Source organism: Paraburkholderia kirstenboschensis (assembly GCF_904848585.1).
GTDB classification, from domain to species: Bacteria; Pseudomonadota; Gammaproteobacteria; order Burkholderiales; family Burkholderiaceae; genus Paraburkholderia; species Paraburkholderia kirstenboschensis.
Window position 1 is genome coordinate 344,862 of sequence record NZ_CAJHCR010000002.1, and the last position, 115,343, is coordinate 460,204.

Sequence of the window (115,343 nt, forward strand, 5' to 3'; positions counted from 1 at the left end):
GTCGATGAACGATCTGCAACTGATCGCACGCCTTGCCTCGCTGATGGTCGCCGCGCTGAAGGCGCCGCTGCCTGACGCGTCGCAACTCGCGATGTTCGCCGCCGTGCTGGGCGATGCCGACGATACAGGCGCGGACAGCGCTATAGACGGCAGCAAGCAGAGTGCTGGCGATGCAGCAAGTGAAGCGCATGGCGACGGCTCGGGCTTGTTGGAGTCGGCGGCGGGTTCAGCGTCATCGTCGGCTTCATCCGCTTCTTCGGGACCTGCGGACTCCGACGACAAGCATCGCGGCGGCACGGTCGAAGCGTGCTCGTTCCAGCAGGCGTTGCATGGCGCGACGTAAAAGGAGCGCCCGCAACGGCCGTTTTACCGATGCGGGCGTTACGCACAAAGACGCAGAGCCGCTCACACAACATCGATAACAACGTGAACCGTCCACGCAACGTGGATGCGTTTGCACGCATCATGGAAACACGGAGGAAACGTCATGTCGTGGTTCATCCTGCTGCTGATTGTCGGCGCTCTTGCGCTCGTCTACGTTCAGGCGCGCGCGCTATGGTGGCTTGCCTTCATGATTGTCTGGGTTGCGGCCGCACGATTGAGCGGAGCCGCGGGCGCGGCCGGAACCACGCTTTTCGCGATCGTTCTGGTGCTCCCTGCCCTCGTGTTCGCCGTCAAACCGTTGCGCCGCGCGTGGCTCACGAAGCCGGTGCTCGACGTGTTTCGCAAGATCCTGCCGGAGATGTCGCCGACCGAGCGCGACGCGATCGAAGCCGGCACCGTCTGGTGGGACGCCGAACTCTTCTCCGGACGGCCTCATTGGGACAAGCTGCTCGGCTACGGTCCCGCGACATTGTCGGCGGAGGAGCAGGCGTTCCTCGATAACGAATGCGAGCAGTTGTGCGATCTCGCGAACGACTGGGAAACCACCATGGTGTGGCAGGACCTGTCGCCGCAAGCATGGCAATTCGTCAAGGAGCGTGGTTTTCTCGGCATGATCATTCCGAAGCGGTACGGCGGCAAACAGTTCTCCGCGTACGCGCATTCGCAGGTCATCATGAAGCTGGCCACGCGCTGCTCGGCCGCAGCCGTTTCGGTGATGGTGCCGAACTCGCTCGGCCCCGCCGAACTGTTGATGCACTACGGCACCGACGAGCAGAAGAACCACTACCTGCCGCGTCTCGCGCGTGGCGAGGAAATCCCATGCTTTGCGCTGACGAGCCCGTACGCCGGCTCGGACGCCGCTGCGATTCCGGATGTCGGCATCGTTTGCAAGGGCATGTTCGACGGACGCGAGACGCTCGGCTTTCGCGTCACATGGGACAAGCGCTACATCACGCTCGGGCCGATCGCGACCGTGCTCGGCCTTGCGTTCCGGGCGCTCGATCCCGAGCATCTCCTCGGCTCGGCCGACGAACCCGGCATTACCTGTGCATTGATTCCGACCGATCATCCGGGCGTGAACATCGGTCGTCGTCATTGGCCGCTGAACGCCGTGTTCCAGAACGGCCCGAACTCCGGCAAGGACGTCTTCATTCCGCTCGACTGGGTGATCGGCGGACGCGCTCAGGTCGGCAACGGCTGGCGCATGCTGATGGAATGCCTCGCAGCGGGCCGCGCGATCTCGCTGCCGTCGTCGAATGTCGGCATGGCGAAGCTCGCCGTGCGCGGCACGGGCGCATACGCCGCGGTTCGTCGCCAGTTCCGCACGGCTGTCGGCAAATTCGAGGGCGTGCAGGAAGCGCTCGGACGCATGGGCGGCAATCTCTATGTGATGGATGCCGCGCGCCGCCTGTCCGCGCATGCGGTCGATCTCGGCGAAAAACCCTCGGTGATTTCGGCAATCGCCAAGTATCACATCACCGAACGTGCCCGCATGGTGATCAACGACGCCATGGACGTGGCCGCCGGCAAGGGAATCTGCATGGGGCCGTCTAACTTTCTGGCGCGCGCGTATCAGCAGGTGCCGATTGCGATCACCGTGGAAGGCGCGAACATTCTCACGCGCTGCCTGATCATCTTCGGCCAGGGCGCGATTCGCTGCCATCCGTATGTGTTGAAGGAGATGAGCGCGACGCGCGAGACGGACCGCGCCAAAGCGCTGCGCGATTTCGACGACGCATTCTTCGGCCATGTCGCCTTCACGCTTTCGAACGTTGTACGCAGCTTCGTCTACGGCATCACGGGCGGTGCATTCATTGCGAAGCCGCGCGGCGCGCATGCGCCGCTTCACGCGTACTACCGCGCGGCCACGCGGCTTGCCACCGTTTTCGCGCTGCTCGCGGATGTCTCCATGTTCGTGCTCGGCGGCGATTTGAAGCGCCGCGAACGCATCTCGGCGCGCCTTGGCGATGTGCTCTCGCAGCTTTATCTGATCTCCGCGACGCTCAAGCGTTTCGAGGACGAAGGCCGTCAGGAAGACGATCTGCCGCTCGTGCGCTGGGGCGTCGAAGATTCGCTCTATCGCGCGCAACAGGCGCTCGACGGCGTGCTCGCGAACTATCCGAAGCGCTTCGCCGCCGGCCTCGTGCGTGTGCTGGCGTTCCCGTTCGGGCTGCCGCATCGCGAACCGTCCGACCGCCTGGGCAGCGAGATCGCCGAATTGATGCAGACGCCAGGCGCCGCGCGCGACCGGCTGGTGTCGGACTCGTACGTGCCGCACCCGGATGTCGACGCGCTCGGCTACGGCGAACTCGTGTTCGAACTGAACCCGCGCTTCACGCAGATTGAGCAGAAGCTGCGCGAAGCGGTAAAGGAGCGGCGCCTCGAGCCAATGCCGCAGAGCGTCGTGCAACTCGCCGCATGGGCCGACGCCGCGCTGCAACAAGGCCTGATCGACGCGGACGAGCGGCGTGTGCTCGGCGACTACGCGCGCTACGCCGCACAAGTCGTGAAAGTCGACGATTTCCCCGCCGATTTCGACATTCTCGCCAGTCTGCAACAACGCAAGGAGGCGCTCGAAAAGGTCATGGAAGCGGCGCTGTGATTCCCATGGATGCTTGCGCAAACGCATGAAAAAACCTCGCTGGGTGGCACGCCGATGCGCCAAACTCAGTGCACACTGACAGACGTGCGGGCGTGTCCAGCGGAGCAACGAACAATATGAACGACTCTTACCTGAACTTCGTCAATTCGCCGTTCGGCGCACGCGTTGCGCGTTCTCTGGGCCTTCCGAAGCCCGAGGTGCTGCGCCGCTATCGCGCCGACGAGCCCGAGTTCGGCGGCCTGGTCGCGATTGGCGCAGGGCGCGAGCCGCATCTGCTCGATTCGCTGGCGGACCTGGTGGCGAGCATCGGCGTGACGAGCGTAGCGCATGAAAGCGCCGGATTGTGGATGCCCCTGGCGCACCGTCACGGTCTGCTGACGGGGCGCTTTGAACCCGCGGAGTCGGGCTCGGCCGCGCGTGTTGGCGCATTGATCTTCGACGCGAGCGGTATCGACGAAAGCGGCCAGATGGAACCGCTGCACGCGTTCTTTCACGACACGCTCCGCTCCCTTGGGAAATGCGGGCGCATCGTCGTGTTGGGACGGCCGCCCGAAGCGTGCACGAGTCCGCGTAAATGGACCGCGCAACGCGCGCTGGAAGGACTCACGCGTTCGCTCGGCAAGGAAGCTCGGCGCGGCATCACGGCGAATCTGGTCTATGTCGCCGAAGGCGCCGAGCGCGAAATGGAAGCCACGCTGCGCTTCTTTCTGTCACCGCGTTCGGCGTATGTGTCGGGCCAGGTGGTGCGAATCGCCGCAGACGGTTTGCATCGTGTTGCGAATCGCGTGGCCGTTACCGATGCCATCGGTAACAACGCTGCATCGCCCTTCGACTGGAACCAGTCGCTCGCGAACCGGCGCGCGGTCGTGACAGGCGCCGCACGCGGCATCGGCGCGGCGATTGCGAGCGTGCTCGCGGCGCAAGGCGCGCACGTGATCGGCATCGACATTCCGCCCGCGCGCGACGCGCTCGAAGCCACCATGCGCCAGTTGAACGGCACCGCCCTCACCTTCGACATCGCCGCGCCCGAAGCGCCCGCGCATATCGCCGCCGCGCTCGACGATCACGGCGTGGACATCGTCGTGCACAACGCCGGCATCACGAAAGACAAAACCATCGCGAAGATGACAGGCAGCGCGTGGCAAAGCGTGATCGACATCAACCTGTGCGCGCAGGAGCGTATCGACGACGCGCTGCTCGCGGCGGGCATTCTGCGCGACGGCGGGCGCATCGTCGGCGTGTCGTCGATCAGCGGGATCGCGGGCAATCCCGGCCAGACCAATTACGCGACGTCGAAAGCCGGCGTGATCGGCCGCGTGCAAAGCATGGCGCCGCTGCTGCGCCCGCGCGGCATTACGATCAACGCGGTCGCGCCGGGTTTCATCGAAACGCAGATGACCGCGAAGATGCCGCTGACCCTTCGCGAGGCAGGCCGCCGGATGAATTCGCTCGCGCAGGGCGGCCTGCCTGTCGACGTCGCCCAGACTATCGCGTGGCTCGCGCATCCAGGGTCGGCCGGCATCAGCGGCCAGGTCGTGCGCGTGTGCGGACAAAGCCTGATCGGAGCATGAGCATGGATGAACCCGGCGATCCGTTTGGCGGGAATCATGCAACGAAGCTCGCGCCGCACGCGGTGCGGCCCAAGACTGTCGTCGTCGAAACCCTGCCGACGCCGGCGAAGCTCTATGCGCGCGCTTTGTCGGGCATCGTCAAACGCGGACGCCCCACGCAGTTGCCCGCGTTGCGCCTCGTGCGCCCCGCCGTCGCGCTCGATCCGGGGCCGGCGTGGCGTTACGCGCGCGTGTGCGGCTTCATCCCGGAGCATGGCGTGCCTCTCACGTATCCGCATCTGCTCGCGTTCCCCTTGCATCTGCTGATGCTGACCGATCCGGCGTTCCCGTGGCCCGCGGTCGGCCTGCTGCATCTGGCCAATCATGTGCGTCTGCGCCGGCCGCTCGCGTACAAGGACCTGCTGCGGGTCGAGGTGGAATTCGGCGCGCTGCTGCGCCACGACAAGGGCCAGGCGTTCCTGCTGCATACCCGCATTTACCGGCGCGGCGAAGCGGTGTGGGACGGCGACAGCGTTTATCTGAAACGCGGCGTGCCGGCGAGCGGCGCGCAGCTCGAACCACTTCAGGTCGATACCGCGGCGTTGCAACGCATCGCGCGCTGGCAGCTTGCGCCGCAGCTCGGCCGCGATTACTCGAGCGTGTCGGGCGACTACAACCCGATCCACATGAGCGCGCTCTCCGCCAAAGCGTTCGGTTTTCCGCGCGCGATCGCGCACGGCATGTGGACGCTCGCGCGCGCGGCATCGTCCTTGCATCCGCCTAAACCGCTTGCCGAAGCCACGCTCAGTGCCGAATTCAAGCTGCCGATGCTGCTGCCAGGCGAAGCGTCGTTGTGGAGCGCGTCGTCTTCGCTGATCGAACGCGATATCGAGGTGCGCGACATCGCCGGAGAAAAGCCGCATTTGCGCGGCCGCATGCAATGGAGATTGCAATGAAGCGCGCGCCGTTTGCCCGATAGCGGCGCTCGCACTCGAACCCCAACCCTCACCCCACGCAACTAGCTGAAGGAGCCAGGCATGTCCCACCCGCTGCCACCCGTGCGCCGCGTCGCGATTATCGGCGGCAACCGGATTCCGTTCGCCCGCTCGAACACCGCGTACGCGACCGCGTCGAATCAGGACATGCTGACCTTCACGCTGCAAGGACTGATCGACCGCTATGGCCTGCACGGCGAACGTCTCGGCGAAGTTGCGGCGGGCGCCGTCATCAAGCATTCGCGCGACTTCAATCTGACGCGCGAATCCGTGCTGTCCACCACACTCGCGAAGGAAACGCCCGCGTACGATGTTCAACAGGCCTGCGGTACGGGGCTCGAAGCCGCCATACTCGTCGCCAACAAGATCGCGTTGGGACAGATCGAAGCGGGTATCGCGGGCGGCGTCGATACGACATCGGATGCGCCTATCGGCGTCAACGAAAACATGCGCAAGATTCTGCTCGAAGCGAATCGCGGCAGGAGTACGGGCCAGCGCGTGGGCGCGCTCGCGAAGCTGCGGCCCGGCATGTTCTTCAAGCCGCTCCTGCCGCGCAACGGCGAGCCGCGTACCGGCCTTTCGATGGGCGAGCATTGCGAACTGATGGCCAAGCGCTGGAACATCTCGCGCGAAGCACAGGACGTGCTGGCTTACGAGAGTCACCGCAAACTGGCCGAAGCTTACGCACGCGGCTTCGTCAACGATCTGATGACGCCGTATCGCGGCCTCGCGCGCGACAACAATCTGCGCTCGGACCTCACGCTGGAAAAGCTCGCCGCGCTCGCGCCCGCCTTCGATCGCGACGCGGGCACGCTGACCGCGGGCAATTCCACGCCGCTTACCGACGGCGCCTCCGCCGTACTGCTTGCAAGCGAGGAGTGGGCCGCGCGCCACGGGTTGCCGGTGCTCGCGTATCTGAGCTGGTCGGAAACCGCGGCAGTCGACTTCTTCGACAAGAAAGAAGGCCTGCTGATGGCGCCCGCCTACGCAGTGCCGCGCATGCTTGCGCGAGCCGGACTGACGTTGCAGGACTTCGATTTCTACGAGATTCACGAAGCGTTCGCGGCGCAGGTGCTGTGCACGCTCGCGGCGTGGCAGGATGACGAATACTGCCGCACGCAGCTTGGCCTCGACGCGCCGCTCGGTTCGATCGACAGCGCGAAGCTCAACGTGAACGGCGGCTCGCTCGCGACCGGGCATCCGTTCGCGGCGACGGGCGGCCGCATCGTTGCGGGTCTGGCGAAGATGCTCGCTCAACTCGACAAGCCGGCGGGCACCGCGCGCGGACTGATTTCGATCTGCGCGGCGGGCGGCCAGGGCGTGGTGGCGATACTCGAGCGTTGAGCGCCGCGGCGGCGTTATGCAGATGGAAAGCGGGACCTGACAACAGGCGAGTAACTGGAGAGCTACCGGCAAGCTACTGGCAAGCAAGCGCCAGGCAAAAGCGAAGCAAAACGGAAGCAAAAGCAGCAACATGCTGGACCGCTTCAACCAGCGCATAAACAATTGAAGCCAAGGCTTCAGGAGACGACCGATGACCCAGCCCACTCAAGCCTCGCTCTCGCCCGCCGCTGCGAATCAGGCGACCGGGGCCGCTCATGCAGACGCGGCGGCAACTCCTCACGCAATGCACGACGCAACGGGGCGCCCGAACCAGTCGCCCAACACCGACGGCATCTGGTACGCGTCGTATCCCGCCGACGTGCCGCATGAGATCGACGTAGGCAAATACGACTCCCTCGTGCACTTCTTCGACGAATGCATCGCGCAATTCCGTGAGCGCGTTGCGTACGTGAGCGTCGGCGAGAGCATGACCTATGGCGAACTCGGCCACAAGGCGACGGCCTTCGCCGCATACCTGCAAAGCATCGGCGTGAAGCCGGGCGAGCGCGTCGCGATCATGCTGCCCAATACGTTTCAATATCCGGTGTCGCTGTTCGGCATACTGAAAGCCGGCGCGGTGGTGGTCAACGTGAATCCGCTCTATACCGTGCGCGAACTCGCGCATCAGTTGAAGGACAGCGGCGCGCAGACCATCATCGTTTTCGAGAACTTTGCGAAGACGGTGCAGGACGCGCTGCCGGGCACCAAGGTGCAGAACGTGATCGTGACGGGACTCGGCGATCTGCTCGCCGACGGTCTGAATCTGAAGGGACGTCTGCTCAATTTCATGCTGCGCCACGTGAAGAAAATGGTGCCCGCGTACACGCTGCCGAACGCCGTTGCGTTGCTGGAGGCGCTTGCCATCGGTTATACGCGGCCGCTCACGCCTGTTCGGCCGACGCATCACGATATCGCGTTTCTTCAGTACACCGGCGGAACGACCGGCGTCGCGAAGGGCGCGATGCTCACGCACCGGAACATCATCGCCAATCTGCTGCAGGCAAAGGCGTGGGCCGAAGGTCAATTGAGCGGCGAAGTCGAAACCGTGCTCACGCCGCTGCCGCTCTATCACATCTATTCGCTGACGGTGAACGCGCTGATCTTCATGGGTCTCGGCGGGCGCAACATTCTGATCGCGAATCCGCGCGACATGAAGCGCGTGATGATGATCATCCGTCACGAGAAATTCACCGGCATGACGGCGGTCAACACGCTCTACAACGCGTTTCTCGAGAACGAGGAATTCTGCAAGCGCGATTTCTCCGACCTGAAACTGGCAATGGCGGGCGGCATGGCAACGCAGCGGTCGGTGGCCGAGCGCTTCAAGGCCGTCACGGGCAAGCCGATTATCGAAGGCTACGGCTTGACCGAATGCTCGCCCATCGTGTCGATGAATCCCGTCGACATCTCGAACCTGCGCGACTTCGAAGGCTCGATCGGCCTGCCCGCGCCCTCCACGCAAGTCCGCTTCAAGAAGGACGACGGCAGTTGGGCCAACATCGGCGAAGCGGGCGAATTGTGCGTGAAGGGGCCGCAGGTCATGAAAGGCTACTGGAACCGGCCAGAAGAAACGGCGAAGGTGATCGACGACGAAGGTTGGCTTGCGACCGGCGACATCGGCGTGATGGATTCGCGCGGCTTTATCCGGCTGATCGACCGCAAGAAAGACATGATTCTGGTCTCGGGCTTCAACGTCTATCCGAACGAGATTGAGGACGTAATCGCGGCGCACCCCGATGTGCGCGAGGTGGCTGCAATCGGTGTGCCCGACGACGCCCAGGGCGAACGCGTGAAGGTGTTCATCGTGAAGCGCAATCCGTCGCTGACCGCCGAGCAGGTCATCGCTCATTGCCGCAAAAACCTGACGGGCTACAAGGTGCCGAAGGTGGTCGAGTTTCGTGACGATCTGCCGCAAACTAACGTCGGCAAGATTCTGCGCCGCGCGCTGCGAGACGAGGAACTCGCGAAGCAAAAGACTGCCTGAGAGGCAAGGCGCTTGCATGATCTCTTGCGCCACCCTTTCGGAGAGTTCGATGACGCACCGCCTGTTCGCACGTCTGCGCATTGCCCGTTTCGTGCGGCCCGACGCTCACGTTAGCGCGAGCGGCACCGCGCCGGCGCTCGCAGCGTCTGGTAGTGCATCGCACCGGTGCGGTCTTGGCACGCTGCTGCTGGGCGCGTGCATGGCCGGCGCGGCGAGCATCGCGACAGTGCCCGCGTTTGCGCAAAACGACGACAAGCCGCCGCCGCTCGAAGCCGCGAGCGCTGTCAAGGCGCCTTCCACGCCGGCGTCGCAGGTTGGCAAGCTGACGCTGGATCACCAGGTCAAATGGCTGCGCGCAGCGCAACAAAGCGGCGCGCTCCAAACGCTCGGCGACGCGCAACTTGTCGCGCTCTTCAAGTCGCTCGATCCGCTCGCGTTGCCGCGCTATATCAAGGAAGGGCCGAACGGCTACGCGTCGTATGAAATGACGATGTCGCGTTCGGAACGCATTCGCGGCCAGTGGCCCGACAAGCCGGACCATATGCTGGTGCGGGTCGCGCACGACCCGCTTCGCATCTACGCGAAGTGGCTGCCCGACGGCGCGCACGCAGGCCAGGAGATCCTCTACGACGAGTCCAAGCGCGCGGACGAAATGTACGGACATCTGGGCGGCATCATGAATGTGATGCCGTTATGGACGTCGTTGAACGGCGCCCTCGCCCGCTCGCAATCGAACCATGACGTGCGCGATCTCGGAACCGAATACGTCGCTCAGCAATACCTCGCCGAGGGCAAAAAATTTATCGAGGCCGGCTTGCCGCGCTCGACGCAGATCGAAGTGAAGACGATCGACGGCGTGCGCGTAGTCGCGTTCACGTTCGAGACACCGAACGGCCAGCCGCAGTTCTACGCAAAGAGAGAAACGCTTGGGCTCGATTTGCGGCATCCGTATTTCCGCACTGTCGAGTCTTACGACAATGACGGCCGCATCTTCGAGAAGATCGTGTTCGAAACGATCACGCCGGAAACTTTCGACGATTCGACTTTCGATCCGAAGAACAAGGCTTATAAGTTCTAGCGAGGCGCGAATACAAAGCTTACGTGAGCGGACTGCGTGCTTTGTTCATGGCTCTGTTCATGGCCGTGCTCGATGCGATGCGTTGCACTCGTGGCGAGTTCTTTGAGCACGAAATAGTCGGACGCGCGTGTCACGCCTATTAGCCACGGCACCGGTTTCCCGTTAGTCGATATCCGGAGCATCGGCGCAAGGGCCGTGTGCCACAGCAAGCCGATGTCGTCGCCGGTTTCGAATATCGGCAACTTCATCGCCGCCGCGTAGCGGGCGAATGCGGCGCTGAACGCGAGCGTGGAATCGGCAATCGCGAACGTGTCGCGACGCGCCGCGGCATGCGTGAGCCATGGCCACGCAGAACCTGCTGTGGTGGAAAGCCATGCACTCGTCATCATGAAGGTGCGCCGGTCCATGCGTTGGTTCGCCTGTTGGTTTGCCTGTTGGTTTGTCTGTTCGTTCGCCTGTTCGTTTGCCTGTTCGTTTGCCTGTTCGTTTGCCTGTTGAGTCGCTCAGCGAGCGCAATGCTCGCCTAACAGTTGCGCAACGCCCGCCTAATGGTCATCTGACGTTCATGTATAGCCGCGCCGCTCGCGCCACGCCGCAGGCCAGATGCCCTGCTTGCCCGGCGCGAGGACGCCGTTCGGGTCGAGCGCGTCCTTGATCCTTTCCGACAGCCGCAGCAATGCGCCGTCGTTGAAACTGTACTGCGCGGCGGCGAAATCCATATACGCGAGATGCGCGCGATATTGGCCATAACCGGCCGCGCGCGCATCGCTCATCAACGAGCGCAGTAAGGCGCCCGCCTGCTCGACCTGGTTCGCATCGTCGCGATCGAAAATGGCCGCGAAGATGTGATGCAGATGACGCACGCCCGCTGTAAAGCCGCCGTAGTAGTCGAAGCCGTACTCGGCCGCTCGGGCCTTCACCATCGAGTATTGGCGCAGCGCATCGCGTCCGGTCGCGGGACATACAGGCGCGAAGTCCACGTGCGCGCCCGCGCCGCCGCGCCAGTCGAGCATGCGAAAGGCGCTCATTGCGGGAATGCCGGCGAGATTGCGGTCGCCGCCCGCGGTGGGCTGTGCATCGCCCGCATAACGCTTTGCCACGAGCCGCGCGTGAGGCACACGCGCGAACGCGCGCTGCACGATTGCATAGCGTGCGTCGATCACCTCGGGCGTGCCGTACAGCGCAAAATGCAGGTTCCAGCGGCCGACGTCCAGTTTGTCGAGCATCGCGGTGACCGCGCTTTCGGGCATCGCGCCGGGGCCGTCGTACCATTGAGCGCGCGCCGACAATCCGGCGGCGCGTCGCAAGCCGCCCTCGATCACCGCGTGATTGCGGATCGTCTCATCGAGCCGCAACGGCCGCAATATGTCGACGATGGCCTCCAGATCAGCTTCATTGCGGAACTGGATTTCGCCGAGCAGATACGCGGGCGGCGCGGGCATCAGCCAGACGCCGAGCTTGGTGACGATGCCGTAGTTCGACTGCATGAACATTGCGTCGAATGAAGGTCCGTAACCGGGCTGGTAAAGCTGCCATGCGGTGCTGGTGTCGATTGCGCCCATGCCGGTTCGCAACACGTCGCCGTTGGCCCGCACCACTTCCATCCCGCATTGCGTGGCCGCGTGATCGCCGTATGGCGTGTAGCCGAAGCCGCGTTCGAGCGTGTTGCCGACCACGCTGCCCCAGCCGGCCGCCGGCGGATCGACCCACAGCCTGTAGCCCTTATCGTGCAGGTGCGCGTGGAGATCGAAGTAGCTCACGCCCGGCTCGACGAGCGCATAGGCGAGCGTCTCGTTCACTTCGACGATGCGGTTCATCCGTTGCAAATCGAGCACGACCGAACCGGTAAGACGCGGCGCTGCGCCGCCGTACGCGAAATTGCGCCCCGTGGAGACGGTCCACAACGGAATGCGATATTGATTCGCCACGCGCAGCACCGCGCGAATTTCATCGACGGATGCGGGCAGCAGCGCAGCGCTCGCCGCGAACGCCTCACGTTCTCCGGGGGCGAACGGATCGAGATAAGTGGAGAGTCCGGCCGCCGAATCCACGACATGCGGCTCGCCGACAATCGAGCGCCAGGCGGCGAGCGCCCGGTCGAACTGCGCGGCGGATACTCTCGGCGGCAAGTGGCGGATCAAGGGTTCTCCTTTAGCGGGGGACGGGTTCGGTGGTGTTGGCGGGTATTTTTGTAGTCGCGCGCTCGGGGTGCGAGGGGCAGTCGCGGTGCTCGGGCACTCGGGCGCTCTGGCACTCGGGCACTCTGGCGCTCTGGCGCTCTGGCGCTCTGGCGCTCTGGCGCTCTGGCGCTCTGGCGCTCTGGCGCTCTGGCACTCTGGCACTCTGGCACTCTGGCACTCGGCACTCGGCACTCGGCACTCGGCACTCGGCACTCGGCACTCGGCACTCGGCACTCGGCACTCGGGCTCTCCGCACTCGGTGCACTCGGTGCACTCGCGGCGCTCGGGACACACGCGACACACGCGGCACTTGCTGCTCTCCGGCACCTGGGGCATCCGATCATTCACGCCGTCGCGCCTGATGCACTAGCGCAGCGCGCCTGACATGCATCTCCGGACGCGCGGCCCGAAACTCCGCCGTCGAACTACAGGAAGCGCCTCGCACAGCAATAGCCCCGCTTTTGTCACGCTACTGCCACGCTTCGGGCTTGCCACCGAGCGCACTGCAGACGTCGACGGCAATCGAGCGTAGCTTGCCTTCCGCGATCGGCCCTGACAACGCGTAACCCATGCCGTCGCTGATCCAGTAGAAGGTGCGCCGGTTGCCGTCGCGTAGCAGGCGGAACGCGGTCTCATCGCGCGCGGTGCCGGTCACATACAGCGTGAGCCGCGCGCCGCTGCGGTTCTCGTACATGAATTGCGCGGCCGGCCCCGCTTCGCCCGGCAACAGCCGGCCGCCCACGAGCGAATAGCCGTATTCCTGCAGCGACGGCACGGAAAGGTTCCGGTTCAGACGTTTGGAAAGCCAGGAGATCAGATGCTCTTCTTCGCTCGCCGCGACTTCCACCGGATGACGCCGCTCCGGCGTATAAACAGCATACGCGACGTCGGCGCGTTCAGCGAAGCTCGGCGGCTGCGCACCGAGACCGTTCCACGCGCCGCCGGTCAAACGCGGCGCGAGCGGCCCGAGCGCGAGCGCGAGCCCGGCGCCCGCCGCGAGCCAGCACGCGGCCATCCCCACACGCCGCCACCATGGCGTGCGCGGACGCAGGACGATGACCGCGGGCTCATCGGCATCATCGGCTCTGCGCGTGGTCTCTCCAGCCTGGTTGCCCGGCGCGCGACGCGCGTCGTCCTGCGGCGCGCCGCACAATACCTGTAGCGCTGCTTTTTGCGCGCGCCACGCGGCGACGCGCGCAGCGGCTTGCGGATGCCCGTCGAGCAGCATCGCGATGCGTTCGCGTTCCGCATCCGACAGTTCGCCGTCGACAAACGCCGATAGCGCTTGCAGGTCTACCCCGTCGGGCAAGCTGAAATCGTGGTCGTCATTCATCGCGGGTTTCTCACTACTTTCAGCGGCGGCGGCTTTCGCGCCGGCCCCTGAGCGGGTCCTTCCAGCAACCCGCGCAGATGTTCGCGCGCGCGCGACAGACGCGACATCACTGTGCCGACCGGCACGCCGAGCGCCTTCGACGTCTCCTGATAACTGAGCTCTTCGACGCAGACGAGCAACAGCACCTCGCGCTGCTCGATCGGCAGGCAATACAGCGCGCGCTGCAGATCGCGCAGCACGAGACCGTCGATCTCGCGTTGCGGCGCTTCGAGGTTGCGCCAGGGCGCGCTTTCTTCATCGACGGCAATCTCGCGGCGGCCGCGCAACTGATCGATATAAAGATGCCGCAGGATGGTGAGCAGCCACGCGCGCAGATTGCTGTTCGGCCGGAACGCCGCCCAGCGCGCAAGCGCGCGCTCCGCCGTGTCCTGAACCAGGTCGTCGGCCCATGCGCGGTCCCCCGTTAGCGCGCGCGCGTAGCGGCGCAGCTGCGGGAGCCACGAGATCACTTCTGCTTCGAAGCTCACGCGGCGCGTGGCTCTCAGTAGCCGCCGCCGCTACTATTGCCGCCGTTGGTGCCCGATGCGCTATTGTCGGCGGTGGAGGTGCAGGCGCTGGTCCCGAGCGACGCCACTGCGAGCGTGAATAACATAACCACAATGCTGAGAGCTGCTTTCATACGAGTCTCCTGTCGATCAAAGTTAGCGCTTTAGCGCTTACTCTGATCCATGTAAAGCTGTCGATCCAGAGTTAGCGCTTTGGCGCTTACTCTGGTCCCATGCAAAGCTGTCGATCCGGAGTTAGCGCTTTAGCGCTTACTCTGATCCCATGCAAAGCTGTCGATCCAGAGTTGGCGCTTTAGCGCTTACTCAGAACCCATGCAAAGCTGTCGATCAGAGTTAGCCCTTCGGCGCTTACTCGGGTCCAATGCAAAACGGTCGACGGGAGTTAGCGCGTTAGCCCTTAGTCCCGTCCCATGCAAAGCTGTCGGACGGAGTTAGCGATTAGCGCTTGCTCCGTTCCCATGCAAAGCCATCGACCAGAGTCAGTGCTGCAGCACCCGCTCCTCAGCGCCCAACCCTGTCCCTGACTAAACGCGTTGGCCTCGGGTTTTATTCCACCGACGCGCCGCGTGCCGGCTTTTTCCGCCATCGACGCGGTCAAACGCGGGCCGTGGCCGAAGAAGCCGGCCAATGGTCGGCTGATTTCGTAACTCAACGTTACAGCCAATAGTTATCAGGTGCTTATGTCAGCGCAAGCCGTTATAGTGGACGCAGTTCGCCCGTCGACGCGTTCTGCCCCCACACAGGGTAGAATCGCGGCGAACAACCGTCTTTCTAACCTGAATTGTCCATGGCTTCCGCAGAATCGCATCCGCAAAACGACTTCATGAACGCTGCGCGCAAAGAACGAAAGCGCGTTGAGATTTACCTTGTCAACGGCATCCGCCTGACAGGGTGCATCGAGTCGTTCGATCAGTACCTGGTGATGCTGCGCACGCCCGTCGGCCTGCAAGGCATTTACAAGCGCGCCATCTCGACGATCCAGCTCGATACCGGAACCCGTCCGGCTCCGCGCGCGGGCCGTCCGTCGCATGGCGAGCACACCACGCGCGGGCCGCACGGCTCGCGGGAGCCGCGCGAGCATCGGGAACCGCGTGAACCGCGCGAATCGTACGGGGCGCCGTCATCCGACAGGCCTGCGCCAGAGCGCGGCAGCGCGTCAGACGCTCCGGTAGTGGTGACGCGCCGCCGGCGCCTGTTCGGCACGGGCGGCACGGGCGGCGACGGTGGCAACCACGGCAATCATGGCGGCGGCGGTCACGCGTAAGCGTCAACCGGTCCGCGGTGCGGCGCCGGTCACTTCGCGAGAGGACCGAGCCGCTTTAGAATTTTCTCCACCCTCGCCACCTGCTGGTCCGTCAGTTCGAACTTGCATTTGACCGCCAACACGCGACGCCGCCAGTAGCCGGCGTCCAACATCCGTTGCGCCGGCTGTCTCGTTGCCCAATCCAGATGTTCCAACTCTGCCTCCACCACGTGTGAAGCGTTGAAACGCTTGGCGCGCGCGGGTTTCTTGTCCATGGTGTTTGCCGCCTTGTCGTTCGCCGATCGTGTTTGCGCTCCTCCCGAGCTGAACAGTGCAGGCTTCGCGCAGGCGGTCTGATGGGCCGGCCCACGCGACCGTCATTGTTTTATTTTGCGCACTGCATTCCTGCGACACTCGGAAAACGAGCGGGCAGGCTCACGTTTGAAGCCTTTCTTTATGTAGATTGGCGCTCGCCCGCCGCGTGTCGATCCGCGCGTCCTCGCGCGTGTACGGACGCGCGTCCCATGCTTTTCGGTCGATGTCGCCGACGCTCCCTTTGCGTTATGCTCAACCGTCGACTACGTTCATAGGGAGTCTGTTATGACGAGCAAGAAGCACACTGCGTCGCCCGCCGCCGGAAAGCAGGCGGAACCGGCGATGGACTCGACCGATAGCCGCCTCGACGAGGCGTTGGAAGAAAGCTTCCCCGCGAGCGACCCGATCGCCGTCCACGAGCACGAGCCGCGTCGCGCATCGGAGAACGAGCAGCCGGAGGGAGAAAAGAAGCGGCGCTAGCGCGCGGCAAGAAGGAAAGCGCATGCTTGGCAAGACCAGCGCGCAGTCCGCGCGAATGGGAATGCTGTCGTCTGGCAATGCGTCGTTTCGGCGGGCCGGGCTGCGGTGAAGCACCGCTGCGCCCGGCCTTGGGATGGGCCGTTCAACCCGTTCCGGTCAGTGCGCTGGCAAGCCGCTTTCGAGTTGGCGCTGCAGGTCGCGCACCTGGCGCTGCGCGACACGCAGTTGCTCCTGCGCGGCAGTCTTCTGCTGCGCGAGCGCCACCGCTTCGGCGCGCGTTTGCTGCTGCTGGTTCGCAACAATCGTCTGCTGCTGGCGGGCAACGTCGAGGTCGGCTTGCAGACGGTTTGCGCGGCTCTGTGACAACGCGATCATGCGTTCGGTGAACGCCTTCTGCGCTTCGAGTTGCGTGCGGCGAATCTCTACGCTCGACAATTGCACGGTCTGGCGCACGAAATCCCGATAGATCATCTCTGCACGCGCCGCATCCTGCGTCTTGATCACGCGCCAAAAGTTCTTCTGCTGGAAAAGCGCCACGTAGTACGTCATCTCCTTGCCGTGGAACAGTAAGCTCGTTCCATAGCTGCCGTTGTACGCGGTGCGCAACTCGCTGAGTTCCGAGCCCTTGATCAACTGCTGCAGTTCCGCGACGTTCCCCGTGGCGGATTGCTTCGCCTCGTCGGGCGTGAGCGCGGATGTCTGAACTTGCGCCTGCGCCGGCAGCAAAGCGGACGGCAGTGCGGTTGTGGTACCCGGTTCGGCAACCAGCCCGGGTGTTCCATTGCTATCGGCCTCAGGCTGAGCCTGTGCGCACGCGCCTTGTGCTACCCCCAACGCCATGATCGCGGCGACGGCGATCTGTCGTAGTTTCGACTTTTGGTCCATGTAATTCCTGCTTCGACAGTTTTTGTTTTAGTTCCCAATCGTCTCATTATTACTCACTTTTGTAATTTTCGGGCTCTTCGTCGAAAATTTGGTACTTACCTGTTTTTCTGTGTCGGAAGTTCGCGGCGGAGGCGCTGAACGCGAGTCGGCGGAGGTGTCGACTTCGCGCAGCAGCGCCTGCATGCGATCGGAGGCGGCAAGCATTGCATCCGACTCGGGCTTCATCGGACAGTGCGCGCGCATTTTCAGCGCACGCTCCCTCGCCGCGCCGCGCAGCTCCTCGCAGGCCGAGTCGAGCGTTTGGTCCGGTGAGCGCCCTGCTCTTGTTCTTGTAACTGACGAGCACTCCGAGTTTGGTGGTGGCCGACTCAGCCAGTTTCAGCGGTTCAAGAGGCTCTTAACCAACTTGACGAGCGGGCTCATGACATCGCCCTCCGGCTTCGCGCTGCTAATTCATCAGTACCCCGCATTAACGGCATAGGCACGGCGCGTTTCTCACGCGGAGTTATCAACCGGGCCACGCATCGAGCCATTCGAGCCATTCGGGCCGGAGCTGGTGTTGGAGACCAGCCCTGCGTGCACACAGGCTTCACATAGTTGCGCGCACTGTCACGCCGTATATTCGTTCGATATGACGCACGTCCATCAGCATGCGGGCGCTCACCCGCCGTCGAGGCTTCCGTCGCTCGCCTTAGGCTTCTGGACTATCGACGCGAAGCACGACAACCTGGACCTCTCGTTGCCAACGAGGTCGGCAACGCACCCGTGGAAAGCGTCTCACGCAGGCCGCGTATCAAAGCCATGCTCCAGTATCAGTTCAATTGAGCCGGAAAGTGCCGCAGTCTGATTAGAGGTTCCACTATCAAACGGTGTCCGCACTTTGACGCACACTTAACGTATTCTGCGCTGACGACACGAAGCGGCCGCACGAGAGCCGTTAATCCGGCCTCGCGCCGCGAGCGTCAGGAGAACCCGGAAGCATCACGCGAGATCGCGAGTCTAACGTCTCGCAATATGACTCCACGCGATGCCAATAACGCTGCGCGACCACGATCGCGCTGTCTCTTATCAAGGAGGAAGACAATGATGCAGTTCACTCAACGCGCTCGCGCGGTCGCGCTTCGCACAGCGAAACATGCGGCGCTTGCCGGTGCACTTCTCGCCGGCGCCGTCACGGCGATGGCGCAAACAGACACTCCGGTAGGCACCTGGCAGACTATCGACGATCACACCGGACAGCCGAAGGCACTAGTGCAGATCTCGCAGGATGGCAATGGCACGCTGAGCGGCAAGGTGATCAAGGGTCTTGGTCCGAACGACCAGCCGGATCGCCGCTGCACCGCTTGCACCGATGAGCGCAAGGACCAGCCGATTCTCGGCATGACCATCATTAGCGAGATGAAAAAGGACGGGGAAGCCTGGGATCACGGACAGATTCTCGACCCGGAAAACGGCAAGCTATACAAGTGCAAGATGCATCTGGAAGATGGCGGCAACAAGCTCGTAGTGCGCGGCTACATCGGCGTGTCGCTGCTTGGCCGATCGCAAACGTGGGTTCGTCAGCAATAGTGGATACACGCTAGCCGCGCTGACCAACCCAAAAAAGACAAACGGCCGACGATGTTATCGTGCGGCCGTTTTTCCAAGTGATGTCGCGTGATTTGAGTCGTCATGCAGCGTGTTTGAAGGGCGACGTGAAAGCAAACGGAGAAGACGGCAAGGGTTTGGCTGGTGCTGGGGTGTGCGCCGTGGGCGTTGCCAGTGCCGGCGCCTTTTCTGCTGCGACGACGTTTTTCTGGTCGGCGCTCACGTGCGTGCGCATGCGCGCCTCCATCATCGCGCACAGTTCTTCACTCGCTGCGCCGAACAGCTGCTCCATGACGCGCTTCAATACGCCGGATTCGTACCAGGCCTTGAAGCGGCGATGACAGGTTTGATAAGACGGGTATTTGCGTGGCATGGCCGACCAGGTGGCGCCGCTGTACATCACCCACAACACGCCGTTCAGAACAGAACGTGTATTGGCAAGCGGGCGTCCGCGTAGTTCCGAGCGCGGGCGCAGTTCGGGCAGCAACGGCGCGATGCGTTGCCACTCTTCGTCGTTGATGTCGCGGTAGGGGTTCATGGTTTCTCCTTTGTCAGATACTCGACAAAGATAGCCAGTCGCCCAAACACGGAACATCAGAGCAATCCGAATCCTGAAAATACGCCTTTCGACCTAGTCCGCTAGGCCGAAGCGGCGTGAGCTATCGCAAAAGGACCGCCCGCGGGTTGCAGGAACTCGCCCGGGCACTGCTCAGGTCAGCGACGTATCGACAATCCGGCGCGGCGCATCGAGATACTCTTTGCTCCGCATTTCGACGATCCGGGACACCGTGCGCGTGAATTCGTTGGCCATGGGGCCATCGACGTAAAGTTGCTCGGGCGGCACCGCAGCCGACATCAGCAGCTTCACCTTGTGGTCGTAGAACACGTCGATCAACCACGTGAAGCGGCGTGCCTCCGACGCCATGCGCGCGGACATCTGCGGCACGGCTGACAAAATCACCGCGTGGAAACGGCTCGCGAGTTCGAGGTAGTCGTTCTGCGAGCGCGGACCGCCGCACAACGTCGCGAAATCGAACCAGACAACGCCGTCTGCCTTGCGCAGCGCCTTTAACTCGCGTTTTTCGATATGCAGGATCGGACTTTCGTCAGGGACCGCGGCGAGGCGCGCGAACGCGTCGCGCAACGCCTTGTCGGCGGCCGCGCCAAGCGGCGTGTGATACACCTCCACCTGAGCGAGGGTGCGTTGCCGGTAGTCGATGCCCGCATCGACATTGATCACGTCGAGCTTCTCCTTGATAAGCTCGATGGCCGGCAGCATGCGGTCGCGGTGCAGGCCGTCCGGATACAGCGTGTCGGGATCGTAGTTGGACGTCATCACGAATTGCACGCCGTTTTCAAACAGCTTGTCGAGCAGGCGGTAGAGGATCATCGCATCGGCAATGTCCGACACGTGAAATTCATCGAAACAGATCAGCCGGTAGCGCTTCGCAATGCGTCGCGCGAGTTCGTCGAGCGGGTCGGCCTGGCCTTTGAGTTCTTCCAGTTCGCGATGCACCTCGCGCATGAATTCGTGGAAATGCAGCCGTGTTTTGCGCTGCACCGGCACGATCATGTAGAAGCTGTCCATCAGGAAGCTTTTGCCCCGCCCTACGCCTCCCCACATGTACACGCCGCGCGGCGGATCCGGGCGATTGATGAGCTTCTTCAACGCGTTCGAGCGGCGCGACTTGTACTCGACCCACTCTTCGTAGCACCGCTGCAAACGGTCCACCGCCGCGCGCTGCGCCGGGTCGGATTGATAGCCCCGCGTCTGCAGTTCTTTTTCGTAGTATTCGGTGACGTTCATCGTGTTGCTGCGAAAAGAAAGGCGGGAGGGAGTGAACCCGCCCGCCTTTGTGGTGATGCCAGAGTACGTTCAGTCAGGCGTGCGCGCGATTACATGTTCAATGCGCGCTTGTCCACGGCCAGCGCCGCTTCGCGCATGACTTCCGACAACGACGGGTGCGGATGGCAAATGCGGCCGATGTCTTCCGACGCCGCCTTGAATTCCATCGCCACCACGGCTTCCGCGATCAGGTCCGATGCGTTCGCCGAGATGATGTGCACGCCGAGCAGTTCGTCGGTCTTCGCGTCGGCGATCATCTTGACGAAACCATCCGCCTTGTTGATGCCGAGTGCGCGGCCGTTTGCCATGAACGGGAACTGGCCCGTCTTGACCTCGCGGCCTTCCGACTTCAGTTGCTGCTCGGTCTTGCCGACCCACGCGATTTCCGGCTCGGTGTAGATCACCCACGGAATGCAGTTGTAGTCGATATGCGGCTTCTGACCGTCGATGATTTCCGCGACCAGCACGCCTTCGTCTTCGGCCTTGTGCGCGAGCATCGGGCCACGCACCACGTCACCGATCGCGTAGACGTTCGGCACGGCTGTCGCGCAGTGATCGTCGACGTCGATAAAGCCGCGCTCGTTGGCCTTCAGGCCAATCGCTTCGAGGCCGAGGTTATCCGTGTTCGGCACGCGGCCGATCGACACGATCAGGCGGTCGGCTTCGAGCTTCTGCGCGTTGCCGTCCTTGTCCGTGTAATTGATCGTGACGCTGTTCTCGGTGGTCGTCACTTCGCCGACCTTCACGCCGACGTGGATGTCGAGACCCTGCTTCTTGAACTGCTTGGCCGCTTCTTTCGCGAGCGCCTGGTCAGCCGCGCCGAGGAATTCCGGCAGCGCTTCGAGCACGGTCACTTCCGCGCCGAGACGGCGCCACACCGAGCCCAATTCCAGGCCGATCACGCCCGCGCCGATCACGGCCAGCTTCTTCGGTGCCGTGTCGAAAGCGAGTGCGCCTTCGTTGTCGGCGACGATCTTGTTGTCGACCGGAATGTTCGGTAGATGGCGCGCCTTCGAACCCGTGGCGATGATCACGTTCTTCGCCGTGACCACTTCGGTTTCGCCCTCGCCGCTCACTTCGATCTGCACGCCGGCGTCCGTCTTGCCGGTGAACTTGCCGTGACCCTTGAGCCACGTGATCTTGTTCTTGCGGAACAGGAATTCGATGCCCTTCGTCATCTTTTCGACGATGCCGTCTTTGCGGGACATCATCTTCGAGATGTCGACCTTTACGTTTTCCACCGAAATGCCGTGGTCAGCGAGGTGATGCGATGCGTTTTCAAACTCTTCCGACGACGCGAGCAGCGCCTTCGACGGAATGCAACCCACGTTCAGACACGTGCCGCCGAGCTTCAGCGTGCCGGCCGGGTTCTTCCATTTCTCGATACATGCGACGGTCTTGCCGAGCTGCGCTGCGCGGATGGCGGCGATATAACCGCCAGGGCCTGCGCCAATCACGACGACGTCAAATTCTTTGGACATGACAATCCTTTTGATGGCGGAACGGCGCGCAGCCACACTTCGTGGCGCGCGTCGTTCCTGTACTGCGGAATGCGAAAGACGTGATGCTTGCCTGATGCCTTATATGGCGCCGGCTCGCGCGATCGCAAGCCGGCACCGGCAGAAGCGGCACTTACAGGTCGAGCAGCAGGCGCGCCGGGTCTTCCAGCGCATCCTTCATGGCGACGAGCGACAGCACGGCTTCACGGCCGTCGATGATCCGGTGGTCGTAGGAGAGCGCGAGGTAGTTCATCGGGCGGATCACGATCTGGCCGTTCTCGACCACGGCGCGTTCCTTCGTGGCGTGCACACCGAGGATCGCGGACTGCGGCGGGTTGATGATCGGCGTCGACAGCATCGAACCGAACACACCGCCGTTCGAGATCGAGAACGTACCGCCGGTCATTTCCTCGATCGACAGCTTGCCGTCTTTGGCCTTCTGGCCGAACTCGGCAATCTTCTTCTCGATTTCGGCGAGGCTCAGCTGATCTGCATTGCGCAGGATCGGCACCACCAGACCGCGCGGCGAACCGACAGCGATACCAATGTCGAAATAGCCGTGATAGACGATATCGTTGCCGTCGATCGACGCGTTCACCAGCGGGAACTTCTTCAGCGCGTGAACCGCCGCCTTCACGAAGAACGACATGAAGCCGAGCTTCACGCCATGTTCCTTTTCGAACTTGTCTTTGTACTTGTTGCGCAAGTCCATCACCGGCGCCATGTTCACTTCGTTGAACGTGGTCAGGATGGCGTTGGTTTGCTGCGACTCGAGCAGACGCTCGGCGATACGCGCACGCAGACGCGACATCGGCACGCGTTGCTCCGGGCGGTCCTTCAGCCACTGGTCGGCCGATGCCGGGCCCTTGACGTCCGGCAGCGACGGCCTGGCGGCCTTCGGTGCGGCAGCCGGTGCGGGCGCGGCAGCTTTCGCAGCCGCCGGAGCAGTCTGGCCTGCCGTCAGCACGTCGCCCTTGGTGATGCGGCCGTCGCGGCCCGTGCCGGCGACGTCGCCCGACGACAAGCCCTTCTCCGCCATCAGCTTGCCGGCAGCGGGCGAAGCAGCGGTGTTCGCACCCGTTGCGGATGCGGCTTGAGCAGCCGGCGCCGGTGCGGCGGCCGGGGCGGGCGTGGCGGCCGGAGCCGGCTTCACTTCCGCTTCGACAGCGGCGGCGCCTGCCTTGCCTTCCGTGTCGATCTTGGCGATGACCTGATCGGCCGTGACGGTGTCGCCGTCGTTCGCGATGACTTGCGCGAGCACGCCGGCCGAGGGTGCCGGCACTTCGAGCACGACCTTGTCGGTCTCGATTTCGATGAGAATTTCGTCCTGGGCAACAGCCTCGCCGGGCTTCTTCTTCCACTGCAGCATCGTGGCTTCCGAGACCGACTCGGACAGCTGGGGAACCTTGACTTCAACAATAGCCATTATGAATATCCTGAATACGTATCGGGTGACGGCGCGGTGAACGACGACCGCCTGCGAACCATGTCTGCCGCGCCTGGACCTTTATCGGTCGCTGAACGCGGCACGGGAAAGCGCACTGCGCTTTCCCGGTTCGTCTGTTCTCTTTATTTAGCGATCGACGCGCTCTTGAGGCGGCCGAAAGCGCCTTCGACCAGTGCCTTCTGCTGCTCGTAGTGCTTCGCGTAGTAACCGACTGCCGGCGAAGCCGAAGCCGGACGGCCGCTGTACGCCAGCTTCTGTCCTTCCTTCATGCCTTCCTTCAGATGGTGCTCGATGTAGAACCACGGTCCCTGATTCTGCGGCTCGTCCTGCACCCAGACCACTTCCGTCGCGTTGTCGTACTTCTTGATTTCCGCTTCGAACTGCTTGTGCGCGAACGGATACAGCTGTTCGATACGGACGATCGCGACGTCGTTCGCCTTCGCTTCGCGGCGATGCGCGACGAGGTCGTAGTACACGCGGCCCGAACACACCACCACGCGCTTGACCTTCTTCGCCTCGATGGTTTCGTCGACTTCGCCGATCACCGGCTGGAACGAACCCTTTGCCAGTTCCGACAGATCGGAGACGGCTTCCTTGTGACGCAGCAGCGACTTCGGCGTAGCAACGATCAGCGGCTTGCGGAACAGTCGGATCATCTGACGACGCAGCAGGTGGAAAATCTGCGCCGGCGTGGTCGGCTGAACCACTTGCATGTTGTGGTCTGCGCACAGTTGCAGGAAACGTTCGATACGCGCCGACGAGTGCTCCGGACCCTGGCCTTCATAGCCGTGCGGCAGCAGCATGGTCAGGCCCGAGACGCGGCCCCACTTTACTTCGCCCGACGAAATGAACTGGTCGATCACGACTTGCGCGCCGTTCACGAAGTCGCCGAACTGCGCTTCCCATGCGACGAACGTATTCGGTTCAGCCGTCGAGTAACCGTATTCGAAGCCGAGCACCGCTTCTTCGGACAACACCGAGTCGATCACCGTGAACTTCGCCTGACCTTCGGCGATGTTCTGAAGCGGCACGTAAGTGCCGTCGTTCCAGCGCTCGCGGTTCTGATCGTGCAGCACCGCGTGACGGTGCGTGAACGTGCCGCGGCCCGAGTCCTGGCCGGTCAGGCGCACCGCATAGCCGGAGGCGACCAGCGACGCGAACGCGAGGTGCTCGCCCATGCCCCAGTCGAGCTTCGCTTCGCCACGGCCCATTGCGCGACGGTCGTTGAGAACGCGCTCGACGAGCGGGTGAACCTTGAAGTTTTCCGGGACCGTGGTGATGCGCTCAGCGAGGCGCTTCAGTTCCGCGAGCGGCACAGCCGTGTCGGCCGCGTCGGTCCACTTGCGGTTCAGGAACGGCACCCAGTCCACCGCGTACTTGCTCTTGTAGTTCGAGAGCACCGGGTCGACCGTATGATGGCCTTCGTCCATCGCCTTGCGGTAGGCCTTGACGAATTCCTCGCCTTCTTCGGCCGTGATCACGCCTTGTTGCACCAGCTTTTCCGCGTACAGCGCGCGCGTGCCCGGATGCTTCGCGATGGTCTTGTACATCAGCGGCTGCGTGACAGCCGGCGTGTCCTGCTCGTTGTGACCCAGCTTACGGAAGCAGACGATGTCGACCACGACGTCTTTGTGGAACTGCATCCGGAAGTCGATAGCCAGTTGCGTGGCGAGAACGACTGCTTCGGGATCGTCGCCGTTCACGTGCAGCACCGGCGCCTCGATCATCTTGACGACGTCCGAGCAGTACAACGTGGAACGCGAGTCGCGCGGGTCCGACGTCGTGAAACCGATCTGGTTGTTGATGACGATGTGCAGCGTGCCGTGCGTGCCGTAACCGCGCGTTTGCGCAAGGTTCAGCGTTTCCATCACGACACCTTGACCGGCAAAAGCCGCGTCGCCGTGGATCTGCACCGGCAGCACTTGCAGGCCGCTGTCGTCGCCGCGACGGTCCATACGCGCCTTCGCGGAACCTTCGACCACCGGGTTGACGATTTCGAGGTGCGACGGGTTGAACGCGAGCGACAGGTGAACCGGGCCGCCTTCGGTCGAGACGTCCGACGAGAAACCCTTGTGGTACTTCACGTCGCCTGCCGGCAGGTCGTCGACGTGCTTGCCTTCGAATTCGGCGAACAGGTCAGCCGGCATCTTGCCGAGCGTATTGACCAGCACGTTCAGACGGCCACGGTGAGCCATGCCGATGACGATTTCCTGCACGCCGCGTGCACCGCCGTGACGCACGACTTCGTCCATCGACGCGATGAAGCTTTCGCCGCCTTCCAGCGAGAAGCGCTTCTGGCCGACGTACTTGGTATGGAGGAAGCGCTCGAGGCCTTCAGCGGCCGTCAGGCGATTCAGGATGTGCTTTTTCTTCTCGTTCGAGAAATTCGGCGTGGAGCGGATCGACTCCAGCTTTTCCTTCCACCAGCGCTTCTGTTCCGGATCGCTGATGTACATGTACTCGGCACCGATCGTGCCGCAGTACGTGTCGCGCAGTGCCTTGACGATCTCACGCAGCGACGCACGCTCGAATCCGAAATACAGATTCGTGGCGCTGAACTCCTCGTCCATATCGGCTTCGGTGAAGTCGTAGAACGCGGGTTCGAGTTCGGGGATTGCGGGACGTTCGCGGCGCTTCAGGGGATCGAGATTGGCCCATTGCGAGCCGAGGAAGCGATATGCGCCGATGAGGGACTGCACATAGACTTGCTTTCGCGCGGTAGCGAGGTCTTCGCCGCCGGTTGCCGTGCGCGGGATGAAGGCGTTGGCCTTGGCCCGTTGTGCAAACGATTCGACGATCGGGCCATGGGCCACGTCGTTGGCATTGGTGCCATCCGATGCAGGAACATTCTGCAACGCGTCGAAATAGCTGCGCCAGTTCTCGGGCACTGACGCCGGGTTGTCGAGATACGCTTCGTACATTTCTTCTACGTACGGAGCATTGCCGCCGAACAGATAAGAGTTCGACTGGAATTGCTTCATCATTTTTACGCTCACCTTTCTTCGAGTTTCTCGAGAAATAGCGGGTTACAGAACCTTCCGCGACACGGCCTGACCGTTTAGCGGATTGCGCGAATCAAGTCTTGCTTGGAAGGACCTAAAACTGGCACCCGGGGAGCATATCACATAACGGATACCGCAGATAGCAGACGGATCGCCGCTCGGGCCTTCAGCGACGGGCTTCAGCGGCAATTTCCAATAACGCGAATGCGCTCCGGAAATGTAAAAAGCCACCCGAAGGTGGCTTTTACTAACAGCTCAAGCGAAGGCCAGAGGCCGTTGCGCGCTGCTTAATCCACCGCGCCCTTACGGCTCGCGCTGCGGCGCTCGTGTTCCTTCAGGTAGCGCTTGCGCAGACGGATGGATTGCGGCGTGACTTCAACCAGTTCGTCGTCGTCGATGAATTCGACCGCGTATTCCAGCGACATCTGGATCGGCGGCACGAGGCGCACCGCTTCGTCGGTACCCGACGAACGCACGTTGGTAAGCTGCTTGCCCTTGATCGGGTTCACGACCAGGTCGTTGTCACGGCTATGAATGCCGATGATCATGCCTTCATACAGCGGCTCGCCCGGCGACACGAACATACGGCCGCGGTCCTGCAGCTTCCACAGCGCGTAAGCGACTGCCGCGCCGTCGTCCTGCGAAATCAGCACGCCGTTGCGACGCTCGCCGACCGAGCCTTCCTTGACCGGCTGATACGAGTCGAACGTGTGGCTCATCAGGCCCGTACCGCGCGTGAGCGTGAGGAATTCCGACTGGAAGCCGATCAGGCCACGCGCCGAAATACGATACTCGAGACGCGTGCGACCGCGGCCGTCCGACGCCATGTCGAGCATTTCGCCCTTGCGGCGGCCCAGTTCTTCCATTACGCCGCCCTGGTGCGCGTCTTCCATGTCGACGGTCAGGTTCTCGTACGGCTCGTGCTTCACGCCGTCGATTTCCTGCATCACCACGCGCGGACGCGACACGGCCAGCTCGTAGCCTTCACGGCGCATGTTTTCCACGAGAATGGTCAGGTGCAGTTCGCCGCGGCCCGCCACTTCGAACGTGGTTTCGTCGCCGGTTTCTTTAACGCGCAGCGCGACGTTGTGATTCAGTTCCTTCATCAGGCGGTCACGAATCTGACGGCTCGTGACGAACTTGCCTTCGCGGCCGGCGAGCGGCGACGAGTTGACGAGGAAGTTCATGGTCAGCGTCGGTTCGTCGACGGTGATCATGGGCAGCGCTTCCGGCTGTTCCGGCGAGCAGATGGTCACGCCAATGCCGATTTCCTCGATACCGTTGATCAGCACGATGTCGCCCGCTTCAGCCGACTCCACCTGCACGCGCTCGAGACCCTTGAACGACAGCACCTGGTTGATCTTGCGGTTCAGAATCGCGCCGTCCGGACCCGAACGCACCGCGACTGCCATGCCCGGCTTGATGCGGCCGCGCGTGATACGGCCCACGCCGATACGGCCGACATACGACGAGTAGTCGAGCGAGGTAATTTGCAGTTGCAGCGGCCCTTCGGGATCGGCTGCGCGAACCGGCACGTGCTCGAGCACGGCTTCGAACAGCGGACGCATATCGCCTTCGCGCACGTCCGGGGTCAGGCCGGCATAGCCGTTCAGGCCCGACGCATAGACGATCGGGAAGTCGAGCTGTTCGTCGGTCGCGCCCAGCTTGTCGAACAGGTCGAACGTCTGGTTGATCACCCAGTCGATGCGCGCGCCCGGACGGTCCACCTTGTTGATCACGACGATCGGCTTCAGACCGAGCGCCAGCGCCTTCTTGGTCACGAAGCGCGTTTGCGGCATCGGGCCTTCGACGGCGTCCACCAGCAGCAGCACCGAATCGACCATGGACAGCACGCGCTCCACTTCACCGCCGAAGTCGGCGTGGCCCGGGGTGTCGACGATGTTGATGTGCGTGCCCTCGTACTCGACCGCGCAGTTCTTCGAAAGAATCGTGATGCCACGTTCCTTTTCGATGTCGTTCGAGTCCATCACACGCTCGGCAACCTGCTGGTTGTCACGGAACGTGGCGGTCTGGCGGAGGAGCTGGTCGACGAGCGTGGTCTTGCCGTGGTCGACGTGGGCAATAATGGCGATGTTGCGTAGGGCGCGGGTCATAGGAAACCTGGAGACAGTTGAGTGCGCCGCTTGCTCATGCCGCTTCGCTCTTCGTATAAGAGCAATGTGAGGATAAAACCACGACAAGCCCAATGCGCACTTTTGGGAACCCAACATTATAGCACGCACTGGTGACGCTTTCTGGTATTCCCTGATAGGGAGCGCACCGGCGGCGCATCCGCATGAGCAAATCTTACGTTCAAACCGCCTCATCCCTACGTGAAAACGCGCCGATTCTTGCTTGAGCGCGGAAAATTCCTTGCCTAAGCTGTAATAACGCTTGCCGCGTCAATCATCCGACTCTTATAATTGTGCCTAGTCAACCATTGCATTCGCACGAGAATCATGACGGAGCCGTCCTCAACCCCAGCGCCTGAAATCAGCGAATACCAGCTAGGCGAAAGTGTCGGCTATCTGCTTTCACGCGTGAAATCGACCATGTCGAACCTCGTTACCCAGCGCAGCATGGCGGAGCTTGGTATCACGAGTCAGCAGGGCAGCATCCTGTTCATGGTGGCGAGCGGGAAATGTCTGCTGGCGGCCGAACTCGCACGCGAATATGGCATTGACGCAAGCGCCGTCACGCGTCTGATCGACCGTCTCGAAAAGCGCGGCCTCCTCACGCGCGTGCGCAGCAACGAAGACCGGCGCGTCGTGCGTCTTGCACTCACGCCGGAAGGGCACGCAATCGCGGCAAAAATGCCCAAGATCTTCAACGGTGTGCTGGATGACCTGCTCTCCGGTTTCACCCCGGAAGAAGTGGGCTTTCTGAAGAGCATGCTGCGCCGCGTGCTGCTCAATTCTGGCGAACACACGGGACTGACCCGTGATGCAGCAAGCAATTTAGATAACAAATCGTAAGAAATTGCTTGCAGCGTCCATCATTACATTCCACTCAAAGAGTCGAGCGATGAAATCCCTTTCCCTGTCCGCGCCCGCGCTGTCGAGCCGGGTCGCTGTCGCCGCCGCGGTGGCAGCGCTCGCCCTCACTGGGTGCGCGAACTACTTCGGTGTCAAAAGCGACAAGCAGATTTCGTCGCCGGCGCAGTATGAGTCCACTGAGAGTCTCGGGGGCCAAAGCGGCCAGTGGCCGTCGCTCGACTGGGCGAACCAGTTCGGCGATCCGCAGTTGCCCAAGCTGATTTCCGAAGCGCTGGAAGGCAGCCCGTCGATCGCGCAGGCGCAGGCGCGTCTCGCCAAGGCGTCGTCGTACATCGAAACCTCGCGCTCGGCGCTCTATCCGAAAGTCAACGGCAGCTATTCGTGGACACGCGAATTGTTCTCCGCCAACGCGCTCTACCCGCCTCCGTACGGCGGCACCTGGTATAGCGAGAACAACGTGCTCGCGAGCGCTTCGTGGGATCTCGACCTGTGGGGCAAGAACCGTCAGCGCCTGGGCCAGGCCGTGTCGCAGGAAAAGGCGGCCGAGGCCGACATGCAGCAGGCGCGCGTGACGCTCGCGGCGTCCGTGGCGAGCACGTACAACCAGCTCGCCCAGCTTTACGCGCTGCGCGATATCGCTGCACGGGAAATCGCCAACCGACAGGATATTGGCCGCATTACGAACGGTCGCGTTGCGGCCGGTCTCGACACGAACGTCGAGCGTCAGACCGCAACGGGCAATATCGCGTCGAGCCAGGCGAGCTTGAGCGATCTGGACGGTCAGATCACCGTGGTGCGTTATCAATTGGGCGCGCTGCTCGGCAAGGGTCCGGATCGTGGCCTGCAAATTGCGCAGCCTGCCCTCGGCGTCGGCAACACGGTCTCGCTGCCGAACAATCTGCCGGCCGATCTCGTCGCGCGTCGGGCCGATATTGTCGCCGCGCGCTGGCAAGTCGAAGCGGCGATGCATGACGTCAAGGAGGCGAAGGCGGAGTTCTTCCCGGACGTGAACCTCGCAGCCGGCTTCGGCTTCGACGCGTTCGGCTGGGGCCGATTCCTGACAGCCGGCAGCCGCCAGATCCAGTTCGGTCCGGCGATTCACCTGCCGATCTTCGACGCGGGCGCGCTGCGCTCGCAATTGAAGGGCCGGTATGCGGATTTCGAGCTGAACGTGGCGAACTACAACCAGACGCTGATCAACGCGTTGTCGGATGTGGCGACGCAAGTGTCGTCGATCCGCTCGATCGACCAGCAATCGGGCGACGCTCAGCGCGCGCTCGACGCGTCGACGAAGGCATATGAACTGGCCGTAATCCGCTACAAGGCAGGCCTGTCTCCGCAACTGCAGGTGTTGACCGCCGACCAGAACCGCCTTTCCGCCGAACAGACGGTTACCACGCTCAAGATGCGCCGCCGCGACATGCAGATCGGGCTCGTCAAGGCTCTGGGCGGCGGTTTCGACGCGACGCAGACAGGCCTGGTGGTGCCGACGGATGCGCCGGCACCGGCCGCCGCGGCATCGGCCGCCGCAGCATCGGCATCTGCGCCGCCGGCGGGCGTGTCATCCGCCCCGGCCGCGACCGCCGCTGCGAACTGATCGCGCCGGCACGCAACTGTATCGACCGCAACAGACCACACACGAACATCCGAATAAACGACGACGTTTGAGAGAACCCGGAGCACATCGATGAGCACCCCCCAACAGCCCGCGGCTAACAACCAGCCCAACAAACCGGCACAACCGGCGAACAGCGGCAAACGCAAGCGCATGATGACGCTGCTCGTCATCGTGATCCTGATCGCCGCGATCGCCTACGGTCTCTACTATTTCCTCGTGGCGCGCTTCCACGAGGAAACCGACGACGCGTACGTGAACGGCAATGTCGTGCAGATCACGCCGCAAGTCACGGGCACGGTGGTCGCGGTGAACGCGGACGACACGCAAACAGTGAAGACCGGCGACCCGCTCGTCGTACTGGACCCGGCCGACGCCCGCGTCGCGCTCGAACAGGCAGAAGCCAATCTTGCGCAGACGGTGCGCCAGGTGCGCGGTCTCTTCGCCGACGACAACCAGTACCAGGCTCAAGTGGCTCAGCGCCAGTCCGACCTCTCGCGCGCTCAGGACGACTTGAAACGCCGTCTGACGGTTGCGCAAACCGGCGCCGTGTCGCAGGAAGAAATTTCGCACGCACGTGACGCCGTGAAGAGCGCGCAAGCCGGCGTCGAAGCCGCTCAGCAGCAACTGGCATCCAACCGCGCGCTGACCGCCAACACCACGATCGCGAATCACCCGAACGTGCAGGCCTCTGCCGCGAAAGTCCGCGACGCGTATCTGAACAATGCGCGCAACACGTTGCCGGCACCGGTCACCGGTTACGTCGCGAAACGCTCGGTGCAGGTCGGACAGCGCGTCTCGCCGGGCACGCCGCTCATGGCCATCGTGCCGCTCGGCGCCGTCTGGGTCGACGCCAACTTCAAGGAAGTGCAGCTCAAGCACATGCGCATCGGCCAGCCGGTCGAACTGACGGCCGACGTCTACGGTTCGTCGGTCGTCTATCACGGCAAGGTGGTCGGTTTCTCGGCGGGCACGGGTTCGGCGTTCTCGCTGCTGCCCGCGCAGAACGCCACCGGCAACTGGATCAAGGTGGTGCAGCGCCTGCCGGTGCGTATCGCACTCGATCCGCAGGAACTCGAAAAGCATCCGCTGCGTATCGGCCTGTCCATGCAAGCCGACGTGAGCATCAAGGACGAGAACGGCGGCCAGTTGGGCAACGCACAGAACACCGTCTATCAGACAGACGTGTTCGCTAAATATGGCGACGAAGCCGACGCGGAAATTGCTCGCATCATCGCGGAAAACGCCGGTCCGAACGCAGGCACGCATAAAGCCGCGCAGTCCGGGTCCAGCAAGCCCGCAGCTGCAAAACTGATGTAAGCCGCGCAGCGACTCATACAAGGCTTTCTGAATGGCTCAGGCTCAGGCGCAAGCCCCTCATCCGCCGCTCGAGGGCGCGCAACTGGTGATCGGCACCATCGCGGTGTCGCTCGCCGTTTTTATGAACGTGCTCGACACGTCGATCGCGAACGTTTCAATTCCGTCCATATCAGGCGACCTCGGCGTGTCGGCCGACCAGGGCACGTGGGTGATCACGTCGTTCGCGGTCGCCAACGCGATTTCCGTGCCGCTCACCGGCTGGCTCACCGACCGCATCGGCCAGGTGCGCCTTTTCATGGCGTCGATCATACTGTTCGTGATCTCGTCATGGATGTGCGGCCTCGCGCCGACTCTGCCCTTCCTGCTCGCCTCGCGCGTGCTGCAAGGCGCGGTGGCCGGCCCGATGATTCCGCTGTCGCAAACGCTGCTGCTCGCGAGTTATCCGCGCGCCAAGGCGCCGATGGCGTTATCGATGTGGGCGATGACCACGCTGATCGCGCCGGTCGCCGGACCAATCCTGGGCGGCTGGATTTCGGACAACATCTCGTGGCCGTGGATCTTCTACGTCAATATTCCGGTCGGCGCGATCGCCGCTCTCGCGACGTGGATGATCTTTCGCAATCGCGATTCGGTCGTCAGGAAGGCGCCGATCGACGGCGTCGGTCTCGGCCTGTTGATCGTCTGGGTCGGCTCGTTGCAGGTCATGCTCGACAAGGGCAAGGACCTGGACTGGTTTTCGTCGACCACCATCGTGGTGTTGACGCTGGTCGCGGTGATCGCCCTTGCGTTCTTCATTGTGTGGGAATTGACGGCCGAGCATCCGGTGGTCGACCTGTCGCTCTTCAGCAAACGAAACTTCACGGGCGGCACGATCGCGCTGTCGGTCGGCTACGGGCTCTACTTCGGCAATCTCGTTCTGCTGCCGCTGTGGCTGCAAACCGATATCGGCTACACGGCCACCGAGGCCGGTCTCGTCATGGCGCCGGTTGGCCTCTTCGCCGTGCTGCTTTCGCCGATCACAGGCAAGGTCCTGCCGCGCACCGATCCGCGTTATATCGCGACTTTGTCGTTTCTCGTATTTGCGCTGTGCTTCTGGATGCGCTCGCGTTATACGACCGGCGTGGATACCTACTCGCTGCTATTGCCCACGTTGATTCAAGGCATCGGCATGGCCGGGTTCTTTATTCCGCTGGTTTCTATCACGCTGTCCGGTTTGCCGGGTAATCGGATACCGGCGGCGTCGGGTTTGTCCAACTTCGTGCGGATTATGTGCGGCGGGATTGGCACGTCGATCTTCCAGACCGCGTGGGACCATCGGACGATCATGCATCACGCGCATTTGACCGAGCACGCCAACGCCTACAACCCGGTCTTCGACCAGTCGATCCGGCAGATGGGCGCCGCAGGTTTCAGTCAGCCGCAAGCGTACGGACTATTCAATTCGATGGCCACGCAACAGGCCGCGCAACTCGGGGTGAACGACATTTTCTTCGTTTCCGCCGGTATCTTCGTGGCGCTGATCGCGCTGATCTGGGTCACAAAGCCGGAGAAGGCCGGCGGCGACGCCGGTGCCGCAGCCGCGGCGGCGCACTGATCTAGCGTTTCATTCCTTGATCGACGAGATGCAAAAAAGGCGGGACCGCTCTATAGCGGTTCCGCCTTTTTCATTGCAGCGGCTCAATCAGCTCAGTTGCGTTGGGCTGCGTTGCCTGCCGGCGCGCGTGTCTGACGCGCTGTCGGGCCGCGTGACCGGACTAGTTCGCCGTCGTCACGACCAGGCGTTCGGGCGCGAGAACGCCTTCACCCTGTTTTGCGACTCCCAGCAGACGCCCTTGCGCCGCGTAGACCCTCACGCGCGGCGCATTCGCCGCTTCACCGCTCAGACTGAGTTCGGAAAGCTTCAACCGCTGACCATGCAGAAAGCGGCGCGTCGCATCTTCGTCCAGATGCACGGACGGGAACGTCGACAGCAAGGCGTCGACCGGTTGCAACCACGCGTCTCGCTCGCTTTCCGTTGCATCCGATAGCGCGTCGAGCGTCACCGAATGCTCCAGCGTCAGCGCGCCGACACCGGTGCGCCGCAGGGCAACCAGATGAGCCCCACAACCCAACGCCTCGCCAATGTCCTCCGCCAGCGTGCGCACATACGTGCCCTTGCTGCAGGTGACGCGAAACGTCACATCGGGCAGCGCGCAAGCGAGCAAGTCGAGCGCGTGGATCGTCACCTGTCGCCCCTCCCGCTCGACTGTCTGCCCGGCGCGCGCGTATTCGTAGAGCGGCTTGCCGTCGCGCTTGAGCGCCGAATACATCGGCGGCACCTGAACGATTTCGCCGAGAAACGCCGGCAGGGCCGCAAGGACGGCCGCCTCGTCGCACGTCACCGCGCGCGTGTCGACCGGCTCGCCTTCGGCGTCGCCAGTGGTGGTGCGAATACCGAGGCGCATGGTGGCCTCGTAGGTTTTGTCGGCCTCGAGCAGATCCTGCGAGAACTTGGTGGCTTCGCCAAAACACAGCGGCAGCAGGCCGGTCGCGAGCGGATCCAGCGTGCCGGTATGTCCGGCCTTTTTAGCCAGATAGAGACGCTTCGCGCGAATCAGAGCGTCGTTGCTCGACAGGCCGAGCGGCTTGTCGAGCAGCAGCACGCCGTCGAGTGCGCGGCGCGGCACGCGGGGGCGTTGAGGTGCGGTCATGTGGGAAGACGGGTTTTCTATGGAATCCGGAGCAGCAAATTGCGCCTGAACGACCCGGGCGTTGCCGCACGCAGCGTGGCGCGGCTCGGGACGCGTGCGCCGACTGCACTTAATCGTCTTTCGCGCGATTGGCGTTCGCCTCGTCAATCAGACGCGACATTTCAACGGCGCGCTCGATCGTCTGGTCGTAATGGAAATGCAGCGTCGGCACCGTGTGAATATGCAGGCGCTTGAACAACTGGTTATGCAGATGGCCGGCCGCATGCGTGAGCGCCGCGAGCGTCTGCTGCGGGTCGCCGGTCAACGTCGTGAAATAGACCTTCGCGTGTGCGTAGTCCGGCGTCAGCTCGACGCTCTGAATCGTGACGATGCCGATGCGCGGATCCTTGACCTCGCGCAGCAGTTCCGACAGATCGCGCTGGATCTGATCGGCGATCTGCACGTTGCGATTGGGTGAAGAACGTTTTTTAGGCATGGTGTTGTGTGATCCGTTGTGGCGGATGCAAAAAATGGTTCGCGGCCGCGAGGGTCGAAAAATCGCGGCATTCGCGCGGCGCAACGGCCGCAGACAGGCGAAACGGCGGCCCCAAAAACAACGGGCGGAGCGGGCGTTGATGCCCGCTCCGCCCCTTGGAACCGTGCCGCGTGACTTACAGCGTACGCGCGACTTCGGTGACCTCGAAGACTTCGAACTGGTCGCCTTCGACGATGTCGTTGAAGTTCTTGATCGACATACCGCACTCGAAGCCCTGGCGGACTTCCTTCACGTCGTCCTTGAAGCGCTTGAGCGAATCCAGCTCGCCCGTGAAGATGACGACGTTGTTGCGCAGTACGCGCACCGACGACGAGCGCTTGACGAAACCGTCCGTGACCATACAGCCTGCCACCGCGCCGATCTTCGGCACCTTGAAGACCTGACGCACTTCGACCGTACCCGTGACGACTTCGCGCTTCTCCGGAGCCAGCATGCCCGACATCGCGGCCTTCACCTCATCCACTGCGTCGTAAATGATGTTGTAGTAGCGAATGTCGACACCGTTGGCTTCCGCCAGCTTGCGAGCCTGTGCGTCCGCACGGGTGTTGAAGCCGATGATGACCGCCTTCGAAGCCGTTGCCAGGTTGACGTCGGACTCGCTGATGCCGCCCACGGCGCCGTGCACGATCTGCACGCGCACTTCGTCGGTGGAAAGCTTGAGCAGCGACTGCACCAACGCTTCCTGCGAACCTTGCACGTCGGCCTTGACGATGAGCGGCATGTACGCCACTTCGCCTTCGCCCATCTGCTCCAGCATGTTCTCGAGCTTCGCGGCCTGCTGCTTGGCCAGCTTGACGTCGCGGAACTTGCCTTGACGGAACAGCGCGACTTCACGCGCCTTGCGGTCGTCCGGCATGACGATGACTTCTTCGCCTGCTTGCGGGACTTCCGACAGACCCTGGATTTCGACCGGGATCGACGGTCCAGCGGACTTGGTCGGCTTGCCGGTTTCATCCAGCATGGCTCGCACACGACCGTAGGCGCTACCTGCCAGCACCACGTCACCGCGGTTCAACGTACCCGACTGGACCAGGATGGTTGCAACCGGACCCTTACCCTTGTCGAGCTTCGCTTCGATAACCAGACCCTTGGCCGGGGCTTCGACCGGTGCCTTCAGTTCCAGCACTTCGGCTTGCAGCAACACGTTTTCCAGCAGATCGTCGATGCCCGCGCCGGTCTTTGCCGACACCGAGACGAACGGCGAATCGCCACCGTATTCTTCCGGCACGACGCCTTCCGCGACGAGTTCCTGCTTCACGCGGTCCGGATTCGCATCCGGCTTGTCGATCTTGTTGATCGCGACGACGAGCGGCACGCCGCCAGCCTTCGCGTGGGCGATCGCTTCCTTCGTTTGCGGCATCACGCCGTCGTCGGCTGCGACCACCAGAATGACGATGTCCGTTGCCTTCGCACCGCGAGCACGCATGGCCGTGAAGGCCTCGTGACCCGGCGTGTCGAGGAACGTGATGACGCCACGCGGCGTTTCGACGTGGTAAGCGCCGATGTGCTGCGTAATGCCGCCCGCTTCGCCCGCTGCAACCTTCGCGCGGCGAATGTAGTCGAGCAGCGAGGTCTTGCCGTGGTCGACGTGACCCATGACCGTGACGACCGGCGGACGCGGCAATGCTTCCGCATCCGACACTTCGCCTTCGACCAGCATTGCTTCCGGATCGTCCAGCTTGGCCGCAACCGCGTGATGGCCCAGTTCTTCGACGATGATCATCGCCGTTTCCTGGTCCAGCATCTGGTTGATCGTGACCATCTGGCCGAGCTTCATCATCGACTTGATGACTTCGGACGCCTTCACTGCCATCTTGTGCGCCAGATCGGCGACGGTGATGGTTTCAGGCACGTGCACTTCACGCACGATCGGTTCGGTCGGCGCCTGGAACGTGGTGTTCTGGTCCTGATGCTTGCCGCGACCCTTCGGGCCGCCGCGCCAGCCGCGGTCGACGCCGCCGCTCGTATCGCCGCGCGTCTTGATACCGCGGCGTTTGGCTGCGTCGTCCTGCCAGCCGCCCTTGCCGCCCGGCTTCTTCTTGTCGCCAACGGACGGCGTGGTGGTTGCGGCCGGAGCCGCGGCAGCCGGCTTCCTGGCAGCCGGACGCGCCGGAGCTTCGCCAGCCGGACGCGCCGGCTTATGCAGCGTGCCCTTGGCTTCGGCTGCCTTGGCCGGCTCAGCGGGCTTCGGTGCCGGTTCCGGCGCCTTCACCTGCGCCTTGCGCGGCGTGTTCATCATTTCGCGGATCGCGCGCGCTTCGGCTTCGGCCGCCGCGCGGCGCTTGGCGATTTCTTCCTGTTCGGCACGCGCTTTTTCCGCAGCTTGACGTGCTGCATCTTCCGCCTTCTTAGCGGCTTCGCGTTGAGCCGCGCGCTCGGCTGCGGCGCGCTCGTCGTCCTGCTCGGTGTCTTTCGCGACGACCGGCTCTGCCGGTTTGGCAGGCGCCGCTTCGGCCTTCGCGACTTGCGGTGCCGGCTGCGCTTTCTCGCGGGCTGCCGCCTCGGCCGCAGCCGCTGCGCGCTTCTTCGCCGCGTCTTCTTCGGCACGACGGCGCTCGGCTTCCGCAGCCTGCTCGCGTGCCTGGCGCTCGGCCTCTTCGCGTTCGAGCTGCTCCTGACGCGCCTTCAGTTCCTGAGCCTGCTGCTCGAGCAACTCGGCTGCGTGACGAGCTTCCTCTTCACGGCGCTGAAGTTCGAGATCGTCGACTTCGGCTGCCTCGGCCACATGATTCGATGCATCTCCGCCATCAGCGGAGGTTTCGTCGCGGCGGACGAAAGTGCGCTTCTTGCGCACCTCGACCTGAATGGTGCGAGCTTTGCCCGTCGCATCGGACTGCTTGATCTCCGACGTATGCCGTTTCGTCAGCGTGATCTTGCGCTTGTCTGCATCAGTCGAGCCGTGAGACTTGCGCAAGTGGTCGAGCAGACGCGCCTTGTCCGTTTCGGACAAGGAGTCGGCTTCGCTCGCTTTTGTGACGCCTGCCGCCTGCAGCTGCTCGAGCAGCACGCCTGCAGGCATTTTCAGTTCCGCGGCAAATTGGGCTACGTTGTTACTCGCCATTCATTCCTCTTAATGCAAGGACCGATTCCTTGCGGTTAGCATCGGGTCATGCGGCCTGACGGCCGCGTTCAATTTAGTGCGCCATGGTCATTTCTCACTGGAACCAATGTTCACGTGCTTTCATGATCAACGCCTTAGCGGCATCCTCTTCCATTCCGGTCATCTCGACCAGTTCATCCACAGCCAGCTCGGCGAGTTCGTCGCGCGTCTGGATCTGATGTTCGGCCAGCTTCGCGAGCAGGTCGGCGTCCATGCCGTCCAGGCTCTTCAGGTCGAGCGCTACATTTTCGACCTTTTCTTCATTCGCGATTGCCATCGTCAACAACGCGTCGCGCGAACGGTTACGCAGCTCGTGGACGGTGTCTTCGTCGAACGCTTCGATTTCGAGCATTTCGTTGAGCGGCACATAGGCAATCTCTTCGAGGCTCGTGAAGCCTTCGTCGATCAGGATGTCGGCAACTTCCTCGTCGACATCGAGACGCGCCATGAACAGGTCACGCAAAACGCCACGTTCCTGATTCTGCTTTTGCGCAGATTCGTCCGGCGTCATGATGTTGATCTGCCAGCCGGTGAGTTCGCTGGCAAGACGCACGTTCTGGCCGCTGCGGCCGATCGCGACCGCCAGTTCGTTTTCGTCCACGACGACGTCCATCGAATGCTTCTCTTCGTCGACGACGATCGATTGGACGGCTGCCGGCGCGAGCGCGCCGATCACGAACTGAGCGGGATCCTCCGACCATAGCACGATGTCGACGTTTTCGCCACCGAGCTCGTTACGTACGGCCTGGACTCGCGAACCGCGAATACCGACGCAGGTGCCGATCGGATCGATGCGCTTATCATAAGCAACCACGCCGATCTTCGCGCGCACGCCTGGATCGCGCGCCGCCGCCTTGATTTCGAGAAGGCCCTGTTCGATTTCCGGCACTTCCATTTCGAACAGCTTCATCAGGAATTCGGGCGCCGTACGCGACAGTTCGATCTGCGGACCACGGGCGGTGCGATCGACCTTTGCAATATAGGCACGCACGCGGTCGCCCACGCGCAGGTTTTCCTTCGGGATCAGCTGGTCGCGGCGCAGCAGCGCTTCGACACGTCCGGTTTCGACAATGAAGTTGCCCTTGTCGAGACGCTTTACCGAGCCGGTCATGATGTGCTCGCCGCGCTCGAGGAAGTCGTTCAGAATCTGTTCACGCTCTGCGTCGCGCACCTTCTGCAGGATTACCTGCTTGGCGGCCTGCGCGCCGATACGGCCGAATTCGATCGACGGCACCGGTTCTTCGATGTATTCGTCGAGCTGGATTTCGGGCTTCTGCTCACGTGCTTCGAACAGCAGGATTTCCTGATCGGGTTCCTGCAGGCCGGCCTCGTCCGGCACCACTTTCCAACGGCGAAACGTTTCGTGCTCGCCGCTTTCACGGTCGATATGGACGCGAATATCCGCGTCTTCTTCGAAGAGTTTCTTGGAGGCCGAAGCGAGAGCCGCTTCGAGCGCGGCAAATACCACGTCTTTATCGACGTTCTTCTCGCGTGCCAGCGCATCCACCAGCATCAACACTTCGCGACTCATTGTTTGCGGCTCCTAAAGTCAACTTTCGGAACGAGGCGTGCTTTGTCCATGTCCGCGAGCGTGAAATCGAGCATCGCGGCGCCTTCCTTCCCTTCAAATTCCAGACCGATGGTCTCGCCTTGCGGAGCATGCAAAATACCCCGGTACGATTTCCGTCCGTCCAATGGCTTTTTCAATGTGATTACCACTTCGCTGCCTGCGAAGCGTTCAAAATCCGCCAGTTTTTTCAGCGGACGGTCGAGCCCCGGCGACGATACTTCGAGCCGCTCATAATCGATATTTTCGACCGTCAGTACGTGCTGGAGCTGACGCGTGACTTTCTCGCAGTCTTCGATCGCGATGCCGGCCGGCTGGTCGATATAAATACACAGCATGCCGCGCCCGGTGCGCTCGAGATCGACGAGCTCGTAGCCGAGTCCCACGACCGTGGTTTCAATCAGTTCCGTCAGTTGCACAGTGCCCTCTTAGATGTTCGCGCAGCGAGCCTGCCGCTTGTTCTGCAAACAACCAATGCGGGCCGCGCGCCTGGCCGGCGCACGTTCGTGCTACCCGAGATGACGAACCACGATGAACTGAGCGGCAAAAAAAAATGGGCTAAACGCCCATCATCTTATTACCGGTGGTCGCACCTGAGCCGCACATGAAAAGCCGCACGCCCAGCGACTTCGCGATTGTAGCCATTTTTCAGGACAAACGCAAACCGCAGAACGCCGTGCCAAGCGCATTTCCGCCTGATTTCATGGGGATCTTTGGACGATATGGCGGCGCTTGGCGACTTTTGCAAGCCGGGGCGAGACAACCTGCCCCTACTTCCGCCTGCGCAGCCTTCGTATGTCAGCTGCCACAGCAACGGAAGTCGCACACCGAGTCACGACGGCGAGCATTAGGGCTGGTTCAAACGCGTCCGCAACGCCAGCCCATGCGTGGCGATTATCGCCCGCGCGAACGACCGCGAGGCGCGCCGCCACCGCGGTTCGCGCCGCCGGGGTTGGCGTTGCCGCCACCCGTGCGATTGCCGCCGCCTGAATTCGGGCGATTGCCGCCCGGCGCACGATTGCCGCCACCGGGATTCGGGCCGTTGCCGCCAGCGCGCTTGCCGCCGCCAGCCGCGCGATTGCCGCCGCCGGAAGGCGCGCGATTACCGTCGACCTCACGACCGCCGCGCGGACCGCCCGCGCCGCCACCCGCACCGCCGAAGCCGCCAGCGCCGCGGCCAGCACCGCGATTGCCATAGCCGCCGCCGAAACCAGCCCCCGCGCCGCCGCCAAGGCCGCCGCCTGCCGCACCGCGCCGGCCCTGACCGCGCGGCTGCTGTTCGAAGCGGCTATGCGACATCAGCACCGGTTCGCGGCTGATGAAGCCCATCGACGTCTGCATCGGATCGGGCTGCTTGCGCTCCGGCGCGGAGCCGCGGCTACCGCGCTCCTCGCTCGGCGCCTTGAGTCCCACCGACGCCATCAGCGCACGCACCTGGTTGTCTTCGAGTTCTTCCCAACGGCCGCGCTTCAAGCCCTTCGGCAGCGAAATCGGGCCGTGACGCGTACGGATCAGGCGGCTGACCATCAGGCCCGCGGCTTCGAACATACGACGCACTTCGCGATTGCGCCCTTCGGCGAGCGCGACGTGATACCAGTGATTCGTGCCTTCGCCGCCGCCATCGCGGATACGCAGGAAGTTCGCCGGACCGTCTTCGAGTTCGACGCCGTGCAGCAGCTTTTGACGCATGCCTTCGGCCAGCTCGCCGACCACGCGCACCGCATATTCACGCTCGACGCTGTAGCGCGGATGCATGAAGCGGTTCGCCAGATCGCCGGAAGTGGTCAGCATCAGCAGACCTTCCGTATTGAAGTCGAGGCGGCCAACCGCGAGCCACTTGGCGGTCTTCATGGGCGGCAGCTTGTCGAACACCGACGGACGGCCTTCCGGGTCGGCATGACTTACGATTTCGCCGGTCGGCTTGTGGTACAGCAGCACGCGCGGCGGCTTGTTGGCGAGCTTGCGCTTGACCGGCTTGCCGTTGATGCGGACCTGATCGGTCGGCATGATGCGCTGGCCGATGTGAGCCGGCTCGCCGTTGACCGACACGCGGCCCGCGACGATCAACTCTTCCATATCGCGGCGCGAACCCATGCCGGCCTCGGCCAGGACTTTGTGGAGCTTCGGCGCGTCGTCGTCGGCAGCGAGCACGCGCTTGGGGGCGGCCGGCTTGCCGCTGCGCAGCATTGGCGCACGCACGCCGCCCGTCGTGCTGTTGTCGGCGTCGAAGGCCGGCGACGTGACATACGAGAACAGGTCGTCCTGAGTCGCGTCGGCCGCTGCCGCCGGCGCTTCGCCGCCTCGCCGGTTCTGGCGCTGACCGCCTGCACGCGGCTGACGTTCGCGTTGACCTTCGCGCTGGCCTTCGCGAGCACCGGTCTCGCGGGGGGCGCCCTCGCGAGGCGCGCCTTCGCGCTGACCTTCGCGTTTCTGACCGCCCGCATTGCGTCGCGGCCCTTGGCCTTTCGCACCCGCATCCTTGCGCGGCATGCGCACCTTCGCCACCACTTCGCCGTCCGGCGGAGCTTCGGCGACGACCGGCGCGGCCTGCGCAGGCGCGCCTTCCGCCGCCTTCGTCTTGGCTCCAGCGCGGCGCCGGGCAATCAGGCTGCGCGGTCCGCGACGCAGGCCGCGGCGCGGACGGTCCTCGCCGTCTGCTTCCGTGGTCTGCGCCGGGCGCTCGCCCTCGCCTGCCGACGCTTGCGTGGTGCGCGTTTCGTCAGCGCGCGCCGACGGCACGGCGCGCTCGGATTCGGACGAATCGGTGTCGTGGGTATGTGTCAAAACAACCTCAAAATGTCAGGTCGCGCGCGCCCATTGCGGGCGCGGCAAAAAAAGTTCGGTTACGTCAGGCGCTGCGCGACTCGGGTTCGTCGTCGGTCAGAATGCCTGCGTCCTGTGCAGCATCGCGACGATCTTCCTGATCGCCGCGCGCCGCCGTGGTCGAGTTCGGTTCGGCGGCGTGCTCCGTATCGCGGAGTACGCCCGAACCGTGCGCGGGTGTTGCCGGATCGGCCTGGGAGACCGGATCTTGATTCACTTCAGACTCTGCGGTGTCCGATAGCGGCGCAACGTTTGCCGCTTCGGCGGGCGTTGGCACAGCCGCCTCGCCCGGCTCGCCCGCCGCTTCAGGCGCTGCCTCTAACTCGGGCGTGACTTGTTCGGCAGTCTCGGGACTGTCGAAGCTCTCATGGTTACCGACGCTCTCAGCCGCCGCTTCCAGCCGTTCACCGGGCTCCGGCTGCGCGCGCTCGACATGCTGCGCCTCGTGCGCTTCACCCTGCTCCGCAGCGATTTCCGTTCCTGCCGCCAGCTCCGCGCCGCTTGTTGCTTCTGCGCCGGTCGCCTCCCGCAGTTCAGGCGCGCCAGGCTCGCTCGTTTCGTTCGACGCCGTTGCCTCAGCGGATTCGACGTCGGAAAACTCGATCGCGTGCTGGCCGAGCAGATCCGCATTCAGTTGCGCCGACGGGTCGGCGAGCGGCGGCAATTCGTCCAGCGCGCGCAGACCGAGGTCGTCGAGAAACTGCCGCGTGGTCGCGTACAGCGCGGGACGCCCCGGCACGTCGCGATGCCCGATCACCTCGATCCAGCCGCGGTCTTCGAGCTGCTTCACGACCTGCGTGTTCACCGTGACGCCGCGAATCTCTTCGATGTCGCCGCGCGTAACCGGTTGCCTATATGCAATGATCGCGAGCGTTTCGAGCACCGCGCGCGAGTATTTCGGCGGTTTCTCGGGATGCAAACGATCCAGATACGAACGCATCGCGGGCTTGCTTTGAAACCGCCAGCCCGACGCCAGCCCGACCAACTCCACACCGCGCCCCGACCAATCCTGTTTCAGGTCTTCGAGCAAAGTCCTAACGGTGTCTGCCGACACGCCGTCGGCAAAGAGCTTGCGCAAATCGCCGAGTTTTAACGGCTCCTGCGCGCAGATCAAGGCTGTCTCGAGGACGATCTTCGCCTCTTGGGTATTCATGCAGCTAGGTCAGACCCTGTGGTCAAAGAACCGGATCAAACAGACGATGTGGAACTGAAGACGCGCTCGCCCGATTCTGATCGGTCATATTGATGGGAGCACGCACCGGGGGGAGGCGAAACAGACTATCGAGCCAAACCCAGCCGGACGGAGCAGCGATATTCCGGACAGGAATCGCGTGACTGAGCGCCATATTACGCAAAAACAATCGGTGCGTAAAGCTGAACCCCGGGACAAAATGCCCGCCGCATTAGCGCGTAGCGCTTGAGCGGAAGATTACCTGCGCAAATGCGCGTACATCTGTCAGAGCGCTCGTTGTCGCCGAGGTTCCCCCGCGCTCACGCGCAGACTATGACGTCCGATGCAATGCCAGAAACCGCTTCAGGCGCTCGACACCGGCGTCGAGCCGCGCCACGTCGCACGCGTAGCACCAGCGCAGGAAGCCTTCGCCCTGCGGACCGAATGCGCTGCCCGGCGCGAGTCCCAGGCCCACTTCCCGCACCATCGCTTTGCAGAGCTCCAGGCTGCGCGAGGCGCCCGTCATCGAGAAAAAGAGATACATGGCGCCGGCGGGCGCCTTGACGTCGATGCCGGGCACGGCCGACAACGCCCGCACGAGGTGGTCGCGCGACGCCTTCAGCTCGCGCACCAGTTCCTGCGTGAAGCGCTCGCCTTGCTGGACGGCAGCGATCCCCGCCTGCTGTACGAAAGCCGGCGCGCACGACGTGTTGTACTCCACCAGCTTGCCCAGATCGTCCATCAAGCTCGCGGGCGCGACGATCCAGCCGAGCCGCCAGCCGGTCATCAGCCACGCCTTCGAAAACGAGTTCACGCAGATCACGCGCTCGTCGCGCGTGGCGAGATCGAGAAACGACGGTGCGGTGCGGGCCCCCGCTGCGCTTTCGCCGTCGTCGGAATGGTCCGGATAATAGAGACGCTCGTAGACCTCGTCCGCGACGACCCAGATACCGTGCTCCCGGCAATGTGCGAGCACCGCGTGCTGCTGCTCGCGGGTCATCACCCAGCCGGTCGGGTTGTTCGGCGAGTTGACGAGCAGCATGCGGGTGTCGGGCGTGAGCGCTGCCAGCAATCGCTCCACGTCGAGCTGCCAGCCATGTTCGCCGTAGTCGAGCGAGACGGTTTCCACATGCGCGCCGAGAATTTTCGGAATCTCGACGAGATTCGGCCACAGCGGCGTGACAGCAACCACCCGGTCGCCCGCGCCCACCACAAGTTGCGCCGCGAGCATCAGCGCGTTCACGCCCGCGCTCGTCACGGCGATATGGTCCGCCGTCGTCTCGCCGTGAAGTTCGCTGACGTAATCCGCAAGCGCCGCACGCAGCGGCGCAATGCCGAGGTTGTGCGTATAGAACGTCGCGCCCGCCGACAGCGCGGCGCTCGCGGCGTCGCGGATGAAGGCCGGCGTCACGCGGTCGGATTCTCCGAACCAGAAAGGCAGCACGTCGGCGACGCCAAAGCCGGCGTTGGCCACTTCACGGATCTGCGAGGGACGCAGCGCGCGCACCGCATCGCGCGCGTTAGGGACGGATGGCACGGAGAATTCCGGTTCGCTCATCGAGGCTTCCAGGTGATGTCGAGATAGTAACGGGCTGAGAGTCAACAGGAATGTCTGCTAAAGCGCTCCCGGCCGGCACAGCTGCCAGCGAGCGCAGACGAGAGTTTAGCCCAGGGTCCGACGCTCGAACGCCGAGCCACGCACACGGCGCGCGCATCGAGCCGCGAGGGTGTCGGTCGGGAGCAACCGACACCCGTGCACCGCAAGCCCCCAAAACGTGCTGTCCGCTGATCGGATCAGGTCAGATCCTCGGCCCGCGCCGGCAATTCACGGATCAAATCCCACACTGCCTCAGCCGCCGGCGACAGCGAGCGATCGCGACGCCGCACCAGTTCGACCGTGCGCTCGGCCCGCGGCACCAGCGGCCGCGCGGCCAGCGCGGCGCCAGCCGGCAACGGCAACGCGAGCCACGGCAATACGCTCACGCCGATGCCCGCCTCGACGAGCCCGAACACCGTCGCGGAATGCCCCAGTTCCTGCACCACGTTGGCGTTCACACCGTGCTCGTGCATGACGGCGTCGATGAGCGGCCGGCTGCCGGACGCGTAATCGAGCATCACCAGTTGCTGGCCCTCGAGATCGCCCCAGCCTATCTGCTTCTGCCGGGCGAGCGGATGATCGTCGCGACACACGAGGCAGAAAGAATCGGTCATTAGCGATTCGCTCAACAGATCGTCGGCGGCAAACGGGCCGATGATCACGCCGAAATCCACCTCGCCGGATTTGACCTTGCGCACGACATCGCTTTGCACGTCGTCGCGTAAGCCGAGCGCAATGTGGGGAAAGCGTTCACCGCATGATGCCAACACGCCGGGCATCAGCCGGCACGCGACAGTGGGACTCGCGGCCACGACAACGCGCCCGCGGCGCTGCTCGCCGATTTCGCGAATCTCGCGCAACGCGTCGTCGAGATCGATCAGAAGACGCGACACGCTCGCGACCAGATTGCCGCCCACGTCGGTGAGCTGCACCTCGCGCGTCGTCCGGTCGATCAGTTTCAGGCCGATTTCCCCTTCCAGTTCACGCACACAACGGCTCACCGCCGACTGCGTCAAGCCTATCTCCTCGCCCGCACGACTGAAGCTCTGCAGGCGCGCGACCTCAATGAAAACCCTTAGCTGGCGCAGCGTTACATTCATTTGGTCGGCTCATCAATGGCATGTTTTGATGCGCATTGTAACCGGCCTCATGCGTCGACCACGGGAATGCGCGCAGTCGCTGCAATGCAGCAATAAGGCGCAAACGCACGCGGTGCGGGCCTGGTTGCACAAGATTGGTGATTGTCCCGATTTGCGAGATGGGTTTTTTGGATTCTTATACGGCCCTAGCTAGCGCCCGCGCTGGCCCGCTGTCACGGGGCTTTCAGGCGGTTGGACTCAACTTGGCACACATCCTGCATTTACATGCTCACAGGGTCGGCGCCATGACTTCTGACTGCATAGCAGACCGTGGCAAACCCGACCCCCTTGGCACTCGCCTATCGAGTGCGTGGAGAGTGCGCGGCGCGGGGCAGCGCACCGGAGTTAGCTTCGCTGAGGTGAAACATGATGCTGTTCGACGATTTGAGAGACAACGAGTGGGCGCTGGTCGAGGCGTTGTTCTGTGCGGAGCCTGCACGGAGCGAGCGTCGCGGTCGGCCGCGCGTCGAAGCGCGCGCCGTCGTCAACGCCGTGCTGTGGGTGCTGTCGACGGGCGAAGGCTGGTCCAAACTGCCGGGCCGCTATCCGTCGCCGCCGACCTGCCGCCGCCGTTTCGACGAGTGGCAAGCCGATGGTACGCTCGCCGAAATAGTTAAGCGACTGGGCACGAGCGGACGCGAAATCTCGCTGCGCGGACGCATTGGCGCGACCGCGGCCAAGCCGCCGGCACCGCCGAGCCGTGACCGTCTGCGCGGCGCATTCTGGACGAATCCGGAATCGTGGCGCGCGCCGGTCAAGATGGCTTAAGCGAAATCGTCTATCTCCGGGCGCCTGTGGCGCCCGGAGCATATCTGGAACCGCCCGGCGACTGCCCGGCGGATTCCTTCGGGCGGCCTCGGTTCGGCGATTTCATTCCCGACGGTAGCGGTTCGGACGGTTTCAGCTCCGATAGCCTCGTTGCGACGGCTTCAGTTCCAGCGGCTTCACTGCCGGCAGGCTAATTGCCGACAACGCATCTCAGACGGCTCTGTTTGAGAGCCTATCTCCCACGGCTTCACTTCGTACGCCTTCGTCTAGGCTCCGCGTCTCAGCGGCTTTTTCCGCCGACTGGCTGTTGCACGGCCCCCTCGCGGCAACTGCGCCCGGACTGTCTATCTCTCGCCCGAAGGCGCCAACACGGCACGCCGGCCCTCCACCCCCGCCGCGATCAACTACCGCCTCGTCCTGCGCTGCCTCAGACGTTTGACGCAACCCCAGAGTTGCGGGTGAAACATCCATTTACCATTACTTACAGCGTGCTTTCGTCTGCGGACATACCTTATGGGTATGCAAACATGCCTGGTATGCACGGGGCTTGGACGGGAGCTCAGCATGAAAGCAATGTCACTGCTTCTGTGCGGCATTGTGCTTTCATCAATGGCCGCATCGACGCTCGCGCAACAGCGCCCTCAAGGTTGGAATTGGCGCCCCGATCGGACGGCTTCGATGGAGGCATGGCAGCAAAGCGCAGCGCGTAGCCGCGAATTCACGCCGCCCACGCCGCGGGGCGACTTGCGCGGCGATATCGCGAGCAACGTGCGCACGCGGCCTGAAGCGCCGCACGGTGAGCCGTCGCGCCGCCGTTAGGTCGGGGGGCGCCGGCCGTGCATCACGCGCGGCTCGCCCGATCGAGCGCGAAAGCGAAAGCGAAAGCGCGGCGAATGTACAGCGAATATTGGGGAACCACGGCTCGCGTCACCGGTCTGACTTAACGCCATTAGCACAGCGTGGCAGCAGTAATTCCGGTACGCCCGTATCTTCGTGATACGGGCTTTTTTTTGCTCGCGCCGGTAGGTGCTTGCAAGCTCGGAGTGGTTAAGGATTCCGGGAGATAGAACAGGTTTCCGGCCGCGTGGCGCGGCAGGAAAATCGAAGCATATGACGCCGACGAGAGCCTGTAGCCGCGCGGGGCACCAAGCCATCCGGCCACCAGGGCCGTCTGGCCATGAAGGTTGGACGAGGCCTGCTCCAGCTGCGGCGAACCGCTACGTGCGAGCTTCGAGCGGCATGGGTGAACGGCTCTCAACTGCAGCAAGAACATAGTCGTTCATGCGCTGCACGGTCCAGGTGAGGAGCCCCTCGGCGTGCGAGAGCCGGGCGAATTCTGCGCGACCCCGGTCTGTGAGGACGGCGATGTCGACAGGGGCATGAAAGCCCGGCGCCGGCGCGACAGTGCGCTGCCGAACGGTGTCCATGAGGCCTAGCGCGCGAAGATATTGGAAAACGCCGGGGCGTTTGGCCCATGGCACCTGGCGATATTGCGCTCGCCGCAGCGCTTCGAGTACCGCTTCGTTGGAATACGTGGTCATCTCACTTCTTTCTTAAAGTGCAGCTATGACACATCTATGCCAACACGTCACCGCGCCACCAGTGACGCGCTTGGCACCCGCCCGTGGCTGGAAGCTGGTCGTAAGCGCTACGGCCGAATTCCACCAGGTGCTGCCTTGGTCTTGATTCGGAACCCCCGTCAGAACGGCATGTTAGCGTTCTACCTTCAAGCCGACGATGCAACCGCTGCGGCGCGATAGCAGGCTCGAAGCTTTAATCCCGAAAGACATACGTTACCCCATCTAAATTGATTCTATTCACTTTATTGGCGCTTTTTTTTGCAGCAATCGTGATATGGAAGCGCGCTCGACGCCCCCTCGCCTTTTGCACAATTGCCTTCTTCTGGCTGGTTTCGGCCGGATGGCTCACAGCTCCGTTGCTGCGCCTCGCCCAGCCGCAGGCGCAAACCAGCGCGCCCGCGCGGTTCGCGCCGCGCACCGCGATCATCCTGCTCGGCGGAGGCACCGTATACAACCGGGACAAGGTGCTCGTACCACCGCGCGATGTACTCACGCGCATTGACGTCAGCGCGAAGAACTACGCGGCGTGCAAGCGCGCTGCCACCATCTGCAGCGTGATTGTCAGCGGCGGGAATCCACAGCGGCATCCCGCGACAGAAGCCGACACCTATCTGCCGTACCTGCTACGCGAACAGGTGCCACGCGCGGACATCGTGCTGGAAAACAGCAGCCGCACGACCTACGAAAACGCGCGCAACGTATCCGCTATTGTCGGACAGTCACGTTACGATTCCTTGATACTCGTCACGTCGGCGTACCACATGCCGCGCGCGATGCTCGACTTCCAGCATTTCGGCCTCTCCCCGCAGCCGCTGATCTCCAGCGCGCGCCGCGCGCATCTCGGCCTGCTGCCGCGCTACTCCAACCTGGTGAACGCGGAAATCGCGCTGCACGAGCTTATCGGCATCGCGCAATATCATGTGTACAGCGCCATTGGCCTGTTCTGAACGTGCGCGTGCCCACCAGCCGATTTACCTGGCGATGCGAACGACTGTGAAGCGTCGAGCGCATCTCTACGCACTGCATCTCTACGCACTACGCATATGCGCCGAGTAACAAGATGTAAGCCCGGCGCCTTTGTCGTTACAAAGCACCCGCTGGAGCGCATATTGCTGACTAGAATGAACTGTCTTTCCCAATCGAAAGACAGGTACCTGGGTCCAACCACTCTGCGGAGGTAGCAATGAAGAAAGTGTCCCTCGCGATCCTGATTTCCCTCGGTGCCGTAACCGGCGCGGCCTACGCGCAGGAAAGCGGCGTGACGATGAGCACCGACCCGGCAAAGGCCGCCGACGTCGAGCAGCGCGCGCAAGATTTGCAAAACCGCCAGCAAACCATGGAAAGCGCCCCTGCGCCCATGAAGCATCAGAAGAGTTCGCCGCATCACAACAAGAAAGGTGCGAAGGCCGACGCGTCGAGTTCGTAAGCGGTTGCCAGCCTCGCCGGTATCCGGCGCTTTCTGGCGTACTGCGTGAGAGCACCTGCGGCCTCGCCGCGAAGGTGAAAAGCCGAAGCCGGCACCGCCGGTTTCGGCTTTTTTATTGTCTGATGCACCGGCCGGCGCGCGATGCCCGGTATGCTAAAGTCGCGCACCGACCGGCGCCCTGCCGGAACCTAACCCGTGCGCACCCTGGTGCGGAGGACAGCATGAGCAACATCCAGCTTGATATCGAATGGACCGAAGCAGCATCCCGCAAAATCGAAAAACTGATGCCGCGCGGCGGTCAGGAAGCGTTCCTTGCGCTGCCGCCCGTCGAATGCCTGCCGATGGAAGGCGACGTGCTGTTTCTCGGCCCGGACGGCAAGCAGCAGCCGTTTATCGTTGCCGAGCGCCAATATCATCACGACGGTGAAGCGGACTGGACCATCATCCTGATTCTCGACGTGCCGCAAGCCACGCATTAACGTCGACGGCGAGCGTCGCTCGGGCCTGCAGCGGCCCTGCAATCACTCGCCGTACGAAGTGCCGCGGCCCGGACGCTCTTCAGGTGCCCGGAAGACTCACAGAATTTTCGTCACAACGCGAATTTCCGCGTGCTCCACCCAGTCCGCCACCGCTGCCTTGTAGGCCGTGATGTGCGCGGACTTTGCGTGCGCGGCCAGCGTCTCCTGACTTTCCCAACGCTCGAAAAAAACGAACCGGCGCGGCTCCTGAACGTCGCGATGCAAGTCGTACTGAAGCGCGCCCTGCTCGTTGCGCGTCGGTCCGACAATACCTTCGAGAGCCTCGCGCAACTGCTCTTCATAGCCGGGTTTCGCCACTGAAATTGCGACCACCGCGATTTCCGACATCCTTTCTCTCCATTTCACGAAAACCAGCAGCATACCCGCCGCTCGCCGGCGCTGCAGGCGCCCACACCACGCGCACACCTCGCAATCCTGGAACTGCTCTGCCCGGATCGGTCCAATATGCAAATAGCATCACGGACTGAAGTTTGGCGTGCATACACAGGCCGCCCTGCTACCCTCGGCTCATGCAGGCTCACAAATGCCGGATGGCAATCGGTCCGGATTGGCGCAAGGCGGCACAGCAGTGAACGCCGGCGAGACAAACTCGACGCCGCGACCTGCGTCATCGGCGGGTGGCCACGTGACCTCACAGGTGACGCGGCTGGTTTGCTCCTCTGTGACAACCCGCACATTCATGCAAATTGCAAGCTGCTAGACTCATTTTGACCACTCCGCCGGAGTCCCGCATGGCTGGCACTGCTCTCAGCGTTCCAGGGTTTGTCCCACTGCGCGGTGCGGGCGTCCGCGTTGAGTATTCCGTTGCGCATCCGCTGTGCGCCGAGTCTGCGTGCGCACCCCGTCACCCGATTGCCGCGATGCCACCATGTCCGCTCTCGTGCCCGTCTTTATGCCATCCGTCAGCGAAGTCAGTCTGAGCGGCCTGCTTCCCCATCTGGTCCGGGACGAATCGGGCTGGACCGCCACGTGGCGTGCGCTCACGCTGCATAGCGTGTTTCAGCCAGTGCTGTCGGTCACGCATCAGTGCGTGGTCGGCTACGAGGCACTGCTGCGCGCATTCGATCCGGTCGGCCTGCCGGTTTCGCCCGAGGTTCTCTTCTCGGGCACCCGCTCGGCGGCCGACGCGCGCGAACTCGACCGTATCGCGCGTTGCCTGCACGTCGCCAATTTCATGGAGCAAGGCATCAGTAGCGGATGGCTGTTTCTCAATACGCGACCGCAGGTGTTCGAAACCGGCTGGCCGCAGCGCACTTTTATCGACGAGCTTTCCGCGCACTTCGGCCTGCCGCAGGAACGTATCGTGATCGAGGTGCTCGAGCAGCCCGCCGACGACGAGTCCGCCGTCGCCAGCATGCTCGCCGCCTCGCAGCCTCGCGATTTCCTGATCGCGATCGACGACTTCGGCACCGGCTTCTCGAACTTCGACCGCGTCTGGCGCTTCCGGCCGGACATCGTCAAGCTCGACCGCTCGCTCGTTGCGCGCGCCGGCAAACGCGAAGGCGACGACTCGATGATTGGTCACCTGATCGCGATGCTGCATCAGTCCGGCACGCTGGTGCTCGCCGAAGGCGTCGAAACGGACGAGGAACTGATGATCCTGATGCAGGCCGACGTCGATTTCGTGCAGGGTTTCTGGCTCGGCCAGCCCAATGGTTCCGTCGAGGCGGCCATTGCGCGAGTGCCGGCGCAGATCGAGTCGATGTGGGGCAAGTTCGCGGACTACGAGCGCGCGCATGCGCGTCACAAGCAACTCGGCTTCGAAGGCTTCGCCGAAGCGGTAATGGCCGCAGCCGAGGCTTACCGGATCACGGGCGACCTGCAACAGGCGGCGCACAAAGTCTGGCATCTGGGCGAGGCGCGCCGCGTGTTCATCACCGACGAGCACGGCCAGCAGACTCAGGCATCCGTCACCGCCGCCTTCGTGCCGCCGCCCCCGCAGCGGCTTGCGCCGCTCGCGATCAGCGCTTGCAGCAACTGGTCGCGGCGCGCCTATCTCAAGCACGCGCTGGCCGCACGCGGACGCGTCGCGATGATGGGTCCGCACTATTCGCTCGCGGACGGCGAAGACTGCTACACCGCCGCGCTCGCCTTCGATCGCGACGGCAAGACGCATGTGCTGTGCGTCGACTTCGTGCCCACGATGCCGGCCGGACCCGCAATAGGGCTACGTGCAGGCGGACGGCCTCGTTAGTCGTCCACGCGGCTGCGGCCCGATTTGACCTCGCTGCGCCTTAGCTTGCTCTCGAGACGCCGCACATTCGATGCTCGCGTAGGCCGCGTCGCAACGCGCGGCTTGCGCGTCACGCTCACGCTTTCCACGAGTTCATCTAACCGAGCGAGCGCTGCCGCGCGATTCAGTTCCTGAGTCCGGTGCTCCTGCGCCTTGATGACCACCACGCCTTCACGCGTGATCCGGCGGTCGGACAACGCAAGCAGGCGCATCTTGAGCACTTCGGGCAACGACGAAGCCCGCACGTCGAAGCGCAGCTGGATCGCGCTCGACACCTTGTTGACGTTCTGGCCGCCCGCTCCTTGCGCACGCACCGCGGTCAATTCGATTTCGTTCGACGGAATGCAGTAGCGGGATGTCATGACGCGAGATAGAGAAAGAAATCGAACAAATGTAGATAGCGTGAACGGCGCAAGCACCGCGCTCTGGCCCTCGCGACCCGACCGATGGCCGCAGATCTGCGGCATCGGCCTGCGCGGCCCGAACCGTGCAGCGTGAACGGACGGGACGCATGCTTCGCGCCTGGTTGGCGGTGAAGCGCTGGCTCGCGATATCGCAATTCATCGGCTAACGGCCGCGCGCTGCCTCCTCGATTCTCGCAGCAAGGCCGGAGTCTCGCTGTGTGGGCGTGGCGATGGCCTGGGCTAGCACCGCGCTCGCGCCGATCACTTCGACGCGCTCACGAGCGCGCGTGATCGCCGTATAAACCAGCTCGCGCGACAACACCCTGCTGAAGTTGGACGGCAGCATCAACACCGCGTGCTCGAACTCCGAGCCTTGCGACTTGTGGACGGTCAGCGCGAACGCCGTGTCGTGCGGCGGCAGCGCGGCCGGCAACACCGCGCGCAGACCGCCGTCGCCGGTCCGGAAATACACTCGCAGCGCACCGCCCGCACCCGGCAACGCAATGCCGATGTCGCCATTGAAGAGCCCCAGCGCGTAGTCGTTGCGTGTGACCATCACCGGCCGCCCGGCGAACCACTGCGCACCGACTGCGAGCGTCACGCCAGCCGAGCGCCGCACGTGCGCGGCCATTAGCGCGTTCACCTGATCGACGCCGCGCGGCCCCGAGCGGGTCGCGCACAATACCCGGAAGCGGTTCAACGCGTCGAATAGCGGCAACGGGTCCGGAGTTCCCGCGGCGAGCGCGGCGGCAAGCGCATTGGCATACGGCGCGAAATCGGCCGCGAGGCGCTCGACGGTGCGTTCGGCCAGCGCGACTTGCGCGTCTTCGTGAAGCGAGGCGGCATGTTGGGTGGCGTCGTCGAGCAGCACGTCGAGCGCCGCGCTTGCCGCGCCATTGCGGATCGCCAGCGACAAACGGCCAATCGGGGATTCGAGCCCGAATCGATAATTGCGCTCCAGCCAAACGACGCAATCCGCAAGCGGGTTTTGCGACCCGTGGCCCGGCGTTCCGAATCGCGCACTGGCGGCTGATGCATCGGCGTCGTACAGATCTGCGCTGTGCGGGTCGGCGGCGTTGCTGGCGAAGTTGCTGTCGAAGTTGCTGGCCCCGTCGGGCGCGGCGAACAGGTCGTCGGGTGGCGCATCGAAAAGATCCGATGTGTAATCCGCCGAATGATCGGCTTGCCGAAAGTGCTTCGGCTGTTCGTCGACGTCTTCGGGCAGTCGTGGCAGCGCCTCTGTGAGTCGCGCCTCGCCGATGCCGAGCGCACCGGCGATTCGCTTCACGCCCTGCGCGCTGAACGCGGGCCGCGCGCTCAACTCGGCGAACACGGCGCCGGCCTCTACCGCCGCGAGCTGATCTTTATCGCCGAGCATCACGAGCCGCGTGTGCGGCGCAATGGCGTCGAGCAGATGCGCGGCCATCGCGACGTCGATCATGGATGCTTCGTCGATCACAACCACGTCGTAAGGCAGAGGATTATCGCGATGATGCCGGAAGCGCCCGCCCGGCCCTGAGCCGAGCAGACGATGCAACGTGAACGAAGTTTGCGGCAAACGCGCGGCGAGTTCAGGCGGCAAATCTCCGGCACGCGCAAGCAGGGCTTCCTGCATGCGCTGCGCCGCCTTGCCAGTGGGCGCCGCAAGCGCAATCCGCAGATCGGCGCGCGCATCGAGCAAGCAGGCGAGCACGCCGACCACCGTTGTGGTCTTGCCTGTACCCGGACCGCCGCTAACGATGGTGAGCCGCCCCGACAATGCCATGACGGCGGCCACGCGCTGCCAGTCGACTTCATGGTCCTTCGGGGGGCCGAAGTAGCGCAGAAGCCGTTGATGGAGTGTTTGGGTGGTGTCGGTGTTCGCGCTGGTGTTAGTGCTGATGTTCGCGCCAATGTTCGCGCCGGCCTTGCTATCGACGGCCGTGCCCTGTTCCGCGTCGGCTCGACTGCGAACGCCTGCGGGCAACTTTTCCGCAGCACTCTCAGCCGACCGCTCAACGGCGCCCCCAACGTCCCGTCCACTCCCAAACGCACCCGCACTCGTCCCCGCCCCCGCATGCGCGACCAGCGCCCGCGCGAGACGCCGCTCGTATTCGTAGTAACGCGCGAGGTACAACCGCCCTTGTACGTCGATTACCAGAGGCCGCAGCGCGGCTGCCGCTTGCGACCCATCGCTAGCCATGCCGCTCGCGAACAAGGCCGTCCGCACTTCGGCGGTCGGGGCCTCGAACCGACGCGCGAGCGCGGCCAGCGGCACACACACGTGTCCTTCCGCGGTCGCGCGGCTCGCCGCGAATGCGGCACGCGCCACCCATCTGACAGCTTCCGCCGACGCCCCGCCGCGTCGCGCCAATGCACCGATGCGCCGGGCGAAGCCTTCCGCCAGCGCAATGCTGAAATCCGCCGGCGCGGGCAGATTGACACCGAGGTCGTCGAGTTGAAGCGGCGCCGACACGGTTTGATCGAACGTGCTCATGCGGCACCTCCGATCATCGCCGCGTCGAGCAGCGCAACGAGTTCGAACGCAGGCCGCCTCACGTGCACACCGGCCTGGGCCCCGGCGTCGCGCCAATGCGGACGAACGCCGCGCACGAACAGATACAGATAGCCGCCGATATGCGTCTCGTACGAATAATCGCGCACGCGAGTCTTCAAATAACGATGCAGCGCCACTGTATAAAGCAGCGCCTGCAGGTGATACGCATGGCTCGCCATCGCCGCTTCGACCGGCGCGGCCGCGTAATCCTGCTCGGTATCGCCCAGATGGTTCGACTTCCAGTCGACGATCCAGAACCGCCCGTCGTGCTCGACGATCATGTCGATAAATCCTTTCACGAAACCTCTCAGCACACCCGGCTCGAGCGCGACGTCCGGATAGCCATGCGCGACCAGCAACTCGCGCAGCGCGGCGAAGTCGAGCGACGGAGCCGCGTACAGGAATTCGAGTTCGTTCAGACGCCGCCGCGGATCGAGACGCGCCAGCGTCATGCCGGGCACGAGTTCGGTGGTGACGACGTCTGCGAGAAGTTTGTGCATCATCGCCGGCAAGCGCGGAGCAAGCTCGGGCGACGCCGGCGCGGGACGCTCGTGCAACGCTGTGCGGATCGCATCCGGCCAGCTTTGCGGGTCGCTGAAATCCGCAAGTTCGAACATGCGATGCAGACACTCGCCGGCCGCTGCTCCGCGCGGAAACGCGAGAATGTCGTCGGCGGCAACGGACGGCGCCTGTAGCGCCGGCGCGGACACTGTGACCGGCGTCGCGACGAGCGCATCGGCGATTTCATCGTGATCGGGCCGCACTTCTTCCACTGGCGGCTGCGCGTCTTCGGCCTTGCTGCCCGCGACAATCAGACCGCTAAAGCTCGCCATGCGCCACTGATCGCGCAAGGGCCGGCGATTGCTTCGCGCGCGCCTGTCAGCGCCGCTTTCCTGCATGCTTTCGAGCGGCGTGCGGCGCTCGACCTTCGGCAGTGCCCGCAATACGATCGGACCACCCGCCAGTGCTTGCCAGCGCGAGGACAACGCGGCCTCGTCGGGCGGATCGGCGAGCCAGCCGTCGAAGTCATAGCCACCGCCGGCCACCAGCCAGTTCAACACGCTGCGTCGCGACTCTTTCGTGGAGCGCGACGACAGGTACGTGCCCGCGACCAGATAACAGCGGTACACCGCGCGCGTCAGCGCAACGTAGACGAGCCGCGCCCGTTCGGCCGCCTGCTCGCGCACTGCGTGACGGGTCGCGCGTTCGGCCTCCTCGTCGTCGCAACCGTAGTGCAGCACCGCGTCGCCGCTGGCATCGTGATACTCGCGCGCGTCAGGCAAGCCCGACGACGGCGGCTCACGCAAGCCGCCGTCGTTCAGAAACGGACAGAACACGACTGCGTATTCCAGCCCCTTCGACTTGTGCACGGTAACAATCTGCACGAGATTGCGGTCCGACTCGAGCCGCAGTTGCGCCTCCTCGCCGCCGCCCTGGGTGCGCTGCGCGGCGAGCCAGCGCAACGTCGGCGCAATGCCTGGCTGCGAAGCCGCGCGCGCCTGCACGAGTTCGGCAAGGTGATTGACGTTGGTAAGACGCCGCTCGCCGTCCGGCGCGGTGACGAGCCGTTGCGCGACCCGCAGTTCGCGCATCAGCGTGCGCCACATGACGGCGAAGCCGCGCTCGTGCCAGAGCGTGCGGTAGCGCGAGAAACGCTCGACCCAGCCCATTGCGTCCGCCGCGTGCGCGGGATCGTCGGCGACAGCGGGTGCGTCGGCAACCTGTTCGAGACGCCACAGCGCCGCGGCGTCGAGACCGAGCCAATCGGTCGCGAGCGCGGCGCGCAAACGGCGCAGGTCGCCGGGGGTATCGACGGCTGCAAGGACGCGCTCGATCTGCTCCGCGTCTAGCGTTGCAAACACCGAGGCCTGCGCGAGCTCCACACTGCCGACGCCCCAAGCCGCCAGCACCCGTTTGATGAGACTGCCCTGCTTGTGCGTCTGCACGAGCACTGCAATGTTGCCGGGCGCGAGCGGCGCGTCGCCGACCGTGACGGTGCCCTCGCGCGCGCCGCGCAAGAGCCGCACGATCTCGGCCGCGCACGCTTCACTCGCTTCGCGCTGGGCCTCGCGTTTGGTCAATGCGCTCTCGCCTTGCGGCAAGGTCCAGACGTGGAAGTCGCCCGCTCCCGCGTCCGGGTCCGACAACGGCGGCCTGCGCCGCTCGCCGGCTCGCACCGGCTGATAGTCGAGCCCGTCGAGCACGAACGCCTGCGGGTTTGCCTCGAAGACCCGATTGCAAGCTTCGACGATCGGCGCCGTCGAGCGCTGGTTGACTGCAAGCGTGTAGCGTGCCGAAGCCGACGCGCGCGCCGCCAGATAGGTATGCAGATCCGCCGCGCGAAAACTGTAGATGGCCTGCTTCGGATCGCCGACCAGAAAGAGCGGGCCCGCCGGCGCAAAAATACGGCTGAAGATTGCGAACTGCAGCGGGTCGGTGTCCTGGAACTCGTCGATCAGCGCGGCCGGATAGCGTGCTCGCAACGCATCCGCGAGCCACGGGTGCGCTGCGAGCGCGCGGTAGAGATTGGACAGCAGATCGTCGAACGAAACGACGCGGCGCGTGCGCTTGCGCGCAACCAGTTCGGCGGGCGCATAGTCGAGCCAGGTCTGCATCAACGCGAGCCAGCGCGCGCGTTGCGCCGCTTCGGCCGCAACAAAAGCTGCCGCCAGCGCTTCTGCATGCTCGAAGAACGCATGCTCCGGCGGCTCGAACTTGACCTTGGTGGCTTTCTTCAACGCGGAAGCCGTCAATTTGAGCGCGGCCCGCGGCGGCGGCGCATGGCAATCGCCCTGCGCGAAGTACTCGGTCCATGCGGCAATCGCGGCGCTCACATGATCCGGCTTGTGCGTGGTTCTGCTCAACCGGTCTTGCGCCTGTTCGAGAAGCGCCATGATCGCATCGCGCTCCGCATGCCACAGTTCGCATGCAGTGTCGAAACCGGCTCGCGGATCGGTGCTCGCTTCGGCGTCCATCATGCCCCAGCGCAGTTGCGCCAACGGCTTTTTGAGGCGTCGCGCAAGTTGTTCGTCGAGCGATGCCGGGCCGGCTCGCTTTGCCACCAGCCAGGTCGCGAACGCCGGATGCGCATGCGCGACAGGCTCGACCTGCTCGCGCCAGAAATCGGCAGCCATTTCGAAGCGCAAGGCGGCGTCGTCGGCTTCCATCTCGAACGCGAACGGCATTGCGGCAGCGAACGGCGCTTCCTGCAACGCCCGTTGGCAAAACGCGTGGATTGTGTGGATCGCCGCCTGATCGAACGTGCGCAGCGCCCGGCGCACCACCTTCAACGCAGCTTCGCGGTCAATGCCACGCTCCGGCGCGAGCGTCGTTTCGAAGAGGCGGCGAATGAACGGATCGCCGCCGTCGTCGTCCACCTCGATCGCGCGGTGCAACTCGGCAAGCCGCCCTCGAATGCGCTCGTGCAATTCAGCGGTCGCGGCCTTCGTAAAGGTCACGACGAGAATCTGGTCAGCGTTCAGATTTTTCTCGAGCAGCAACCTCACGTAGAGCGCGCAGATGTTCCAGGTCTTGCCCGTACCCGCCGACGCCTCTATCTGATTGACGCCGTCGAGCGAACACGCAAATACATCGAGCTCTTCAGCGAGGAGCGCATGACGATGCAGCGCGCCGCTCATGACACGCTCCGCAGATGCTGCAGCAACGGCTTGAAAACGATCGAAGCGAGACTGCCGAACGGTTCGTCGAGGGTAAGCGGCGTACCTCGCAGCGCGATGCGCAATGCGGGGTCGTCGGACTCGCCGCGCACGCGGTCGTTGATCCATACGCCCTGGGCCGCCGAATCGCTTTCGCTCACCTTCGCCCAGGCGCTCTTCGGGAAAAAACGCAGTGGCAGCCTGCGCCCTGCCTTGAACAGCGCGGCGAGCGGCGCGAGTTCGTCGAGCGGGGCAGCGACGGGCGCGAGCTCGAAGCTCTCCCCGCTGCCGTGCCAGACAGTGCGACGCGGACCGTCGGGCCGTGCTGCGCAATAGGCGAGATGCGCGAGCCATGCAGAAAGATAGTCGCGCGCGGTAGGTTTGGCGTAGCGAAAAATCACTTGTCCGGTTTCAGTCAGCAGATTCAACGTGCCGTGCAGTTGCAGCGGCGTCAGCGCGGCCTCGCGAAGCTGCGCGTCATGAGCGCCGAATAGCGCGCCTGCAATGTCCGCGTTATCCGGCCAGTGCGGCGCGATGTCGAGCACGAACGGCAAGCGTTCGACTCCCGATGCCACCTCACGGCGCACACTGTCGGCGAGCTGGCGCAACGCGCCCAGTTCTCGCGCGCGCCATACGGCGCCGGTCGCGCCGCCGGGCAACTCGGGACTCGCCTCGGCAACGCGCCGTACGCGGTCGAACATGAGATCGTCGTCTTCGATATCGGCATCGAGCAGCACGGGCAACAGACGCCCGGCCAATGCATCGCGTCCGGTGTAATCGAGTTCGAACGGCTCGGTGTCGAGCAATTCGCCTTGCGCATCCGACAACACAATGCCGAGGCGGTCGCGCAGCAGCGCGCGCGCCGGATGACGCCAGAAGCGCACGAATTCGTCGAATCCGACGGGCTCGGCATCTTCAGGGGGCAACGGTTGAACGAAGAATGGCGCGGCGGCTCGCTGTTGCGGCGCGGCGAGCAAAGTGGCGAGTTCCGCGCGATCGGCGTCGTAGGTAAACAGATCGGGCTGCGCGGTGAAGTACTCCGACGCAAATGCCTGCAGCGGGTGATCGACGATGAACGCGTGGCGCGCCTGCTCCACTTGCGCGGGACTCGCGCCCTCGCCCGCCGACACCTGCGCCAGATGGTCGAGCAGTTCGTCGACGAGAGCGGCCGGCGGCAACGGCGCATTGTCGCGGATGCTGCGGCCGGTATACGCGATAAAGAGCCGGCTGCGCGCGGCGAGCAGCAGATCGAGAAAGAGATTGCGCTCGTCGTCGCGGCGCTGCCGGTCGCCGGCTTTGCCGAACGCGGCCATCAGATCGAATTCGTCGGCGCGGGCGAGGCTCGGCAACACGCCGTCGTCCATGCCGAGTAGACAGACAACGCGGTACGGCAAACCGCGCAAGCTCGTCAGCGACGAAAACGTCACACTGCCCCAGGGCACGCCGCCGCGCGCGGGGTCGTCGAGCGCTTCAGTGAGCGCGACGCGCACGACCGCCGCGGGCATCGCCACCTCGTGCGCGCCCGCCTGCATCGCGTCGCTCATCTTGTCGATCGCGTCGCGCACGGCGGCGAGCGACTCCGCGAATTCCACGCCGCCGTCGAAACACTGCGCAAGTGTTTCGAGCAGCAATTGCGTCCATTCGGCCGGGGTCTGTTCCGTCGCGCAACGCACGGCGAAACCGTCTATGTCGTCGACGAAACGCGACAGACGGCCGAGCAACTCCGCGTCGGAACCGTCGGCGCCCTCGACGGGCAGCCACGCGTCGACTGGCTCGCCGCCCTCCGGCATCGCATAGCCGAGGTACAGACGGGTCAGCGCATCCGCGAACGTATGGCGTGCAACCGGCACGTGTTCGCCGCTCGGTTCCGTAGGCGATAGTCCGCGCCGCGCGCCGGCCGCCGCGAGCCATTCCTGCGCGGCTTCGAGCGAGCTCGCGTCGATGCCGTAACGCACGGCGACCGCGTCGACCCGCAGCCATTCGATCAGGTCCGGCGCGCCGACGCTGCGCTCCGGCAAAGCCAGCCAGTCGAGCACGAGGCGCGCGACGGGATTGGCCTGCGAAGGCGGCAAGCCGGTGATCCGATATGGCATGCGGCGCGTATCGCCAACGGGTGTAGTGCCGAAGACCGCGTCGATCAACGGACCGGCGGCGGCCAGATCGGATACGGCGACAAGCACGTCGGACGGTTGCAGATCGTCGAATTCGTCGAACCAGCCGAGCAGACGGTCGTGCAGCACTTCGAGCTGCCGCGACAGGCTGTGACATACATGGACTTCAATGCCGCGCTCGTACGGCAATTCGTCGGCTTCGGTCTCCGAGCGCAGATCGAGGATGCCGTTCTGCACGGCGGCGAGCCAGCTCGGTTCCGGATTCTCAGAGAAGTCGCCGGTCTCGCCGGAAGCCGCGCTTTCGGTTAGCTCGTGCAGCATATGCAACTGCGCCTGAGTTTGACGGCCCCACTCCGCAAGCAGCGGATGACCGACTTCCTGATAGTCGAGCTGGCCTGCCGCGTCGAGCGCCTGAACACGGCCTTCGCTCACCACGTCGAACCAGAATTCGCGGCACGGGTTCATGACGTAGAGACGCACGTCGACCCAACGCGACAGCGCTCGCAGCAATGCGACGTGCAGCGGCGGCATGGTGGGCAGCGCGAAAACGCTCACCGCTTCCGGCCAGTTCGCTTTGGCGATGGCGTCGAGGTCGAGCGTGCCGATCTCATCGAGAAAACGGTATGCGGGCGGCAACGCGGCGGCGGGCGTTTGCGCATTGCCGGCAAGTTCGGTCAGCACAGCGCGCCACAACGCGGCTTGCCAGCGTTCGTCCTCGCGCGCCGCGTCGCTCGCGCCGACGAGGCGCGGGCCTCTATCGTCCACCCCGCCGTTCGCCGCGCCGTTGGCGAAAATCGAGCCGCCCTTCTGCCATTGCAGCAGCCATTCCGGACGATAGGTCAGATAGTGATCGAGCACGGTCGCCACACGCCGCGCCAGTTCGTAGCGCATGGACGGATCCGCGGCATCGAGATAGGTGCGAAGACGCGGCGAAGCGTTCCACGGCAGAGACTCGTCCGAATCGCCCAGCAGACGATAGCAGCGCCACACGAGCCGGTCGGGCGCGAACGGCGAATGGCGCGGCACCTCGATCACGCCACCGATTTGCGCCCACAGCCACTGCGCGAGGTAGCCGAAGCTGACGTTCGCGCAGATGCCCTGGCGCGCGGCGATATCGAGCTCGAGCCGGCGCCGCACAGCGGCGCTCGGGACGATCACTGGCTGCGCGGTCCAGGCGTCGGACGGCGCTTGCGCGAGGTCATCGAGCAGCGCACCGACAAGCGTTTCATAGCGGTTCGAGTAGAAGAGCTGGAGCATGGATCCGGGACAAGGCGGTATGGCGTTGCCGTGTTCGCGACAAGCGCGCGAACCGCGGCAGACATTGAAGCGACAGCATAACAAAGCCGCTCGCCGCGCAGAACCTGGCCGAATGGACGAGGTCAGATCAGATGCAAAATCAGTTAGACTCGTCGGCAGTTTTCGGGCTGTCCCGGGTTCGTGCCTTCAACCGCTTTTCGTCAGTGAATGGAATCAGGCAGTCGATGCGCTATTCGGTTGAGATAAAAAAATTCCTCTATAGCCAGTACTTTTATGGCGGCCTGCGCATCGCGGTCGGCGTGTCCCTGCCGGCGATGCTGTGCCTGATCGTGTTCCATAACCGCGAACTGGGCTTCACGATTGCAACCGGCGCGCTCGGCGCCTGTGTCGTCGATATGCCGGGCCCACTGAAGTACAAGCACAACGAAATGCTGGCGTGCTCGGTAATCGGTTTTCTGTCCGCGCTCGCCACCGGTCTTGCCACCGTGAACCCGGTGGCGCTGTGGTGCACCGTGGTGCCGCTCACATTCGTGCTGTCTTTGATCGTGGTGTATGGCAACCGCTGGCCGCAGATCAGCTTTGCCACGCTGTTCATGATGATCATGACGCTGGAAGAGCATTTCACGCCGATGCAGGCGCTCGTCAACGCGTCGTGGATTCTGCTGGGCGGCCTCTGGTACACGTACTGGTCGACTGCCGTGAGCCGCTGGATGATGCATCGCATCGAACAGCAGGCGTTGGCGGAAAGCGTCTTCGCCTGCGCCGATTATCTGCTCGCGCGTGCCGCCTTCTACGACCTCGGCAACGACCTGGACGAGTGTTATCGCAATCTCGTCGACAAGCAGATTGCCGCGGTGGAGCGGCAGGATGCGGCGCGCGACATCGTGCTGCGCAATCTGCCGAAGTTAAAGAGCGGCAAGCTCGAACCGCGCCGTGCAATGCTGTTCAATCTGTTCATCAATACGGTCGATCTGCACGAGTTGTTCGTCGGCGCGCATACGGACTATCCACTCGTTCGCAACACCTTCGGCGGCACCGACCTGCTGGTGTTCTACCGCGACCTGATTCGCAAGGCCGCGAGCGATCTCGAAGAGATAGGACTCGCTGTCCTGCAAAACCATGCGCCGAGGGTGCGCGTCAACGTGAAGGCGGAGTTGCGTGCGATCGAGTTCGAAATCGAACTGATGCGCAAGCAGGAGTTGCCGGCGAAGAATCCAGAGGCGTATTCGGCGGTGTCGTCCACGTTCCGCCGCGTCTGGAGCGCCACGCGTCTGATCGACAAGATGCGCAAGAGTCTGTCGAGCGATCCGAGCGCGACGGAAACTGAACTGCGCCTCGACCAGGCGCTGAACCGTTTCGTGTCGAGCCGCCGCGTGCCGTTCGGCCAGATCTTCTCGAACCTGACCATGGCCTCGCCGAGCTTTCGTCACGCGCTGCGCGTGACGATCGCGGTGGCGGTCGGCTTCTGGCTCGGCCGCCTGCTGCCGCTCACCAATGCATACTGGATCGTGATGACCACCGTCATCATTCTGAAGCCAGGCTATTCGCTGACCAAACAGCGCAATGGGCAGCGGATTGTGGGAACGTTGATCGGCTGCACGGCGAGCATCGCGCTCATGATTTTCGTGAAGGAGCCGCACATTCTGCTGGTGGTGATGTTCGCGTCGATGGTGATGAGCTACAGCCTGCTGCTGTTCAACTACACCGCGAGCGTGGTGTTTACTTCGTCGTATGTGCTGCTGATGTTCCACCTGCTCGCGCCGGGCAGCATGCGCATCATCGGTGAACGCGCGATCGACACGGTCGTGGGCTGCGCGATCGCGATTGCCGCGAGCCACCTGTTCCCGTACTGGGAATATCGCCTGATGGGCAAGCTGGTCAACAACATGATCGGCGCCACGCGCCAGTATCTCGAAGCAAGCTGGTGGTGGAGCGGCAAGCCGGCCGCCGCCGCGGTCGCCACGGTGACAGAAGCCGGCGCGTGGGCGCCCGCCGCGGCAATGGCCGATCCGGCCACCGAGTTCGGCAAGCCGGCGCTGGCAGTTGCGGGCCGCGCATTCGACAGCGCCGGTCAAGCCAGTTTGCAAACGGGCGATCCGGCCGGCACCAGCACTCACGCAAACACAGGTGCGGGACCGAACGCGCCAGCCGGCTCGGGCGTTTCAACGCTCGGCAACGCGGCGGCAAAGCCCGTCGCGGGCGCATCGCCTGCGGCCGCGGCTGCCGCAACCGCACTCGATCGCGACTACCGTTATCGGCTCGCGCGCAAGAACGTCCACGTGGCGTTCGCGAATCTGGGACAGGCGTTCCAGCGCATGATGCTCGAACCGAAATCGGCGCAAAAGTTCGTGCCCGAACTCAACGGCCTGCTCGTGCGCAGCCATGTGCTCGCTTCGCAGATTACGGCGGCCGCGCCGCTGCTGCGCACATCCGCGCAACAGGCCGACGGCGTGTCGCTACAACCGCTGCAACGGGCGTTGAGCCTCGTGCGTGACAATCTCACCGAGGCCGAGGCCGGCAGTCCGCCGCCCGCCGATCAGGGCGAGCAGATCAGGCAACTCACGCGCGAGCTCGACACGATGGTGGTGGAAGCGGAGAAATCGAAGGAATATTCGGCGGATGCAGTGCACGACATGAAGCTGCTCGTGCATCAATGCAAGCAGATGCTGGCGGCGGCGGCGTTGATTCGCAAGGATGCAAGTGTGATTCGCCTGCCCGATGAGTGACGTGGCGGACTGAAGTTCAACCAGGTTCGGGCCAGGTTCGACAATGGGTCCGACATCCGCCCGCATGGCTCGGACGACTCCTACGAGACGCGAACTGCCCGCTTGCGGGTCGGGTACGGCCGCGTCGAGGAAGCCGGATCGTTGTTCCGTTGTGGGACGACCGATGGGACTTCCTCTAGCCGAAGGGGTCCTTCTCGCGCGTCTCGCCCCGCGATAACTCGACCGGCGCTCATGCACGATGAGCGCCGTAACCTCACTGAGCGGTGCCGCTCGCGGGCTTCACAGCGGTGGCTGCCGCGCTCGTTGCAGTCGCTGCGGCCGCGCCCGATGAAATGGACACCGCCGGCGCGTTGTTGCTGTCGAACTCGCGCTTTTCCTTGATCGCGTTGTAGAACAGCGTGGCGATCACCAGCAGTACCGCGACCACGATGAATACGGCGATGCCCAACGTCGGATTTTTCTTGCGCGGCGGTTTGTTCATGAGACGGCTCGGACCGCGAGGCGAATCGCGGAAGATAGCGGAGAAGGCGGCATTCTACGCCGACCCACCTTGCACTCGCCTTGCAGCCGGCAGCGCTTAAAGGCTTAACGAGCCGGCTCGGCCTGTACGCGGCGAACGCGCATTTCGCCCAAGGCTCGCCTCACACGATTGCAGCAGGCCGCACCGGCAACGCCGTCGAATATTTGATCTGCTCCATCGCGAAACTCGAACTCACGTCGTACAGCGGCACCGCCGCGATCAACTGCTTGTACACGCGGTCGTAGTCGTCGATATCCGAGACCACCACGCGCAGCAGGTAGTCTGTTTCGCCGCTCATCCGGTACACCTCGACGACTTCGGGAATGTCCTGCACCGCCTGCGTGAAGCTTTGCGCCCACGCCTGCGTGTGCTGATTAGTGCGCACCGCGACGAATACCGTCGTGCCCACCCCAAGCTTGCGTGCATCGCACAGCGCCACTTGCGCGCGAATCACGCCGGTCTCCTTCAGCCGCTGCAGCCGCTTCCAGCAAGGCGTTTGCGACAGATTCACGCGCTGTGCCAGTTCGGCAATCGGCATGGTCGCGTCTTCCTGCAACAGCTCCAGCAACTTCCGGTCGATGATATCCATTCCCACCGTCTCGCCCCTTTAGGAAATTATTCTACTTTTCAAATTGCAAGGGGAATTATATGGAAACTCTTTCTCCGGGCAAAACGGTATAAATGTTCCAACCTAAAAACGTCGGCAAGCCATTGCCGTTCAACGACCTTGGACCACGACCTCCGTTCCCCCGCCCGCCTCCTCGATCAGTTCGCGCAGCCTCACGGGCACGACGCCTCGCGGCACGCCGGGCACCACGAGCCTCTCGCACGACTGTGCAACGCACTCGACGCGATGTTCGAAGCCTGTGCAAGTTTTCCGGAGCCTTCGCATTCCACTTTCTTCGCGCGCGGCATGCGAATCGCGCTCGCGCAAGCCGCGGCCGACCCCGCGCTGCTGAAGCCCGGGCAACGGGAGGCATCGCTGGATAACTACCGTCGGCATCTGCTCGCCGCCGATCCGCAAGGCCGCTATGCAATTGCCGCACTTGTCTGGCTGCCGCATCAGGCGAGTCCGGTGCATGCGCATCACACGTGGTGTGGATACGCGGTGCTCGACGGCGCGTTGAACGAAACTGTTTTCGAATGGAACGGCTCTGAGGACTTCGCCATTGCAACGCGCTCACAGGCGCGCCCGCGCGGCGCGGTTTCGTTTGTGCGGGGCGGTCGGGGCAACATTCATCGGCTGGGCAATTGCAGCGATGCCCCCGCGGTGTCGTTGCACGTGTACGGTGTTCCGGGCGCGCGCATGGGAACGGATGTCAACGATGTGGTGCGCGTCGCGCCCGCGCTCGTCTAGCGCCTGACAATCAAGCCTTGCCCTCGCCCGCCGTGGGAATCTGCGGCGGAATTGGCGCCGTCTGTCCCGTCGGCGGCGGCGCCGGCCGCGGTTCATGCGAGACATCGCGCGCTGCGGCTACACCCGGATGCGCGCCGCGTATTGCCTGCGCTTTCTCCGGATGCCCGAATGCATGCTCGTGCCGACCCGCATGTGCTTCCGCCCGGGCATCCGCTCGGGCTTCCGCTCGGTTATCCGCTTCGGCATCCTCATGGTCATGCCGGGCCGCCCCGGGCACGTCTTCCTCGTGCAAAGGCTGGCCCTCGCTGTCTTTGGACGACGTGAACAAGCGCATTTGCGGCACCGGGATCTCAATGCCGGCCTCGTCCATCTTGCGCTTGAGCCGCAGATTGAACGCCCGCGCCACGCTCCATTGCTGCAGCGGCCGCGTCTTGATCTGCCCTTTGACGACCATCCAGTTCGGGTCGAAACGGTCGAGCCCCCATACCTCGATCGGCCCCAGCATCTCACGACGGTAACGGAAGTCGGCCATCAGATCAGCACCGACTTCGCGAATCAATTGAGTGATTTCGTCGACGTCGGTCGAGAACGACATCCGCACTTCGAACACTGCATAGGCAAAGTCGCGCGACAGGTTCTTGACGATCTTGATCTGCGAAAACGGAATTGCGTGGATCGCGCCCTGGCCGTCGCGCAACCGCACGGTGCGAATAGACAGATGCTCCACAGTGCCTGCATGGCCGCCGTCCACGTCGATCCAGTCGCCCACCGAAATCGTATCTTCGATGATGATGAAAAGCCCCGTGATCAGGTCGGTCACGAGCGACTGCGCGCCGAAACCGATCGCAAGGCCGATCACGCCGGCGCCCGCGAGCAGCGGCGTCACGTTGATGCCAAGATTCGCCGCTGTAACGATGCCCGCTATCGTCATGATGCTCACAAGCAGCACATTGCGCACGAGCGGCAACATCGTTCGGGCCCGCATGCTCGGACTGCGCGACTTGTTGCGAGCGCTGCCGGGGTTGAGCGCCTCGGTGATCGCGGTGTCGACGAGGATCCACAGCAGCCATGCAATGAACACGGTGGCGACGATCGCCGTCACCGCATGCGCGATACCGCGCGCGGCCACGTTTTCTTCGACGACTGCGGCGAGCGAAACGCCCCACAATCGGGCCGCTAGTTCGAAGAAAAACAGCCAGATGAAAAGCGTCAGCAACGTGCCGCAAAAGCGCAGCAACCGTGTCAGATAGGGAGAGCGCCGCCGCGCGCGCGGGCTGCGTGGACGCGTCATGCGCAAAACGATGGCCGACAGGAAAAACGCCAGCACTAGCAGCAATGCGGTCACCACCGAAATTTGCAGCACGTTTTCGCTCGAACCGGAGCCGCCGAGCGTGGCCACCACCGAGGCCGTCGCCAGCACGAGAACAGGCACGTGCCAGAGCGCGGCGAGCACCTCGAAAGCATCGGTCGCGGCCTTGTGATCGTTGCGTTGCTCGTAGGGCCGGTTGCGGATCAGATGGGCGACCGGCCGGCGAAAGGCGAGCGCGAAATAGCCGGTAAGCACGGCGGCCGTCATGTTGGCGGCGGTCGAAACCAGCGCGGCGAGATTCGAGCCCATCTGATGCGCGACGTCGTAGTTAACCGCTGCATCGCCGAGCGCGCCGCAGACGCCGACCGCAAAGAGCAGGCGCCGCGCATGATCGATCAGCAAACGCACCGCGATTCGCCGGTGCCCCGAGCCGAACAGCGAAAACATGATCAGGCAGATCGCCGAAAACACCGCACCCGCGACAATCGCATACGCGACGACCATGCCGAGCGTGCGGCCGAGCGCATCGGGCATCGCGCGCACGAACAGCAGCGCGGCGACGAACGCGATGACCCACGGCCCGACGCGCCGCAATGCGAAGATCAGCAGCTCGCGTGTGGTCGGGTTCGGATTGAGGCCGATCACGATGCCAAGTCGCCGGTAGAGCCTGTGCTGCAGATAAATCAGCGCGGCGGCGCATGCGCCCCAGCCGGCCAGCATCGCGAACATCGAAAAGAGAATGCGGCCGAGGCTTTCGTGGCCCTGGCCAGAGATGATCGTGTAGAGCTCGTTGCCGGCCGCGTTGAAGCGCCCGCCCCAGTAGCGCACAGGCGTGCGGCCTTCATGCACGTCCGATTCGAACGACGCGATGCCCGACGCGATCGCGCCGAGCAGACCAGGGCTCGGCTGCGCCGGCGCGGGCGCGAGCGGCCCGACGGTTCGCGACACGTCGCGCAGCTTCTTCAGCTGGGCGACGAGCGCGCTGCGCTGCCGGTCGTTGTCGAGCGTGGCGATCACGCTGTCGAGCGAACGCGCGATTTCCGCCTGGCTAGCGGGCGACGGCGCCGACGCGGCGTCCGGAGCCGACGCGCCGGACGCGGCCGCGGCGGGCGCCACGGTCGCGCTGTTGATCAGGCTTTGCAACGCCGGGATGACGGGCGTGCTGGTGCTCGCGCCGGCTGCCTGCGCGCCGGCGGGAATCCACGCAGTGCAAAGAAAGAATGCGACGACGATCGCGGCCGGCCATATGCTGAGCCGGCTCGCGCCGGGCGCGCGCGCGCCGCGACCGATCAAGGATCCGATCGGAGCGAAAAGACGACGAAATGCAGCGTGAATCGCGAAAAGCCCGCCGTTTGACGGCGCAGCCTCGGACTCACGCCGCGATGGGCATGACTGCATGGCAATCCGTGAGAAAACGGGAGACGCCAGTGTAGCCCCAGTTTGGCCGCAGGCAACCGGACATGCGTAACCGATTGTTAGGACGCTTGCACGAGTTCTTGCGTGCAAGCTGGCGCGGCGCCGGTCTGGCTAACGCCCCGTTGCGGTCGTTGCAGGCCGCGCCGGACCGGCCATCGCCTGCTGTGCGGCGTGCGCGACGCGCCGCGCCGCGCAACAGACACACGCCCGCGCTCAATAAGCGACGGTTGCAATCTGGCGGACGAAACGGCCCTGCTCCAGTTCGTCGACGAACGCGATTGCGTAATCCTCGGCGGAAATCTGGCTGTTGCCCTGCGCGTCGGCGATGAGCGAGTCCGTGCCGGTGCGGAACGTGCCCGTGCGCTCGCCGGGAGCGATGAGCGCCGCCGGCGAGAAGAACGTCCAGTCGAGATCGGCGACGCCGCGGTAGTAGCTCAACGCCTCGCGATGAGCCAGCGCCACGGGCTTATAGGCGTCCGGGAAACCTTCGGTGTCGACGAGTTGCTTGCCCGGAGCGACTTCAAGCGACCCCGCTCCACCCACCACGACCAGCCGCTTCAAGCCCGCCGCCCGCACACCTTCGACGAGCGCACGGGTCGCCTTGTCCAGCACGCCGACGTCGCCTTGCGGCGGAGCATACGCGCTCGCCACCACGTCGTGACCGCGCACCGTCGCGCCGACGCTTGCCGCGTCGAGCAGATCGGCTTGTGCCGCTTTCAGATTCGCCACGCCGGTCGGCACGCGCGCGGGGTTGCGCGCGAGCGCCGTCACCTGGTGCCCGCGACCCGCTGCTTCCGCCGCGATCCGCGAACCGATCATTCCGGTGGCGCCGAACAATGCGATCTTCAACTGTTTGCTCATTTCAACTGCTCCTGTCATGGTTTATATGTAACCGTCTTGATTACATATACATCGAAAAAACAGGGGCGTGAGCCCCGTGGTCTTGCGAAACATTCATTGCGAAACATTCATTGCGACGTATCCACTGCACAGACACGTCAATGCGAATCGACGCGCGCCTCAGCAGAAAGCGCTTGCGTCACGCATGCGGTCGCCGCTTGCGTTCTCTCGTCCGCTCGGCACGCAACAGGTCCGCTGTCGCATCGGCCAGCGTTCGCTGCGCGAGCGACGCCTCCATGGCCTGCTGCGCTTCGTCAATGATTCCGCGCAGCACCACCTGAATATTGCGCCCCACCATGCACGCCGGATTCGGCTCCTCGCGATGAAGCGCGAACAGCTGCGCGTCGTCCACCGCGCGGTACACGTCGAGCAAGGAAATCTGCTCGGGCGGGCGGGCCAGCAGCGCGCCGCCGCCCGCGCCGAGTTGCGAAGTGGTGAGGCCCGCCTCGGCAAGCATGGTCAGAAGCCGCCGGATGAGCGCGGGATTCGTATTCACGCTGCCCGCGATCATCTCCGACGAAAGCGGCGCGCCCTCCTGCAACGACAGCAACGCGAGCACATGCACCGCAAACGCAAACCGGCTACTCGTGTTCACAACGACCCGTCCTGCGACGACAATGTGTAACCATGGTAATTACATTTATGGACGCTGTCAAACGCGCTGCTGCACACAGGGTTATCGCACGCGAGCGAGCGCACGCGGTTCAACGGGCTCATGCGCATCTCACTTATCCATCTGCTTTTGCGCGTCGCCGCCGTAGCTGGAACCGGACGACGAAGCAGCGGCGCTCGTCGACGAAGCCGTGCTCTGCGCCGACCATTCCTGCAACTTGCGCCCGGCGTTCTCGAGGCTCTGACCGGTCAGCGAGGCCGCTTTGCCGAGTTGCAGGTTGGCCGTGCTGGCCGCGTTTTGCAGATTGGCTTGCGCGCCCGAAGCGAGCGCATTGGGGTCGATGGTGACCGACGGCGCCGAGGCCGATTCGAGGTTCTGCTGCGCGGCGGATTTGGTCTCGTCGACCTTCTGGCCGACGTAGCTCGCCGCCTGATCGAGCTTCTGGCCGGCGGCCTGCGCCGCGTCGTTGAGCTTGCCGGCAACCTGCCCCGCCGACGCATCGTTCTTCTGGCAGGCCGCGAGACCGCCGAATACGAAGAGGACCACGGCGGCACGGCGCAGCAACGGAGAACGGATAGATGAAGTCATGTGAGTTTTGAACCGCGAGGCGGCATAGCTGACGAAAACGCGCCCATCATACGCCGTTGCCGCGAACCGCCCGGCAAGCGGTTCATGCAAGATGGATCGACGCGGCTCGCCGGCCGCGGGCAGTCGCCGTTCTGTCAAACGTTGTGCGGTAGACTGGCCGCGGGCAATCAAGGTCTGTCCAGGTTTCGCAATGTTCCATTGATCAACCGGAGTCATACGATGGCGGCAAAGAAAATTCTGTTTCTCACCGGCGATTTCGCCGAGGATTACGAAACGATGGTGCCGTTTCAGGCGCTGCAGGCAGTCGGACATGTGGTCGACGCCGTGTGCCCCGACAAGAAAGCGGGCGATCGGATCAAGACCGCGATTCATGACTTCGAAGGCGATCAGACGTACACGGAAAAGCCGGGCCATCTGTTCGCGCTGAACGCATCGTTCGAAGATGCCGATCCGCGCCAATACGATGCCCTCGCCATCGCGGGCGGGCGCGCACCTGAGTATCTGCGGCTCAATCCCAGAGTGATCGATCTCGTGCGACAGTTCGCCGAAGCCGGCAAGCCGATCGCCGCCATCTGTCACGCCGCCCAACTGCTGGCCGCCGCCGATGTGATCCGCGGCAAGCGCATTTCCGCTTACCCGGCCTGCGCGCCCGAGGTCAAACTCGCTGGCGGCGAGTTCGCCGACATTCCGGTCGACGCCGCCATCACCGATGCCAAGTTCGTGACTGCGCCCGCGTGGCCTGCTCATCCCGAGTGGCTGCGTCAGTTCCTCGTTCTGCTGGGCACGCGTATCGAGCTTTGAGCCAGTTCAAGCGCCGCGCGGCTATTGCTGGCAAGCGCGGCATTTGAGAGTCGTCCTATAGTTCGCATTGGAGGGCCTTCCTATAGTCACGGGCTGACTTGGGAGCGCTTTTCGATGGAACTGACCGACTGGATCGTCATTCTCGCCATCATGTTGATGACGATTGCTTTTCGCTGCGCGCGCACGCCCGCCGGCTGGTCACGAGAGAACCGCGCGCGGCGCCTCGCGGGCACGCGGATGCTGGTGCAAGCAGCCTGCTCCGTCTGGGCAGCCTTGCTGATCGTGGCGCGCTGCGTGTTCGCGCTCGACGGATTGCTCGGGCTGCGCCCAACGTTTCAGGAAGTGCTCGCCGTCGTCGCCATTCTGCTGGCGTGCGGCTGCTACTGGTCGGTTCGCGGCCGGCGGCTCCTGAAGCCGCGCCGTCTGTTTATTTCCTGCTAACCGGCGACGGCGCTCAAATGACGCGGCAAGCCGCGCTCATCGGCTGCGCGCTTACTCGCCGCGGTCAGGAGCCAAGCCTTACGGCACAACTCAACAGCCTGCCTCAACGCCCCATCCGCGCGTTCCCTTGCTCATTAGCCATCGCCTGATCGTTCGCAGCGTGCGCCCCGGCACGGACTTCGGCAGCCGCGGATGCCATCCGTGCGCCGGCCTCGGGCAGCGACAGATAGAACGTGGTGCCCACGCCTTCTGTCGACTCCGCCCACACGCGTCCGCCATGCCGCTCCACGACTCGCCGCACGAGCGCGAGGCCGATGCCCTCTCCCGCCGCCGCCGTACCGTGCAATCTCTGAAAAGCGTTGAATAGCCGGGGCAGCGCGATCGCCGGAATGCCCAGCCCGTTGTCGCGCACGTAAAAGATCCGCAGCGATTGCACGCCGGGCGGCGCGGGCGTCGTACCGATCTCGATCCGGCCTTCGCGCGACAGGTCGAGATAATTCACCGCATTGCCGATCAGATTCGCGAACACCTGTTCGAGCGCGGTCGGGTCGCCCCACACAGCCGGCAATTCGCCGACATGCACTTGCGCGTGCCGAGCGCGGATCGAACCTTGCATCGCGTCGATCACGCGCTGAACGATATCGCGCACTTCCACTTTCTGCTGCCTGTATTCGACACGGCCAATGCGCGAAAGCCGCAACAACGCGTCGATGATATGCGACGCGCGCAGCACCGCCGTCTGCAAATAGTGCAGCGCTTCCCCGATATCCTCGTCGACTATCCGTTCTATGCGTTGCCGCGTCTGCGCCGCGAGCGACGAGTCGCTGACGGCCGCTCGCAGTTCCTCGCAGGCGCGGATCAGTTCCTTCGAAAAGCCTTGCAGATTCACGAGCGGCACGCGCAGGTCATGCGACACGCTGTATATGAACATCTCGTTTTCCTGCGTCTGCTGCCGCAAGCTCTCGTTGATGCGCGACAGTTCGTCCGCACGGCGTGCGAGGTCGGCCTGGAAGCGCGCCTGGATGCGCTCCGCTTCGAGCAAACGTCGGCTGGTGTCATGCAAGGTCAGATCGAGGCGCGCGATTTCATCGTGACCCGGCTCGATGGGCGCAAGCGGCTCGTTGCCCGCAAGGCGCCCGGCGTTGTCGGAGAGAAGCGCAAGCCGTCCACGCACCCCACGCGTGAAAAGCCACACGGCGAGCGCCACGAACAGCAACGAACCGAACACCGCCGCGAGCACGAGCGTCTGCTGCCGTTCACGGGCGGCATCGGCGGCACTCGCGCGCTGCGCATCCAGACGCCGCTCTTCCGCCTGAAAGGCGGCCAGCTGCTGGCGGAAGCGATCGAGCACGTCGGCCTGAGCCAGCTCGGTGAACCGGTTGACGACGTCCTTGTGTCGCCCCGAATGCAACATGTCCTGCGTGCGATCAGACCATTGCCGATAGGCCTGCACCGCCTGGCGCACCTGGACCACGCGTTCGACCTGCGGCGGATTGTCCGACACGAGTTCGGCGAGCTGATCGATGCGTCGATCGACGTCGACCCATACGGACAGCGGCGTCACGAAGCGGCTGTCGGCGGCGAGCACGGCGCCGCGCAGCGCGACGGACTCGCCTAGCACCGGGTCGAGAATGGCCGTGGTCTGGCGCATCACCTCCTGGCCGCGAGCGGCCCAGCGCTCGGCTTCGGCCGCGTCGGACTGCGCCTTGACCAGGCCGGACAGAAGGGCCAGTTCGAAGACAGCAGGAATCGCAATCAGCAGCAGGCCTTTAGTGGTAAGTCGCATGCGTGCGCATTGAAGGTGTGGGCCGGCAGATCGTGCGCGGTACGGCACATTATGTCGGCGTTTGCTTTGGAAACAAAGCGGCACGCCATAGACCAGGCGTTGTCCGCCAATGCAGCGGAGACTTGGCGCGGGCTAGGCAGCGCCTCTCGGCACGCGGCAGCATGCGTAAGCAAGACGAAAACTTACGAACCAACTTGGTTCACGTATTACCAAAACTGAACACTTACGCACATCTATTGTGCTGACGACGGGCCTTCGAGGTGCGTCCCACGAGTGCAGGCACGATAACCGCCCCCGCGCCGTTCCCTTGCAGTGCCTGTTGCACCGCTGATGAGCCAAATAGCACCGATTTGGCCCGCTTCTTGCATTCGCTGCGCGTCTTTTTGACACAAGCGGAAACAATCGATGGAAAGCCTCAACACCGGCACCGATACCCTATTTCTCCTGCTCGGGGCCGCTATGGTGCTCGCGATGCACGCGGGATTCGCATTCCTCGAACTGGGCACGGTTCGTAAGAAAAATCAGGTCAACGCACTCGTCAAGATTCTGGTGGACTTCTCCGTCTCGACGATCGCCTATTTTTTCATCGGTTATACGATCGCGTACGGCGTGCAGTTTTTCGGCAGCGCCGAATCGCTCGCGGTTCACAACGGCTATGCGCTGGTGCGCTTCTTTTTCCTGCTGACGTTCGCTGCCGCCATTCCGGCGATCGTCTCCGGCGGCATCGCCGAGCGCTCGAAATTTAATCCGCAACTCTTCGCGACTTTCGTTCTGGTCGGCTTCGTCTATCCATTCTTCGAGGGGATCGCCTGGAACGAGCGCTTCGGCGTGCAGCACTGGATCGGCCAGACGTTCGGCGCGCCGTTCCACGACTTCGCAGGCTCGGTCGTCGTTCATGCGTTTGGCGGCTGGGTCGCGCTGCCCGCGGTGTTGCTGCTCGGTGCGCGCCACGGCCGCTATCACCGCGATGGCGGTATTGCCGCGCATCCGCCATCGAATATTCCGTTTCTCGCGCTGGGCGCGTGGGTGCTCGCGGTCGGCTGGTTCGGCTTTAACGTGATGAGCGCGCAGACGATCGACAAGATCAGCGGCCTCGTCGCCGTGAATTCGTTGATGGCGATGGTCGGCGGCACGTTGACCGCCTGGCTCGCGGGACGCAACGACCCCGGCTTCACGTACAACGGGCCGCTCGCCGGACTAGTCGCCGTGTGCGCGGGCTCAGACCTGATGCATCCGCTCGGCGCGCTCGTCACGGGGGGCATCGCCGGCGCGCTGTTCGTCTATATGTTCACGTGCGTGCAAAACCGCTGGCGCATCGACGACGTGCTCGGCGTCTGGCCGCTGCACGGTCTATGCGGCGCGTGGGGCGGCATCGCAGCAGGCATTTTCGGATTGCGGGCGCTCGGCGGCCTGGGCGGCGTCTCGTTCGGCGCACAGGTGATCGGCACGCTGGGTGGCATCGTCGTGGCCTCGCTAGGCGGCACGCTCGTATACGGCGCGATCCGCCTGACGGTGGGCCTGCGCCTCGACCAGGAGGACGAGTACAACGGTGCCGACCTGTCGATCCACAAAATCTCAGCTACGCCGGAGCGCGAAAGTTTGGGCTGATGGCATGCGCCGGCCACACCGGGCCGGCTTATGCGACCTGTCCCCATGGAATAGCGAATGTTAGACTTGCGCGCTGCAGGCGGGATTCTCGAATGGCTTTGCCATGCACACGGCATGGCATGTCCGATCATCGCCTCCTTCTGAACGATGCCTGCTTTCCCGGAATAGAGCGAACGCGACATTGCGTCCCCGCTTCGCCCGGCTTGTAGACTCCCCGTTTCGCCTGGCACACTCATGTATTGGTCGATACTCGCGGTCGCCGTCGGCGGCGCACTCGGTTCGTTATTTCGCTGGTTTCTCGGCCTGCGTCTGAATGGACTCTTTCCGTCGTTGCCGCTCGGCACCTTCGCGGCAAACGTGGTCGCCGGCTACATCATTGGCGTGGCCGTCGCGGGCTTCGCGCGCGCGCCGCAAATTGCGCCCGAGTGGCGGCTTTTCGTGATCACCGGAATGATGGGTGGACTGTCCACCTTCTCGACCTTCTCGGCCGAAGTGGTGCAGCACCTGCAGGACGGCCGCCTCGGCTGGGCCGCCGGCGAAGTCGCGATGCATGTGGGCGCCTCGCTCGTCATGACGATTCTCGGCATCGCCACGGTTACGCTGCTGTCGCGTTAGGCAGCGCTCGGCCCAGCCCGCTAGCTTGTTTCTTTCGTCCCTTCATGGCACTGACTCTCCCGCTGCATCGCAGCTGACGCAACTCGCGGCGGGCACAGCGCTTGCGCCATTCAAAGCGCACCCTTTCCATAAGGAGGTGAAAGATGGGCTCAATCAACCCGCAAAGCGCCCCTGGCGGCGGAGCGAAAATTGTCGGCGGCGGAATCGGCGAAGGTCCGGGGCCTGACGTCATGGCTGCGGCCACGCTCGACGGCACGAAGGTGATGTCGTCGGATGGTGAGCATGTCGGCAAGATTTCCGACATCATGCTGGACGTCCGCAATGGACGCATCGCGTACGCGGTGCTATCGGAAGGCGGCTTCCTTGGCATGGGAGCGAATCTGCATGCCATTCCGTGGAGCGCGCTGACTCTCGATACCGATCAGAAGTGCTTTTTCGTCGACATCACGGCGCAACGCCTGAAGGACGACCCCGGCTTCGACCCTGACCACTGGCCGGCTATGGCCGATCAGACCTGGGGCGAATCGACCTACAGCTACTACAACCGGGAGCCGTACTGGTCGGCGACGCGCGACGTCGTCGAGAATGACCCCGCCGTCCGGCCGAGCGAGCACTGACCTGCTAGCGCTCAAGGCGTAGCAGACCTGTGAGTATCCATGTCACCGCGTTGTACAGCGGTGACATGGAGCACGTTCCACGGAACGCGCGTTATCGGGCAGCCAGCATCCCGATGATGAGCCCGCCGATTAACGCCATCGTCACCGCTTTCCACGGACTGTCGTGGACGAAATCGTCGGTCGATTCGGACACCACGCGGTATTTCGTTTTGACGACGTCCTGTGCATCGGCAAGCTTGTCCTTCAGTTCGGAAAGTTTCATCGCGCTGCGGGCACGCAGTTCATCGCTGCCGTTCGGCCTTGCTGCGAGGCTGTCATCGCGCGATGCATCGGCGGAACCCGAACTGGTGGATTGAATAGACTCGGCCATTTGAACCTCCCTGTCTCCGTTAAGTGGACAAGGTTCAGCAAACACCGTGCCTCGCGGAAATGCTCTTGACGCAGCGTTGTTCGAACCATCTGTACTCATTAGGATGACGATGATTCTTACCACCAATGCATTTTCAAAGGTACACCGGTGACCATGACAGCGGCTCGCGACGGCCTGAAGGAAGTCTGCACAGGCACGAGCGTTGCGCGCCCCATACGCCGGCCGCAGTGACCGGCGCGAACCAGGAGCGATAAATGAGCATTTTTTCGACGATCCTCAACAAGATCTTCCCGCATGATCATCCGGCCAACACCGGCTCGGGCGCGACCGCCGGACCGGCAGCCTCGGCGACGGCGGCACCGGGTAGCGCGACTGCGCCCGCTGGAACACCAGCGACGCCCTCCACTGCCGCCGCAGGGAATTCCCAGCCTCCCGTCACACCTATGCCGACAGTCGACGTCGAAGTGGTTCTAACCAGGATGCAGGAAAGCAGCGGCGAAAAATTGAACTGGCGAACGTCCATTGTCGATCTGATGAAGCTGCTTGGCCTCGACAGCAGTCTCACGGCCCGCAAGGAACTTGCATCCGAGTTGCACTACACCGGCAACACCGAGGATTCAGCCGCGATGAACATCTGGCTGCACAAGCAGGTGATGCTGAAGCTCGCTGAGAACGGTGGTAAGGTGCCCGACGATCTGAAGAACTGACCGCGCCGACGCGCTCGCACGCGGCTAGCCGGTCGCGGCAAGGCGCGCGGCTTACCCGTTCAAACCTCGTAAAGTGGAAGGGACCTGAGGGGCCAGCGCCTTGTCACCAGCGGGCTTGTAAGCGGCATGGAAAAATTTATAAGCGCGGAAAACAGTGCACGACATAGTGAGTGCCAAGCCATTGGCGATGGGCATACGCGTCACATGCCCATCCGTAACTTTCAACTCCTCGACGATGGTGCTTTAAGCATCTTGCACAGTTAGTCCCCGAACGGGTTACCGGTGTCTTTCACTTCAGTACTGAGATTGTATTCGGCACGCACGGCCTTGAGCACGCCCTCGATGTCGCGCTCGAAGCCGACCGCGTTGCCGAAATTGGTCATCTTCCAGTTGCAGCCTGTCTTGTCCGCCTCTTGCAACTGCGGTCGCGGCACGCGGATCTTTACGCCGTCTTCGACGATTTCCTGCTGCCGATGGATTCGCCGGTTGACCTCCTGCTGAAGCTGCGACGCATTGAGCATTTTGCGTATCATTCAAGTCTCCTTCGGATTGCCCGAGCCCGTTGTGTTGCCGCGCGTTGGGCATAAGCTTGCGCAAGAGGCCCCGACGCATTTTCATAGCCGTTATGCTGCGAGCCTATGCTCGTAGAACAGCCGGTCCCTGTCATCGAGAATGGCGTACATTGCGTCCAGATTCTTCGGGTCCGGGTTAAGCCATGCATCTATGTTTTCCGGCTTGATAGGAATGATGCATCGGTCGTGACCGGTCGCTGCGACTTCCGGTGGCGGCTCGTCCGTTATCGCCGCGAATGACAGCAGGTCCGGTTCGCCCGGTGCCGACCACCGCGACCACAGACAGGCGACATGCATCAGCTCCCCGTTGCCTGGACGAAACTCCAGCACGATATTTTCATCCCGCTCGTGAGTCTCCAGTAACGTGCCTTCGTACTTCGCCCGGTTGACGTTTTCATAGAAAACCTCGACAAGCAGGACCGCATGCGTGTACCCAAAGCATGGGGCCCAAAAACCTTCGAGACTATCCCGGCGCGCATTGTATGTTCCGGGATATTTCGTATCGTACGACGAAGGCTTTCCAGCAATGCGGCATTGATACCGCATGGGCTTCACGACCCGTTGCCCATTTTCCATAACCATCACAGGCGCGTAGTGACCGGGAAAGATGCGCGAGTCCCGCGGCTGCGATTCGGTTCGCCGCAGGTCTTCAAGTTTTCCCTTGGTCCATGCAATTTTGTCGGTGGCAATGCGCTGGCTTTCCGTTGCTGCTTTCGTGACTTTCGTCTGCAGCGTGCGCTCGGCGTCCGCAAGCCGCGTGCGCTGTTTGAAGAGGTCCTGCTCCAGCTTCGTCACCTGCGCCGATGTGAAGCGGGCGATAAGCGCATTGATTTCACGCGCTGCTTCATCCTGCGGTTCGGCAAAGGCGTCTTCCATGGCTTTGGGTATCTTCGCTTTGCTGATGCCCTCCGCGCGTTCAAAAAACAGACGCGCAAACTCGTGGATGTCCATGATTGCGCCAAACGTACGCACGAATTTTCGATAGTCCGCCAGGACTTGGGCCGAGTAGCACATGGTGCCTCCGTTTCATGTGGTCATGGTATGCGAGCCGGCCTCGAACTCGTTTTCAGTGCATCAATGAATCGCTTGACTTTGGCGTCGACGAATTGACCTGACGGGTAAACGCGAATTCATTGTGCTTGAGCATCCCGTTCGCCTTTCGCGGGTTTGAATCGCGTCGTCGCAACGTTGCACTGTTCGGGAGCAACGGCAGTCCATGTTGCCGAGTCAAGCATTGAACCAGGCTGCCCCAGACGCAACGCATGGGAGCCGTCGTCAAACGCGAGGCATTCTATCTCCATGCCATCGCCAATTGGTTCCGATGCGTTGCGACAGACACCCCGGAAGTGCTTGAACGGGAGACCGCCTTCTCGCAGCATGTCCAGTGCCGAGGGCTCTCCGTCGATTCCTTCCTCTGTTAATCGGTACCTGTTGAGTAAGGTCGTTGCAGCTTCGGCGTCGTGCATCTTCGCACCCCGTTGGATAGTCGTTGCAAAAGCCGCCGCAGGGGCGGTATTCCTGTCACCAATGCTAGCAATTTTTGTGCAACGCAGCACTGCTGTGTCCTCGATCAAAGGATGAACGGTGTTCGGCAGCACGTGGGTGGCATGCAGCGTCATTCCACGAGCCATGGAGCCGTGAGGAATGGTTTTTGCCCATGCTGGTGTATTGCGCAATTTGAGGAACCACCATGACCTTGGACGGCAGCAAATCCATACTCGACCGCGACGCGCTGGCGGAAGCGAGCTTCGCGACCTATGCCACCCCGTTGGTCAGCGAGGCCATCGAACAGGTATCAGCTCTGCGGGACGATGCGGACGCCGAGAAGCTTCACAAACTTCGCATCGCCCTGCGCCGGTTGCGTACTCTGCTCTGGGCATATCGGCCGATTCTCGACGAGAAATTCGACAACGAGCAGCGGGCCCTTTTCAAGTTCCTGGCCAACGCAGCGGGTAACACGCGCGACTGGGATATATTGATTAAGCTCGTTGAAAAAGACAGTGATCAGGCTCTTCTCGATGCGTTCAAAAGAAATCGAAACGAGACGGCCGAAAAGAGCGCCGAAATTTTGGCCAACACACATCTGGACAAGACGCTACGCAATGCAGTGAGTGAAGCGAACCGGGAGTTGAACACATCGCCAGTGAGAACACCGCTGAGAAAATTCGCGCGGAAGCGGGTAAAGACGGCGCAGCAACAATTACAAAAACGCATGCGTCACGCGTCGAGAGCCGGCAGCTCTGACTACAACTCATATCACGATGTGCGCAAAGCTGGAAAGAAGGTGCGATATCTCATCGAGTTCTTCGAGCCCTTACTGCAGAAAAAACAGCGCAACGGTCTGAAGGGACTCAAGCGGTTACAGAAGCATTTCGGTGCACTAAACGACGCCATTGCGAGTCGCGACCTTCTCGACGCGCATCGTTCTTCTTTGCCTGCAGGCGTCAATGCAACGTCAGCCCTTCGTGCCTTGAAGAAAGAACGAAAGCGCCAGATTAAAGCGGCGTCAAAACTGCTTTAGTTAACATGCGCGGGCTTGTCACCGCACCTCTTCGCAAGTAGGTGCGGTGTACCGTCGCCTGTTATTGACGCCACCGAGCGGTCGGCTAACAACGTGGCGTCATTCAAGCAACGGGGAAATCTTGTCCAGCGTCACAGAAGGGACAAAATCCTTGTCCTGGTAAACCTTCGCCAATTCCGCTTCTGGTATCACGCGAGCTCCTGATGGAAGTGACGTGTCAGCCTTGTTGAATGCTGCTTCCCAGATGGCCGCAAGGTATCGCGCCCCTGCACCCATTAGCTTCGCGGTATCGTCTCCAAAGACGTTCCAGAGACCATCGACCACCTTCGCGGAGCTGCCGCCACCAAGGCGGATATATTCGTCGATAAGCTTGCTGGGAGGGAGCATGTCTGCCGCCTGCGACATCAGCGTGACTGTGGCGAAAGCGGCGTCGCGTCCGTCGGAAATAGCGGGGATAGTGCCTTCGAAGCGTTTCGCTTGCGGAGAGATTTTGGGCAGCAACTCAGTCGAATGCCGGTCCACCATCTTGTCTTCGAACGTCGAATGGACTCCCTTGCCCGGCCACGCCTTGCTGGTTGCGCCCGGGGCATCACGGTATCCGTCGGCATGATAGGACCCGTGAAGCGGCTGGCACGCATCGCCAACATAGTGAGCCAATACCCCTGCTGCGCACAGGAATCGCGTATCGTCCCGGGCCTTCAACTGCCGAACCATCTCGTCAAAGATCTGCCACACGCGGAACGGTAAAAACCCCTCTGAGCGGCTGTCCGCCTGCCCTTCATCGGCATACCATTTCAACCACGAAGAAACACTCATCTTCTCGATACCGCTTAACGTGATGTCGCGCAACGTCTTGCCGTTGGCACCGGGCTTGTCGATATCGGCATAGTGGTTCGGATGTTCGGGCCCGGCGTTCTGCGCATAGTCCCGTCCGCCGGGCACGCGCCCCGGGGTTTTCTTCCACACCAGGTCGGGCACATCAGCTAGTTCAACGAATTCGCCGTTGGAGAGTTTCTCGTGAATCTGCTCCGGCGTCAGCTCATCAGGGCGAAAACTGATGCGCTCAATATTCGCCTTCATGAACTCCCGTAACGGACCGTTCGCTACTGATTCGATTGCAGCGGTCGCAATACTGTAGTGACCCGTTTGTCCCCAGTAAGGGTTAGCGCCCTCGTTATGGTCGCGGACCAGGTCGACGTCGAGCAGCTGACATGCAGTGCTGAGCCCGGTGGCCAGCGCGTAGTTCAGGCTCTTCTCGCCTTCGAGCAGCGACTGCCCGCCCCACTCCACCGCTAACGGATGCAGCTTGGGGTTTTCCTCGTCGCCTGACTTCAGATACCACACGGTGCCCGAATCTCCAGCCCCGGTTTGCGTCGAGCCCCGTGCCGGTGCGATGAGAAACTGCGAAACATAGTCGTAGCCCGCCAACGATTTGTGCCGGTAGAAAAGGGCCTTGATTGTCCCCTCAAGCAGTCCGGAAGCACTACCGAAGGCAGTCACAGGCTGGTCGACAAATTGAAGGCTCAAGCTCAATTCATTCAGGTCAGCGATCTCTTGGGGCGTTCCTTTGATGCCAAAGGGCTTGCTCGACCAATCGTTCACGTCGTGGACTTCGACGAGGCCAATGTCTAGCGTAAGGTAACGGCGGCTCCCGGGAAATTCCGGAAAGACCGAGGTGAACGGTTCGCGCGTCAGTTGGCGCTCAGAGGCGATGCCAATTTCGACGACTGCACCACGCAGTCGCGCTTTGACAGAACTTCCAGGCTCCCCGCACACGTGTCGATTCGTAAGCGCATACGTTGTATGGCCATCGGTGACGAGACATCCCACGCTCGCAGTTCGTTCGACACCCTGCGCCTGCGCAAGCAGCGGACATCCGCCGCCAATATATGTCGAGGGCCAGCGGGTATCGGCCGGGGCGCCTTTTGACGGCTCGGTCACCTGCACCGCGACGACACACACAGGAACTGCGCGGCCATCCGGCATATAAAGAGTACGTGGCACCATATGGTCCGGATCGACCTTGCCATATCCGAATTCCGTCGGATCTACCCAGTCGCGTACGAGCACGATGACTGCAGGCCACGAGTACGGACGCACTTCCGAGTTGCCAAACGTGCGAATGCCCTTAGCGAGAGGCGCACTGTCCCTCCCGGAAGCCGCATCGTCTCCGGGCCAGGGATCGTCCGTCCGGATCAGGTAAAGCCCCACGGCAGTGCCTACGACGTTCGCCTTGTTGGACAGATGCCAGTGGTAAAGCTCTCTGGCTTCAAGCAAGTCTTTCAGTGAGAGGCTCTGGAAATTCTGCTGCGTGGACAGTGGGCTCATCTCATCACCTTCGCGAATTCGACCAGGACCGGCCGGTTAGGGTGCGCGTCGCAGAAGAGAAACTGCTAGCTTCGCGCGCGTTCGCATTCAGGTTGGATGACCCATGTGACAACTTCGCGAAAGCGTCGTCGACGCGGTCGCGACGCGGGTGCCATCTCGAACCGCCAGATTTGCGCGGATGGACCGGCAATCAATGCGCAGCGTCATGCCGACGCAGGTTCGCGCGCTCGATGAATTCGAACACGGCCATGCCGCCGAGCATCGCGGCCACAAAAGCCCACGCCTTCGGGAAGCCAGCGCCAAGGGCGACCAGTGCGGGCCCCGGACAAAATCCTGCAAGCCCCCAGCCAACCCCGAACACCGCGCTTCCTAGTACAAGTCGCAACGTCACCTCGGTGGTGGCCGGAATCTGCATGGGTAGACCCAGCAGCGACTTCCTGCGACGCTTTGCAAACAGGAACGCGATAGAGCCGACGGCTACCGCCCCGGCCATCACGAATGCAAGTGAAGGGTCCCACCGCCCCGCGAGGTCGAGAAATCCCAGAACCTTCGCCGGATTGGCCATGCCAGAGACCATCAGGCCCACTCCAAACAGCAGGCCGGAAATTAAAGCAGCGAGCAAGCTCATCTCAGCCTCCCAGCAGATGTCTGGCCACGAATACGGTCAGAAAGCCGGTTGCCATGAATGTTGCCGTCGCGACCAGCGAACGGACGGAGCCCCGTGAGATGCCGCAGACACCGTGGCCGCTCGTGCAACCGCTCGCGTAACGCGTGCCGATGCCAACCAGAAACCCTGCGAAAAGTATCTCGGCCCACCCGGCCTGGATGTTAGGCGCTATCGGGTCGCCGAGCAGATTCGCCAGTAGAGGCGCGCCAATCAACCCTGCAAGAAAAGCGATACGCCATCCCGGCATCTTGTGTGAGCTGCTGAGCAGGCCGCCGAGAATGCCGCTGATGCCGGCAATACGCCCGTTGAAGAGAACCAGCATCGCAGCTGCGGCGCCAATCATCATGCCGCCCGTCAGGGACAGGCCCGGCGTAAAACTCGCCATATCAATCGACATGGTCTCTCCTCATCTTATGAATAGAATGAGTAATTTTTGAGGCGGTCATCATTCAGCCCATCGTTCAGCCGTTCTTCGACCCGGACACAGGCACGGTCAATTATGTGGTTTTCCAGTCCGGGCATCGGGAATGCGCGGTCATTGACCCGATTCGCGACTACGACTCAAGGCAGGTCGCGCTGCAACGACGGTCGTGAACCCGCATGTGCACGACGGCGTCACAGAAGGACAGTTCGTAAGCATGCGCGATGCAACGCCGGCGACGCCCGTGTTCATCCTGCCTTCTGTGCAGGTGAATCTCCGGGCCGGCGACTTGCCTCCTGCCGCGGAAAACGGCACCTGCTACCTGACGTTTCCCTTAAACGCACTTTGATTCAACGCTACGCTGGTCCGAGTACGTCGAGTCGGCAGGTTGGGACCGTTGCTGCACTCGTCAAAGCATACGACGGCGCAACGTTGTGCGAACCATAAGCTCATTGAAGCGTCACTGGTTCTTGTTTTTCGCTGAAGACAGTAGGACAGGCCGAACTCGCGCGTGCGCGGGCCTGGAAAAGGCAGTCACGGATAGGTGGATTTTGCCCGGACGTACGACGCGGCCATCCAATGCTGTCTCTTCGGAACCGTGTCTGGTGTTGGACCTGCCTCCGTTGAGTTACTCTCCTTGAGTGCCGACACTCCTGCAAAGGTCTCCGGCCTAAAAAGAGCTCCATCCTATTTATGGCTTTATATGTCAAGAAAGTCTTTGATTGAAGAAGATGCAGAGACATATCTAGCGAATGGCTTTAGCCGGCACACAATCTAAAATTCAGAGCGCCGCCGTTGAACGCATCGCCGTGCTGGCATCGGCACCTGGTCACTGCTGCCCTGCGGGCGAGACAACTTTAGCCTCGCAGTTGTCATTGTCGAATGACCCGCTAAAAAAATCGCAGTCGGAACTCACCTTCGATGCTCTCAGGACCAGGAGCCACCTGTACATCGCGCGATTTCACGCGCGATGTACGCGCCCAGACACTCCCTGAGGAGGCTGAAGGGTGATTCAGCCGGCACAGCCCAATTGGCAATTCTGTACCGCGGTCACCGCAAAAAAGCCTTGCCCATTTTCACGCTGGTTATGACGCGCTCAAGGAGTCACCGGAGACATGAACGCGCTCACCCACCTGGACCGGCGGCTGCGTTGAGTAATTGAAATTCCGGTAGCTGCCGTCCTGCATTCGGACCTGCACCTGGTAGCTCGTCGCCTTGCGCACAGCGTGCTCGATGCCATTGCCCGCGAGCCCGCCGCCGACGGCGCCGGCAATCGTGGTCAGAATTCGACCACGTCCCCCACCGACCTGATTTCCCAACAGCCCGCCAGCGACGGCCCCGCCTACGGCTCCGAGACCCGTTGTGGGTTCTGATTCCTGAACCGTATTCACGGCGACCACTTCGCCGGCGTTCGGGTCAACGGCGACTGGCCTCGGCGCGGATGTCACCGAGGATTGATATGCGTCGCTGTTCGCATACCTTGCACCCTGCTCGACCGGCGCCTTGGGGTGGTGATGGACGCGCGGCTGGGCGGGCGCTTCCTCCCGGGTCACGCGTTGCTCTGCGTTGGGTTGCGGTGAAGCAACCGGCGCGCTGGCGATTTGTGCCGCGACCGGCATAGCTTGCGTCGGCGGCGCCGTTACAGCGCGGGACGTCGGAAGAAGGCCCGTCATCGCCGCGATACCCGTAGCGCTGGCCAGGATAACGGCTACGGCGGCACCTGCAACCAGAGGATGGATGCGGTTGCGTTGCGGTGAACTGGAAGTCAGGTTGGTGCTCATGTCGCGCTCCGTTGAGTGTGTCAGCAAGAACGCCGCAGCCGACAGAACGGTGCACCGGGTCAGTGTGAGATTTGTAAGCAGTTGTAGTGCCGCCGGCGGGCAAAACGGAGAACTGGATTTATACCGTGCCCGGCAAGCCGTGGTTTGCCGCCTCCCGGCTGTATGGACCAGAGCCGTCGATTTGTTGGCATTGTCTCTTGGCCTATCGCGAATCTTTGAGAGCGACCGTGAGATGCTTTCGCATGGCATGATGATCTACGACGCGCTCTACGCGTACTGCCGCGACCGCCAGAGCGAAACTCATGGCTGGCCACCGGCCGCGTAGATCCGATGATGAGGGAGCGACATCATGGTCCTGCCGAGTACGTCGTCCACGGTGCGAGCCCTCGCTGTTGCGGTCCTCGCGATTGCCGTTCTTGCATCTGTCCCGGGTAGTGCGGCGAGCAAGGACGAAGCGTTCGAAGCCTCCAACCTGCCTCTGCAGAAGGTCGCGGACATTCCGCTTGGCGGGAAGACGACTCGCTTCGATTACGAAAGCTTCGACGCCATTAGACACTTGCTGTTTATCGCGCACCTGGGCGATAGCGAAGTCGTCGTCTTCGACACTGAGTTGTCTCGCGTAGCTGGACGCGTCGCCGACGTTAGTTCTGTCCACGGCGTGCTGGCCATTCCTGAGTTAGGACGCGTCTATGCATCGGCCACCGGACGCAATGAGGTCGACGTCATCGACACGGCGACGCCGCGGATAACTGCTCGCATCCCGACGGGCACATACCCCGACGGGATGGCCTATGCGCCAGACGCGCACAAGCTCTACGTTTCCGACCAAACCGGTGGCTCGGAGACAGTCATTGACGTGACTTCGAACCAACGGGTCGCAATCATCCCGCTTAACGGTGAGGCGGGCAATACGCAGTATGACCCGAGCTCAAAGCACATTTTCGTCAACGTCCAGACGCGCAATCAGCTGGTGGAAATCGACCCCGCCAGTGACAGGATCGTCGCGCGTATTGATGTGCCAGGCGCCAAGGGGAACCACGGGCTGCTAATAGACGCGGACCACAGACTCGCATTCATCGCGTGCGAGGGAAACGACCGGCTTGTCGTTCTCGATATGCGCACGATGCGTGTGTCGTCGTTGTTCGAGGTCGGAAAGGACCCGGACGTGCTGGCGTACGACGCCTCACTCCATCTTTTGTACGTCGCGGGTGAGGCGGGAGTTCTCTCGATGTTTCGGGTAGAAGCCGGCGCGATCTCGAAGCTGGGCGACACTCATGTCGGCCCAAATGCACACGTCGTCGCTGTAGACCAAAAGACACATCGTATCTACATTCCGCTCAGGAGCTTAGGCGGCCGCACGATGCTGCGCATTCTCGAACCCCAACGCCAGGATGCCGGTTGATGTCTTGTGTCGCTGTAAAGGCAAGCGACAGCACGCATGGCGCCCAATTATCCGCCCCACGCGGTGCTCGAGCCGTCCGGGATAATCGTGAACAATCTAACGCACGCGATTCAAGGGACGATGTGTGAAACGGTTCACTAACCTGAAAATCCCCGGCTGATATTTTCCCGCAGTACCATGGGCATGGGCAGCAATGAACGACTTGCGGGAGCCTCCGACCTTGTCAGTCGACAACAACAGTGAGCCGGATGTACCGATGCCGTCGCGCAACTTTGTGGTAACGCGACGCGTGCTTGTCATCGTTCTGGTTTTGTCGGTTGTTGTTCCGCTTGGCTGTCTCGCAGGCTACGGATACTTTGACTTCCAGCGGCGCGTCGCAGACGCGAGCGACATCGTGGACCGCCTGACCAGGGTTGCCCAGGAACACGCGCTAAAGGTTGTCGATATGAACAACGAAATCGGAACGCGCATCGTCGAGCTTCTCAATGATGACGATGACGCGGAAGTCCGCAAACACGAGGGTCGCATATATAGCAGGCTCAACACAATTGCAGCGGACTACCCCCAACTTGCTGCGATATCTGTGTTTGGCACAAACGGTGATCTGTTGGCAAGCAGCCGTTTCTTTCCTGCGCCGCGGCTTTCCATCGCCGGACGCGAAGATTTTCGAGCGGCACTTGCGTCCGCGCCGGCCCCCTATTTCTCCCGGCCTTTATCGGGCAAGGTTATGCAGTCGGACGTCTTTACGACAAACATGGCCCGGGTCGGCACCGACGGAGATTTTCTCGGCGTTGTCTCCATCGCGCTCAAGCGACAGTATTTCAGCGAATTCTACGCGGACCTGACTAACAACAACTCCGCATTGCTCGTTGGGCTTTACCGCCAGGACGGGACCATTCTGGCCAGACTTCCGGACGTGGGAGACCTGCGCAATCCGGCGCCGAATACCCCCTTTACCGCAGCGCTTGCGGACGCGGTGCAAGTTGGCCGGGTCGATATGATTTCTACCGTTGACGGTGTCGAGAGAATCCTGACGTTTCGGCGCGTGGGACGGTATCCACTTTATGTTGCCAGCGGCTACGCCACGGCAGCAATACATGACCAATGGAGCAAACATCTGGCCATCGTGGCTATGTTCACGCTCGCACCGTGCGTTGGACTCTGGGCACTGATTGTTTTCTCGCTTCGTCAACTGCGAGCTGAGGAAGCGGCATGGAATCACTGGAAAAACGAGTGGACACGGCGTGCTTCTGCCGAAGCTTCGAGCCGTCAGTTGCGGCGCATGGGGGCGCTAGGAAATCTTGTCGCGCGCGTGGCTCACGACTTCAACAACCTGCTGATGGTCGTGGCGGCAAATATGGAACTGGCGACCCGAAAAAACTATACGAATGTAAAAAAAGAGGTCACCGCGGTGAAGCGAGCCACAGTGGGGGCGGAAGAACTTGCCCGCAGACTGATGAGCGTCGCCCGCAAACAGCCTCTGAAGCATGAAGTCGTCGACTTGCCCGCATGGCTCGGGAGCGCCACCAGCATCATAGGCACAGCGCTGACAGAAAGAATCGAGTTCACTTTGGACGTAGCGCCGGACACCTGGCTAGTTAAGATAGACGTAACCGAACTGGAGTCAGCGATTCTCAACATCGCCGTCAACGCCAGAGATGCCATGCCCGATGGAGGCGTCTTTTCCATCCGATGCAGCAACGTCCGGGGCGCGCAATTCAAGAATGGACTGCCCCCAGGAGAGTACGTGTTGTTGGCGCTTTCCGATACCGGACAGGGGATGCCTCCATCGGTGAAGGAGCATGCGTTTGAGCCGCTTTTTACCACCAAAGCACTTGGCGCCGGCACCGGTCTCGGGCTTGCACAGGTACTAGCCACATGCGAGCAGTCCGGTGGAACAGCGATGATAGAGAGCGAGCCAGGTAAAGGAACGACTCTCAAACTTTTCTTGCCTCGCTATCAAGGGGCGGAAAGTCTGGTAGAAGTGGCTTTGCCCGAACCCATTGCTGCGGCGCCTACGCCGCAGCATGTGTTCGTCGTAGAAGACAACCTGGAGGTGGCCGCCGGAATCTGCGCCGTCCTGGAGGTGCTCGGATGCACGGTACGACACGTCATGAGGGCCGACGAAGCGCTTGAGGTGCTCGTCAGCGGCGCCGCATTTGACTTCATACTTTCGGACGTGCATCTGCCCGGAAAGATGAGCGGTATCGACTTTGCCGAACATGTCCGGAGCAGGTGGCCGAAGCAGAAGTTTGCGTTGATGACCGGCTACGCTGATGAACTTGAGCGCGCAAAGCTGGGCGGGGTGATTGTCCTGGCAAAGCCGTTCAATATCGACGAACTGAGCCTGCTACTGACCAACAGCAGTACAGTCGCCCGCGTATAGCAAGCGAGAATTCGGCGCAATCCGCGCCCCGCCCTGGCGCATGTCCGGGCCGCGAATTGAGCACGCTGCGTCAGCGTCAGGATGCCAGCTTCGCCGCCAGTTCCGCGACGTGCTTGCCCTGGTAACGGGCAATGTCCAGTTCGTTCGCGCTCGGTTGGCGGCTGCCGTCGGCACCTGCAAGCGTCGTCGCACCGTAAGGTGTGCCGCCGGTGATTTCGTCCATCTTCGTGAGACCCGCACACGCGTACGGAACGCCGACGATGACCATCCCGTGATGAAGAAGCGTCGAGTGGAACGACGAGATTGTGGTTTCCTGGCCTCCGTGCTGCGTGCCGGTCGACGCGAAAACACTACCGATCTTGCCGATGAGTGCGCCCTTCATCCACAGGCCGCCGGTCTGGTCGAGAAAATTGCGCATTTGCCCGGCCATATTACCGAAGCGCGTCGGGGTCCCGAAGATGATTGCGTCATAGTCAGCGAGTTCGTCGATGGTAGCCACGGGCGCGGCCTGGTCCAGCTTGATGCCAGCTGCCATTGCCTGCTCGGCGGGAATCGTTTCGGGTACACGCTTGAGCGTCACGCTCGCACCGGCGAACGACATCGCACCTTCAGCGATAGCATTCGCCATCGTCTCAATGTGACCGTAGGACGAGTAATACAAGACCAGAATTTTAGGCATTGAAGTTCTCCAGGTTTGCATGGCGACCCTGAGGGTCGGTTGAGACGGTTGTCAGGCGAGGGGCATACAATTCGCGCCGCCGAAAGTCCAGGACGTTGGATCCCCTCTTCGCTCGGTAAGGCGTACTGAGCTTGCCAATTTGAGCCAACGTAGTGTTGTCATCAAGGTCAACGCTCGAAGTGGACTCGGTACGTACGACGATTTCCATGCCCCGCGCGGTTAGGTTCCTGAGGGTGCGTGTGGACGACATCGCGTACTGCTCGCGAAGGTTACGCGAACACCATCTGTAGTCAATGGCATATCGCGTTACTGTCTGTCACGTTTTAGTTGACGCGGTGCTTGTGGGAAGCAGTACAAAGATCTCTCCTGGCTGGGCGAGTGGCTCAACGATTTCATCCGGATCCTGCGCCTGTCGGAACATGTTGTCACGCCGAACGTGACCCCTTGCATGTCTACGAGGGATTCCCCCAAGGAAGCGGATTTCACCGTATTCCCTTCGGGGCGACATTCGCGCCGCTCTTCTCAGTGGGCGCCTGGCGCCTGTCGCCATCGATTATTTGCGTTTCGCAAATGGCGTGTTCGCTCGTTGTTCCATACCCGAAAAGAGAGCTTGCTCCTATTGTCGTGACGTCGGCGAATTGAAATTCACCGCCTCGGTCGGTGGTCGACCATCCTTGCGATTGACGTCGCACACACAAGACATCTGAGCTGGCTACGCGCAAATGCCCCCGGGGCGCGCCGATGACCAGCGTCCACGGAGACAGACATGAAATCAGCCGGATGGGATACATCCTACGAATGGAAAGCAGTGACGCTGCTGGCGCTTGGCTTTGGGCTGGTTGGCCTGGACCGCTGGCTAATTGCACCGCTGTTTCCGTCGATCATGAAGGACCTCAACCTCAATGCGCAGGACGTGGGCAATTGCATCGGCGTCCTCGGCCTGTCCTGGGGTGTTTTCGCTGCACTGATGGGCGGCATCTCGGACAAAGTCGGCCGCAGGAAGGTCCTCATACCTGCCATCATCGCTTTCTCGCTGCTCTCCGGGTTTTCGGGGCTCGCGGGCGGTCTCTTTGGTCTGATAGCCATCCGCGGCCTGATGGGCGTCGCAGAGGGCTCCTTCTGTCCCACGAGCTTCGCGGCCACGGCCGATGCGTCGCATCCGCGGCGTCGGGGCTTGAACCTCGGACTCCAGCAAAGCGGCTTCGCGCTGTTCGGATTGGCGTTGTCGCCCATTATCGCCACACAGCTGCTCAGTTTCGTGACGTGGCGATGGGTGTTTGCCCTTGTGGCCATACCTGGTCTGGTTCTCGGGGCGATTATGTTCTTCGTTATCCGTGAACCGAAGGTGACGAGGCGAGCGGGACCGTCGGAACATGCGCCGGCGAATCTCGGGCATGTACTCAAGAATCGGAATATCGTGGTCGCAATGGGCGCACTGTGCTGTGCGATGACCGGTGTGTTCGTTCTCGGCGCGCTGCTGCCGCTTTACCTCACTGGATACCTGTCGCTCGATACACAGAAGATGGGCCTCGTCGTGTCGGCCATCGGCTTTGGTGGCTTTCTGGGGCAGTTCGGGTTGCCCGGTCTCTCAGACCTGGTCGGTCGTCGGCTTGCAAGCATCGTTGGCTTCGCGGGCACTGCAGTCATGCTCTATATCTTCCGCGGCCTCGGCCCCCAGCCTCTAGTGCTATTCGCAGTACTGTTCGTTGCTTCGTTCTTCACGCTCGGCCTGGTCTCACTGCTGTCCGGCCCGGTGGCGACCGAGGCCGCGCCAATCGGCCTTGTCTCGACGTCCATTGGTGCGGTCGTCGGGGTGGGCGAAATTTTCGGAGGAGGCATCGCCCCTGCCATGGGCGGGTACGTCGCAGCGCACTTTGGTATCCAGAACATTCTTTGGCTGCCGATGGTTGCAGTTGCCCTTGGCATTCTGGTCAGCATGTTTCTGAAGGAAACCGCACCGGCCGTCCTGCAGCGTCACTCGGACGTGCGGCCGGAGGTGGCCGCAGCAGAGCAACCGCGGTAATTGCCTCGGGTTTGCCGGGACGGGCGAGCAGCGAGGTCAGCACTTGAAAGACAAGCGATGCAACTCTTCACGCAAGTGCCGCTACCTCAGAAGTAACCGTCTCCAGTACCGGAGCAATGTGGACAGCCCATCGGCAGCACTCCCGCACAAGCGGCATGCGGGCTTGAAATCAACGTGAAAATACCTGACGTCTTTTGCAAACGCAGCGAGCCTTCTTGTACATATAATTTTACGTTTTCGCTGACGAGAAGGCGCGGTATGGACCGGTTCCTGAGCATCGAGGCATTCGTAAGAGTCGCGGAGGCGAGCAGCTTCGCGGAAGCCGCCAGGCAGTTAGGTGTGACAAGTTCGGTGGTGACGAACCGCATTCAGCAATTGGAGAAGTTTGTGAATGCGCCGCTCTTCCATCGAAGCACGCGTCATGTGCGGTTGTCTGAAGTTGGCGAGGCCTTCTATCGCGAGTGCGCCGAGGTGGTTGGCCGTGTCAACGAGTTGACTGACCAGATGCGCGAACTTCGCGCGACGCCGACCGGACGACTACGTATCCAGATGCTTCCCGGTTTCGCGCTCGGTCACTTTGGTGCTCCGTTGGTTGAATTCAATCGACGATACCCGGGCATCCAGCTCGACATTATTGTCAACGACCGGGTCGTAGACCCTGTCGAAGAGGGATTCGACATCGCATTCCAGATTTTCCCGCCGATTTCGGAATCACTCATCGAGCGGCGGCTATTCACGGTGCGGCGCCTCTTTTGCGCTTCGCCCGCCTACCTTGCGGAGCATGGTGCCCCGCAACATCCGCGCGAATTATTGCAGCACACAACAGCACTCTATTCGGGCTACCCCTCACGCAACCGCTGGACGATGACACACGGCGAAGAGGTGGTCGAAATGGAGTTGCCAGGCATGATTCGCTCAAATTCGGTGCACTTGCTGCGGGAATATGCGCTTGCAGGTGGGGGCCTTGTTTGTCTGCCAACTCTTGTTGCAAGCGATGCGCTTGTTGCCGGTACGTTGCTGCCCGTCTTGAGCGAATATCAACTGGCGCCCCTTAGCTTCGCAGCGGTCTACCCCGAGACGCAGCGACAGGCCTTGAAGGTCAGGGCGTTGGTCGAATTTTTGGTCGAACACATTGGAAGCGAGCCCGCATGGGACGCACCCCTGCTGGAGCGTGGCTGGGTGCGGTGAATCGCTTGATTATTCGGGAAACGCAAACGCCGTAATCGCCGTACCGTAGCTTGTTGCTGCCGCCCCTTGCCCCTAAAGTTGAACGTAACAAACGGTTCAACACAGGAGACAGCAATGACCGACACGGCATACCACACCGTCTTTGGCTCACTCGACAGCTACAAGAAGGGTGAGATTGAAATCACTAGCGGCAGCGCTCATCACTACGCCTTCTCGAACGTCTTCGACGTGGGATCCAGATCGGCCCCTTACGTTAAGGTGGTCGCCGGCAAGAATCTCGAATATGTCATTGAAGTGATGCGTACCGAAGGCCAGTCGCCATGGTTCGCCTGCGCACACGACGAGTTCACCATTCAGATGGATGGCGAAGTCCAGATCGAATTCATCAAGCTCGATGTCCCGCCAAAGTCAGGCCGAGGGACCGTGAATGCTGGTGCGCAGCCCGCTGGCCGCAAGATGGGGCACGTTGTCCTGCGCAAGGGGCATCAAGCGCTGCTTCCCGCCGGCTGTGCATACCGCTTCACTGCCGCGGAACCCGGCGTCGCACTGGTGCAGACGATTCTAGGTGAGTTGTCCGTAGAAAAGTGGGCAGACATCTGTCTCCATTGACCCTTGCGACAGCCGCTATTCGAATATCACAGGAGACAAGTTATGGCCACCCTCGAAAACTTCGACAATCCCGCAGGCTTTGCTGCCGATACGGTACGCTCCAGCGAACCCAGTCCCGTCACCGGTTACCGCAGCTTCCAGCTCGGTGAATTCAACTTCCAGCGTGACGAGTACTTCGTGAAAATCAGCTGGCCGGCGAAAGGACAGACTCGCACGCACGCTGTGCCGGCGGACGCATTCCTTCGGGCGATGATGCGTGATGTGGCGTGGGGCTTTTTTTATGGCTGGGTCAATTTCGACCACGTTTTCGGCACTCGCAACCATTACGGCAAGGTGGACGTTTACGCGGGCACCTTCAACGGTATTCTGAAAGAAGCCGGGGTTGACTACACCGAGACCTTTGAGACGCCGACCATCATGGCAACCTTCAAAGCTATGCTGCACGACTGGACGAACGAAGGGTTCGACCCATTCGCGGCCCCAGACGAAACCGGCACGGCATTCGGGCGTAAGCACGGCGACAACGGTTCGGCAATCGAACGCACACGCATCGCGACGCGCCGGATGCCCGGCCTTGAAGGTGACTCGCCGCTGCGCGACGAACTACCCGTCAACCGAGCCTTCCTGGACGTCGCCCAGGACGAGCCGGAAGTTCACGTCGAGCCGGGCTTCGAAGGCGAATTGCACGCCTTCAACCTCTTCAAATATCTTTCTCGCTCTGACGTGACGTGGAATCCCTCAGTCACGTCGGTTTGCGGCCCCAGCCTGTTTTGCCCGACCACCGAAGAGTTCATTCTGCCGGTGTTTCATGGCAATGACCGCGTCGAATGGTTTCTGCAGTTGTCCGATGAAATCGTATGGGACATCGGCGACAAGAACACCGGTGCGCCCCGTGCGCGAATCACAATGCGTGCGGGTGATATATGCGCGATGCCCGCCGACATCCGGCATCAAGGCTATTCGACGAAGCGCTCAATGCTGCTGGTCTGGGAGAACGCGACGCCGAACCTTCCCCAGCGATACGAGAGTGGCGAGCTTGCTCCCTACCCTATCGAATTCTAAGCGGCAGGCCAGCAATATATCCAGGACGATTCATGCAAAACCAACTTTTCATCGACGGGCGCTTCGTTGACGCCCTTGACGGCGAAACCATTGACGTGCTCAATCCGCACGACGGCTCGCTTATCACCAGAATTGCTGCGGCTACTGCGGCGGATGTGGACCTGGCCGTCGAAGCGGCAACCCGCGCGTTTCCAAAATGGTCGGCCATGCCGGCAGCCGAGCGCGGCCGTCTGTTGCTGCGCCTTGCCGACGCTATCGAGGCGAATGCAGAGGAGTTGGCGCAGCTCGAATCGCTGGACACCGGCCACCCGATTCGCGATTCGCGCTCGCTGGACGTGCCGCGCACGGCGGCCTGCTTTCGCTACTTTGGCGGCATGGCCGACAAGCTTCAGGGCTCCGTGATTCCCGTCGAAACGGGCTTTCTTAACTATGTGCAGCGTGCCCCCATCGGCGTCGTGGGCCAGATTGTTCCCTGGAACTTTCCGCTCATGTTCACGAGCTGGAAGATGGGCCCCGCACTTGCCGCAGGCAACACAGTGGTACTGAAGCCGTCGGAAATCACGCCGCTCTCGACTCTGCGTATCGTTGAACTCATGGCCGAGGTCGGCTTCCCCGCGGGCGTCGTGAATATCGTCCCGGGCTATGGACACACGGCCGGTCAGCGGCTCGCCGAACACCCCGGCGTTGGCAAGATTGCGTTCACGGGTTCGACGGCGACGGGCCGACGAATTGTCGAAGCGTCGCAAGGCAACCTGAAGCGTGTTCAACTGGAGCTGGGCGGCAAGGGCGCCAACATCGTATTCGAAGATGCCAGCCTCGATGCTGCCATCAACGGCGCAGCCTGGGCCATCTTTCACAACCAGGGACAAGCCTGTATCGCGGGCTCGCGTCTCGTCCTGCACGAACGCATCGCGGATGAGTTTCTCGAGCGATTCGTATCGCTGGCATCGTCGGTCCGTGTCGGCAATCCGCTCGATGACAATACAGAGATGGGGCCGCTGACGTCGAAACAACACCTGGACCGCGTGCTCTCGTTCGTCGACGTGGCTCGGGCGCAAGGTGGCCGTGTTCTTGGCGGCGGAAGCGCTCCCCAGGACCCGACGCTCGCCAATGGCTACTATGTCCGCCCCACGATCATCGAGGCAAAGAGCGTGTCCGACCGCGTCGCTCAGGAAGAAGTGTTCGGCCCATTCGTCACGGTGTTGCGCTTCGGTAGCGATGAGGAAGCGCTGTCCATCGCAAACTCAACAGAATATGGCTTGGGCAGCGGCCTCTGGACGAACGACCTGTCCCGCGCCCACAAGATGGCGTCGCAAATCAATGCTGGCATGTGCTGGATTAACTGCTACAAGCGCGTCAATCCCGGCAGCCCATTCGGCGGCGTAGGCAAGTCTGGTTACGGTCGCGAGATGGGGTTCGAGGCGATGCATGACTACACGGAAGCACGGTCGGTATGGGTCAACGTCGACGGTAAAGTGCCGCCGCACTTCAAACGCTGAGGTCTTCATGGAGCGCTTTGTCTACCAGGGTACCCCTTCCCGGGTGGTTTTTGAATGGGGCGCGCTCGACAAGCTGCCGGATGAGCTGACAAGGCTCGGTGCGCGCCGCGCGCTGATTCTATCGACACCTGAGCAGCGCCCTCTCGCTGACAGGGTAAAGGAAGTGTTGGGCGAGCGCGCGGCGGGTGTCTATCCGCATGCGGTCATGCATGTCCCGGTCGAAGTGGCACGCGCGGCGCGCGAGACGGCCAGCGAGCTGGGCGCTGACTGCTGCATTGCGATTGGTGGTGGCTCGACCATCGGGTTGGGCAAGGCAATCGCACTCGAGTCCTCGTTGCCTATCCTCGCCGTGCCGACGACTTACGCGGGCTCCGAGATGACACCGATTTTCGGCCTCACGGAAGGTCGGCTGAAGCGCACTGGACGCGACGCACGGGTACTGCCCCGTACGGTGCTTTATGACCCGTCCTTGACGTTGTCCCTGCCGTCGGGCATCTCGGCGGCATCTGGCATCAACGCGATGGCGCACGCCGTCGAAGCGCTCTATGCGGAAGACGCGAATCCGGTCATCAGCTTGATGGCGGAGGAAGCCATTCGTGCGCTCGGCGAGGCACTCCCCGTTGTGGTCCGCGCTCCGCAAGACCGCTTGATGCGCAGCCGGGCGTTATACGGTGCCTGGCTTGCTGGGACGTGCCTCGGCGCAGTCGGGATGGCATTGCACCACAAGCTCTGTCACACCCTCGGCGGCACCTTCAACCTGCCGCACGCCCAAACCCACGCTGCAATGTTGCCTCATACCGCGCATTACAACCATGCCGCCGCGCCTGAGGCGCTACGCCGCGTCGCGCGGGCGCTGGGCGGGATCGAAGCGGACGAAGCAGGTCCGCTGCTGTTCAAGCTGAACGCGCAGCTCGGCATCTCGCCAGCGCTCTCGGACATCGGGATGCCGCAGGACGGCCTCGATGAAGCTACTGAAATCGCTTGCAAGAACCCATATGCAAATCCGCGTCCGATAGAACGAGCGGCGATTCGCGAGCTGCTTCAGGACGCGTGGCAAGGGCGCGCCCCGCACTGAGTTACCACGAACGAGAACGGAGACAGACGTGAACCACAAAGAACACCAGGATAGCGGCGCCATGCTGACGGAGCAGGTCGTCGCCAGTTTCGAGAACACTTCGAATCCGCGCTTGCGGGCCTTGATGCAGAGCCTGGTGCGGCACCTCCACGCATTTGTGCGCGAGACGGAACCGACCGAGGCCGAGTGGATGGCGGCTATTCGATTTCTGACCGAGACGGGAAAGATGTGCGACGACGTCGTTCGCCAGGAGTTCATCCTTCTGTCCGACACGCTCGGCGTGTCGATGCTGGTCGACGCAATCAATCATCGATACGCGACGGGGGCGACCGAAACGACCGTGTTCGGGCCGTTCTACATGGAGGGAATGCCGGAGCGTGCTTTCGGCGAGAATATGGCACACACACCTGGCGAACCAGTCGTCGTGCGGGGTCGCGTGCTTACCATCGACGGCGCCCCGATAACCGACGCCGTGCTCGACGTGTGGCAGACGGCGCAGAACGGCATGTATTCCGGGCAAGACACGCAACAGCCTCACGGTAACCTGCGCGGCCGTTACCGGACCGACGCGGAAGGCCGCTACGCAATCACCACGATATTGCCGGTCAGCTATCCCATCCCAACTGATGGGCCTGTGGGAAAGATGCTCGACGCCACGGGGCGCCACCCCTGGCGTCCCGCGCATCTGCACTTCATGATCGAGGCGCCCGGCTACCGCACCCTTGTGACCCATCTTTTCGACGAGAGCGACCCGTATCTGAAGTCTGACGCAGTCTTCGGCGTTAAGTCATCGCTCATGGTCGAATATCGTCAGCGGGATGCGCATGACCAACTCGCGCGTCAGTTCAAATTGAGCGGTCCATACCGCGAAGCGACGTATGACTTTACCCTCGACAGGGGCTAATTGAAATGGCTCGATTCTTCGCGGTCTTCGCTACTGACCAGCCTGGTATGCGCGATGTGCGCGACCGTGTGCGTCCAAGCCATCGGACTTACCTGAGGTCGGCCGCGCAGCACGGTGTTTATGTGCGACTCGGCGGCCCGACGCTAGAACCGCTGTGCGACGCAATGAACGGAACGCTCCTGGTCGTCGAGGCAGACGATATCAATGCCGTCATGCAATTCGTAGGGAACGACCCATATATGAAGGAAGGCCTTTTTTCACGGGTGGAAGTGCGACCGTGGGACTGGAGCTTGGGAAACCCCGAGCGAAGAGTGTGAGTCATGAGTGCGAGACAACTGTGCCGCTTCTCCGATATCCCTGACGGTGGTGCGCGAGTAATCGACGAGGCATGCATCGGTCGCCCTGTCATTGTGGTACGGCGAGCCGAGCAGGTGTGGGCGTATGTGAATCGATGCCCACACTTTTCGGTACCGCTCGATTTTGTACCGGGTAGTGTTTCATGTTACCGGTCGCAGGTATTGATGTGCGCCCATCACAGCGCGCTGTTCAGATTCAATGATGGAGTTTGTATCGAGGGGCCATGTGCAGGGGCGGCATTAGAAGGCGTGCCTGTCGAGGTCGATTCGTCCGCATGGATCGTTTGTTCGGCCTCTTAGTACAAACGGTAGCGAATTGAGTTGTACCGCGGGTAATCGGTCGAGCAGGCCGCATCAAGCCTGGACGACACTGTCTTCTCGGTCTCCGTGGGAGTCGAAACGACATACTGGCCGGCGGGCTCATCGACATAGAAGAATCCGCCCGGTTGCGATTTGCCGACCGGCGTACCGTTCAAGTTGATGCTCGGCTGCAAAGCGGCGTCGAACACTTAAGGCACTGTAGACGCTGTGTGGCAAAGGGGCGGAACTGCGGTTCCGAAACCCTCTCGTCGCGGCTTGACTCGTTTAAGCGTGCGCACCGCGTAACAAGGCGGTACGTGCGCGTTCGACCCGGAAGAACAAAAGGTCGCAGCGGCGAGCAGCGCTGTGCTCCGCGAATGCTCAGAGCAGTGACGGCACTGCGAATTGTTCTGATAACTGCGAATGGCAGATTCGTACTCTCGAAACCTCAAAACCTGCACGTGTAATAGCGGCTGCCGAGGCTTATGACCAAGGGTGAACTACCATAAGAGTGATTCGGCCCGTGGGAGCAACCAATGCCGCTAAAGTCGCATGTGCTGGTCCGAGGCGATTCACGCATCCCGTACTTCCGAAGGTCAATACTAAAGACCCTGCGTGCCCGGTTCGGCGGCCGTGAATTCATCTGTTCACTGCGAACGTCCGAAGCACCGGACGGCGCCGCGAGTGGAGATATTCAATGGACGACCGATTTGACAGACGAGAACTCCTACTTCACCTCGGCGACATGCTCGAAGCCTTGAGCTGTTTGGCCCGGACAGGCGCGCCCCACACGCCGGTGGTGCAGCTTGCAAAGGAAGAGGATTTGATTCGGGACTTCGAGTTCCTCGGCGTGCTTGCCCCGAAGATGACGGTGGACGAATTCAGTGCACGCGTCGCCGGCGCGTTCTTTCTGTGGCCGAAGGAACTGCTCAATACCGAGCTCAACCGCAAAGCTCTCGCGTCAACCGTTCAACACGAACTCTTCGACGGCAATCTTGACGGCTGGAGCGCCTACGTCGCTCAAATCCAGAAGAAGGTAAAGTGGTTCGGGACGGGGCTCCCCAAGACGAAACCGAACGTCGCGGACGAACGGGGGCACGATACCGCGGAGGAAGTCACTCCGGTCGGGGCCACGCCGTCCGCCGGGCGGAATGCACCCGGGGCGCGAAAAGGGTGGCCTTGGCCCGACCCAAAGACACCACGCTAACTGCTGCCCTCGCGGCCTTTGGGACGGGTTCAAGGTCGTCAGCACGCCCGAGCCCTGGCGACAGCATCGTCAACGGCAGAGCTGTCTGGTGAAATGGACTGGCGACCGACTTCACCTGCGGCCGCCTCACGAAACCTTCGACGCTCGTTAATGCGTTGAGCCAAGCCCCGGGCGCAGGCGGTTAGTGGTGACGCTTCGTGCTGTCCTTCGCCGCTTCCCTGGCATCACCGACATCTTTTCTGGCCTGTCCCGCCGCTTGCTCGACGTCGCCTTTCAGTTCCCGGGACGGCCTGCCCGTGACCTTGCCCATTGCCTCGTTGACCTTGCCCTTCATCTTTTGAGCAACGCCTTTGACCTGGTCCTTGTTCATGATGCAGTCCTCCAAAAATACGGCCCGCGTCGCGCTAATCACATTGCGACACTATCAGTATAGGAAAAGCGCTCGGGTTAGCGAAGTAGAACGCCTGGAGGGACACGCGTTCTGTGGACGCGGTACGGCAGAAGCGTAGTGAAGTTATGGTGCGCCCGAACGGCGCGAGCGTCGCCTGTTCCTGACTCGACGCGTGGCGCGTAGCCCGCGAGGCCGTTCGGAATACGCGGTGTCGCGCAGCTCATGCTGGACCATCAGAACGGCTGCGCTGTTCTGGCGACGCTCGGCCCTTCGCGCGGCCGTCGCTCACTTATGGCGGCAGCGAATCGCCCGTTGCGTAGTCGAAAGGCGGCGGTGTCGCGTCGACGTAAGCCTGTAGCGGTGTCGACGCCGCGTGCAACCCGCTGTCACTGCTACTGGCTGTTTTTCCCGGGGCCGTTCCGTGGTGCGTTGACGTCGCTGTTCGCGCCACTTCGGGTACCCATATTCAGACCATTGGTCTTGCCGCGGTTCAATTGTGCCGTCGGCCGGCTACTGCGCGCCTCGCCGACGTTATTGCCAGTGACATCCCGAGAACCGTCTGCCTTGCCGGTCGGGGCCTTCGTCAAACCAGCGCCGGCACCGGGCGTTGCCGTCCCGCCAGCGGTGCCGCCGGGTTGTGCGTATGCTACGGCCGACAGGGCGACCGCGAGAACTGAAGCGCAAATTGTTTTACCGATGACTTTCATGGCTCCTCCCGGGAAGAAGATGTCTCGTGCAAGCGTCTGCCGCCCGCATGACCTTAGGTGGCGCATAGTTCGTGCCTCGGGTCGCTGACTGTTCGCGGTTGGCAAGGCAAAACGGCCACCGAGTCCCAGAACAGTCTGACGGCGCATTGCGCACCATTTCGACAGACAGGAGTGTCACCACTCAGCACCTTACTGAGGAGCGGTTCCAACGCGCTCAACCGAAGTTGCGCGGGCAGCGACGAATCTCGCGCGGACCGAATCACCGATTTTCAGACCGCCAAGAGGACAATCTGGGGCAACGTCGAATTCCTCAGTTAAAGTCGGGCCGCGCAATGTGACCTCCCGTTTCTTCCGATCGATTTTCAGCACCGTCGCCAGCAACTCCACGCTTTGGGTCGAACTGGCTTCTCCATTCTCTGTTGGCTGCACAACTTCGGTTTCGATTCGCTCGCGGATGCCGCTCGATGCGGCCTTGGCCACATGCGTCAGAATTGCGTTTCTATATGCGATTTTCACCGTGTCCCCCAAGTGAAATTCTTCGAGCTTTGTGACGTCCGGGCTGATTTCAATCACTGCCATTTCGCCGCGCGCGTCGCGCAAGGTCACGCTGTTGTGTAGCGTGTCTATTCCCGTGATGCGTGCCTGAATATGCCGTAGCGCGCTCACACCGGCTGCTTGGCCTGACGTCCGGGAGCTAGCGTCCTGGGAAAAAGCCGGCGGAAGTAGAACCGGGCCAACGAGGATAACCGCAGCGACGATGCCGAAGCGGGAGGCGCGCGTTCTGTATTCACTCATGTCCGCTTCCTCCCCGGTTTCCAAAGCGGGAGCGTACCTCTCGGTTGCAGGGGTACGTCCCATCGGCAATCTGCTGTCAGTAGGTCTTCTTCATACCGCTGCCCGACGCAGGCGCATCCATTCCTCCCTTCTTCTGCGTCTTCGGCTTCATCTGCTTTTGCGACATGTCGCCCGACTGTCCCATCGTGTTTGCGCCAGACGCGCCAGATGGCGACTCCGTCGCCCCTTTTGCATTCGGCGTTCCCATTCCAGTGCCGCCCTGGCCTGCACCCGCGCCGCCCCCACCACCCGCTCCTTGCGCGTAGACGGCACCAGACAAGCTCAGAACTAACGCAGAAAACAAGAATCCTCTCGCAGCGATTCGCATGACGGTCTCCCTCGTATGCAAAGCGAAGCTGTAACCCGGGTGGGTTCGACCCGCTGCATTTGACGCCGCAATTTCTGTTCCGCTATCGGTCATGGCGTGGGTTAGCTATTCCTACACCTGGTTGTTATCGACCTCTCTTTTCGGAGGCGAACATCGCGGCCATGGCGTGCACGGAGCCGGCGACGCTCAGCGGCGGTGCGAGCTGCCCGACAACTCGCGCGCAGTCTGAGACAAGCGTGTGCGCCCTTCCGGAAAAGCCTGTCGACAAGAACAGGGCGATAACGATGACCTGAGTTCGCGGCTTTGGAAGATTTTCAGGGCTTGAAACCAGAGCCATCTATGGTTTTCCACCGACCGTCCGTAGCTGATACATAATTCGTCATTAACTAGGAACGAAGGCTGTGGTCGAGTTACGAATGGTCGCAACAACTATATAGCGCCGGAGCCTGGCTCCATGGTGCAGTTTGGAGACATCATGAGTGCAGGCTTTCAACACCCATTCCCCGCAGCCGCCAATAGTGTCGCGCGAGGCAAAATCGTTAGCGCACAACAAGCCGTCAGACTGATTCGACCGGGAAACACCGTGGCAACCGGTGGCTTCGTTGGTATCGGGTTCGCGGAAGAAGTCGCCATCGCGCTCGAGCAGCTGTTCCTTGACTCAGGCGGCAACGCAAGCGCCACAGCTCGAGACTTAACACTGGTCTACGCGGGTGGTCAGGGCAACGGAGCCGGTAAAGGCTTAAATCACCTCGCTCACGAAGGACTCGTCCGGCGGGTTGTCGGTGGTCACTGGGGACTTGTTCCTGGCCTCCAACGCCTGGCCGTTGAAGGTCTCATCGAAGCCTACAACCTTCCGCAAGGCGTCATTTCCCAGCTGTTTCGCGACATCGCGGCTCATCGGCCAGGTCATTTATCGACAGTTGGACTCGGCACGTTCGTCGACCCACGCAATGTGGCGGCAAGCTCAACGCCCGGACGACGGAGGACCTGGTCAGCCTCATATCCGTCAACGGTGACGATTGCCTTCTGTACAAAACTTTCCCGATCGACGTCGCCATCGTGCGTGGCACAACCGCCGACGCGAACGGAAACGTGACGATGGAGAAGGAAGCGCTCACCCTTGAGTCGCTCGCCATCGCAATGGCCGCGCGTAACTCCGGTGGCATCGTGATAGTCCAGGTCGAACGTATCGCAGAATCCGGCACGTTGAATCCCCGGCAGGTCAAGATACCAGGCATTCTGGTCGATTGTGTCGTGGTTGCCAGACCGGAAAATCATTGGCAAACCTTCGCCGAATCGTACAGCCCGGGGTTCGCCAGCGAGCTTCGCATTGCGACGAGTTCAATTCCGTCCATGCCTCTCACGGAGCGAAAGGTTATCGCACGGCGCGCTTCGTTCGAGCTGATGGCCAACAGCGTGGTGAATCTCGGGATTGGCATGCCTGAAGGGATAGCGAGCGTCGCTAACGAGGAAAAAGTTTGCGACCTCTTCACGATGACAACCGAGCCCGGGGTGATCGGAGGCATCCCGGCCGGCGGCTTGAATTTCGGTGCCGCAACCAACACCGACGCCATCATCGACCAGCCCTACCAGTTCGACTTCTATGACGGCGGCGGTCTGGACATTGCATTTCTCGGGCTGGCTCAAGTCGACCGGGACGGCAACCTGAATGTGAGCAAGTTTGGTCCGAAGCTCGCGGGCGCTGGGGGCTTCATCAACATCTCCCAGGCCGCCAAGAAGGTTGTGTTTGTCGGAACGTTTAACGCCGGCAAGCTGGATGTGATTATCAAAGACGGGCGTCTGCAGATTCTTCAGGATGGTGTTTCGCAGAAGTTCGTAGAAGCCGTAGAGCATCGAACTTTCGCGGGTCGTTATGCTAACGAGCGCCACCAGCCCGTGCTGTACATCACGGAGCGATGTGTCTTTAGACTGACTCCAGATGGTCTCGAACTCTCCGAAATTGCGCCCGGGATCGACCTTCAGCGAGACATCGTTGCCCAGATGGGTTTCACTCCCGTCATCAAAGCACCACCGCGCCTCATGGATGCCCGCATTTTCGAGAACAAACCGATGGGTTTGCGAGCAATGCTCCTGAGCCTGAAGCTCAACGAGCGCTTCAGCTACGACGCCGATAAAAACATGCTCTTCATCAATTTCGAGGGACACAAGGTGACGACCGCTGAGGACATCGATGCAATCCGCACCGAGGTCGAGCGGGCGTTGTCCGGTCTCACGGTCAAGCCTCACGCAATCGTCAACTACGACAATTTCTCGATAGCTCCAGAGGTCATTGATGCCTATTCGGAGATGGTGACCGGTTTAGTCGCCCGCTATTACTCGGACGTGACCCGGTACACGACGAGCAGCTTCCTTCGAATGAAATTGGGGGACGCTCTGCAGCGACGCAGCGTCGCCACGTACATCTATGAAAGTCCCGAAGAAGCATCGTCTCATGAACCTCGGTAGTTGAGTCGGTAGGCTTTCGGCATTGACCGCCACCGACGGAGGAACCAGAAGCTCAGTAGAGATGCAGTTAGCTGCGCGGGTCGATTCCCGCATGATTCTGCGGCGACACAAGTCGGGAAGCGAATTGTCTCGACCGCATCGACCACTTTGGCACTAACGTGTGTATCCAAGGAAATCAATGAACGCTTGGGTCGTCACTGACCTCGCTTGCGTCTTGCTCCAGAGCATGCCGACGTCCATGTTGGGAATTTGAGTTTTTAGCTCTTTGGCATCAATGCGCTTTCCCTCGAGCGACCAAGGCCGGAAGACCATGTCCGAAAGAATCGTAATGCCGAAGCCATGTGACACGAAAGCTCGCACCGCTTCCATCGACCCTGTTCGCAAAATCACGTTTGGTGCGAGCTTCTCTTTGCGCCAGTAGCGCATTGCAGATGCTTCGCCCTCGTCCACAGTAATCATCACGTAGGGGTATTGGGCGATCTGGCTTAGCGTGGGTCGGTCGACCTTTGCAAGAGGATGAGTCGGGGACACCCACAGCTTGCGGGGTGAGCTTATCAAACTGCGATGCCCGAAGCGCGCAACGTCAGATGCGTTTGAAAGCAATGCGACTCCCACGTCGACGTCGCCTGCCAGTACTGCCTGTTCCAGTGGCTCGCGTTCCAGGTCGTGAAGCTCGAAGTTGACGTTTGGATAGCTTGCGCGGAACCGGGCTAGCACTTCAGGAAGGAAATATCCCATCACCGTGTACGAAGCCGCCACCCTCACGACTCCGGCTATCTCGTGCGCGCGCAACCGCGACTTATGAACGGCATCATTCAATGAATCGAGCACATGGCGAGCGTGATTGTAGAAATCGTGACCGTCGAGCGTGATGGTCACGCCCTGCGGATGCCGCTCGAATAGCCGAGTGCCCAGCGTCTCCTCGAGCGCGGCGATGGCCGCTGTTACCGCCGACTGCGAGACGTGCTCCCGGGAGGCAGCCATCGATACTTGCCCGCACTCGGCAGTAGCGACGAAGTACCGGAGCTGCTTCATGGTGATATCGATAGCCATCTGAAATTCCGATACGGTGTCAGCGAAAATGTGATTTTACGATGAGCCGGGGCATTCCTATACTGCGTTACCACAATCAAAACCGGAGACAGCTCGATGGAATCGAGTGGCCTCAGTGCGCGCCCCGCAAGTTGTGGCGCAGAGTCGGCAGTCACACTTGAGGACAAATACCTCAAGCCAAGCGGCCGCGTTTATATGACAGGAACGCAGGCGCTCGTTCGGATGCTTCTTGCGCAGAAGCTTCGAGATGAAGCCGCCGGACTAAACACGGGAGGCTTCGTTTCAGGGTACAGAGGTTCGCCGCTGGGTGCGGTAGACCAGGAACTCTGGAAGGCCAAGAAGCATCTGAGCGCAAGCAACGTCAAGTTCGTCCCCGGGCTGAACGAGGAACTGGCGGCAACCGCCGTCTGGGGCACACAGATGGTGAACCTCGACCCGAACGCGACCGTCGATGGCGTGTTTGCCCTTTGGTACGGAAAGGGCCCCGGTGTCGACCGGAGCGGCGACGTTTTCAAGCACGGCAACATCGCTGGCACCTCCCGTCACGGCGGTGTGCTCGTGATTGCAGGCGACGACCACAGTTGCAAATCGTCGAGCTTGCCGCATCAGAGCGAACACGCATTTATTGCTGCCATGATGCCAGTGCTGAATCCCTCCGGCGTGCGCGAGTTTGTGGAATTTGGGCTGCATGGGTGGGCCATGTCGCGCTACTCAGGGTGCTGGGTCGGCTTCAAAACCATCACGGATACCATCGAGACATCGGCGTCGTTTGAAATCGACCCGCTAGCCGTGGAAATCACCATTCCGGATAGCTATCCGATTCCGCAGGACGGCTTTTCTATTCGTTGGCCAGATGCGCCACTCGAGCAGGAAAACCGACTTCAGCGCGAGCGCCTTTACGCGCTTCTCGAGTACGTGCGCGTCAACAAACTGAACCGTCAGCCATGGAGCTCGCCCGAGGCTAAGCTCGGTATCGTCACTACCGGCAAGAGCTATCTGGATACTCTCGAAGCACTGGCTCTGCTTGGTCTGGATGAGACGACCGCAGCACAGGCTGGAATTCGTCTACTCAAAATCGGTGTTTCGTGGCCGCTGGAACCCCGGTGCATCCGCGAGTTCGCGGAGGGGCTTTCTGAAATCCTCGTAGTCGAGGAGAAGCGGCAGATTATCGAGTATCAAATCAAGGAGCAGCTTTACAACGAGCCGGTGGCCTCGCGCCCTCGTGTCGTCGGAAAATACAGCGAGGCTGGCGAGTGGGTCCAGGTACCGAAGGACGGCATCCTTTTGTCTCCAAATGGGGAGCTTGCTCCAGCCACAATCGCGGCAGTCATCGCGGCGCGTCTCGTACGTACAAGCGATGGTGACGTGCCCGCTTCCGTGACAAGGTTCCTCATTCCTGCCGACTGCGCGGCAGCGAAATCCGGCCTGGACTCGACACTCCCGGCCCGCGTTCCGTATTTCTGCTCGGGCTGCCCGCATAACACGTCCACCAAGGTGCCCGAGGGAAGTCGCGCGGTCGCCGGCATCGGTTGCCACTTCATGGCGATGTGGATGGACCGGCGCACCGAGACCTTCACGCAGATGGGCGGTGAAGGCGTCACCTGGGTCGGACAAGCCTCATTTACGAAGACGCCCCATATCTTTGCGAATCTCGGTGATGGCACGTACATGCACTCCGGCTCTCTGGCCATCCGGGCATCGGTCGCAGCGGGTGTGAACATCACATATAAGATTCTTTATAACGATGCAGTAGCCATGACCGGTGGTCAGCCGGTCGAGGGCGCGCCCTCGCCGTTGCAGATTGTTGCGCAGGTCGCTGCTGAGGGGGTGAACCAGGTTCATCTCGTCTCGGATGAGCCGGAGCAGTTCGCTCAAGCGAAGCTTCCACAAGGCACCCGCCTACTGCATCGTTCAGAAATGGAGGCCCTCCAGAGAGAACTCCGCGAAGTGGAAGGCGTAACCGCCATCGTGTATGTCCAAACCTGCGCTGCGGAGAAGCGGCGCCGCAGAAAACAGAAGAAGCTCGAAGACCCAGCGCGTCGTGTCCTCATCAACCAGGAAGTATGCGAGGGGTGCGGCGATTGCGGCGTCCAGTCCAATTGCGTGTCCATCTTGCCGCTCGAGACTGAGCTGGGCCGCAAGCGCGTCATCGACCAGAACTCATGTAATAAGGATTTCTCGTGCGTGAGCGGCTTCTGTCCTAGCTTTGTGACCGTCGAAGGCGGAAAGCTAAGGAAGGCGGCTCGCACAAAGACTGCAGCGCCGACAGGTCTGCCTGCTCCCGCGCACGTATCTCTCAAGCGGCCCTTCAACATTCTCGTAACAGGCGTCGGCGGTACAGGGGTCGTGACGATTGGCGCACTGATGGGCATGGCCGCACACATCGAGAACAAGGGCGTGCTCGTGCTTGACATGGCAGGGATGGCCCAGAAAGGCGGCGCGGTGATGTCACATATCCGCATCGGCGCTAGTCCGCAGGATTTGCATGCTGCCCGCGTGGCTGCGAGCGAGGCAGACCTGATTCTCGGTTGCGACATGATGGTGGCGGCCAGCAAGGACGCCATTGCGATGTCAAACCGCTCGCGAACGATTGCGCTGTTGAACACCGACGTCGCGCCCACCGGCAGCTTTGCGCGAAATCCGGACTGGCAGGCGTCACAGGAGGGTCTGCAATCGCAGGTCGCCGCAAATGTATCGTTGGTCGAGCCTGTGGACGCGACTTCTATTGCAACGTCGTTGCTCGGTGACGCCGTCGCAACCAACATGTTCCTTTTGGGCTACGCGTGGCAAAAAGGATGGATTCCTCTGGCCGAGGCGTCTCTGATGCAGGCAATCGAACTGAATGGCGCCGCCGTCGCGATGAACAAGGAAGCGTTTGCGTGGGGGCGCCAGGCTGCCGTCAACATCGCCATTGTCCGCGAAGCTGCCGGTCTTCAAAAGATTACGCCGGTGCTCTTCCTGCCGAAGCGCCTGGAGCCGCTCGAAAGCATTGTCGAGAACCGCAAGCAACGACTTACCGGGTACCAGAACCGTAGCTATGCGAGCAGCTTTGAGGCGTTCGTGAAATCCATCGCCGCAGTCGAACGCAATCGGGTCGGGGGTGACAATTTCACACGCGAAGTCGCGTGCAGCCTATACAAGCTATTGGCCTACAAGGACGAATACGAGGTGGCACGCCTCTATACCAACGGAGAGTTCGAGGCCAAGGTGAAGGCTCAGTTCGATGGAGAGGTATCGCTCCAGTTCCATCTTGCTCCCCCACTCTTCGCGAAGCGCGACAAAAACGGGCATCTGATTAAACGTCAATACGGTCCTTGGATGATGACTGCCTTCCGGATGCTCGCTGCATTGAAGTCGTTGCGAGGCACCGCGCTCGACCCATTCGGTTTTACCCAGGAGCGTAAGCAGGAACGCGCCTCGATTGAACGTTTCCGTGCGCTTGTCCTGGAGCTAGCTCACGAGTTGACCGATAAGAACCTGAAAATTGCAGTCGAGCTGGCCCGGCTGCCTCAGACCGAGCGGGGGTTCGGACATGTCAAGGAACGGAATGTCCAGGCCGCCATTGGCCGACGGAAGGAGCTTCTCGATGAGTTCAAGGCGGGTGCGTCCGAAAGCCTGAAAGCGGTTGCCTGGTAGGCGACGCGGGTAACTTCATTAGTTCGGCGATTGGGCGTCCGAGTAGCTCTTGGGCAAGTCGAGCGCTGCTTGGCGCTGGTTCTATTGCGCGTACGAAGAATGTCGTATCAGATGGTGCTACTCCACGGGACTGCAAACGAAAACGCTTATTACGTGGGAACGCAACAAGCGCTGTACCGCTGGCTTGCTTGCGCGCCCGCAAGATGGGCGGATAATCGCAAGTTCGACGATTCCGCGTGACCAGCCCCCGCCTGCTGTCGTCGCCATTCTGCTGGGAACGATATCCGTGCGCATTGACCCATACAGTCTTGAACTCTTTATTGCAGTGGTTGAGGAGGGTTCGATAGCCCGAGCGGCCGCACGAGGCCACATATCGTCGTCAGCTATCAGTCGGCGCATTGCTGACCTGGAGACCTCTCTTGGCGCGCTTTTACTGACGCGTTCACCGTCTGGTGTCGAGCTGACGGAGGCAGGTGCCCATGTTTTTTCACGGGCTCGTGCACTGAACGACCAATTGCAGTCATTGGTGGGCGAGGTACATTCGTTGGCAGGCCAGGTCTCGGGAACCGTTCGGCTATATGCAAACGCCTCCGCCATCGTCGGGTTTCTCCCTGAACTACTGACGACTTTCAAGGCAGAGTATCCGCTGGTCGAGATTGCTCTCATCGAGCAGATAAGCAGTGATGTACTGCGCGCATGTGTGGACGGCCGGGCAGATGTGGGAATCTCGTCGGCGGTCGTCGCGCCAGACAGCCTCGACTCCTGGCACTTTGCAGACGACCCCTTGCTGGTTGTAGTTCCACGGCAGCACGAGCTCGCGTCAGTGACTGCCCCGACCTTTAGTGATGTGCTGGATTTCTCGCTGGTTGCACTGCAGGCCGGAGGAACGCTCGACCAGGAGTTGCGAGAGCGCGCGGCAGCCATGGGGAAGCCACTCAGAGTATCGGTCACGGTTAATAGCTTTGACGCCCAGTGCCGGATGGTAGAGGCTGGCTTAGGCATTGGCATCGTGCCGACGAGCGCGGCTTCGGCGTTCGCGGGGTCGCGAAACTTCATTCGTCACCCACTCGATGCACCGTGGGCGACGAGCAGGACGCTGCGAGTGCATGCGTTCAAAAGGTCATCGCGCCGCAAGGCGGTTGCGGCCCTGATATTGCATCTATGTTCACATAGCCATCAGGGTTAATGCGGACGTCGTGATTGGTAATGCCCCCCTTGTGATTCCAGCACTTCGTCCCGGTGCCGAAGACAGTCTAGATTTCCTGCAAGGAGACTAGACATGCCGATTTTGAAGCTGGATGGCCGGGTGCTTTTTCTTTCCGCAGACCCGGACGTCATCGACCGACAGTTAAGCGGCGAAGACCTGACCGCGACGACGGCCGGGACGCTGCGCGACGACGTGTCGACTGATGAAATCACACCAATGAGCGTGCTCACGCGCTTCGACGAGCGGCTTGCGCGTGTTCCTTATGTTGGATTCAGAGCAGGTGAACGCACGCCCATCGGTATGGACGCTGTTCGCGCCCGAGGTTTTTGCGTGACGGTTGCCGGCAATCGATACGGCAAGGGGTCGTCTCGCGAGCACAGCCCGGTGGCCGAGTACCGCGCTGGTATCCGGCTTGTCATCGCGAGAAGCTTCGAGCGCATTTACCGGCAAAATGCCGACAACGTCGGACTCCTCACGTCGACAGACTTTGGGCTCCTCGAACGCATTCAGCGTGGAGAAGAAATCGACATCGACGAACTGGTGGCATCTCGCGACGCGCTTGCGTCAGCCATTCTCCGCAGCGGCGGCCTTCTGCGGTACGGCGCTAGTCACATGCAGCACATCAAGACGACCGCTAAGTCTAACGACAACCTTCCACGCACACTCGCTCAAAAAATCATCGAGAGGCACGCGTTAGAAACAGAGGCGACGGGCGACTCACAGAACCGTGGAGAAGGAGCCTTTGTCCGCGCGGACTGGCGCTTCATTCACGAGTACTACACCGGCATGGCGACTCACATGCTGCATTCGACGTTCGGTCGCCCGCTGAAATTGTATTCGCCCGAGACGATTCTGACGTTCGAGGATCACCTGTCCTACTCGCATAAAAGCGAGCTGCACATCCGCAACGGGCTACTTCCGGATGTCCGCGAGCTGTCTGAAGCTCACCGTGCTTTCGTTCGCGATTACGGTCTGCGCGACCATGGTTACCTCAGCGAAAACGGCAGCGGAATTAACGAAGGCTCGGAAGGCATCTCGCACGCAATGATGGCGGAAAAGTATGCGCTGCCAGGGCAACTGGTAGTAGGCACCGATTCGCACACACCGCATAGCGGAGCGCTTGGCTGCGTTGCATTTGGAGTTGGCACGACGGACATGTCCAATGCGTTCATCACTGGCGCAGTACGTATGACCGTACCCGAGTCATTGCGCATCGATTTCCGCGGACCGATTCCGGCCGGAGTGACCGCGAAAGATTTAACACTTCATCTTCTTGCCGACCCTCGCATCCGTGCCGGTGCGGGCGTCGGCAAAGTATTCGAGTTTGCTGGCTCCGCCATTTCGCAGCTGACGACCGACGAGCGCACGACCCTCACCAACATGACTGCGGAACTTGGCGGTTTTACAGGCATCGTCGCTCCCGATGAAGAGACGGTCCGGTTTCTGAAGGAACGTCGTGGCATCCACTTCCAGATCGAGCCCTGGATGCGAAGCGACGACGGCGCTCCATACGCTGCGACGATCGAGATTGACTGCACTCAAATCGCTCCGATGCTGGCGGCACCCGGAGACCCTGGCAATGGCATCTCGCTGAATCAGTTGAGCGACAGGCCGCAGATTGATATTGCCTACGGCGGCTCATGTACTGCCGGCAAGCGCGAAGATTTCGACCATTATCATGAGGTCCTCGCGTGGGCTGCCGACCGGGGAATTCGCGTCCCTGAAAACGTGAAGTTGTTCCTACAGTTCGGCACGTCGGACGTGCGGGACTACTGCATCAAGCGCGGATATCTCGACGCTTTCGAGCGCGTTGGCGCGATTTTGCTTCAACCCTCATGCGGCGCATGCGCTAACTGTGGCCCAGGTTCGTCCACTGACGCGTCGCAGGTCACTATCAGCGCAATCAACCGAAATTTCCCGGGTCGCTCTGGACCTGGAAAGGTCT

At 62.3% G+C, this 115,343-nt stretch carries 92 protein-coding genes and 2 pseudogenes (2 of these 94 cut by a window edge); 45 read left to right on the forward strand and 49 right to left on the reverse strand.

Annotated elements, in window-relative coordinates:
- The 7 genes from JMY24_RS08190 to JMY24_RS08220 all read left to right on the forward strand — a co-directional run.
- Nucleotides 1–343: the end of a TetR/AcrR family transcriptional regulator gene (locus JMY24_RS08190; protein ID WP_128594882.1), read on the forward strand. It extends 581 nt beyond the left edge of the window; 343 of the gene's 924 nt are visible here — the last part of the coding sequence; its start codon lies beyond the left edge, outside the window; it ends in the stop codon at nt 341–343.
- A gap of 144 nt (nt 344–487) precedes the next feature.
- A complete protein-coding gene (locus JMY24_RS08195) occupies nt 488–2,986 on the forward strand; it encodes an acyl-CoA dehydrogenase (protein WP_201701792.1) in 2,499 nt (832 codons plus the stop codon).
- 116 nt (nt 2,987–3,102) lie between these two features.
- Nucleotides 3,103–4,557 carry a 3-oxoacyl-ACP reductase gene (locus JMY24_RS08200; RefSeq protein ID WP_128594881.1) on the forward strand — a complete coding sequence of 485 codons (1,455 nt, stop codon included), beginning with the start codon at nt 3,103–3,105 and terminating at the stop codon, nt 4,555–4,557.
- A gap of 2 nt (nt 4,558–4,559) precedes the next feature.
- Nucleotides 4,560–5,492, forward strand: a complete 933-nt coding sequence (locus JMY24_RS08205; protein ID WP_201701794.1) for a MaoC/PaaZ C-terminal domain-containing protein — start codon at nt 4,560–4,562, stop codon at nt 5,490–5,492.
- Nucleotides 5,493–5,573: 81 nt separating this feature from the next.
- Nucleotides 5,574–6,875, forward strand: a complete 1,302-nt coding sequence (locus JMY24_RS08210) for an acetyl-CoA C-acetyltransferase (protein ID WP_128590380.1) — start codon at nt 5,574–5,576, stop codon at nt 6,873–6,875.
- 190 nt (nt 6,876–7,065) lie between these two features.
- Entirely contained in the window at nt 7,066–8,898 is a 1,833-nt protein-coding gene (locus JMY24_RS08215) for an AMP-binding protein (RefSeq protein WP_128594879.1), read from the forward strand.
- Nucleotides 8,899–9,097: 199 nt separating this feature from the next.
- The gene (locus JMY24_RS08220) at nt 9,098–9,976 is read left to right on the forward strand and encodes a DUF1571 domain-containing protein (protein WP_413231237.1); all 879 of its coding nucleotides are present in this window, start codon (nt 9,098–9,100) and stop codon (nt 9,974–9,976) included.
- On the opposite strand, the gene JMY24_RS08225 is transcribed toward JMY24_RS08220, so the two are convergent.
- The 5 genes from JMY24_RS08225 to JMY24_RS08245 all read right to left on the reverse strand — a co-directional run bounded on the left by JMY24_RS08225 (nt 9,973) and on the right by JMY24_RS08245 (nt 14,168).
- Complete coding sequence (locus tag JMY24_RS08225; protein ID WP_128592285.1) at nt 9,973–10,383, reverse strand: hypothetical protein; 411 nt, start codon at nt 10,381–10,383, stop codon at nt 9,973–9,975. The genes JMY24_RS08220 and JMY24_RS08225 overlap by 4 nt on opposite strands.
- 156 nt (nt 10,384–10,539) lie before the next feature.
- Entirely contained in the window at nt 10,540–12,117 is a 1,578-nt protein-coding gene (locus JMY24_RS08230; RefSeq protein WP_128594877.1) for an FAD-binding protein, read from the reverse strand.
- Nucleotides 12,118–12,625: 508 nt separating this feature from the next.
- A complete protein-coding gene (locus JMY24_RS08235; RefSeq protein ID WP_201701796.1) occupies nt 12,626–13,489 on the reverse strand; it encodes an anti-sigma factor family protein in 864 nt (287 codons plus the stop codon).
- On the reverse strand, nt 13,486–14,016 hold the full coding sequence (locus JMY24_RS08240) for a sigma-70 family RNA polymerase sigma factor (protein WP_128592497.1): 531 nt from the start codon (nt 14,014–14,016) through the stop codon (nt 13,486–13,488). Before JMY24_RS08240 ends, JMY24_RS08235 begins: the two co-directional genes overlap by 4 nt.
- Before the next feature lie 14 nt (nt 14,017–14,030).
- Nucleotides 14,031–14,168, reverse strand: a complete 138-nt coding sequence (locus JMY24_RS08245; RefSeq protein ID WP_164853464.1) for a hypothetical protein — start codon at nt 14,166–14,168, stop codon at nt 14,031–14,033.
- 674 nt (nt 14,169–14,842) lie between these two features.
- Here JMY24_RS08245 and hfq point away from each other — a divergent pair.
- Nucleotides 14,843–15,319 (forward strand): RNA chaperone Hfq, encoded by a 477-nt coding sequence (hfq, locus tag JMY24_RS08250; protein ID WP_201701804.1) that lies wholly within the window; start codon nt 14,843–14,845, stop codon nt 15,317–15,319.
- A 29-nt stretch (nt 15,320–15,348) separates the two neighbouring features.
- Here the strand turns inward: hfq and JMY24_RS08255 are convergent, their stop codons facing one another.
- Nucleotides 15,349–15,573: a hypothetical protein gene (locus JMY24_RS08255; protein ID WP_128590228.1), complete on the reverse strand. Its 225-nt coding sequence runs from the start codon at nt 15,571–15,573 to the stop codon at nt 15,349–15,351.
- Nucleotides 15,574–15,898: 325 nt separating this feature from the next.
- On the opposite strand from JMY24_RS08255, the gene JMY24_RS08260 reads away from it, so the two are divergent.
- A complete protein-coding gene (locus tag JMY24_RS08260) occupies nt 15,899–16,093 on the forward strand; it encodes a hypothetical protein (protein ID WP_128590231.1) in 195 nt (64 codons plus the stop codon).
- 156 nt (nt 16,094–16,249) lie between these two features.
- Here JMY24_RS08260 and JMY24_RS08265 read toward each other — a convergent pair whose 3' ends face one another.
- A complete protein-coding gene (locus tag JMY24_RS08265) occupies nt 16,250–16,978 on the reverse strand; it encodes a DUF2968 domain-containing protein (RefSeq protein WP_128594874.1) in 729 nt (242 codons plus the stop codon).
- A gap of 1,083 nt (nt 16,979–18,061) precedes the next feature.
- On the opposite strand from JMY24_RS08265, the gene JMY24_RS08270 reads away from it, so the two are divergent.
- Complete coding sequence (locus JMY24_RS08270; RefSeq protein WP_128594873.1) at nt 18,062–18,547, forward strand: DUF2147 domain-containing protein; 486 nt, start codon at nt 18,062–18,064, stop codon at nt 18,545–18,547.
- 100 nt (nt 18,548–18,647) lie between these two features.
- Here JMY24_RS08270 and JMY24_RS08275 read toward each other — a convergent pair whose 3' ends face one another.
- The 6 genes from JMY24_RS08275 to typA form a co-directional block, all read right to left on the reverse strand.
- On the reverse strand, nt 18,648–19,160 hold the full coding sequence (locus JMY24_RS08275) for a transposase (RefSeq protein WP_201701806.1): 513 nt from the start codon (nt 19,158–19,160) through the stop codon (nt 18,648–18,650).
- A 114-nt stretch (nt 19,161–19,274) separates the two neighbouring features.
- Nucleotides 19,275–20,372 (reverse strand): cell division protein ZapE, encoded by a 1,098-nt coding sequence (gene zapE, locus JMY24_RS08280; RefSeq protein WP_128590239.1) that lies wholly within the window; start codon nt 20,370–20,372, stop codon nt 19,275–19,277.
- Nucleotides 20,373–20,461: 89 nt separating this feature from the next.
- Nucleotides 20,462–21,892 (reverse strand): dihydrolipoyl dehydrogenase, encoded by a 1,431-nt coding sequence (gene lpdA, locus JMY24_RS08285; protein WP_128594871.1) that lies wholly within the window; start codon nt 21,890–21,892, stop codon nt 20,462–20,464.
- A 151-nt stretch (nt 21,893–22,043) separates the two neighbouring features.
- Nucleotides 22,044–23,336 carry a 2-oxoglutarate dehydrogenase complex dihydrolipoyllysine-residue succinyltransferase gene (gene odhB, locus JMY24_RS08290; protein ID WP_201701808.1) on the reverse strand — a complete coding sequence of 431 codons (1,293 nt, stop codon included), beginning with the start codon at nt 23,334–23,336 and terminating at the stop codon, nt 22,044–22,046.
- A gap of 143 nt (nt 23,337–23,479) precedes the next feature.
- Nucleotides 23,480–26,341 (reverse strand): 2-oxoglutarate dehydrogenase E1 component, encoded by a 2,862-nt coding sequence (locus JMY24_RS08295; RefSeq protein ID WP_128590112.1) that lies wholly within the window; start codon nt 26,339–26,341, stop codon nt 23,480–23,482.
- 305 nt (nt 26,342–26,646) lie between these two features.
- A complete protein-coding gene (typA, locus tag JMY24_RS08300; RefSeq protein ID WP_020070123.1) occupies nt 26,647–28,473 on the reverse strand; it encodes a translational GTPase TypA in 1,827 nt (608 codons plus the stop codon).
- Nucleotides 28,474–28,818: 345 nt separating this feature from the next.
- Between typA and JMY24_RS08305 the strand changes: the two genes are divergently transcribed.
- From JMY24_RS08305 to JMY24_RS08320, 4 genes are all read left to right on the forward strand, one after another.
- A complete protein-coding gene (locus JMY24_RS08305) occupies nt 28,819–29,334 on the forward strand; it encodes a MarR family winged helix-turn-helix transcriptional regulator (RefSeq protein ID WP_128594868.1) in 516 nt (171 codons plus the stop codon).
- A 49-nt stretch (nt 29,335–29,383) separates the two neighbouring features.
- Nucleotides 29,384–30,952: an efflux transporter outer membrane subunit gene (locus JMY24_RS08310; protein ID WP_201701810.1), complete on the forward strand. Its 1,569-nt coding sequence runs from the start codon at nt 29,384–29,386 to the stop codon at nt 30,950–30,952.
- A 90-nt stretch (nt 30,953–31,042) separates the two neighbouring features.
- Nucleotides 31,043–32,290 (forward strand): EmrA/EmrK family multidrug efflux transporter periplasmic adaptor subunit, encoded by a 1,248-nt coding sequence (locus JMY24_RS08315; protein WP_201701812.1) that lies wholly within the window; start codon nt 31,043–31,045, stop codon nt 32,288–32,290.
- Nucleotides 32,291–32,321: 31 nt separating this feature from the next.
- On the forward strand, nt 32,322–33,884 hold the full coding sequence (locus JMY24_RS08320) for a DHA2 family efflux MFS transporter permease subunit (RefSeq protein WP_128594866.1): 1,563 nt from the start codon (nt 32,322–32,324) through the stop codon (nt 33,882–33,884).
- Between the two features lie 160 nt (nt 33,885–34,044).
- Here the strand turns inward: JMY24_RS08320 and truB are convergent, their stop codons facing one another.
- The 9 genes from truB to JMY24_RS08365 form a co-directional block, all read right to left on the reverse strand.
- A complete protein-coding gene (gene truB, locus JMY24_RS08325; protein WP_128590495.1) occupies nt 34,045–34,980 on the reverse strand; it encodes a tRNA pseudouridine(55) synthase TruB in 936 nt (311 codons plus the stop codon).
- 109 nt (nt 34,981–35,089) lie between these two features.
- Nucleotides 35,090–35,455 carry a 30S ribosome-binding factor RbfA gene (gene rbfA, locus JMY24_RS08330; protein ID WP_027777275.1) on the reverse strand — a complete coding sequence of 122 codons (366 nt, stop codon included), beginning with the start codon at nt 35,453–35,455 and terminating at the stop codon, nt 35,090–35,092.
- A gap of 175 nt (nt 35,456–35,630) precedes the next feature.
- A complete protein-coding gene (infB, locus tag JMY24_RS08335; RefSeq protein ID WP_201701814.1) occupies nt 35,631–38,576 on the reverse strand; it encodes a translation initiation factor IF-2 in 2,946 nt (981 codons plus the stop codon).
- Between the two features lie 94 nt (nt 38,577–38,670).
- On the reverse strand, nt 38,671–40,146 hold the full coding sequence (gene nusA, locus JMY24_RS08340; RefSeq protein ID WP_128592292.1) for a transcription termination factor NusA: 1,476 nt from the start codon (nt 40,144–40,146) through the stop codon (nt 38,671–38,673).
- Nucleotides 40,143–40,601, reverse strand: a complete 459-nt coding sequence (rimP, locus tag JMY24_RS08345; protein WP_007182297.1) for a ribosome maturation factor RimP — start codon at nt 40,599–40,601, stop codon at nt 40,143–40,145. The genes nusA and rimP overlap by 4 nt, the downstream gene beginning before the upstream one ends.
- A gap of 475 nt (nt 40,602–41,076) precedes the next feature.
- Complete coding sequence (rluB, locus tag JMY24_RS08350; RefSeq protein WP_201701816.1) at nt 41,077–42,966, reverse strand: 23S rRNA pseudouridine(2605) synthase RluB; 1,890 nt, start codon at nt 42,964–42,966, stop codon at nt 41,077–41,079.
- A gap of 64 nt (nt 42,967–43,030) precedes the next feature.
- On the reverse strand, nt 43,031–44,158 hold the full coding sequence (scpB, locus tag JMY24_RS08355) for an SMC-Scp complex subunit ScpB (protein WP_128594862.1): 1,128 nt from the start codon (nt 44,156–44,158) through the stop codon (nt 43,031–43,033).
- 349 nt (nt 44,159–44,507) lie between these two features.
- The gene (locus tag JMY24_RS08360; protein WP_128594861.1) at nt 44,508–45,734 is read right to left on the reverse strand and encodes a pyridoxal phosphate-dependent aminotransferase; all 1,227 of its coding nucleotides are present in this window, start codon (nt 45,732–45,734) and stop codon (nt 44,508–44,510) included.
- 236 nt (nt 45,735–45,970) lie between these two features.
- Nucleotides 45,971–46,873 (reverse strand): LysR family transcriptional regulator, encoded by a 903-nt coding sequence (locus JMY24_RS08365; RefSeq protein WP_201701818.1) that lies wholly within the window; start codon nt 46,871–46,873, stop codon nt 45,971–45,973.
- Between the two features lie 408 nt (nt 46,874–47,281).
- Between JMY24_RS08365 and JMY24_RS08370 the strand changes: the two are divergent.
- A pseudogene (locus tag JMY24_RS08370) lies at nt 47,282–47,677 on the forward strand (transposase); the annotation flags it as partial.
- A 567-nt stretch (nt 47,678–48,244) separates the two neighbouring features.
- Complete coding sequence (locus tag JMY24_RS08375; RefSeq protein ID WP_201701820.1) at nt 48,245–48,499, forward strand: hypothetical protein; 255 nt, start codon at nt 48,245–48,247, stop codon at nt 48,497–48,499.
- Nucleotides 48,500–48,897: 398 nt separating this feature from the next.
- Here JMY24_RS08375 and JMY24_RS08380 read toward each other — a convergent pair whose 3' ends face one another.
- Nucleotides 48,898–49,221: a hypothetical protein gene (locus tag JMY24_RS08380; protein ID WP_128591234.1), complete on the reverse strand. Its 324-nt coding sequence runs from the start codon at nt 49,219–49,221 to the stop codon at nt 48,898–48,900.
- Between the two features lie 308 nt (nt 49,222–49,529).
- Between JMY24_RS08380 and JMY24_RS08385 the strand changes: the two genes are divergently transcribed.
- The 3 genes from JMY24_RS08385 to JMY24_RS08395 all read left to right on the forward strand — a co-directional run bounded on the left by JMY24_RS08385 (nt 49,530) and on the right by JMY24_RS08395 (nt 51,165).
- Nucleotides 49,530–50,207, forward strand: coding sequence for a YdcF family protein (locus JMY24_RS08385; RefSeq protein WP_128594859.1), 678 nt, complete (start codon nt 49,530–49,532; stop codon nt 50,205–50,207).
- Nucleotides 50,208–50,443: 236 nt separating this feature from the next.
- Nucleotides 50,444–50,686, forward strand: a complete 243-nt coding sequence (locus JMY24_RS08390; RefSeq protein ID WP_128591230.1) for a hypothetical protein — start codon at nt 50,444–50,446, stop codon at nt 50,684–50,686.
- Nucleotides 50,687–50,907: 221 nt separating this feature from the next.
- Nucleotides 50,908–51,165 (forward strand): hypothetical protein, encoded by a 258-nt coding sequence (locus JMY24_RS08395; protein ID WP_006052974.1) that lies wholly within the window; start codon nt 50,908–50,910, stop codon nt 51,163–51,165.
- A gap of 96 nt (nt 51,166–51,261) precedes the next feature.
- On the opposite strand, the gene JMY24_RS08400 is transcribed toward JMY24_RS08395, so the two are convergent.
- Nucleotides 51,262–51,552: a putative quinol monooxygenase gene (locus tag JMY24_RS08400; protein WP_128591228.1), complete on the reverse strand. Its 291-nt coding sequence runs from the start codon at nt 51,550–51,552 to the stop codon at nt 51,262–51,264.
- A gap of 541 nt (nt 51,553–52,093) precedes the next feature.
- Here JMY24_RS08400 and JMY24_RS08405 point away from each other — a divergent pair.
- Entirely contained in the window at nt 52,094–53,419 is a 1,326-nt protein-coding gene (locus tag JMY24_RS08405) for an EAL domain-containing protein (protein WP_236597348.1), read from the forward strand.
- Here the strand turns inward: JMY24_RS08405 and arfB are convergent.
- From arfB to recC, 4 genes are all read right to left on the reverse strand, one after another.
- Entirely contained in the window at nt 53,416–53,820 is a 405-nt protein-coding gene (gene arfB / locus JMY24_RS08410) for an alternative ribosome rescue aminoacyl-tRNA hydrolase ArfB (RefSeq protein ID WP_128591224.1), read from the reverse strand. The genes JMY24_RS08405 and arfB overlap by 4 nt on opposite strands.
- A gap of 205 nt (nt 53,821–54,025) precedes the next feature.
- Nucleotides 54,026–56,338, reverse strand: coding sequence for an AAA family ATPase (locus JMY24_RS08415; protein WP_201701822.1), 2,313 nt, complete (start codon nt 56,336–56,338; stop codon nt 54,026–54,028).
- Nucleotides 56,335–60,036 (reverse strand): exodeoxyribonuclease V subunit beta, encoded by a 3,702-nt coding sequence (gene recB / locus JMY24_RS08420; RefSeq protein WP_201701824.1) that lies wholly within the window; start codon nt 60,034–60,036, stop codon nt 56,335–56,337. Before recB ends, JMY24_RS08415 begins: the two co-directional genes overlap by 4 nt.
- Nucleotides 60,033–63,422 (reverse strand): exodeoxyribonuclease V subunit gamma, encoded by a 3,390-nt coding sequence (gene recC / locus JMY24_RS08425; RefSeq protein ID WP_201701826.1) that lies wholly within the window; start codon nt 63,420–63,422, stop codon nt 60,033–60,035. The genes recB and recC overlap by 4 nt, the downstream gene beginning before the upstream one ends.
- A gap of 224 nt (nt 63,423–63,646) precedes the next feature.
- On the opposite strand from recC, the gene JMY24_RS08430 reads away from it, so the two are divergent.
- Nucleotides 63,647–66,148: an FUSC family protein gene (locus JMY24_RS08430; protein WP_201701827.1), complete on the forward strand. Its 2,502-nt coding sequence runs from the start codon at nt 63,647–63,649 to the stop codon at nt 66,146–66,148.
- Nucleotides 66,149–66,401: 253 nt separating this feature from the next.
- On the opposite strand, the gene JMY24_RS08435 is transcribed toward JMY24_RS08430, so the two are convergent.
- The gene (locus tag JMY24_RS08435) at nt 66,402–66,629 is read right to left on the reverse strand and encodes a hypothetical protein (protein WP_128594856.1); all 228 of its coding nucleotides are present in this window, start codon (nt 66,627–66,629) and stop codon (nt 66,402–66,404) included.
- A gap of 160 nt (nt 66,630–66,789) precedes the next feature.
- On the reverse strand, nt 66,790–67,257 hold the full coding sequence (locus tag JMY24_RS08440; protein WP_193414909.1) for an Lrp/AsnC family transcriptional regulator: 468 nt from the start codon (nt 67,255–67,257) through the stop codon (nt 66,790–66,792).
- A gap of 138 nt (nt 67,258–67,395) precedes the next feature.
- Here JMY24_RS08440 and JMY24_RS08445 point away from each other — a divergent pair, with 138 nt between their 5' ends.
- Nucleotides 67,396–68,025, forward strand: a complete 630-nt coding sequence (locus tag JMY24_RS08445; protein ID WP_413231227.1) for a cysteine dioxygenase family protein — start codon at nt 67,396–67,398, stop codon at nt 68,023–68,025.
- Nucleotides 68,026–68,035: 10 nt separating this feature from the next.
- On the opposite strand, the gene JMY24_RS08450 is transcribed toward JMY24_RS08445, so the two are convergent.
- The 4 genes from JMY24_RS08450 to JMY24_RS08465 form a co-directional block, all read right to left on the reverse strand.
- The gene (locus tag JMY24_RS08450) at nt 68,036–70,732 is read right to left on the reverse strand and encodes a mechanosensitive ion channel family protein (RefSeq protein ID WP_201701828.1); all 2,697 of its coding nucleotides are present in this window, start codon (nt 70,730–70,732) and stop codon (nt 68,036–68,038) included.
- Between the two features lie 231 nt (nt 70,733–70,963).
- Nucleotides 70,964–71,611, reverse strand: a complete 648-nt coding sequence (locus JMY24_RS08455) for an NAD(P)-dependent oxidoreductase (RefSeq protein ID WP_201701829.1) — start codon at nt 71,609–71,611, stop codon at nt 70,964–70,966.
- Between the two features lie 178 nt (nt 71,612–71,789).
- Nucleotides 71,790–72,245, reverse strand: coding sequence for an Rrf2 family transcriptional regulator (locus tag JMY24_RS08460; protein ID WP_128592547.1), 456 nt, complete (start codon nt 72,243–72,245; stop codon nt 71,790–71,792).
- 129 nt (nt 72,246–72,374) lie between these two features.
- Nucleotides 72,375–72,851, reverse strand: a complete 477-nt coding sequence (locus JMY24_RS08465; protein WP_128594854.1) for a hypothetical protein — start codon at nt 72,849–72,851, stop codon at nt 72,375–72,377.
- A 219-nt stretch (nt 72,852–73,070) separates the two neighbouring features.
- On the opposite strand from JMY24_RS08465, the gene JMY24_RS08470 reads away from it, so the two are divergent.
- Nucleotides 73,071–73,652 (forward strand): DJ-1/PfpI family protein, encoded by a 582-nt coding sequence (locus JMY24_RS08470; protein WP_128594853.1) that lies wholly within the window; start codon nt 73,071–73,073, stop codon nt 73,650–73,652.
- Nucleotides 73,653–73,766: 114 nt separating this feature from the next.
- The gene (locus tag JMY24_RS08475; protein WP_128591666.1) at nt 73,767–74,093 is read left to right on the forward strand and encodes a hypothetical protein; all 327 of its coding nucleotides are present in this window, start codon (nt 73,767–73,769) and stop codon (nt 74,091–74,093) included.
- Between the two features lie 103 nt (nt 74,094–74,196).
- Here the strand turns inward: JMY24_RS08475 and JMY24_RS08480 are convergent, their stop codons facing one another.
- On the reverse strand, nt 74,197–75,879 hold the full coding sequence (locus JMY24_RS08480) for a sensor histidine kinase (RefSeq protein WP_201701830.1): 1,683 nt from the start codon (nt 75,877–75,879) through the stop codon (nt 74,197–74,199).
- A gap of 405 nt (nt 75,880–76,284) precedes the next feature.
- Between JMY24_RS08480 and JMY24_RS08485 the strand changes: the two genes are divergently transcribed.
- The 3 genes from JMY24_RS08485 (at nt 76,285) to JMY24_RS08495 (ending at nt 78,719) form a co-directional block, all read left to right on the forward strand.
- On the forward strand, nt 76,285–77,487 hold the full coding sequence (locus JMY24_RS08485; RefSeq protein WP_201701831.1) for an ammonium transporter: 1,203 nt from the start codon (nt 76,285–76,287) through the stop codon (nt 77,485–77,487).
- A gap of 234 nt (nt 77,488–77,721) precedes the next feature.
- On the forward strand, nt 77,722–78,102 hold the full coding sequence (gene crcB, locus JMY24_RS08490) for a fluoride efflux transporter CrcB (RefSeq protein WP_128594852.1): 381 nt from the start codon (nt 77,722–77,724) through the stop codon (nt 78,100–78,102).
- A 143-nt stretch (nt 78,103–78,245) separates the two neighbouring features.
- Nucleotides 78,246–78,719, forward strand: a complete 474-nt coding sequence (locus JMY24_RS08495; protein ID WP_128594851.1) for a PRC-barrel domain-containing protein — start codon at nt 78,246–78,248, stop codon at nt 78,717–78,719.
- A gap of 91 nt (nt 78,720–78,810) precedes the next feature.
- Here JMY24_RS08495 and JMY24_RS08500 read toward each other — a convergent pair whose 3' ends face one another.
- On the reverse strand, nt 78,811–79,089 hold the full coding sequence (locus JMY24_RS08500) for an ElaB/YgaM/YqjD family protein (RefSeq protein ID WP_128585578.1): 279 nt from the start codon (nt 79,087–79,089) through the stop codon (nt 78,811–78,813).
- A 254-nt stretch (nt 79,090–79,343) separates the two neighbouring features.
- On the opposite strand from JMY24_RS08500, the gene JMY24_RS08505 reads away from it, so the two are divergent.
- Entirely contained in the window at nt 79,344–79,796 is a 453-nt protein-coding gene (locus tag JMY24_RS08505; protein WP_128594850.1) for a DUF3597 domain-containing protein, read from the forward strand.
- Between the two features lie 260 nt (nt 79,797–80,056).
- Here JMY24_RS08505 and JMY24_RS08510 read toward each other — a convergent pair whose 3' ends face one another.
- The 3 genes from JMY24_RS08510 to JMY24_RS08520 form a co-directional block, all read right to left on the reverse strand.
- The gene (locus tag JMY24_RS08510; protein WP_128594849.1) at nt 80,057–80,329 is read right to left on the reverse strand and encodes a hypothetical protein; all 273 of its coding nucleotides are present in this window, start codon (nt 80,327–80,329) and stop codon (nt 80,057–80,059) included.
- Between the two features lie 90 nt (nt 80,330–80,419).
- Nucleotides 80,420–81,382 (reverse strand): SOS response-associated peptidase family protein, encoded by a 963-nt coding sequence (locus JMY24_RS08515; RefSeq protein ID WP_128585564.1) that lies wholly within the window; start codon nt 81,380–81,382, stop codon nt 80,420–80,422.
- A gap of 116 nt (nt 81,383–81,498) precedes the next feature.
- Nucleotides 81,499–81,987, reverse strand: a complete 489-nt coding sequence (locus JMY24_RS08520; RefSeq protein ID WP_128585565.1) for a hypothetical protein — start codon at nt 81,985–81,987, stop codon at nt 81,499–81,501.
- A gap of 71 nt (nt 81,988–82,058) precedes the next feature.
- Here JMY24_RS08520 and JMY24_RS08525 point away from each other — a divergent pair, with 71 nt between their 5' ends.
- A complete protein-coding gene (locus JMY24_RS08525; RefSeq protein WP_128585566.1) occupies nt 82,059–82,889 on the forward strand; it encodes a CHAD domain-containing protein in 831 nt (276 codons plus the stop codon).
- Nucleotides 82,890–82,988: 99 nt separating this feature from the next.
- Here the strand turns inward: JMY24_RS08525 and JMY24_RS08530 are convergent, their stop codons facing one another.
- The 4 genes from JMY24_RS08530 to JMY24_RS08545 all read right to left on the reverse strand — a co-directional run bounded on the left by JMY24_RS08530 (nt 82,989) and on the right by JMY24_RS08545 (nt 88,086).
- On the reverse strand, nt 82,989–85,217 hold the full coding sequence (locus JMY24_RS08530; RefSeq protein WP_128594848.1) for a Nal1-like putative serine protease: 2,229 nt from the start codon (nt 85,215–85,217) through the stop codon (nt 82,989–82,991).
- A gap of 190 nt (nt 85,218–85,407) precedes the next feature.
- A complete protein-coding gene (locus tag JMY24_RS08535) occupies nt 85,408–85,845 on the reverse strand; it encodes a YeeE/YedE family protein (RefSeq protein WP_128594847.1) in 438 nt (145 codons plus the stop codon).
- A 1-nt stretch (nt 85,846) separates the two neighbouring features.
- The gene (locus JMY24_RS08540) at nt 85,847–86,281 is read right to left on the reverse strand and encodes a YeeE/YedE family protein (protein ID WP_128594846.1); all 435 of its coding nucleotides are present in this window, start codon (nt 86,279–86,281) and stop codon (nt 85,847–85,849) included.
- Nucleotides 86,282–87,390: 1,109 nt separating this feature from the next.
- Nucleotides 87,391–88,086: a glycine zipper 2TM domain-containing protein gene (locus JMY24_RS08545; RefSeq protein ID WP_128594845.1), complete on the reverse strand. Its 696-nt coding sequence runs from the start codon at nt 88,084–88,086 to the stop codon at nt 87,391–87,393.
- A gap of 349 nt (nt 88,087–88,435) precedes the next feature.
- On the opposite strand from JMY24_RS08545, the gene JMY24_RS08550 reads away from it, so the two are divergent.
- Nucleotides 88,436–89,488 carry a YncE family protein gene (locus JMY24_RS08550; protein ID WP_128594844.1) on the forward strand — a complete coding sequence of 351 codons (1,053 nt, stop codon included), beginning with the start codon at nt 88,436–88,438 and terminating at the stop codon, nt 89,486–89,488.
- Nucleotides 89,489–89,744: 256 nt separating this feature from the next.
- The gene (locus JMY24_RS08555) at nt 89,745–91,874 is read left to right on the forward strand and encodes a hybrid sensor histidine kinase/response regulator (protein ID WP_201701944.1); all 2,130 of its coding nucleotides are present in this window, start codon (nt 89,745–89,747) and stop codon (nt 91,872–91,874) included.
- Between the two features lie 76 nt (nt 91,875–91,950).
- Here the strand turns inward: JMY24_RS08555 and wrbA are convergent, their stop codons facing one another.
- Nucleotides 91,951–92,553, reverse strand: a complete 603-nt coding sequence (wrbA, locus tag JMY24_RS08560; RefSeq protein ID WP_128594842.1) for an NAD(P)H:quinone oxidoreductase — start codon at nt 92,551–92,553, stop codon at nt 91,951–91,953.
- A gap of 766 nt (nt 92,554–93,319) precedes the next feature.
- Here wrbA and JMY24_RS08565 point away from each other — a divergent pair.
- From JMY24_RS08565 to JMY24_RS08610, 10 genes are all read left to right on the forward strand, one after another.
- Nucleotides 93,320–94,576: an MFS transporter gene (locus tag JMY24_RS08565; protein WP_128594841.1), complete on the forward strand. Its 1,257-nt coding sequence runs from the start codon at nt 93,320–93,322 to the stop codon at nt 94,574–94,576.
- Nucleotides 94,577–94,834: 258 nt separating this feature from the next.
- Nucleotides 94,835–95,764 (forward strand): LysR family transcriptional regulator, encoded by a 930-nt coding sequence (locus tag JMY24_RS08570; protein WP_128585571.1) that lies wholly within the window; start codon nt 94,835–94,837, stop codon nt 95,762–95,764.
- A 114-nt stretch (nt 95,765–95,878) separates the two neighbouring features.
- Entirely contained in the window at nt 95,879–96,373 is a 495-nt protein-coding gene (locus JMY24_RS08575) for a cupin domain-containing protein (protein WP_128594840.1), read from the forward strand.
- A 42-nt stretch (nt 96,374–96,415) separates the two neighbouring features.
- Nucleotides 96,416–97,435, forward strand: a complete 1,020-nt coding sequence (locus JMY24_RS08580) for a hydroxyquinol 1,2-dioxygenase (RefSeq protein ID WP_128585573.1) — start codon at nt 96,416–96,418, stop codon at nt 97,433–97,435.
- Nucleotides 97,436–97,467: 32 nt separating this feature from the next.
- Nucleotides 97,468–98,934: an aldehyde dehydrogenase family protein gene (locus JMY24_RS08585; protein WP_128594839.1), complete on the forward strand. Its 1,467-nt coding sequence runs from the start codon at nt 97,468–97,470 to the stop codon at nt 98,932–98,934.
- Between the two features lie 7 nt (nt 98,935–98,941).
- Nucleotides 98,942–100,009, forward strand: a complete 1,068-nt coding sequence (locus tag JMY24_RS08590; protein WP_128594838.1) for a maleylacetate reductase — start codon at nt 98,942–98,944, stop codon at nt 100,007–100,009.
- 61 nt (nt 100,010–100,070) lie between these two features.
- Complete coding sequence (locus JMY24_RS08595; protein ID WP_128585579.1) at nt 100,071–100,913, forward strand: intradiol ring-cleavage dioxygenase; 843 nt, start codon at nt 100,071–100,073, stop codon at nt 100,911–100,913.
- Nucleotides 100,914–100,918: 5 nt separating this feature from the next.
- The gene (locus JMY24_RS08600) at nt 100,919–101,230 is read left to right on the forward strand and encodes a YciI family protein (RefSeq protein WP_128585575.1); all 312 of its coding nucleotides are present in this window, start codon (nt 100,919–100,921) and stop codon (nt 101,228–101,230) included.
- A gap of 3 nt (nt 101,231–101,233) precedes the next feature.
- The gene (locus JMY24_RS08605; RefSeq protein ID WP_128594837.1) at nt 101,234–101,569 is read left to right on the forward strand and encodes a Rieske (2Fe-2S) protein; all 336 of its coding nucleotides are present in this window, start codon (nt 101,234–101,236) and stop codon (nt 101,567–101,569) included.
- Nucleotides 101,570–102,266: 697 nt separating this feature from the next.
- Complete coding sequence (locus tag JMY24_RS08610; RefSeq protein ID WP_128594835.1) at nt 102,267–102,776, forward strand: Mov34/MPN/PAD-1 family protein; 510 nt, start codon at nt 102,267–102,269, stop codon at nt 102,774–102,776.
- Nucleotides 102,777–102,957: 181 nt separating this feature from the next.
- Here JMY24_RS08610 and JMY24_RS08615 read toward each other — a convergent pair whose 3' ends face one another.
- The 4 genes from JMY24_RS08615 to JMY24_RS08630 all read right to left on the reverse strand — a co-directional run bounded on the left by JMY24_RS08615 (nt 102,958) and on the right by JMY24_RS08630 (nt 105,012).
- Nucleotides 102,958–103,146, reverse strand: a complete 189-nt coding sequence (locus tag JMY24_RS08615) for a CsbD family protein (RefSeq protein ID WP_128594834.1) — start codon at nt 103,144–103,146, stop codon at nt 102,958–102,960.
- Nucleotides 103,147–103,559: 413 nt separating this feature from the next.
- Nucleotides 103,560–103,874: a hypothetical protein gene (locus tag JMY24_RS08620; RefSeq protein WP_128594833.1), complete on the reverse strand. Its 315-nt coding sequence runs from the start codon at nt 103,872–103,874 to the stop codon at nt 103,560–103,562.
- Between the two features lie 189 nt (nt 103,875–104,063).
- Nucleotides 104,064–104,669: a hypothetical protein gene (locus JMY24_RS08625; RefSeq protein WP_128594832.1), complete on the reverse strand. Its 606-nt coding sequence runs from the start codon at nt 104,667–104,669 to the stop codon at nt 104,064–104,066.
- A gap of 76 nt (nt 104,670–104,745) precedes the next feature.
- Complete coding sequence (locus JMY24_RS08630) at nt 104,746–105,012, reverse strand: hypothetical protein (RefSeq protein WP_328809178.1); 267 nt, start codon at nt 105,010–105,012, stop codon at nt 104,746–104,748.
- Between the two features lie 499 nt (nt 105,013–105,511).
- Between JMY24_RS08630 and JMY24_RS08635 the strand changes: the two are divergent.
- A pseudogene (locus JMY24_RS08635) lies at nt 105,512–107,502 on the forward strand (acyl CoA:acetate/3-ketoacid CoA transferase).
- Nucleotides 107,503–107,655: 153 nt separating this feature from the next.
- Here the strand turns inward: JMY24_RS08635 and JMY24_RS08640 are convergent.
- Nucleotides 107,656–108,555 (reverse strand): LysR family transcriptional regulator, encoded by a 900-nt coding sequence (locus tag JMY24_RS08640; protein WP_128594830.1) that lies wholly within the window; start codon nt 108,553–108,555, stop codon nt 107,656–107,658.
- A gap of 96 nt (nt 108,556–108,651) precedes the next feature.
- Between JMY24_RS08640 and JMY24_RS08645 the strand changes: the two genes are divergently transcribed.
- The 3 genes from JMY24_RS08645 to JMY24_RS08655 form a co-directional block, all read left to right on the forward strand.
- Nucleotides 108,652–112,191, forward strand: a complete 3,540-nt coding sequence (locus JMY24_RS08645) for an indolepyruvate ferredoxin oxidoreductase family protein (protein ID WP_201701832.1) — start codon at nt 108,652–108,654, stop codon at nt 112,189–112,191.
- A gap of 286 nt (nt 112,192–112,477) precedes the next feature.
- Nucleotides 112,478–113,377 carry a LysR substrate-binding domain-containing protein gene (locus tag JMY24_RS08650; protein WP_128586560.1) on the forward strand — a complete coding sequence of 300 codons (900 nt, stop codon included), beginning with the start codon at nt 112,478–112,480 and terminating at the stop codon, nt 113,375–113,377.
- A 93-nt stretch (nt 113,378–113,470) separates the two neighbouring features.
- On the forward strand, nt 113,471–115,343 hold the 5' portion of the coding sequence (locus JMY24_RS08655; RefSeq protein WP_128594829.1) for an aconitase family protein. It continues 86 nt past the right edge of the window; only the first 1,873 of its 1,959 coding nucleotides appear in the window; its start codon is at nt 113,471–113,473; the stop codon falls past the right edge of the window.

Excerpts from the sequence above, each read along its gene's own strand:
- JMY24_RS08415 (WP_201701822.1), bottom strand. The coding sequence starts at position 56,338 with ATGAGCACGTTCGATCAAACCGTGTCGGCGCCGCTTCAACTCGACGAC.
- JMY24_RS08315 (WP_201701812.1), top strand. The coding sequence starts at position 31,043 with ATGAGCACCCCCCAACAGCCCGCGGCTAACAACCAGCCCAACAAACCG.
- JMY24_RS08605 (WP_128594837.1), top strand. The coding sequence starts at position 101,234 with ATGAGTGCGAGACAACTGTGCCGCTTCTCCGATATCCCTGACGGTGGT.
- truB (WP_128590495.1), bottom strand. The coding sequence starts at position 34,980 with ATGACCGCACCTCAACGCCCCCGCGTGCCGCGCCGCGCACTCGACGGC.
- JMY24_RS08525 (WP_128585566.1), top strand. The coding sequence starts at position 82,059 with ATGACCTTGGACGGCAGCAAATCCATACTCGACCGCGACGCGCTGGCG.
- JMY24_RS08235 (WP_201701796.1), bottom strand. The coding sequence starts at position 13,489 with ATGAATGACGACCACGATTTCAGCTTGCCCGACGGGGTAGACCTGCAA.
- JMY24_RS08260 (WP_128590231.1), top strand. The coding sequence starts at position 15,899 with ATGACGAGCAAGAAGCACACTGCGTCGCCCGCCGCCGGAAAGCAGGCG.
- JMY24_RS08275 (WP_201701806.1), bottom strand. The coding sequence starts at position 19,160 with ATGTTCCGTGTTTGGGCGACTGGCTATCTTTGTCGAGTATCTGACAAA.
- JMY24_RS08585 (WP_128594839.1), top strand. The coding sequence starts at position 97,468 with ATGCAAAACCAACTTTTCATCGACGGGCGCTTCGTTGACGCCCTTGAC.
- JMY24_RS08265 (WP_128594874.1), bottom strand. The coding sequence starts at position 16,978 with ATGGACCAAAAGTCGAAACTACGACAGATCGCCGTCGCCGCGATCATG.
- scpB (WP_128594862.1), bottom strand. The coding sequence starts at position 44,158 with ATGAATACCCAAGAGGCGAAGATCGTCCTCGAGACAGCCTTGATCTGC.
- JMY24_RS08615 (WP_128594834.1), bottom strand. The coding sequence starts at position 103,146 with ATGAACAAGGACCAGGTCAAAGGCGTTGCTCAAAAGATGAAGGGCAAG.
- JMY24_RS08435 (WP_128594856.1), bottom strand. The coding sequence starts at position 66,629 with ATGAACAAACCGCCGCGCAAGAAAAATCCGACGTTGGGCATCGCCGTA.
- JMY24_RS08625 (WP_128594832.1), bottom strand. The coding sequence starts at position 104,669 with ATGAGTGAATACAGAACGCGCGCCTCCCGCTTCGGCATCGTCGCTGCG.
- JMY24_RS08545 (WP_128594845.1), bottom strand. The coding sequence starts at position 88,086 with ATGAGCACCAACCTGACTTCCAGTTCACCGCAACGCAACCGCATCCAT.
- JMY24_RS08215 (WP_128594879.1), top strand. The coding sequence starts at position 7,066 with ATGACCCAGCCCACTCAAGCCTCGCTCTCGCCCGCCGCTGCGAATCAG.
- JMY24_RS08475 (WP_128591666.1), top strand. The coding sequence starts at position 73,767 with ATGGAACTGACCGACTGGATCGTCATTCTCGCCATCATGTTGATGACG.
- JMY24_RS08365 (WP_201701818.1), bottom strand. The coding sequence starts at position 46,873 with ATGAATGTAACGCTGCGCCAGCTAAGGGTTTTCATTGAGGTCGCGCGC.
- crcB (WP_128594852.1), top strand. The coding sequence starts at position 77,722 with ATGTATTGGTCGATACTCGCGGTCGCCGTCGGCGGCGCACTCGGTTCG.
- JMY24_RS08220 (WP_413231237.1), top strand. The coding sequence starts at position 9,098 with ATGGCCGGCGCGGCGAGCATCGCGACAGTGCCCGCGTTTGCGCAAAAC.
- JMY24_RS08200 (WP_128594881.1), top strand. The coding sequence starts at position 3,103 with ATGAACGACTCTTACCTGAACTTCGTCAATTCGCCGTTCGGCGCACGC.
- JMY24_RS08205 (WP_201701794.1), top strand. The coding sequence starts at position 4,560 with ATGGATGAACCCGGCGATCCGTTTGGCGGGAATCATGCAACGAAGCTC.
- infB (WP_201701814.1), bottom strand. The coding sequence starts at position 38,576 with ATGGCGAGTAACAACGTAGCCCAATTTGCCGCGGAACTGAAAATGCCT.
- JMY24_RS08600 (WP_128585575.1), top strand. The coding sequence starts at position 100,919 with ATGGCTCGATTCTTCGCGGTCTTCGCTACTGACCAGCCTGGTATGCGC.
- JMY24_RS08550 (WP_128594844.1), top strand. The coding sequence starts at position 88,436 with ATGGTCCTGCCGAGTACGTCGTCCACGGTGCGAGCCCTCGCTGTTGCG.
- JMY24_RS08305 (WP_128594868.1), top strand. The coding sequence starts at position 28,819 with ATGACGGAGCCGTCCTCAACCCCAGCGCCTGAAATCAGCGAATACCAG.
- lpdA (WP_128594871.1), bottom strand. The coding sequence starts at position 21,892 with ATGTCCAAAGAATTTGACGTCGTCGTGATTGGCGCAGGCCCTGGCGGT.
- JMY24_RS08555 (WP_201701944.1), top strand. The coding sequence starts at position 89,745 with ATGCCGTCGCGCAACTTTGTGGTAACGCGACGCGTGCTTGTCATCGTT.
- JMY24_RS08645 (WP_201701832.1), top strand. The coding sequence starts at position 108,652 with ATGGAATCGAGTGGCCTCAGTGCGCGCCCCGCAAGTTGTGGCGCAGAG.
- JMY24_RS08540 (WP_128594846.1), bottom strand. The coding sequence starts at position 86,281 with ATGTCGATTGATATGGCGAGTTTTACGCCGGGCCTGTCCCTGACGGGC.
- JMY24_RS08270 (WP_128594873.1), top strand. The coding sequence starts at position 18,062 with ATGATGCAGTTCACTCAACGCGCTCGCGCGGTCGCGCTTCGCACAGCG.
- JMY24_RS08520 (WP_128585565.1), bottom strand. The coding sequence starts at position 81,987 with ATGACGCTGCATGCCACCCACGTGCTGCCGAACACCGTTCATCCTTTG.
- JMY24_RS08580 (WP_128585573.1), top strand. The coding sequence starts at position 96,416 with ATGGCCACCCTCGAAAACTTCGACAATCCCGCAGGCTTTGCTGCCGAT.
- JMY24_RS08440 (WP_193414909.1), bottom strand. The coding sequence starts at position 67,257 with ATGGATATCATCGACCGGAAGTTGCTGGAGCTGTTGCAGGAAGACGCG.
- JMY24_RS08400 (WP_128591228.1), bottom strand. The coding sequence starts at position 51,552 with ATGTCGGAAATCGCGGTGGTCGCAATTTCAGTGGCGAAACCCGGCTAT.
- JMY24_RS08515 (WP_128585564.1), bottom strand. The coding sequence starts at position 81,382 with ATGTGCTACTCGGCCCAAGTCCTGGCGGACTATCGAAAATTCGTGCGT.
- JMY24_RS08245 (WP_164853464.1), bottom strand. The coding sequence starts at position 14,168 with ATGAAAGCAGCTCTCAGCATTGTGGTTATGTTATTCACGCTCGCAGTG.
- JMY24_RS08455 (WP_201701829.1), bottom strand. The coding sequence starts at position 71,611 with ATGAGCAAACAGTTGAAGATCGCATTGTTCGGCGCCACCGGAATGATC.
- JMY24_RS08565 (WP_128594841.1), top strand. The coding sequence starts at position 93,320 with ATGAAATCAGCCGGATGGGATACATCCTACGAATGGAAAGCAGTGACG.
- JMY24_RS08450 (WP_201701828.1), bottom strand. The coding sequence starts at position 70,732 with ATGCAGTCATGCCCATCGCGGCGTGAGTCCGAGGCTGCGCCGTCAAAC.
- JMY24_RS08570 (WP_128585571.1), top strand. The coding sequence starts at position 94,835 with ATGGACCGGTTCCTGAGCATCGAGGCATTCGTAAGAGTCGCGGAGGCG.
- JMY24_RS08295 (WP_128590112.1), bottom strand. The coding sequence starts at position 26,341 with ATGATGAAGCAATTCCAGTCGAACTCTTATCTGTTCGGCGGCAATGCT.
- JMY24_RS08210 (WP_128590380.1), top strand. The coding sequence starts at position 5,574 with ATGTCCCACCCGCTGCCACCCGTGCGCCGCGTCGCGATTATCGGCGGC.
- JMY24_RS08405 (WP_236597348.1), top strand. The coding sequence starts at position 52,094 with ATGTCCGCTCTCGTGCCCGTCTTTATGCCATCCGTCAGCGAAGTCAGT.
- JMY24_RS08610 (WP_128594835.1), top strand. The coding sequence starts at position 102,267 with ATGGACGACCGATTTGACAGACGAGAACTCCTACTTCACCTCGGCGAC.
- JMY24_RS08575 (WP_128594840.1), top strand. The coding sequence starts at position 95,879 with ATGACCGACACGGCATACCACACCGTCTTTGGCTCACTCGACAGCTAC.
- JMY24_RS08495 (WP_128594851.1), top strand. The coding sequence starts at position 78,246 with ATGGGCTCAATCAACCCGCAAAGCGCCCCTGGCGGCGGAGCGAAAATT.
- JMY24_RS08465 (WP_128594854.1), bottom strand. The coding sequence starts at position 72,851 with ATGACTTCATCTATCCGTTCTCCGTTGCTGCGCCGTGCCGCCGTGGTC.
- JMY24_RS08620 (WP_128594833.1), bottom strand. The coding sequence starts at position 103,874 with ATGAAAGTCATCGGTAAAACAATTTGCGCTTCAGTTCTCGCGGTCGCC.
- JMY24_RS08505 (WP_128594850.1), top strand. The coding sequence starts at position 79,344 with ATGAGCATTTTTTCGACGATCCTCAACAAGATCTTCCCGCATGATCAT.
- rbfA (WP_027777275.1), bottom strand. The coding sequence starts at position 35,455 with ATGCCTAAAAAACGTTCTTCACCCAATCGCAACGTGCAGATCGCCGAT.
- JMY24_RS08530 (WP_128594848.1), bottom strand. The coding sequence starts at position 85,217 with ATGAGCCCACTGTCCACGCAGCAGAATTTCCAGAGCCTCTCACTGAAA.
- JMY24_RS08225 (WP_128592285.1), bottom strand. The coding sequence starts at position 10,383 with ATGGACCGGCGCACCTTCATGATGACGAGTGCATGGCTTTCCACCACA.
- JMY24_RS08310 (WP_201701810.1), top strand. The coding sequence starts at position 29,384 with ATGAAATCCCTTTCCCTGTCCGCGCCCGCGCTGTCGAGCCGGGTCGCT.
- JMY24_RS08640 (WP_128594830.1), bottom strand. The coding sequence starts at position 108,555 with ATGGCTATCGATATCACCATGAAGCAGCTCCGGTACTTCGTCGCTACT.
- JMY24_RS08320 (WP_128594866.1), top strand. The coding sequence starts at position 32,322 with ATGGCTCAGGCTCAGGCGCAAGCCCCTCATCCGCCGCTCGAGGGCGCG.
- JMY24_RS08395 (WP_006052974.1), top strand. The coding sequence starts at position 50,908 with ATGAGCAACATCCAGCTTGATATCGAATGGACCGAAGCAGCATCCCGC.
- hfq (WP_201701804.1), top strand. The coding sequence starts at position 14,843 with ATGGCTTCCGCAGAATCGCATCCGCAAAACGACTTCATGAACGCTGCG.
- JMY24_RS08390 (WP_128591230.1), top strand. The coding sequence starts at position 50,444 with ATGAAGAAAGTGTCCCTCGCGATCCTGATTTCCCTCGGTGCCGTAACC.
- JMY24_RS08360 (WP_128594861.1), bottom strand. The coding sequence starts at position 45,734 with ATGAGCGAACCGGAATTCTCCGTGCCATCCGTCCCTAACGCGCGCGAT.
- JMY24_RS08595 (WP_128585579.1), top strand. The coding sequence starts at position 100,071 with ATGCTGACGGAGCAGGTCGTCGCCAGTTTCGAGAACACTTCGAATCCG.
- JMY24_RS08375 (WP_201701820.1), top strand. The coding sequence starts at position 48,245 with ATGAAAGCAATGTCACTGCTTCTGTGCGGCATTGTGCTTTCATCAATG.
- typA (WP_020070123.1), bottom strand. The coding sequence starts at position 28,473 with ATGACCCGCGCCCTACGCAACATCGCCATTATTGCCCACGTCGACCAC.
- JMY24_RS08380 (WP_128591234.1), bottom strand. The coding sequence starts at position 49,221 with ATGACCACGTATTCCAACGAAGCGGTACTCGAAGCGCTGCGGCGAGCG.
- odhB (WP_201701808.1), bottom strand. The coding sequence starts at position 23,336 with ATGGCTATTGTTGAAGTCAAGGTTCCCCAGCTGTCCGAGTCGGTCTCG.
- JMY24_RS08510 (WP_128594849.1), bottom strand. The coding sequence starts at position 80,329 with ATGATACGCAAAATGCTCAATGCGTCGCAGCTTCAGCAGGAGGTCAAC.
- JMY24_RS08500 (WP_128585578.1), bottom strand. The coding sequence starts at position 79,089 with ATGGCCGAGTCTATTCAATCCACCAGTTCGGGTTCCGCCGATGCATCG.
- arfB (WP_128591224.1), bottom strand. The coding sequence starts at position 53,820 with ATGACATCCCGCTACTGCATTCCGTCGAACGAAATCGAATTGACCGCG.
- recC (WP_201701826.1), bottom strand. The coding sequence starts at position 63,422 with ATGCTCCAGCTCTTCTACTCGAACCGCTATGAAACGCTTGTCGGTGCG.
- wrbA (WP_128594842.1), bottom strand. The coding sequence starts at position 92,553 with ATGCCTAAAATTCTGGTCTTGTATTACTCGTCCTACGGTCACATTGAG.
- JMY24_RS08480 (WP_201701830.1), bottom strand. The coding sequence starts at position 75,879 with ATGCGACTTACCACTAAAGGCCTGCTGCTGATTGCGATTCCTGCTGTC.
- nusA (WP_128592292.1), bottom strand. The coding sequence starts at position 40,146 with ATGAGTCGCGAAGTGTTGATGCTGGTGGATGCGCTGGCACGCGAGAAG.
- JMY24_RS08470 (WP_128594853.1), top strand. The coding sequence starts at position 73,071 with ATGGCGGCAAAGAAAATTCTGTTTCTCACCGGCGATTTCGCCGAGGAT.
- JMY24_RS08430 (WP_201701827.1), top strand. The coding sequence starts at position 63,647 with ATGCGCTATTCGGTTGAGATAAAAAAATTCCTCTATAGCCAGTACTTT.
- zapE (WP_128590239.1), bottom strand. The coding sequence starts at position 20,372 with ATGAACGTCACCGAATACTACGAAAAAGAACTGCAGACGCGGGGCTAT.
- JMY24_RS08195 (WP_201701792.1), top strand. The coding sequence starts at position 488 with ATGTCGTGGTTCATCCTGCTGCTGATTGTCGGCGCTCTTGCGCTCGTC.
- JMY24_RS08590 (WP_128594838.1), top strand. The coding sequence starts at position 98,942 with ATGGAGCGCTTTGTCTACCAGGGTACCCCTTCCCGGGTGGTTTTTGAA.
- JMY24_RS08485 (WP_201701831.1), top strand. The coding sequence starts at position 76,285 with ATGGAAAGCCTCAACACCGGCACCGATACCCTATTTCTCCTGCTCGGG.
- JMY24_RS08255 (WP_128590228.1), bottom strand. The coding sequence starts at position 15,573 with ATGGACAAGAAACCCGCGCGCGCCAAGCGTTTCAACGCTTCACACGTG.
- recB (WP_201701824.1), bottom strand. The coding sequence starts at position 60,036 with ATGAGCGGCGCGCTGCATCGTCATGCGCTCCTCGCTGAAGAGCTCGAT.
- JMY24_RS08535 (WP_128594847.1), bottom strand. The coding sequence starts at position 85,845 with ATGAGCTTGCTCGCTGCTTTAATTTCCGGCCTGCTGTTTGGAGTGGGC.